This window comes from Caulobacter sp. CCG-8, from assembly GCF_037402475.1.
Classification (GTDB): Bacteria; Pseudomonadota; Alphaproteobacteria; order Caulobacterales; family Caulobacteraceae; genus Caulobacter.
On sequence record NZ_JBBEUD010000003.1, the window covers coordinates 1 to 113947 of the forward strand.

Genomic DNA, 113947 nt, shown 5'->3' on the forward strand with positions numbered 1-113947 from the left:
CCGCCGCCGCCCAGGCCGCCGCGCCGGAAGTCGCTTCCGTGACCGCCAAGACGGTGAAGGCCGCCGAGCCGAAGACCGCCTCGACCACGGCGACCGCCGTCGCCGCCGCGGTGGCCGAGGCCGCCGCCGAACCGGCCCACGGCCCGGTCGTCGCCTCGGCCCACGCCGCGACGACGGGCGAGGGTTCGACCCAGGGCGGCGCCCAGGACCAGGCCAACGCCCAGGGCTCGCCCCTGAAGGAGGCCGCGCCGATCGTCGCCCAGGCCGACGCCCCGGCGACCGGCCCGACCTTCGTGGCCCCCGGCACCGCCGCCGCCCCGGCCCCGGTCGTCGCCGCCCAGCTGCCCAAGGCCGGCCCCGAGACGGTCAGCCACCTGACGACCGAGATCGCCAGCAAGGCGGTGGTCGGCAAGACCAGCCGCTTCGACGTGGTGCTGCAGCCGGAAGGCCTGGGCCGCGTCGACGTGCGCATCGAGATCGCCAAGGACGGCAAGCTGACCGCCGCCCTGAACTTCGACAACCCGGCCGCCGCCGCCGACATGCGCGGCAAGTCGGGCGAGCTGCGCCAGGCCCTGGCCGCGGCCGGCTTCAACGTCGCCGACAACGCCTTGAGCTTCGACAGCTCGAGCCAGAACCAGAGCGGTCAGAGCCAGAACGCCTTCTTCAACTTCCAGAACCAGCAGGGCGGCGACGGCCGTCAGGCCTTCCACGGCCGCGCCTTCCAATCGGCCCTGGCTGAAGACATCCCGCTCGCCCCGTCCGCCCTGCTGCCCGGCCTCCGCGTCGCCGAGGCCAGCGGCGTCGACGTCAGAATCTAGGAGAGCCGCCCATGGTCGCCGCCACCAGCAGCACCGGCACTAGCATCACGGACAAGATCAACAACTCGCGGAACTCGCTCGCCAACAACGAGCAGACGTTCCTCAAGCTGCTGACCACCCAGCTGAAGAACCAGGATCCGCTGTCGCCCACCGACACGACCCAGATGACCAGCCAGATCACCCAGATGACGGGGGTCGAGCAGCAGCTGGTGACCAACGACCTGCTGACGGCCCTGGTGGGCATGAACACCAGCGGCGGCATCAGCGACGCCGTGAACCTGATGGGCAAGCAGGTGACCGCCGAGACCGACAAGTCGGTGCTCAAGGACGGCAAGGCGACCTGGAGCTACACCCAGAGCCGCTCGGCCACCGGGGTCAAGATCGAGGTCATCGACAAGTTCGGCAAGACCATCCGCACCCAGCTGCCGGACGACATGTCGGGCGGCGACCACACCTTCGAGTGGGACGGCAAGAGCGACGACGGCACGGTGCAGCCGGCCGGCGGCGCCTACACCATCAAGGTCACGGCGACCGACCCCGAGGGCTCGAACATCACCACGACCTCGAAGGGCCGCATCGACGGCATCGTCACCAAGGTCACCAACGAGAGCGGTCAGAACATGGTCTGGATCGGCGACACCAAGGTGCCGATCGACTCCGTGATCGGCGTCACCGACGCGCCGGCCGCCAGCAGCTAGGCCGACCAACAAGATGATCGGGCGTCAGAATGACGCCTCTGGGACCCCCGCGGGGGTCCGAACGCAAACCGCGCTGAACCCTCAAACCCTTTCCGTTTTGAATTTCATCGCAGGATCACAGTCATGAGCATCAACAGCGCCATGCTCGCCGGGGTTTCCGGCCTGATCTCGAACTCGTCGGCCCTGGCCGCGATCTCGGACAACATCGCCAACGTCAACACCGTCGGCTACAAGCGCAGCTCGGCCAACTTCTCGACGCTGGTCACCTCGCAGAGCAAGAACGCCACCTACAGCGCCGGCGGCGTGAAGGCCCAGACCCACCAGTTCGTCAGCCAGCAGGGCCTGACCCAGGCCACGACCTCGAACCTGGACCTGTCGATCGCGGGCTCGGGCTTCTTCGTCGGCACCGAGAAGCCGGAAGGCCTGACCGCCACCGACACCCGCTCGTTCACCCGCGCCGGCTCGTTCCAGCTGGACAACCTGGGCTACCTGCGCAACGACGCCGGCCTCTACCTGCAGGGCTGGCTGGCCGATCCGGTGACGGGCACGATAACGCCCGACCCCTCGGACCTGACCCAGTTGTCGTCGATCAACGTCGGCACCGTCGGCGGCACCGCCGAGAAGACCACCCGCGTCGGCGTCAACGCCAACCTGCGCTCGGAACAGCCGGTCTCGGCCGCGGCCAACGCCGTGTCGACCAAGACCGCCCTGGTCGACAGCAGCGGCGCGACCAACAACTACTCGATCTACTACAGCCCGACCGGCAACGGTAACGAGTACGCCGTCGAGATCCGCCAGGCCGGCGTCGCCGTCGCCAAGGGCGTCAACACCTACGACCCGATCACCGGCCTGCTGACGGGCACCACCCTGCCGGGCACCGCGCCGAACGTGCAGATCGCCGCCGGCCCGCCCGCGGTGACCCTGACCCAGACCCAACTGGGCCTGAACAACAAGACCGACGCGGTCAACAGCGGCGCCTACGACCCGGCGACCCGCTCGATGTCGGACTACGCCGAAGACCCGACCACGGGCGTCAAGCCGGACTTCGAGATCCAGATCCCGGTCTCGGACTCCAAGGGCGGCCAGCGCACCGTCACCCTGTCGCTGCTGAAGGGCCCCGGCCCCAACGAGTGGTTCGCCGAACTGCGCGCCAAGCCGGGCGACCTGGACAACAACACCAACGGCCTGATCAGCTCGGGCAAGGTCACCTTCACCACCGACGGGAAGCTGGCTTCGGTCGGCAACCTGTTCGGCGGCGTCACCCCGACCGCCATCAACATCGGCGCGTCCGACCCGGCCGTGACCAACCTGGCGCCGCCCGCCGTGACCCCGCCGCGCTGGGCCGACGGCCTGGGCATCGACGCCCAGGACATCCAGATCGACCTGGCCAGCGCCGCCGGCGGCCTGACCCAGTACAACAGCCAGTCGGTGGTCCAGTCGGTGAACACCAACGGCACGGCCTTCGGCAACCTGACCAACATCGAGGTCGACGACCAGGGCTACGTCTCGGCGATCTTCGACAACGGCGTCACGCGCCGGATCGCACAGGTTGCGATCGCCACGTTCTCGAACCCCAACGGATTGAAGGGGGTGAACGGAAATGCATATCGCGTCACCAACGAAAGCGGCACCTATAGCTTGAAGACTCCGGGACAGGGTGGAGCGGGCGTGATTGCTCCGTCCACGCTGGAAGCTTCGACGGTCGACCTGTCGACCGAGTTCACGGGGTTGATCACGACGCAAAGAGCCTATTCGGCTTCGTCGAAGATCATCACCACCGCTGACCAGATGCTAGAAGAGCTTCTGAGCATTAAGCGGTAATTACAGGTCTTAACTGACCTTAATTACCCTGTGTCACATTGATACATCACAGGAGTAGGGAGAAAGCCTCGTGTTTCAGTCTTTCTTTACTATTGGAATTAAGCGCCTGTTATTTCCCGGCGCGTATGTTCCTCTCCAACAGTGATGGTTGTGGGAAAGGCGTAAAGCCATGTTGCAGCAGCAGCGCACGAACAGCCGGGGTGAGAAGTACGTGATCGGTCCGACCGGCGCGCCGCTGACTCTCTCCGACTTGCCGCCTCCGGAAACCCAGCGTTGGGTGATCCGGCGCAAGGCCGAGGTGGTGGCCGCCGTCCGCGGTGGTCTCCTCTCGCTCGACGAGGCGTGCGATCGGTACAAGTTGACCAACGAGGAATTCCTCGCCTGGCAACAATCGATCGACCGTCACGGCCTGGCGGGTCTTCGGACCACGCGGCTTCAGCAGTACCGCTAGTCGGCGGGCGTTGAAGCGTAAGGGAACGCCGGGGTTTCACCCCTCCGGCGAGCCCAGTTGTACAGATCGGCGGCCGCGTTCCCCTGGGACGCGGCCGCGACCTTTTGGCGCCCCCGCCACCCCCTTGGCGCCCCCTTTTGTAAACGACCCGTTTACCTTGCACTGGGTAAATCCTGCCTAGCGACGGCGTGCTCCGGCGCGTGTGGCTAAGCGTCCTCGTCGGGAGGCCGTTCAGGGTTTGGGGCGTAGGTTGGACAAGTTCCTCGGTGCGATTCAACGATTTGGCGTCGGTCGTCTGGCCGCCCTGATTGGCGTCGCCGCGGGCGCGATCGCCGTGATCGCCGCCGTGATGATGATGATGAGCAAGCAGCCCAACGAGCTGCTGCTGTCGAACGTCGACCCCAAGGAATCCGCCGCCGCCACCGCCGCCCTCGACCAGGCGGGCATCAAGTACGAGACCAAGGCCGACGGCGCGACGATCTATGTCGCCCGCGACAAGGTCAATTCCGCCCGCCAGCTGATCTTCACCAAGGGTCTCGTGACCTCGGGCTCGGTCGGCTACGAAATCTTCGACACCTCCAGCGCCCTGGGCCAGACCGACTTCGTCCAGCAGCTGAACCGCCAGCGCGCCCTGCAGGGCGAGCTGGAGCGCACCATCCAGGGCTGGGACGGCGTGCGCGCCGCCCGCGTCCACCTGGTGATCCCCAAGCGTCAGCTGTTCGAGGAAGACGCCGAGAAGCCGACCGCCGCCGTCACCATCAGCATGGGCCGCGAACCGTCGGCCGACATGGTCCGCGCTGTCCAGAACCTGGTGGCCGGTTCGGTCGCCGGCATGAAGCCCGACGCCGTCAACGTCATCGACCAGCACGGCAAGACCCTGTCGGCCGGCAGCGACGAGAGCCTGGCCGGCAAGCTGGCCCAGGACGCCAAGAGCGAGGCCGAGGCCCGCATCGCCAAGACGGTCAAGGACATGATCGACGGCGTGCTGGGCCCGGGCAAGGCGCGCGTCAACGTCACCGCCGACCTCGACCTGAACCGCGTCACCACCCAGGAGCGCAAGTTCGATCCGGACGGCCAGGTCATCCGCTCGGAAAGCACCAACGCCAACGACGCCAGCGAGACCAAGAACGACGACACCGGCGGCGTCACCTCGACCCAGAACATCCCGGGCCAGACCCCGAACGGCTTCCAGCCGCTGGGCTCCAAGTCCAACAGCAACGAGAGCGTCACCAACTACGAGATCTCGGAAAGCACCACGACCACCGTCCAGGAGCCGGGCAAGGTCCGCAAGGTCGCCGTGGCCGTGGCCGTCGACGGGATCGTCGCCCCTCCGGGCAAGGACGGCAAGCCGGGCGCCTACACCCCGCGCACCGCCGCCGAGATGGCCCAGCTGGAGCAGCTGGTGAAGACCGCGGTCGGCTTCGACGCCTCGCGCGGCGACCAGGTCTCGGTGGTCAACGTCCGCTTCCCGCAGCCCGAGGACCAGGGCCTGGGCAAGGCCGGCCTGCTGGACGGCATGGACAAGAACGACCTGATGCGCATCGCCGAGCTGGGCGTGCTGGCGGTCGTCGCCCTGCTGATCCTGCTGTTCGCGGTCCGCCCGTTCCTGAAGAGCCTGATGAGCCCGCCGCCGACCCCGCTGGGCATGGCCCTGGCCACGCCGCAGGTGACCCGCATGGTCACCCTGTCGGACGGCACCACGCAGGAAGTCGTCATCGACCAGTCGGGCGAGGCCATCGCCATCGCCGGCCCGGTCAGCGACATGGACCAGCGCATCGACATCGCCAAGATCGAGGGCCAGGTGAAGGCCTCGTCGATCAAGCGGGTCTCCGAGTTCGTCGAAAAGCACCCCGAGGAATCCGTCGCGATCCTCCGCTCCTGGCTGCACGAGTCGGAGTAAGCGATGAAGACCTCCGTCAACGACGTGAAGAAACTCGCCGGGCCGGAAAAGGCCGCGATCGTGCTGCTCGCCCTGGGCGAAGAGCACACCGCGATCTGGGAAGCCCTGGACGACGAAGAGATCAAGGAAGTCTCCCAGGCCATGGCCGGCCTGGGCACGGTCTCGGCCTCGGTCGTGGAAGAGCTGCTGGTCGAGTTCGTCTCGGGCATGAGCTCGACCGGCGCGATCATGGGCTCCTACGAGCAGACCCAGCGCCTGCTGGCGTCGTTCATGCCGCAGGAGAAGGTCGACCAGCTCATGGAAGAGATCCGCGGTCCCGCGGGTCGGACCATGTGGGACAAGCTGGGCAACGTGAACGAGGCGGTGCTCGCCAACTACCTGAAGAACGAATACCCGCAGACCGTCGCGGTGGTGCTGTCGAAGGTGAAGAGCGACCACGCCGCGCGCGTGCTGGCCTCGCTGCCGGAGGACTTCGCCCTGGAATGCGTCACCCGCATGCTGCGGATGGAGCCGGTCCAGCGCGAGATCCTCGACAAGATCGAGCAGACCCTGCGCACCGAATTCATGTCGAACCTGGCGCGCACGTCCAAGCGCGACAGCCACGAGATGATGGCCGAGATCTTCAACAACTTCGACCGCCAGACCGAGGCCCGCTTCATCGCCGCCCTGGAAGAGCGCAACCGCGAGGCGGCCGAGCGCATCCGCGCCCTGATGTTCGTGTTCGAGGACCTGTCGAAGCTGGATCCGGGCGGCGTCCAGACCCTGCTGCGCGCCACCGGCAAGGAGCAGCTGGCCCTGGCCCTGAAGGGCGCCTCGGACAAGCTGCGCGAGATGTTCTTCTCGAACATGTCGGAACGCGCTTCGAAGATCATGCGCGAGGACATGGAAAGCATGGGCCCGGTCCGCCTGAAGGACGTCGACCAGGCCCAGGTCGCCATGGTGCAGGTCGCCAAGGACCTGGCCGCCAAGGGCGAGATCATGCTGGCCGGCGCCGGCGCCGAAGACGAACTGATCTACTAGGGGGATGGCTGAATGACCGACATGACCCCCCGCCGCTTCACCTTCGACACCGTGTTCGACGACCACGGCGGCATGACCGCGCCGGCGCGGGTGAAGAAGAACTTCACGCTGGAGGAGCTGGAGGCCGCCAAGGCCGAGGCCTACGCCGCCGGCGAGCAGTCGGCCGTCGCCCAGTCCGAGCGCGAGGCCGCCATGGCCCTGAACGCGATCGGCCAGGCGATCCACGGCGCCTTCTCGACCCTGACGGCCGTGGCCCACGAGCACCGCGAGGGCTCGGCGATGCTGGCCCTGGCCTGCGGCCGGGCCATCGCCGACGCGGCGCTGGACCAGTTCCCGGCCCAACCCGCCCAGGCGGCCCTGACGGCCCTGGCCCGCGAGGTCGAGGCCAGCCCGAAGCTGACCGTGCGGGTCGCCCCGCACCTGGTCGAGCGCACCCAGGCCGCCCTGGAGCAGACCGCCAACGCCATCGGCTTCCCCGGCCAGATCCTGGCCCGCGCCGACGCCCACCTGCCGGCCGCCGCCTTCGTCCTCGACTGGGGCGACGGCCGCGCGGCCTTCGACCCGACCGACGCGGCCGCCCGCGTCACCCAGGCCCTGGAAGCCGCGATCGCGGCCGAAGGGCTCCACGCCGAACCCCTTCTGCCTAGCGAAAGCTGACCGCCATGTCCGAAGACAACCTCACCCTCGACGAATTCGGCGGCACGATGCTGGCCTCCGAGATGCCGGTCGAACTCAGCGACAAGATCGCGTCCGACCTGGCGCCGGTCTTCGACGTGCCGGTCAACATCTCGGCCGTGCTGGGCCGGGCCCACATGTCGGTGGCCCAGCTGCTGCAGCTGTCGGCCGGCTCGATCCTCGAGCTGGACCGCAAGGTCGGCGAGGCGATCGACATCTATGTGAACAACCGCCTGGTGGCGCGCGGCGAGGTCGTCGTCGTCGACGAACGGCTGGGCGTGACCATGACGGAAATCATCAAGGACGGCGACGCCGCCGGCTGACCGTCGGCGACGTCGAGTACCGCTTAACCAGTTGAACTGCCGGGGCGGCATAGCCCCAACGGAGATAGAACGATGCGCCTCCTGGTCGTCGGAAAACTGAACGGACAGCTCTCGGTCGCCGTGAAGATGGCGATGAACACCGGGGCCAAGGTCTCGCACGTCGAGACCACGGAAGCGGCGACCCACGCGCTGCGGGCCGGGCAGGGCGCGGACCTGATGATGGTCGAGTACACGCTCGACATCGCGGGCCTGATCGCCACCAACGAGTCCGAGCGGATCCGGGTGCCGGTGGTGGCCTGCGGCGTCGACGCCGACCCGATGCGGGCCGCCGCGGCGATCAAGGCCGGGGCCAAGGAGTTCATCCCGCTGCCGCCGGACGCCGAGCTGATCGCCGCCGTCCTGGCCGCCGTCACCGACGACAACCGCCCGATGATCGTCCGCGATCCGGCGATGGAGAACGTCATCCGCCTGGCCGACCAGGTGGCCCCGTCGGAAGCCTCGATCCTGATCACCGGCGAAAGCGGTTCGGGTAAGGAAGTGATGGCCCGCTACGTCCACGCCAAGTCGCGTCGGTCGAAGGCCCCCTTCATTTCGGTCAACTGCGCCGCCATCCCCGAGAACCTGCTGGAAAGCGAGCTGTTCGGCCACGAGAAGGGCGCCTTCACCGGCGCCGTGGCCCGCCGGGTCGGCAAGTTCGAGGAAGCCAACGGCGGCACCCTGCTGCTGGACGAAATCAGCGAGATGGACGCCCGCCTGCAGGCCAAGCTGCTGCGCGCCATCCAGGAGCGCGAGATCGACCGCGTCGGCGGCCAGAAGCCGGTCAAGGTCGACATCCGCATCCTGGCCACCTCCAACCGCGACCTGGCCCAGGCCGTGAAGGACGGCACGTTCCGCGAGGACCTGCTCTACCGCCTGAACGTCGTGAACCTGCGTCTGCCGCCGCTGCGCGAGCGCCCGGGCGACGTCATCACCCTGTGCGAGCACTTCGTGAAGAAGTACTCGGCCGCCAACGGCATGCCGGAAAAGCCGATCTCGGCCGAGGCCAAGCGCCGGCTGATCGCCCACCGCTGGCCGGGCAACGTCCGCGAGCTGGAAAACGCCATGCACCGCGCGGTGCTGCTGTCGCCGGGCGCCGAGATCGAGGAATTCGCCATCCGCCTGCCCGACGGCCAGCCCCTGGCCCCGGCGCCGGACGTGGCGGTGGCCCGCGGCGCCCAGATGGCCGCCGACGCCGTGTCGCGCACCTTCGTCGGCTCGACCGTCGCCGAGGTCGAGCAGCAGCTGATCATCGACACCCTGGAGCACTGCCTGGGCAACCGCACCCACGCGGCCAACATCCTGGGCATCTCGATCCGCACCCTGCGCAACAAGCTGAAGGAATATTCCGACGCCGGCGTCCCGGTGCCGCCGCCGCAAGGCGGCGTCGCCGCCGCCTAATGGAAAGTCTTGGGCGGGGTGGCCGCGGCCTGATCTGGATGAACTCCGTTCGGGGGCCGCGACCATCGGTCCGGCGCCCGACATGGCTAATTTCGATTAAGACCCTGGCGGGTTCGCGCAAATCGCTTCATCGCGGATTCAAGCTCCACTACGGGATCTAGGATTTGAATGGCTGACGCCGCCGTCCCCAAGGCCGCAACCTCCATCCCCAGCCCCAAGGCGCTGTGGGAAGGGATCCTGCGCGGCGAAATGGGACTGGCCCTGGGCGTCGTGGGCATCATCGTCCTGCTGATCATCCCGGTCCCGCCGATGCTGCTGGACCTGCTGCTGGCCATTTCGGTGACGGGCTCGGTCCTGATCCTGATGACGGCGGTGCTGATCAAGAAGCCGCTGGAATTCACCTCGTTCCCGACCGTCCTGCTGGTCGCGACCCTCTATCGCCTGGGCCTGAACGTGGCCTCCACGCGCCTGATCCTCGGCCATGGCCAGGAAGGCTCGCACGGGGCCGGCGCGGTCATCGCCGCCTTCGGCAACCTGATGATGCAGGGCAACTTCGTCATCGGGGTGATCGTCTTCATCATCCTGGTGGTGGTGAACTTCATGGTCGTCACCAAGGGTTCGGGCCGGATCGCGGAAGTCGCGGCCCGCTTCACCCTGGACGCCATGCCCGGCAAGCAGATGGCCATCGACGCCGACCTGTCGACCGGCCTGATCGACCAGGACACCGCCAAACAGCGCCGCAAGGACCTGGAGGCGGAATCGACCTTCTTCGGGGCCATGGACGGCGCCAGCAAGTTCGTGAAGGGCGACGCGGTCGCCGGCCTGATCATCACCGGCATCAACATCGTCGGCGGCATCCTGATCGGCGTCGTCCAGCACAAGATGCCGATCGGCGAGGCCTCGGCCTCCTACACCATCATGACCATCGGCGACGGCCTGGTCAGCCAGATCCCGGCCCTGATCATCTCGATCGCCGCCGGCATGGTCGTGTCCAAGGCCGGCGTCGAGGGCAGCGCCAACAAGGCCCTGACCACCCAGCTGGCCATGAACCCGGTCGCCCTGGGCATGGTCTCGGCCTCGGCCGGGGTGATCGCGCTGATCCCGGGCATGCCGATCATCCCGTTCGCGGCCCTGGCCGCCGGGGCCGGCTTCCTGGCCTATCGCCGCGCGACCAAGGCCAAGGAGCCCGAGCCCCTGAGCCCGGCCGAGCTGGAAGCCGCCGCCGCGGCGGCCGAGCCCGAGGAGGAGCCGATCAGCGCCTCCCTGGCCATCGACGACGTCAAGATCGAGCTGGGCTACGGCCTGCTGACCCTGATCAACGACCTGGACGGCCGCAAGCTGACCGACCAGATCCGCGCCCTGCGCAAGACCCTGGCCACCGAGTTCGGCTTCGTCATGCCGCCGGTCCGCATCCTGGACAACATGCGCCTGGCCAACCAGGGCTACGCCATCCGGATCAAGGAGATGGAGGCCGGGACCGGCGAGGTGCGCCTGGGCTGCCTGATGGCCATGGACCCGCGCGGCGGCCAGGTGGAGCTGCCCGGCGAGCACGTGCGCGAGCCGGCCTTCGGCCTGCCCGCCACCTGGGTCGAGGAGGCCATGCGCGAGGAGGCCACCTTCCGCGGCTACACCATCGTCGATCCGGCCACCGTGCTGACCACGCACCTGACCGAGATCCTCAAGGAGAACATGGCCGACCTGCTCTCCTACGCCGAGGTGCAGAAGCTGCTGAAGGAGCTGCCCGAGGGGCAGAAGAAGCTGGTCGACGACCTGATCCCCTCGGTGGTCAGCGCCACGACCATCCAGCGCGTCCTGCAGGCCCTGCTGAAGGAGCGCGTGTCGATCCGCGACCTGCCGCAGATCCTGGAGGGCATCGGCGAGGCCGCGCCGCACACCGGCTCGGTGGTGCAGCTGACCGAGCAGGTCCGCGCCCGCATCGGCCGTCAGCTGTGCTGGGCCAACCGCGGCGAGGACGGCGCCCTGCCGATCATCACCCTGTCGGCCGAATGGGAGCAGGCTTTCGCCGAGGCCCTGGTCGGTCCGGGCGAGGACAAGCAACTGGCCCTGGCCCCCTCGCGCCTGCAGGACTTCATCCGCGGCGTGCGCGACGCCTTCGACCGCGCCGCCATGGCCGGCGACAGCGCGGTGCTGCTGACCAGCCCCGGCGTGCGGCCCTATGTCCGCTCGATCATCGAGCGCTTCCGCGGCCAGACCGTGGTGATGAGCCAGAACGAGATCCACCCCCGCGCCCGCCTGCGCACCGTGGGGATGGTCTAGGCAAGGCCGGGGACATGCGCTTGCGCGTGTCCCCAACAGGAAGCGCTGCGCCAGACTTGGGGGCACGCACAAGTGCATGTCACCGGCCGCCCGTGTCGCGAGCCGCCCTCAGGCCTTTCGCCCAGAAATCGCCTGGAAACGCCCAGAAATGGTCACGGGTTGTTACTGACTATTTCGGAACCGTTGCCGATAGGTCGCGTTCGTTTTGCCAAGGCGGGGGCCTTCACGACGGAGCGCTACTGATGAAAACCAAGATCGCCATGTTCGCCGCCGCCGCGACTGTTTCGCTGGCCGGCGCCGCTTTCGCCCAATCGACGGCCCCGGCTCAGACGCCGCCCGCCGCGACCACCTCGACCACCACCACGACCACGGCTCCGGCCCAGTCGACCGCGCCGGCCGCCCCCGCGGCGACCACGGCTCCGGCCGGTCAGGCCGCGCCCGCCGCGGCCCTGCCGGGCGCGCCGACCCAATCGACCACCAGCAGCACGACCAGCACCACCAGCACCGCCGCCGACGCCGACGCGGCGGGCACGCCGTCCTCGGCCAACGTAGCCCTGGACCTGAAGGTCGGCTCCGAGGTCAAGGACCCCTCGGGCGCCGTCGTCGGCACGATCGCTGGCACCACCACGGGCGCGGACGGCGCCACCAACGTGGTCGTGACCAGCGGTGAGAAGAAGTTCGCCCTGCCCAAGGCCAGCTTCAGCGCGGCCGCCACCGGCGGCCTGCAGACCACGGCCACCAAGGCGCAGATCGACGCCACCCTGGCCGGCGCCAAGCCTCAATAGGCTAGCGTCGTCCCCAACGATCGTCGGCTGACGATCAGCGAGCCCGCTCGGCATTGCCGAGCGGGCTTCGCGCTGCTAGCGATGGGGTCAGTACCCGGCGGAGCTCCCGCTGACATGAGGGGTGTCGGATGGCTCCGGCCAGAAATTCCAGGACGAGTGGTTCGAGCGGTCTGTTCTGGGACCTGCTGACCTTCGACCGTCTCGTCACCGGGCCGGTGATCCACCTGATCTACTGGGCCGGCCTCGGGGTCGTGGCCCTGTTCGCGTTCTCGGTGGTGGGCGCGGCCGTCGGCCTGGCCCTGAAGGAGCCCGGCCTGCAATCGCTGCTGCTGGCCTTCCCCGTGCTGGTCGCGGGCCTGCTGGTGGCCGCCGCCATGGTGCTGCTGTGGCGCGCGTTCTGCGAGTTCTACGTCGCCATCTTCCGCATCAGCGAGGACCTGCGCGCCCTGCGCCAGGCCAGTGACGCCGACCACGCCGTGGCCTCCGTCACCCGCCCCCCGAGCTCGGCGCCGGCTCCCAAGCCTGCGACCGAATAACGCGGTATACGAAAATTCACCCTCAAGCTTGAGGGCAGGGGTCTTCCCCGGCGTCTAAGCGTCGAGGAGGCGTATTTCGTCTCCTGCTGGAGACGCATGTTGGCCGCTGATCAAGAACCCCACCTCGTCGACGTCCACGTGGGCGGCCGCATCCGCATGCGCCGCAAGGCCCTGGGCCTGAGCCAGACCCAGCTGGCCGACAGCGTGGGCATCACCTTCCAGCAGCTGCAGAAGTACGAGCGCGGGACCAACCGCGTCAGCGCCTCCAAGCTCTACGGCATGGCCGTGACCCTGCAGACCTCGGTCGCCTGGTTCTTCGAAGGCATGCCGCCGCTGGAGACCGATGACGGCGACCGCCGCGCCATGGCGGTGCGCCGCTTCATGGCCACCGAGGAGGGCGTGGAGCTGGCCTCGCTGGTGCCGCAGCTGCCGATGGCCCAGCGCCTGCAGATCCTGGCCCTGGCCAAGACCCTGAGCGTCGACAACGACGACGACCGCGCCGCGGGTTAGGCGCGGAACGCCGCGACCAGCGCCGCCGCGCCCGCCTTCGGCCGCCCGGCGTTGTCGAACACGGCCGGCGCGTCGCCGGCGTTCTCGGCCGTCAGCCACGAGTCGCGGTCGCGCAGGCCCCACAGGGTGAAGGCGAAGCGCTGGCGCTGCGGCAGGGCCATGAAGGCCTCGGCGGTCTCGGCGTAGACGGCGGTCTGGCGCCGCAGCAGCTCGCCGCGCGACAGCAGCTTATTCTCCGACCGGGTCAGCGAGACGTCCAGTTCCGACACGTGGATCGGTAGGCCTAGGCTCGCCAGCTCGCGGATCATGCGGGTGATCTTGCCGGGCGCGATGTCGGCCGCCACGTGCATCTGGGTCCCCAGGCCCGTCAGCGGCGCTCCCGAGGCCAGCAGCCGCTCGGCCAGCTTCAGGAAGGTGGCGCGCTTGGTGTCGTTGTATTCCAGATTGTAGTCGTTCAGCAGCAGGGTCGCCTGGGGATCGGCCTCCCGCGCGGTGCGATAGGCCAGGGCGATGTGCTCGAAGTCGCCCAGGCGCTCAGACCACAGGCTGCCCCGCCAGCCGTTCCCGTCCTCGGCCACCGCCTCGTTGACCACGTCCCAGCCGACCGCCAGGCCGCGATAGCGCTCGACCACGGCCAGGATGTAGTTGCGATAGGCGTCGGCGAAGCCGATGCGGTTCTCGTCCAGCCGCTGGAAGGCCTCGGGCGCCTGGGCGTACCAGATCAGGGTGTGGCCCAGCAGGCCCATGCCGTGGGCGCGGGCGAAGGCGGCGATGCGGTCGGGGGCGTCGAAGCGGAAGGAGCCGTCCGGCTGGACGATGTACTCCATCTTCATCTGCCACTCGGCGGTCAGCTGGCTGGCCTGGCGGGCGATCAGGGCCGCCAGGGCCGGGTCGTCCAGGTGCAGGGCCTGGACGCAGGTTCCGATCCGGAACGGGGCGACGGTCTTCAGCGGCGGCAGGTCGGCGGGGACGGACTGGCCCCCAGGGGACTGACCTTGCGCGTCCTTGGCGCCGCAGGCGGACAGGGCCAGGGCCGAGCCGACGACGGCGCGGCGGGAGTAGAGCCCGCTAGCGGCCACCGACCGCCGCCCGGCGCAGGCCCAGCTCGTCCAGGGCCGCGGTCTCCAGCTTGCCGACCAGCTTGGCTTTGGCGACTTTGGCGGCCTCGGCGACGTGCTCGTACTTCTTGAGGTTCTCGAAGGCGTGGGCCAGGGCGTCGCGGGCGCCGGCCTCCTCGATCAGGATCTGGTCGATTTCGAGCAGGGTCTGGTCGCGGCGGATCTTGGAGCCCTGGCGGAAGCCGATCATGTACCAGCCGGCCTCGACGTCGCCCTGGGCCTGCATGGCCTCCAGCTCGGACTCCGCGTCGATGGTGGCCACCTTCATCTCGGCCGCCTGGCGGCGCTCGACGATGTCGGCCAGCCGCTTCTGCAGGGTCTCGACCTCGTGGTTCGAGATGCGGATCAGGGAGTCGGCCCACTTGGTCATTACGCGGCTTCACTCTGCAGGATGTGGGCGAGGTGGCCGAAGCTGTCGTCGAGGCTGGTGGCCTCGTCGGGGCTCTGGCTGAGGAAGGCCTCGACGGCGGGGTTCAGGCGGATGGCGCGGTCGATGATCGGATCGGCCCCGGCGCGGTAGGCGCCGATGCGGATCAGTTCTTCCATGTTCGAATAGGCCGCCAGGCTCTGGCGGGCCATTTTGACCACCTCGCGCTCCTCCAGCGTCTGGCAGCCCGGCATGGTCCGCGAGATCGACTTCAGCACGTTGATGGCCGGGAATCGGCCGCGCTCGGCGATCGATCGCTCCATGACGATGTGGCCGTCCAGGATGCCTCGGGCGGCGTCGGCGATCGGCTCGTTGTGGTCGTCGCCGTCGACCAGCACCGTGAACAGGGCGGTGATCGGGGCGGCCGTGGTGCCGTCGGCGCGGATCGGACCGGGACCGGCCCGCTCCAGCAGCTTGGGCAGCTCGGTGAAGACGGTGGGGGTGTAGCCCTTGGTGGTCGGCGGTTCGCCGGCGGCCAGGCCGATCTCGCGCTGGGCCATGGCGAAGCGGGTGACCGAGTCCATCAGGCAGAGCACTTCCTGGTCCTGGTCGCGCAGGAACTCGGCGATGGCCAGGGTCATGTAGGCGGCCTGACGGCGGGTCAGGGCCGGTTCGTCCGAGGTGGCGACCACGACGATGGCGCGCTTGAGGCCTTCCTCGCCCAGGGTCTCCTCGATGAACTCGCGGACCTCGCGGCCCCGCTCGCCGATCAGGCCCACCACGACGGCGTCGCAGGTGGCTTCTTTGGCCAGCATCGACAGCAGCACCGACTTGCCCACGCCCGAGCCGGCGAAGATGCCCAGGCGCTGGCCGCGGCAGGTGGTGGTGAAGACGTTCATCGACCGCACGCCCAGGTCCAGGCGCTCGCCGACGCGGCCGCGGGCGTGGGCCGGCGGCGGCGGGGTCTTCAAGGGGTAGGGGACGTCGCCCTGGGGCAGCGGCCCCAGGCCGTCGATCGGCTCGCCGAAGGCGTTGATGATGCGGCCCAGCCAGGCCTTGGTCGGACGGACCACGGCGCCCTCGGGCATGATCTTGATCACCGCGCCGGGGGCCACGCCCTCGACGGGGCCGAACGGCATCAGCAGGGCGCGGGTTTCGCGGAAGCCGACGACCTCGGCCGGCAGGGTCGGCAGGTTCAGGCGCTCGATCTCGACCCGCGCGCCGACGGCGAGACGGGTCAGCCCGCCGCGCGCCTCGATCAGGAGGCCGTTCACGGCGGCGACGCGACCGAAGACGGTCAGCGGATCGATACGTTCGACGGCGGCGATCAGGCTACGCAAGCACAACTCCCGACGGCTCGAAGCCAAGCTTTGGGCCTCTCGCGTTAATGGGGAGTGAAGTAGAGGCTTATGGTTAATCGGCTCTTGAGGATTGTGGTTAGGCTGGGGCCTGCGTCGTTATGACCGACCCATATTCTGACCCGCTCATCCCGGCGAACGCCGGGACCCGGATCCCATGGCGGTGTGGCGGATTGGAAGAGCGCTGAGTTCATGGCGTCAGCCTCCAAGCCATTCCATCTGGGTCCCGGCATGCGCCGGGATGAGCGGGTTGTGAGGGTTAGGGCTTGGTCCCCAGCTCGGCCTTGAAGAACCCCACCACCTTGGCGTCGAAATCCCTGTGGAAGGCCGTGCGGTCGAAGTCCGGGGCGCTGTTGCAGATGGCCGGGACGTTCTTGCGGGTCCAGGCGTCGCAGGGCGCCAGGAAGTCGAAGTGCCGGGCCCCGGGCACGAGGTGGAACTCGGTCGAGGCGGCGGGCAGGGCCTTCAGCACGGCCGTGGCGTGGAACGGGTCGGGCAGGATCTCGTCGTCGGACGCGCGCCACAGCTGGACCGGGGCCTTGAGGCCCGCCAGGGTCTGCTCCCGGAAGGCGTAGCCCAGGGCCGGGGCGGCCGAGACCACGGCGCGGATGCGGCTGTCGTGCACCCAGGGCGCGGCGGCCTGGGCGGTGTTCATCGGGACCTTGGCCAGCAGCTGGCAGTCATAGTGCGTGGGATGGTCCCGGCAGTGGCTCGGGATGCGGCCGAAGTCCAGTTCGCCGCCGGCCGCCGCCAGCACCGTGAAGCCGCCCGACGAGAAGCCGAAGGCGCCGACCCGGTCCGGGTCCAGCCGGGCGTGGTCGCTCCAGTCGGCCAGCATGTAGTCGATCAGCACGTGCAACTGGCGCGGGCGGTCGACCAGGTCGGTGGCGTGGCTCTGGTCCTTGTAGTTGTCGCCGGTGTGGGTCAGGGCGGCGACGACGAAGCCGGCCTTGGCCAGGGCGACGGCGGTGTCCCAGTGGCCGCCGAACCAGCCGCCGTTGCCGTGCGACATGACGACCAGCGGCAGGTGGTCGCCGGCCAGCGGCGCGCCGAGCGCCAGGGGCTGGTCGCCGAGATTGGGCGGCGGGGCCTTGGCCGGGGTGTCGGTGGGGTACCAGACCCCGACTTCGATGGGCGCTCCCTTGGAGTCGGGCACGGAGACCGTCTTGAAACCGACGTCCGCGGCGGCGACGGCGGGCGAGGCCAGGCAGGCGAGGGCGAGGAACAGGACGGTGAGGCGTGGAAGCAGGCGGGGCATCGGGAGCTCCGAAGTGGAAGGAAGACCCCTCGGATGCGGCGGCCCGCGAACCTTCGCCATGCCCGATGCGTGAACGGGCGAATGGGTTCGCGAACCGGCGATCGGTCGGTATAGAAGCGGCATGACCTCCAAGGCCGCGCTCTTCGGCGCTCCCCGAGACTGGGCTGTCGACATCGCCGTGGCGACGGCGGTGGGCGCCTTCCTGGGCGTGGTCGGGCCCTACGGCAGCTTCTTCAACGGGCCGCTGATCGTGCGGCTGGCCTATTGGATCACCGCCATGTGGATCGGGGTGGCGGTGTTCGGGGTGGGCGTGCGGCTGGCCCTGGCGATCGGCTGGCGCTTCGGCCTGCCCGCCTGGTTCATGGCGGCCGTGGCCGCCCTCGTCGGGGCGGCGGTCCAGACCCTGATCGTCTCGCGCATCGCGGTGTGGCTGTGGCCCCAGCTGTCCGACTTCACCCCGATGGTCTGGTTCGGCCAGTGCCTGGCGATCTCGATCCCGCTGGTGGGCGGCTACATCTTGCTGCGCCCGCGCCTGCTGGGCTCAGAGGTCGGGCCCGCGCCGGGGCCGGTCGCCGTCGAGGAGGCCCCCGCGCCCGTCGTCGGCCCGGTGCTGTGCCTGCGCATGGAGGACCATTATGTGCGGATCTGCACGCCCGGCGGCTCGCGTCTGGTGACCGGCCCGTTCGAGCGCGTGATCGCTGGCATGGCCGAGGAGGGGATGCGGGTTCACCGCTCGTGGTGGGTGGCCCGGGCGGCCGTCACCGGGGTGGTCGCGGACGGCCGCAATCTGCGCCTGACCCTGAAAGGCGGCCTCACGGCGCCGGTCTCTCGCGCCTCGGTGGCCAGGCTCCGGGAGGCCGGTTGGCTGGCCCCGGAACCCGTCGGCGAAAAATAGGGTGAAACCCGCCGCGACCGGACGTCGCGGACCGCCGATGGCCAGCTCGCGGCGACGCTCCGAAGCCTCCTGTGAAGCCTGTAAATTTCTCGCGACAGAACGCCGCAATCTCGCCTCATAGGTGAACGGCGAAGCCATCCTGGAGGGGTGAAAGCGGAGCAATCTGGCCCTTTACAAGTCCGGGAAATCAAGCAGTTCTGGCCAAAAGGAATCGTCTTGACGGACTGTCCACAGGCCCCTGCGACCAATGTGCCAACCGAGTCGTTGACCGCTTGCGCCCGATTCGCAAATCAGATTAACCATTTCTCCAACGAGATCGTTCACCAATTAACCTGTCTTAAATTAACTGTCCGGCAGAGTGCAGGACGGGTTTCACCGGCGGATTCCGCCTAGCTGTCGAATATTGCCGCCGAAGGGCGGGGAGGGCTGCATGCGCGTACTGTTGATCGAGGATGACAGCGCCACCGCGCAGACCATCGAGCTGATGCTGAAGTCTGAAGGCTTCAACGTCTACACGACGGATCTTGGCGAAGAGGGCGTGGATCTGGGCAAGATCTATGACTACGACCTCATCCTGCTGGACCTGAATCTGCCCGACATGAGCGGCCTGGATGTTCTGCGCACCCTGCGGGTGGCGAAGGTGAACACGCCGATCATGATCCTGTCGGGCAGCGCCGAGATCGACACGAAGGTGAAGACCTTCTCGGGCGGCGCCGACGACTACATGACCAAGCCCTTCCACAAGGACGAGATGATCGCCCGCATCCACGCGGTGGTCCGTCGTTCGAAGGGTCACGCCCAGTCGGTCATCAAGACGGGCGACATCATCGTCAACCTGGACGCCAAGACGGTGGAAGTGAACGGCAACCGCGTTCACCTGACCGGCAAGGAATACCAGATGCTGGAGCTGCTCTCCCTGCGCAAGGGCACGACCCTGACCAAGGAGATGTTCCTCAACCACCTGTACGGCGGCATGGACGAGCCTGAGCTGAAGATCATCGACGTCTTCATCTGCAAGCTGCGCAAGAAGCTGGCGGCCTCGGCCCAGGGCAAGCACCACATCGAGACGGTCTGGGGCCGCGGCTATGTGCTGCGTGACCCGAACGAGCAGGTCAACGCGGCGTAATCGCCAGCGGAAGAAACCCGAAAAGTTGAGCGCCCGCCTCTCCGGAGGCGGGCGTTTTCCTTTGTGAAGACAGGGCTTTAACCCTGTCCGTGACAAATCGCCCGAAGCACCGAATAGTCCTTGCCCGAACCTGGCGTCATCCGCCATTTTCCGGCGCGAGGTTTGCTGGGGGGCATCCCGGCCGTGTCATTTTGAACGTGCGCGGCATCAGTACCAGTCGGGGCTTACCAGTCGGGGGCTTGATGCAAGAATTCGATCCGAGGCGGCCGACCCTGCGTCTGGCCCCGAAAGTCTTCACCGCGATCGCCGGTCTGGCCGCCCTGGGCCTGGGCTGGAAGCTGACCGCGACCGACGCGCCGGTCCAGGTGGTCCAGGCGCCGCTCGACGCCAACGCCCTGGCCGCCCTGCAGCACGCCGCCTTCGCCAGCGCCGAGGCCCAGCCGGGCTTCGAGCGTCCGGAATCGATCCCGGTCAAGGTGCGTCCCGGCGAGACCCTGGAAGGCGCGGTCCTGCGCACCGGCATCGCCCCCAACGACGCCCACCAGGTGGTCACCGCCCTGCAGGGCGCGATCGACACCGTCAACATCAAGGCCGGCATGGCCTTCGAGGCCGCCGTGGCCGAGCGCCGCAACGGCCGCGCCGGCTCGGCCCGCCTGATCGGCCTGAGCATGCGCACCGGCCCGTCCTCGACCCTGACCGTCTCGCGCACCTTCGACGGCGCCATGAAGCTGCGCGAGCTGGAGGAGAAGGTCACCGACGAGACCAAGGTCGCCTGCGGCAAGATGGAGGGCTCGTTCTACGAGAGCGTCTCCGACGTCGGCGGCACGCCGGCCATCGTCAGCCAGGCCGCCCAGCTGTTCTCGCACAAGATCGACTTCTCGCGCGACATCCACGAGGGCGACCAGTTCTGCCTGGTGTTCGGCCGCAAGGTCACCGAGAGCGGCCGCACGGTCGAGGCCGGCGACCTGGAATACGCCGAGGTGAAGGGCCAGAAGTTCTACGCCTTCGACCGCGACGGTCCCGACGGCAAGCCGCAGTTCTTCGACGAGCTGGGCAAGAACATCAAAGGCTTCCTGCTGCGCACGCCGGTCGACGGCGCCCGCATCACCTCCACCTTCGGCCAGCGCAAGCACCCGGTGCTGGGCTACACCCGCGCCCACCAGGGCGTGGACTTCGGGGCCGGCACCGGCACCCCGATCCTGGCGGCCGGCGACGGCGTGGTGCTGGAGGCCCGCCGCTGGAGCGGCTACGGCAACTGGCTGCGCATCCGGCATTCGGGCCAGTGGGACACCGGCTACGGCCACATCTCGCGCTACGCCCCCGGCATCCGCCCCGGCGTGCATGTGCGCCAGGGCCAGGTGGTGGCCTATGTCGGCGCCACGGGCCTGGCGACCGGCCCGCACCTGCACTACGAGGTCTGGCTGAACGGCAAGCGCGTCAATCCGATCGGCGCCAAGGTGCCCCAGGGCACGATCCTGGCCGGCGGCGAGCTGACCCGCTTCAAGGCCCAGCGCGCCCGCATCGACCACCTGCTGGCCGCCGGCGGCGACGCCGTCGAGGACAAGGCCGCCCCGAAGCTGGCCATGGCCAGCCTGGACAAGGGCAAGGGCCCGGCGCTGCGCTAGGGCTTACTGGAGGACGGGCATCCAGACGCCGTCCAGGCGCTGTTTCAGTTCCATATTGCCAAGCCCGTCGCGCCGATCGGCGGTTACGGTATGGGCGTATCGGGAACCGTCGGAGTCCAGGACGCAAACGCGATAAGGCCGCCCCGCCTCCCTGGGCAGGCCTTCTCGCATGCGCCAGGGACCGAACCATAGCTTCCTGACCTCAACGAGACGCTGATCCCGGTTCGCCGCGAACCGGTTGATGGCCGCCAGATCGTCGGACGGCGCAGGTCTGGACATCCGCCAGATCGTCGGGCCGACAAGCAGCGCGACAAAGGCGATGCAACCGCCTGGAAAGACCAGCCAGGAAAGGATGTCGGCGAGGAGGGCGTCCATTCGCCCAATGGTGACGGTTCGCGGGACCTCTGCCAACCCCGACGGCCAGAGCTTGACCATCGCCGCCGCCCGCCGCATCCCTGGACGATGAAGTCACTGCCCGCCCTCAAGCCCGACTCCGAGGACATGCTGCACCTCGACGCCCTGCGGATCGTCGGGGCGCTGATGATCGTGGTGTTCCACTTCAACCGCTACATCAACCTGGATGGGCGCTGGCAGGTGGCCGACGACATGATCAAGGGCTTTTCCCTGATCGTGGACCTGTTCTTCCTGATCTCCGGCTATGTCATGGCGGCGATCTATACCGGCCGGCTGACCAGCTGGAGCAAGTACGGGACCTTCCTGAAGAAGCGGGTGGCGCGGCTGGGGCCGCTGCATTGGGCCACGATGCTGGTGTTCATCGGCGTCTGGGCGGCCGGCGCGATGCACTGGGGCGGCGACGTCGATCCCAAGCGCTACGACCTCGCCTGCGTCGTCCCCAACGTGCTGTTCGTCCACGCCTGGCATACCTGCCATAGCCAGACCTGGAACTTCGTCAGCTGGGCGATCAGCGCCGAGATGGGTCTCTACCTGGCCCTGCCGCTGCTGTTCTGGATCACCGGGCGCGGGCGGATCGTGACGGCCGCCGTGGCCGTCGCCAGCTTCGTGGTCCTGCTGCTCAATCCCGACGGCGAGATGCCCTTCCACCAGTGGACCTGGAACTTCGGCGTGCTGCGCGCCGTGCCGGGCTTCCTGCTGGGCATGCTGGCCTTCCAGCTGCGCGAGCCGCTGGGCAAGCTGCCCTTCGCGCGTTTCTGGATGTGGGGCCTGCTGGCGGTGTTCCTCGTGGCCTCGACCTTCCGGATCGAGCGCACCCTGCTGCTGCTGATCGTCTACGCCCTGGGCCTGGCCGGCGTGGCGGCCGACGCGGCCGGGACGCAGGGCGGGATCAGCCGCCGGCTGGCCCCCTGGGCCCAGCTGAGCTTCAGCCTCTACCTGCTGCACCCGATCGCCCTGAAGATGGGGATCAACTGGGTGGGCGTGGCGGCCTGGGGCCTGACCGGCGACGCCCTGCGGCTGTGGGTGCTGTTCTGGGTGCTGGCGCTCATCCCGGCGGCCTATCTGTCGCTGGTGCTGTTCGAGCGGCCGGCCCGGGACTGGATTTCCAACCTGCCCCTCTCCCGGAGGGAGAGGGAGGGGCCCGCCGCGTAGCGGTGGGAGGGTGAGGGTTAGGAACGGTTGACGGCGTGCCGGCACGCCGGTCGAGGGTGTAACCCCTCATCCTCCCACGACTTCGTCGCGGGCCCCTCCTTCTCCCTCTGGGAGAAGGTTACTTCAGCCCGTCCACCCAGCCCGGCAGCTCTGAAATCGACCCCAGCTCGACATACCGCTGATGCTCCTTAGGCGCCGTCGCCGCCTCGTGGGCCCAGACCAGCGGATACGGGATCAGGGCCGCCCAGGCGCCGGCGTCCAGGGCCGGGATGATGTCGGACTTCACCGAATTGCCGGCCATCACCGCCTGCTCCGGCCCCGAGCCGTGGCGGGCGAAGACCCGGCGGTAGGTGTCGGCGTCCTTCTCCGAGACGATCTCGACCGCGGCGAACAGGTCGCCCAGGCCCGAGGCGGCCAGCTTCTGCTCCTGGTGCAGCAGGTCGCCCTTGGTGATCAGCACCAGGCGGTAGCGCTCGGACAGCGTCGCCAGGGCCTTCTCGACGCCGGGCAGGGGCTCGACCGGCTCGGTCAGCATCTCGCGGCCGGCGGCCAGGATCTGGCGGATCACGCCGATGCTGACCTGGCTGTCGGTCAGGTCCATCGCCGTCTCGATCATCGACAGGGTGAAGCCCTTCGCCCCGTAGCCGTAGAGCCGCAGGTTGCGCTTCTCGGTCTCGGCCAGCTTGGCGTCGATCTGGGTCTCGTCGCCGTAGGGGGCCAGCAGTTCGACGAACCGCTTGTGGGTCAGGCGGAAGATCGTCTCGTTGTGCCAAAGGGTGTCGTCGGCGTCGACGCCGACGGTGGTGACGGGCATTGGGGCTCTCCGGGTCGAAGCCGGGTGATACGCCGCATCGGGCGTCCAGGCCAAGACGTCGCGTGCGGCCGTCGCGGCGCGCGCGTCAGCCTTCCTCGCCTTCGCCCTCGCCGTCCTGGGCCAACTCGCCGTCGCCGCGGAACGTGCGCTCTTCCAGCTTGAGGCGTTCTTGCTCGAACCGGTTGGTCAGGTGGAGCATCTGCTCCGTCAGGTTCGCCGACACGGCCGAGGCCGGTTCTTGGGCGGGATCGTCATAGGAATCCGACATGCAGGCTTACAGACACAGTTAGGGCGCCCCCGCCCATGCATCAGCAAACGATGTCGGCTGCCCGACGTTCCTAGGGTCAAGCTAGGTTTTTCGGCCTAGAACCACTGCGCCACGAAGATCGCCGCGCTGACCGGCACGGCCGCCACGAGCATCACGCGCAGGCCCGTCTCGACCAGGCCGAACCAGCCGGCGGCGGGAACTGGGGCGATGCGGGCGACGAGGGTGCTCATGGGTCTGCTCCTTGGAGCTTGACTGTAAGCTCCAAGAGATTAACGCGCCGCCGTCGCCGACGGATGCGTTCCTGCGACAAGTTGTTCCAGCTGTGGCGCCGAAGCGACGGCCAGGGCTTAGGCGAAGGTCTCAAAGCGTTGTCATCCCGGAAAGCGCGCAGCGCTTGTCCGGGACCCAGGGGCGGCTGCACGGCTATTGCCCAGTCCCCTGGGTCCCGGACAGCCTCTGCGAGGCTTCCGGGATGACAAGCTTTTTGGAAACGCACCCCTCCCGAAAGGGCGAAGCGACGGCTAGACCCAGGACGGCGGCGACTGCCGGGTGTCCGGCGCCGCCGGGCGGGCGGCGTAGACCCGGTGGCCCTTGTAGACGCGGCGCAGCGAGGCGGGGAACCGGTGCAGGGCCCCGGCGGGACGGATGGGCCGGGCCGAGAAGTCGCCGCCGCAGTCGGGGCAGACGCCCGAGAATCGCGTTTCCACGCACGCGATGCAGAAGGTGCTCTCGAAGGTGCAGATCCGCGCGTCCGGGCTGTCGGGCGGCAGGTCGCGATCGCAGCACTCGCAATTGGGACGCAACTCGAGCATGGGCCGTCCTCCCGTGTTCTTGTGCTTATTGTGGCGCTTAGCCCTTCCAGCATAAGGGCTCGGGGCGCTCCCGCGCGAGGGGACTCTTTCACCGATCACGGGAATGTGGGGCCAAGCTCCGACTCCCGTGATCCAGGGGGTTGACCCCCCCGTCATACCCCCCTAGACACGCCGCCGTTTGCGCGGCGGGTTGGGGTTACTCCCGGCCCGCCTTTTTGCGAGAATGACCGGCCATTCTGGCCCCGCGTTTAGGAGGCGCTTTCCGAGATGTCCCAAGACCTTCTCCCCCCTCCTGTTTTGCTTAAGGGCGTCACCGGTATCCTGGCCCTGGCCGACGGCACCATCCTGCAAGGCGTGGGCTGCGGCGCGACCGGCGATGCGGTCGGCGAGGTGTGCTTCAACACCGCCATGACCGGCTACCAGGAGATCCTGACCGACCCCTCCTACATGGCCCAGATCGTCGCCTTCACCTTCCCGCACGTGGGCAATGTCGGCACGAACGTCGAGGACATCGAGCAGATGGCCGGCGGGGCCGAGACGGCCGCCCGCGGCGCGATCTTCCGCGACGCCCCGACCGACCAGGCCAACTGGCGCGCCGACAGCGACTTCGACGGCTGGATGAAGCGCCGCAACATGATCGGCCTGGCCGGCGTCGACACCCGCGCCCTGACCCGCAAGATCCGCGAGACCGGCATGCCGCACGGCGTGATCGCCCACTCGCCCGAGGGCCAGTTCGACATCCCCGCCCTGGTCGCCAAGGCCAAGGCGTGGGCCGGCCTGGAAGGCCTGGACCTGGCCAAGGACGCCTCGACCACCCAGACCTTCACCTGGGACGAGGGCCTGTGGTCGTGGCCGGAAGGCTACGCCAAGCTGGACAAGCCCAAGTACGAGGTCGTGGTCCTGGACTACGGCGTCAAGCGCAACATCCTGCGCGCCCTGGCCCATGTGGGCGCCCGCGCCACGGTGGTGCCGGCCAACACCTCGGCCGAGGACATCCTGGCCCGCAATCCCGACGGCGTGCTGCTGTCCAACGGCCCGGGCGACCCGGCCGCGACCGGGCAATACGCCGTGCCCGAGATCAAGAAGCTGGTGGAGAGCGGCAAGCCGGTGTTCGGCATCTGCCTGGGCCACCAGATGCTGGCCCTGGCGGTGGGCGCCAAGACCGTGAAGATGGAGCAGGGGCACCATGGGGCCAACCACCCGGTGAAGGACCTCACGACCGGCAAGGTCGAGATCGTCTCGATGAACCACGGCTTCACCGTCGACAGCGCGTCGCTGCCCAAGGCCGTCACCGAGACCCACGTCTCGCTGTTCGACGGCACCAACGCCGGCATCGCCCTGACCGACAAGCCGGTGTTCAGCGTCCAGCACCACCCCGAAGCCTCGCCCGGCCCGACCGACAGCCTCTATCTGTTCGAGCGCTTCGCCGGCCTGATGGACGCGGCGAAGTAGGCTCGGCCCCTAAGGCTCAGCTTACACAAAACGACTTCCAGACTGTCATGCCCGCATCACGCTCCCCGCCGGGGAGCGTGATAGCGTCTTCGCGTTCCGGTTCACCTGCGACCCTTCCGCGAGGATCCCATGACCTATGAACGCATCGGCGGCGAGGCGATCGCCAACGCCGCCCTCGACGACTTCTTCCAGCGCGCCCAGGAAGACGACCTGCTGGCCCATCTGGTCGGCCCGGTGATCTCGCCCGGCGTGCGGGCCTTCATGGCCGCGGCCCTGGACCTCGACAACAACGACGAGGCCCGCCTGACGCCGGCCCTGGCCTGGCTGTCGGAAGAAGGGCTGGAGGACGACGACCTCGACCACATGGTCGGCCATCTGGTGCTGGCGCTCGAGGCGCGCGGCCTCGACGACGACCTGACCGCCGAGATCGCCGACCGCGCCGAAGCCCTCCGCGACGCCGCCCTGGGCGTCTGGCCCGAGGACGACGACGAGGATGAGGACGAAGAGGACGAGGTGGCGGCCTGATCCTCCCCCTGTGGGGGAGGTGTCGGCGCAGCCGACGGAGGGGGGAGTGGTCGGCAAGCGACCACAACCCGGACCTTCGATCCTAGTACTCCCCCCACCGATCGCTGCGCGATCGCCTCCCCCACAGGGGGAGGGACCTAAGTCCCGAACTGCGTGAACGGGACCTTGTTGAACAGCTCGCGCTCGGCCCCGCGCGGGTCGTCCTCCAGGCGCGAGACGGTGTCGAACACCATCGTCTGGCGGCGCGGCAGCTCGTAGGGCTGCCAGTTGGGCAGGGACGAGGTGTTGGGGTTGCCCGTGCGGGCGAAGGCGATGAAGGCGTCGGCCAGGGTTTCGTGCATGGCCACCGCGTCGGGGCCCGAGCCGGTGATCACGCCGGGGGCGTCGAAATTGCCGAACACCAGCTGCATGTCCAGCGTGTGGGGCGCGCCCCAGAAGCCGCCGTCCTTGGGCGCGCGCCAGTTCAGCTGGTAGGCCCAGGCGGGGGCGCCGGCCTTGGCCCGTTCCTCGTCCTGGATGATCGCCGCCTTCCAGGAGCGGCCGGCGGTGGCCGCCGCGAAGTAAACGTCCGAGGGCGTGTAGTCCGGATAGATCTTGCGGTAGGCCGCCACCACCGTGGCCGGGTCGATGTCGACGCGGGCGTTGAACTGGTTGGGCAGCTTCTGGATCACCTGCTCCCAGGTCAGGTTCATCAGGCTCTTGTCGTAGCCGACGAAGCCGCGGACCTCGTCATGGGTGTTGCCGCACATCATCGGCACCGACAGGCCCTCGGGGGCGGCGTCGGGGAAGAACGGGTGGCGGGTCAGGGTCCGCTCGTCCAGCACCGGACCCATATAGACCCCGCCGCTGCCGGCGATCGGGTCGACGGCCTTCAGGCCGTTCAGGAAGGTCTCGGCGGGCAGGGCGCGCAGGGCGGCCAGGTCCTTGATCCCCAGCTTGTCGATGAAGCCCTTGGCGCGCTTGGTGGCGTTGAACGGGCCGGCGGCGGTGACCTGCTGGCCGCTCATGGTGGCGGCGCGGTGGAACAGGCCCTTGGCCGTCGGCATGGCCATCAGGGTGGCGATCTTGGCGCCGCCGCCCGACTGGCCGAACAGCATGACATTGCCCGGGTCCCCGCCGAACGCGGCGATGTTGTCGCGCACCCACTGCAGGGCCAGGACCAGGTCCATCTGGCCGACATTGCCGCTGTCGGCCACCGACGGATCGTCGAACAGGCGGGCCAGGTACAGGTAGCCGAAGGCGTTGAGCCGGTGGTTGACCGTCACCACCACCACGTCGCCGCGCTTGGCCAGCTTGGTCCCGTCGTACCAGGGGCTGGCGCCCGAGCCGGTGTTGTAGGCGCCGCCGTGGATGTAGAACATCACCGGCCGCTTCACACCGTCGGCCAGCCCGCCCTTCTTGCCGGCTTTGGCGGGGGTCCAGACATTGAGGAACAGGCAGTCCTCGCTCTGGCTCTCGCCGTCCTCGCCCTTGCCCTGAGGGCAGGCCGCGCCATAGGCCAGGGCGTCGGCGACGCCGGTCCAGGGCTTGGGCGGCTGGGGCGGCATGAAGCGTCCCGCGCCGCCGGTGTCGGCCCCGTAGCGCAGGCCCTTGAACACCTGGACGCCTTCACCCGTCGCGCCGCGCACCTTGCCGTAGGTGGTGGTCACCACCGGACCCGGCTTGGCGCTCGCGGCCTGGCCCAGGCTGGGCGCGAGGCTCGCGGCGGCCGCCGCGCCTCCGGCGATCAGCAGCTGGCGACGGTCGAGGTCGTTTGGGGCGTCCATGGGCTTCCTCCGGCGTCTTGGCGGCGCACTAGCGGGATAGAAAATGACACCGGTGACAAGGTGCGAAAACCCATTTTCCGCATACCCCGTGACGAGCGGATTTGAGATAGGTCAGCCCTTCGCGTGGGTCGCCACCCAGTCGACGATCACCGCCAGGGCCGCCGACGCCATGGTCTCCTCGATCGCGCCATAGCCGGGAGCCTGGCCGGGCGGCACGGTCTGCAGCAGGTGGTTCAGGCCCGGCAGCTCCTGGATCGTGGCGTCGGGATTCTGGGCCAGGGCGGCGCGCATCGGCGGCAGGTTGATGGCTGGAATGACGTTCAGGTCCTGGCCGCCGTTGACGTCCAGCACCGGGCATTTCAGCGCCTTCAGGTTCGGGACCGGATCCGCCGCCAGGAAGTAGCGCATCCAGGGCAGGGACAGGAAGGCGGCCTTGCGCTCGGCGGCCGGTTCCGGCGTCCCGCCAGCCACGAACAGCGCCTTCAGCTTGGCGGCCGCGGCGGCCTGGTCGGGCTCGGCCTTGACGATCTCGTAGGCGGCGCGGTTCTCGGTCGAGGCGGCGTCGACCTTGGCCAGCGGCGCGCCGTGGGCCAGCATCAGGGCGCGGGTCTGGCTCAGCAGCACCCGCTCGCCGTTCACGCCCGGCCCGCCGATCATCGCCACGAAGGCGATGCGCGGATCCTTGGCCGCCACCATCGGGGCGATCAGCCCGCCCTCGCTGTGGCCGATCAGGCCGACGCGGCCGGGATCGATGTCCTTGCGGGTCCGCAGGAAGGCCACGCCGGCCTCCACGTCGGTGGCGAAGTCGGCGCTGGTGGCGGCCATCAGCGTCTTGCCGGCTTCCGAGCCGCCCACGCCGCGGTCGTCGACCCGCAGCACGGCCACGCCCCGACGGGTCAGGGCGTCGGCGATCAGCAGGAACGGCTTGTGGCCCTCGATGGTCTCGTCGCGGTCCTGGCTGCCCGAGCCGGTGATCATCAGGGCCACGGGGAAGGGGCCGGCGCCCTGCGGCAGGGTCAGGGTCCCGGCCAGCTTCAGGCCCGAGGCCGGATTGACGTAGGCGACCTCTTCGGCGCGATAGGGGAAGGGCGGCTTGGGCGTCTGCGGACGCGCGGCGGCCGCCGGCGCGGTGCGGGTGAAGGTCAGGGGCGCGGAGCCGCCGCCTTGACGCCAGGCGCCCGCCAGGCTGGCGCCGTCGGCCGCGACGGTCCCTTCGAAGCGGGCGGCGGGGCTGGTCAGCACCACCGTCAGGGACGAGCCGCTGAGGCTGACGGTGGCCGGCAGGCCCGACGCCCCCTGGGAAGGGCTGTCGATGCTGCCCGTCCCGTCGGCCTGGACGTGCAGCACCAGCGGCAGCTTCACCCCGACGTTCAGCGTCCCGTACCAGTCGCCGAGGATCGGCGTCAGGTCTTGGGCCTGGGCGGTCGCGGGAGCCGCGAGGGGGGCGATCATGGGGATCGCGGCGAACAGGGCGACCAGCGCCGGACGAACAAGCTGAGCCATGATCCCCGAACCGTGTTTCGACGGCGGCAGCATAAGCATGGCCAAGCCTGGCTGGGGAAGGGCCTGATGCTAGAGCGCCGCCACCGCCCTGGCGTGGTCGCGGATGACGGCCAGGGTCGAGGCGTCGGCGTCGAACACCCCGAACAGGCCCTGCTCCTCCTGCGGGGGATCGCCGACATAGGACCGGTCGCCCATCTTGAACCAGGCGTCGGCGTGCTGGGCGCGGCCCTCGCCGTTCCAGGCCCAGAAGTTGGTCCCCGCCAGCGGCCCGTCGGCCTTCATGTCGGCTTCGACCAGGCCGAACATCATCCGGTAGAAGCGGTCGCGATGGGTGGTCGGGCCGCCCGGGGTGAAGGCGCGATCCTCGCGGATCAGGCCGAACTCCTCGATCACCAGCGGCTTGTTCATCTGCTTGGCGATGGCGATGTGCCTGGCGACGTAGTCGCGGCACTTGGCCTCGCCGGCCTCATAGGTGGCCGGCTGGTTCTTGAAGTCGATCCAGCCCCAGTTGTTGGGCCAGACGTGCAGGGTCAGGTAGTCGATGCTGGCCGGCCTGTGGGCCTCGACCACGCAGGCCTCGCGCTGCAGGCAGCCCATGGCGCCCTCGCTGCCCGTCGTGACCAGGTGGTTGGGATCCAGCGTCTTGATCAGGGCCGAGGTCTGCGCGATCCAGCGGTAGTAGGTGGGCAGGTTGGGGACGCCGAAGGCGTCGCTGCCGCCCGGGCGCGGCTCGTTGGCCAGCTGCCAGGCCATGATCGTCGGATCGTCGCGATAGGGCTTGCCGGTCACGTTGCTGACCCGGCCGACCAGGGCGCGCAGATAGTGGCGGAACAGGTCCTGGGCCTTGGCGTCGCCGTAGAAGCGGGCGGAGTAGTCGGCGAATTCGGGCCAGGGGTGGGCGGGATCGCCCTGCTGGAACCACTGGCCGTTGCCGGTCCAGCGCAGATAGGCCGGCATGCCGCCCGACCAGTCCCAGAAGTTGTTGACGTAGATCACCGCCTTCATGCCGCGCCGGGCCATTTCGGCCAGCAGCACGTCCAGGCCCTTCAGCAGGTCCTGGTCGTAATCCTCGCCCGGGCCGCGGAAGGTGGGGTCGATGGCCACCTTGGCCGGCGAGCGCTCGCCGGCGCCCAGGACGCGCAGGTTGGTCACGCCCAGGGCCTTCAGCCGGTCCAGCTCGCGGCCCAGCCGCGCGCGGTCGCCGGACACGCCCGGCGAGCCCAGCCAGGCCCCGTACCACAGGTTCGCGCCGATGAAGCGGTAGGGCTTGCCGCCCAGGCTGAGGCGGCCGTCCTTGACGGTGACGAAGGTGGAGGGCGGCGCGGCGCTCCAGGCGGCCCCGGCCGAGCCGGCGGCCACGGCGGCGGTCCCCGCGACCAGCAGACGGCGTCTCGACAGCATGCTTGCCTCCCCTTGTTTTGTCCCAGCCTAGCGGACGGCGGCGGGGCGAGGAAAGGGATTAAATAAATTTGTTTTCTGAATACCCGCGACCGTCCCGCATCGCCGGGCGCGGAAAAATGCTGTCCTGTGTCGGGGCGCGGGTTCGCCGCGCGTCCTCGGGACAACGAAGGCGATGCGGGAGATCATCGCCGTGAGCCACCGGAGAACGCCATGACCTCGCCCCGCCCCACGATCACCGCCTTCAAGGCCTCGCCCGACCGGGGCCAGGGCCTGGCCCGCGACATGCGCGTGCGCTGGGCGCTGGAGGAGGTGGGCCAGCCCTACGACGTCCGACTGGTCACCTTCCCCGAGATGAAGGCGCCGGCCCATCGGGCCCTGCATCCGTTCGGCCAGATCCCGACCTACGAGGAGGGCGACCTGGTGCTGTTCGAGTCCGGCGGCATCGTCTTCCACATCGCCGACACCCATGCCGGCCTGCTGCCCGACGAGCCCAAGGCCCGGGCGCGGGCGATCACCTGGATGTTCTCCGCCCTCAGCACGGTGGAGCAGTCGATCGTCGAGCTGCAGTTCGTGATGTTCGCCGAGCGCGACAAGAGCTGGCACGGCGAGCGGCAGGCCATGGTCCACGACCGCATCCGCGCGCGGCTGGGCGAGCTGTCCGACCGCCTGGGCGACGCAGACTGGCTGGACGGCGACTTCAGCGCCGCCGACCTGATGATGGCCTCGGTGCTGCTGCGGGTGCGCGGCGTGGGCCTGCTGGGCGAGTATCCCAACCTCGCCGCCTACGTGGCCCGGGCCGAAGCCCGGCCCGCCTACAAGCGCGCTTTCGCCGCCCAGCTCGAGGTCTTCCATGCGTCGCAGGCGCAGGGCGCCTAGACCCCTGTTGCATAACGCCGATGTCTGGGCTACATACTGAACCAAATGGTTCAATATTCATCAGATCGCCTCGACGCCTCCTTCGCCGCGCTGTCGGACGCCACCCGCCGTGGGGTCCTGGAGCAGCTGGGACAGGGGGATGCGTCGATCACCGAGCTCGCCGACCGGTTCCACATGACCCTCACGGGCATGAAGAAGCACGTCGGCGTCCTGGAGCAGGCGGGGCTGGTGACCACCGAGAAGGTCGGGCGCGTGCGGACCTGCAGGCTGGGTCTGGCCGGGCTCGAGGAGGAGGCGGCCTGGATCGAGAGCCGCCGCCGCATCTGGAAGACCCGCTTCGACATGCTGGACCATGTCGTCGAGGCCTTGAAACGGAAGGAAGAGAACGATGGGCGAAAGAATGGGTGACGGCCGCACGGCGGTCGAACGGACGTCCGGGCGCGAGCTGGTCGTGACGCGGGTCTTCGACGGCCCGGTCCGTTTGGTCTACGACGCGTGGACCAAGCCCGAGCTGTTCCAGCTGTGGTGGGCCCCGAAGTCGAGCGGGGTGCCGATGCTGTCCTGCGAGATGGATGTCCGCACCGGCGGCGGCTATCGCGTGGTGTTCGGCAAGGACGCCGCCAACTCCATGGCCTTCTTCGGCAAGTACATCGAGGTCGTGCCGCTGGCGCGCCTGGTCTGGACCAACGACGAAGGCGACGGCGGGGCCGTCACCACGGTGACCTTCGAGGACAAGGGCGGCAAGACGCTGCTGGTCCTGCAGGAGCTGTATCCCACGCAGGAAGCGCTCGACGAGTCCTTCATCGGGATGGAGGACACCACGCCCGAGCAGTTCAGGCAGCTGGACGACCTTCTGGCCAGCCTCGGCGCCAAGGTCTGACGGTCGGGTCGGCCCCCTCCCGCCGGGAGAGGGCCGAGCGGCCTTACAGGTTCAGCAGCGACGGGTCGCCGCCCTGGGCCGTGATGTTGATGCTGAGCGCGCGCTCGACGGCGTAGCGCATCAGGGCGTGGGGGCCGCCGGCCTTGGGACCGGTGCCCGACAGGCCCTCGCCGCCGAACGGCTGGACGCCGACCACGGCGCCGGTCATCGAGCGGTTGACGTAGCAGTTGCCGGCCGGGACCAGGCGCTGGACGTCGGCCGCGAAGCTCTCGATCCGCGAATGGACGCCCAGGGTCAGGCCGTAGCGGCGGGCCGCCAGGGCGCCGGCCACCTGTTCCAGGTCCTCGGGCTTGTAGCGGACCACGTGCAGGATCGGGCCGAACACCTCGCGCTCCAGGAAGTCGGCGGCGGGGATCTCGGCCAGGACCGGGGCGAAGAAGGTGCCGGTCTGCGGCGCGCCGATCGTGTGCAGAACCTTGGCTTCGTGCTGCAGACGGTCCAGGTGCTTGACCAGCGCGGTCTTGGCCTCGGGATCGATCACCGGGCCGACGTCGGTGACGGCCAGGGCCGGGTCGCCGATCACCAGGGCGTCCATCGCGCCTTTCAGGCCGTCGATGATGTGGTCGGCGGTGTCTTCCGGCAGGAACAGCAGCCGCAGGGCCGAGCAGCGCTGGCCGGCCGAACCGAAGGCCGACAGGATTACGTCGTCGATCACCTGCTCGCGCTGGGCGGTGGTGTCGACGAACATGCCGTTCAGGCCGCCGGTCTCGGCGATGAACGGCACGATCGGGCCCTGGCGCTGGGCGAGCGTCTGGTTGATCCGCCAGGCGGTGTCGGTGCCGCCGGTGAAGGCCACGCCGTCCAGGCCCTCGTGGGCGGTCAGGGCCGCGCCGACGGTCTCGCCGCGACCGGGCAGCAGAGCCAGCAGACGGTGGTCCAGGCCCGCGGCGTGGTACAGCTTCACGGCTTCGTAGGCGATCAGCGGGGTCTGCTCGGCCGGCTTGGCCAGCACGGCGTTGCCGGCCGCCAGGGCGGCGGCGATCTGGCCGGTGAAGATGGCCAGCGGGAAGTTCCACGGGCTGATGCAGACGAAGACGCCGCGCCCGGCCAGGCGCAGGGTGTTGGTCTCGCCGACCGGGCCGGTCAGCACCTCGCCGGCTAGGCCGAACTGCTCTTCCGCCAGCTTGGCGTAGTAGCGGCAGAAGTCGACGGCCTCGCGCACCTCGGCGATGGCGTCGGGGCCGGTCTTGCCGGCTTCGCGCGAGAGGATGGCGCACAGGCGCTCGATATTGGCCTCCAGGGCGTCGCCCATGGCGCGGAGGACCTCGGCGCGGGCGGGGCCGCCGGCCTGGTCCCAAGCGGGCTGGGCGGCGCGGGCCAGGCGGAAGGCCTGGTCGATCTGCGGCAGCTGGGCTTCCGACGCCACGCCCACCACGCGGTCGTGGTCGGCGGGGCTCTGCACCGGCATCGGCGGGGCGCCGGCCGTCAGCTTGCCGCCGATCAGCGGACCGGCCTGCAGGGTCAGGCCGTCCAGCTCGGCCACGTGGGCGGAGAGGCGGTCGCGGTCGGCCTTGGTCGACAGGTCCAGGCCGGCGCTGTTCCTACGGCGCGGACCGTAGACGTCGATCGGCGTCGGAATCTTGGCGTGGCGGTCGGGGTGGGCTTCCACCGCGGTGATCGGGTCGACCACCACCTTTTCCACCGGCACCCGCTCGTCCAGCAGGGCGTGCACGAAGCTGGTGTTGGCGCCGTTCTCCAGCAGGCGGCGGACCAGGTAGGGCAGCAGGTCCTCGTGGCCGCCCACTGGGGCGTAGGCCCGCAGAGTGACGCCGTCATAGAGGTCGTCGGCGGCCTTGTAGAGCGCCTCGCCCATGCCGTGCAGGCGCTGGTGCTCGATCTTGACGCCGGCGTTCTTGGACATCCGCACCACGGCCGCCAGGGTGTGGGCATTGTGGGTGGCGAACTGGGCGTAGAGGTGCGGGGCGGCCTCGATCAGGGCCTTGGCGCAGACCAGGTACGACAGGTCGGTGGCGGGCTTGGTGGTGTAGACCGGATAGTCCGGACGGCCGGCCACCTGGGCGCGCTTGATCTCGCTGTCCCAGTAGGCGCCCTTCACGAGGCGCACCATCAGGCGGCGGCCGGTTTCCTGGGACAGGGCCGTCAGGCGCTTGATCACCTCGGGGCAGCGCTTCTGGTAGGCCTGGACGGCCAGGCCCAGGCCCGTCCACTGGCCCAGCTCGGGCTCGCGGCACAGGCGATCCAGCAGCTTCAGCGACAGGGCCAGGCGATCGGCCTCTTCGGCGTCGATGGTGAAGTTCAGGTCGTGCTTGGCGGCGATCTTGGCCAGGCGCAGGACGCGCGGATAGAGCTCGTCCCAGACGCGGGCTTCCTGCGTGGCCTCATAGCGCGGGGTCAGGGCCGACAGCTTGACCGACACGCCGTGGCCGGCCTCCGGCCCCGCCCAGGCGCCGTTGGCCCGCGACAGCTTGCCGACCGTCTCGATGGCGTCGGCGTAGGACTTTTCATAGCGGGCGGCGTCGGCGGCGGTGCGGGCGCCTTCGCCCAGCATGTCGAAGCTGCAGATGTCGCCGTCGTTGGCGGCGCGCTTGATGGCCGCCTCGATGGTGCGGCCCAGCACGAACTGCTCGCCCATGATGCGGATGGCCTGGCCGACGGCGGCGCGGATCACCGGCTCGCCCAGGCGGCCGGCGATCTTCTTGATGAAGCCGGGCAGGTCGCGCTTGGCGTCCTCGTCGGGCTCGACGATCTTGCCGGTCAGCATCAGGCCCCAGGTCGAGGCGTTGACGAACAGGCTGTCGCTGCCGCCCAGGTGGCTGGCCCAGTCGGCCGAACCGATCTTCTCGGCGATCAGCTTGTCGCGGGTGTCGTCGTCGGGGGTGCGCAGCAGGGCCTCGGCCAGGCACATCAGGGCCAGGCCTTCGCGGGTGCCCAGGCTGAACTCCTGCAGGAAGCTCTCGACCACGCCCTGCTTGCGGACGCTGCGGCGGGCGCCGCGCACCAGGGCCTCGGCCTCGGCGCGGACCGCGGCGCGGTCCTCGCTGCTCAGGGGCTGGGCGGCCAGCAGGTCGGCGATCACCGCCGCCTCGTCGCGATACTTGCCGTCGTCCAGGGAGTCCCAATCGGTCATGGTCGCCTCGTTATAGGATATCGTCGCTATATCGCCGGCTTGTTCGAAGGTGCTTCGTTTGTTGGGCGTGGAAGGTGTATGATCTTCGGTAGAAACGCCGATTTTCGTCGTCGGCTCCAGCTGTTCGCGGACATGCGGCAGGCCGCCGCGCGCGCGGACGGGCGGAGCATGATCGTGCTGGACGGGATGGGGAAGGGGAGAGGTGGGAAGGGACGCGATACGGGGGGAGGTCGCGCGTCCCTTCCGCTCTCACACGGCGCCTACGGGGGAGAGGGCGCCGCGTCTGCGCTCCGCCGGGGGGAGTGGCGGAGGCTGGTCCTGCCCGACCGGGCGCCGAGGGGGGAGTGGCGTGGCCGGTTGGCTAGGACGATCGAGGGTATAGTTCGAGTTGCGTCGAAGGTGCTTTGTTTGTTGATGTCAATTTCCGAACGATCTTCGGCAAAAATGGAGAATGGCCATGTCTGCTCTGGATGATACCGATCGCAGGCTTCTGAAGGTTCTGCAGGCCGACGGCCGCATCACCAACGCCGAGCTGGCCAAGCGCTGCAACCTGTCGCCGGCCGCCACCTTCGACCGCGTGCGGCGGCTGCGCGAGCGCGGCTTCATCACCGGCTACGCGGCCTTGCTGGACCCGGCCAAGGTGGATCGCGCCCTGCTGATCTTCGTCGAGGTGGTGCTGGACCGCACGACGGGCGACGTGTTCGAGGAGTTCGGCGCGGCCGTGCGCCGCGCGCCCGAGATCCTGGAATGCCACATGGTGGCCGGCGGCTTCGACTACCTGATCAAGGCCCGCGTGCGCGACATGGAGGCCTATCGCGGCTTCCTGGGCGACATCCTGGTCAAGATGCCCGGCGTGCGCGAGACGCGGACCTATGCGGTGCTGGAAGAGGTGAAGAGCACGGTGCAGCTGCCGCTGTAACTTCCAAAAACCCGCTCATCCCGGCGAATGCTGGGACCCAGATGGAATGGCGGTGGGGCTGACGCCAAGAACTCAGAGCCCTTCCAATCGGCCTCCCCGCTTTGGGATCTGGGTCCCGGCATTCGCCGGGATGAGCGGAACTAGGCGGATCGCTCCCGCGCCCTGAACCCCGCCGCCTTGGCCTTGTTCCCGCAGGCGCTCATCGAGCACCAGCGGCGCTCGCCCTTGCGCGAGGTGTCGACGAACAGCACCGCGCAGGGCGGGCCCTCGCACTGGCGGATGCGGTGCGAGAAGTCGCCGCCCAGCAGCGACACGCCCTCGCGCGCCAGTTCGGCCAGCAGGCCCCGGACGTCGCCGGACAGGTGGGCGCGGCCGTCGGCGCCCAGCTGCAGCGGCGCGGCGGGCAGGGCGGCGAAGCCGTTCAGCAGGTCGCGGTCGGCCTCGGGCAGGGCGGTCCCCTCGGCGCGCGACAGGGCCAGGCGGTAGAGCGCCTCGCGCAGCGACCGGGCCTGGACCAGGTTGCCCTCGGTGGCGCCGGGCGCGGCCGGGGCCAGCTCGGCCGCGACCAGCCAGCGGTCCAGGTCGGCGGGCGCGGCCAGCAGGTCGCGCGGCGCCGCGCCCAGCCGGCCGGTCACCGTGGCCGCCAGGTCCAGCGACGGGCTGCCGCCCCGGAACTTGAAGCCGTCGCGGATCTCCGCCTTCGTCATGTCGCGCTCCAAACCTGATTGACAGGTTATTCTGCTTCGGGGAAGTTCGGCAAGCTAACCTGTCAAATAGGTTATTGAGCGGAGCGTGACATGACATCGATCCCTGGACGCCGCCTCGGCGCGGGCCTGGCCCTGGCCGTCGCCTTGACGGGGACGGCCGCGACGGCGGCCGAGCCCGCCCTGACGGGAACCTGGACCCTGGCGGCGGCCGACCGCCTCAAGCCCGACGGCACCCGCGCGCGGGACTACGGCCAGCACCCGAAAGGGCGGCTGATCATCGACGCCCAGGGGCGCTACAGCCTGCAGATCTTCGACGGCGACCGCCCGCGCATCGCCTCGGGCGACAAGGCCACGGCCACGCCCGCCGAACTGACCGGCGCCGTGATGGGTTCGTCCACCCACTACGGGACCGTGGCCGTCGACAAGGCCGCGAACGTGCTGGTGTTCAGGATCGAAGGCGCGTCGTTCGCCAACTGGGAGGGGACCGAGCAGCGGCGCAAGTACGTGCTGACGACGGACACCCTGAGCTACCAGGTGCCGACGCCGCGCCCCGACGGCTCGATCCCGATCTCGGAGTGGAGAAGGGAGAAATGAGGTTTCCCTCCCCCTTGTGGGAAGGGTGGCCCGCGTAGCGGGTCGGGTGGGGGATCGGTGCAGGGTGTCGGACGGGAGATGACTTGCGGGGTCAGCAGGCCCCACCCGACCCTGGCTCCGCCAGGGCCACCCTCCCCACAAGGGGGAGGGAAGGTCGAGCTACGGCTTCACCGCCGCGATCCACGCCCGCTCGTTGGCCAGGTCCAGGGTCACCACCCACTGCTGGAGGGCCGGCACGCCGATGTTGCCGTCCAGGATCATGTCCTCGACCAGGACCTTGCCGCTGATCTTCGGGCCGCCGACCAGGGTCATGTCCACGGACTGACCCTTCTGGATCGCCGGGTCCAGGCCCACCAAGTCGGCGACGTGCTTGCCAATCACCAGGGCGCCGGTGCTGCCGCAGTCCAGCTCCAGCCAGATCCGGCCCTTGGGCGTCGGGGCGGCGACGAACGGCGTCAGGGCCAGGCCGGTGGCCTCGCGGCTGAAGCGGACCGGCACCTCGACGCCCTGGGCGGCGCGGACCTTCAGGCTGGCGGGCGTCTCGACGATCAGCCGGCGGCCGGCCAGGTCCAGGGTGACGGCGCGGCCGGCGAAGGCGTCCAGGGCCACCGAGCCGTCCAGCGGCGGGGCGTCCTTGGGCAGCAGGGTGGCGAAGTCGATGACCCCGGCGGTCGGCGCCGTCAGCGGCAGGCCCGCCGCCTTCAGGCCGACGTCGTCGCAGCGCGGGACGTCCACGCGGTCGCCGCGCATCCGGAAGCCCGTGACCCGGCCCCAGGGCTTGCAGCCGATGGCGTCGGCGAAGGGCTGGGCGATCACGGTGATGCCGCCGGCGGTGTCCAGCAGGAAGCGGCGGGGCTTGCCGTCGACCTCGCCCTGGAACGACCAGAGCACGCCCAGATAGGGCTCCAGCGGAATGACGACGGGCTTGGCCGGCGGTGCGGGGCGGACGGGTTCGGCGAGCGCGGAGCCCGAGACGAGGGCCAGGCCGATCGCGGCCAGACCACCTAAGGAACGCAAGACCGCGCGCATGTTCCGAACACCCCCTGATGCGGACGCCGTGACGCGCGTCCCTGCGCCTTTGGTCGCCGTTCCCGGCCGGGCGGTAAAGTGAACTCGCGGTCATTCGCGGCGAACCGCGCGGGGTGCGCGACGAGCGGTCATCCCCCCTCCCCAAGAAAGGGTTGGAAGGGGCGCGCGGGATTTGGGGGGAGCGCGCCCCTTCCGGCTGGAGGCGTCGGGGGGCGACGCCGCCAGCGCTCCCCCGCTGGGGACGGGGGATGGATGCCTCAGCGCGCCGCGGGAGCGCCGCCGCCGAGGGCCTTGTACAGCGTCGCCAGATTGGTCTCCCGCGCCAGGCGGGCGACGATCAGGGTCTTCTGCGAGGTGTAGAGCGTGCGCTGGGCGTCCAGCACCGACAGCGAGCTGTCGATCCCGGCGCCGTAGCGGGCCTGCGAGAGGCGCACGGTGTCGTTGGCGGCGGCCACGAGGCGCTCCTGCGAGCCCACCCGTTCCGTGATCGTCGACTGCACGGCCAGGCCGTCGGAGACCTCGCGGAACGCGGTCTGCACCGACTTCTCGTAGTTGGCCACGGCGATGTCGCGACCGGCCTTGGCGCTGTCCAGGTTGGCCACGTTGGCCCCGCCGGCGAAGATCGGCAGGTTGATGCGCGGCGCGAAGGTCCAGGCGCCGTTGCCGCTGTCGAACAGGCTGTCGAGACTGTTGCTGGCCACCCCGGCCGAGCCCGTCAGGCTGATGCTGGGGAAGAAGGCCGCGCGGGCCGCGCCGATATTGGCGTTGGCCGCGGCCAGCTGGTGCTCGGCGGCCAGGACGTCGGGACGACGGGTCAGCACGTCGGACGGCACGCCGGCCGGCAGGTCGCGCAGGATCTGGGCCGTGACCAGGCCGCCGGCCGGCAGCAGGTCGTTGGGCACGTCGGCCCCGACCACCAGGCGCAGGGCGTTCTTGTCCTGCTCGACCAGGGCGATGGCCGTGGCGACGTCGCTGCGGGCGGCCTCGATCAGGGTCTGGGCCTGGCTGACCTCGAGCTGCGAGATCGCCCCGGCCTCGAACCGGCGCTGGATCAGGCCCATGGTCTCCTGGCGGGTGCGCAGGGTTTCCTGCGACAGGGCCAGCAGGTCCTCGTCGGCGGCCAGGTTCAGCCAGGCGCTGGCCGTCTGGGCGATCAGGCTGACCTGCACCGAGCGGCTGGTCTCCTGGACGGCCAGGTAGTTCTGCAGGGCCGCGTTGCTGAGGCTGCGGACGCGGCCGAACAGGTCGATCTCCCAGGACGAGACGCCCAGATTGGCCGTGTAGACCTCGACCGAGCGGTCGCCGCCGGCGATCACCTGGGCGGAAGAGCTCTGGCCCTTCGTGGCGGTGCCGGTGGCGTCGACGGCCGGCACGAGGGCCGCCCGCTGGATGCGGTACTGGGCGCGGGACTGCTCGATGTTCAGCACCGCCACGCGCAGGTCGCGGTTGTTGGTCAGGGCCAGGTCGATCACGCCCTGCAGGCGCGGGTCGATGAACACGTCGCGCCAGGCCAGGTCGGCGGCCGAGGTCGTCGAGCCGGTGTTGGCGGCCGCGATCGGCCAGGCGTTGTCCACGGCCAGGGCCGGCCGCACGGTCTTGGGCGCCAGGGTGCAGGCGCTCAGGGCCGAGGCGGCCAGCAGGGTGAGGGTCAGGTTACGCAAAAGCATCTCTAGTGGCCCTCGGCCGGAGTCGTGACGGCGCCGTCGTGAGGACGCCGCGGCTTGGGTTTGAAGACCCGCTCGACGATCACGAAGAACAGCGGGACGAAGAAGATCGCCAGCAGGGTGGCCGACAGCATGCCGCCGATCACGCCGGTGCCGATGGCGTGCTGGCTGCCCGAGCCGGCCCCGTTGGAGATCGCCAAGGGCAGCACGCCGAAGACGAAGGCCAGCGAGGTCATGATGATCGGGCGCAGACGGATGCGGACCGCCTCCACCGTCGCCTCGACCAGCTCCATGCCCTGCTCGTGCAGGTCCTTGGCGAACTCGACGATCAGGATGGCGTTCTTGGACGCCAGGCCCATGGTCGTCAGCAGGCCCACCTGGAAGTAGATGTCGTTGGAAAGGCCGCGCAGGCTGGTGGCCAGCAGGGCGCCGACGATGCCCAGCGGGATGACCATGATCACCGACAGCGGGATCGACCAGCTCTCGTAGAGGGCCGCCAACAGCAGGAACACCACCAGGATCGAGATGGCGTACAGGGCGGGCGCCTGGTTGCCGGACTCGCGTTCCTGGGCCGACAGGCCGGTCCATTCGAAGCCGATGCCCGGCGGCAGCTGGGCGGCGATCTTCTCCATGGCGGCCATGGCCTGGCCCGAGCTCTTGCCCGGGGCGGGCGAGCCCTGGATGTTCAGCGACGACAGGCCGTTGTAGCGCTCAAGACGCGGCGAGCCGTAGATCCAGCGCGTGGTGGCGAAGGACGAGAACGGCGCCATCGTGCCGCTGCTGGTGCGGACGTACCAGCTGTTCAGGTCCTCGGGCCGCATGCGGAAGGGCGCGTCGGCCTGGACGTAGACCTTCTTCACCCGGCCGCGATCGATGAAGTCGTTGACGTACGAGCCGCCCCACGCGGCGCTGAGCGCGGCGTTGATGTCGGCCGTGGTCAGGCCCATCGCCCCGGCCTTGGCCTGGTCGATGTCGATCTTCAGCTGCGGGGTGTCGTCCTGGCCGTTGGGACGCACGCCGGCCAGGGTGGGATCCTGGGCGGCCATGCCCAGCACCTGGTTGCGCGCGGCGACCAGGGCGTCGTGGCCGACGCCGCCGATGTCCTGCAGCTGGAAGTCGAAGCCCGACGAGGTGCCCAGTTCCGGCACGGCCGGCGGCACGATGGCGAAGACCATGGCGTCGCGGATCTGCATGAACTTGCCCATGGCCCGGCCGGCGACGGCTTGGGCCTTGCGCTCGGGCGCCTTGCGCTCGTCGAAGTCCTTGAGGCGGATGAAGGCCAGGCCGGCGTTCTGGCCGGCGCCGGCGAAGCTGAAGCCGGCGACGGTGAAGACCGCCTGCACGGAGTCCTTCTCGTCGTTCAGGAAGTGGTTTCGCACCTGGGTCAGCACCGCCTGGGTGCGTTCCTCCGGCGCGCCCGGGGGCAGCTGGACGATGGTGAACATCGTGCCCTGGTCCTCTTCCGGCAGGAAGGCGCTGGGCAGGCGGACGAACAGGAAGGCCATGACCAGAATGATCACGCCATAGGCCACCATCCACCGGCCGCTCTTGCCCAGCAGGCCGCGGACGGTCCCCTGGTAGCGTCGGCTGGTGTCGTTGAAGTTGCGGTTGAACCAGTTGAAGAAGCGGTTGAACAGGTTGGTCACCGCGCCCAGCGCGCCCGGATGGTCGGTCCTCAGGGCCTCGCCGTGGCCTTGGGTCGCCGGCCGCAGCAGAGTGGCGCAGAGGGCCGGGGTCAGGATCAGGGCCACCAGCACCGACAGGCCCATGGCCGAGACGATGGTGATCGAGAACTGGCGGTAGATCACGCCCTGCGAGCCGCCGAAGAAGGCCATGGGCACGAACACCGCGGCCAGGACCAGCGCGATGCCGATCAGGGCGCCGGTGATCTCGCTCATCGACTTGCGCGTGGCCTCGACGGGACTGAGCCCCTCCTCGGACATCACCCGCTCGACGTTCTCGACCACGACGATGGCGTCGTCGACCAGCAGGCCGATGGCCAGCACCAGGCCGAACATGGTCAGGGTGTTGATCGAGTAGCCGAAGGCCGCCAGCACGCCGAAGGTGCCCAGCAGGACGACCGGCACGGCGATGGTCGGGATCAGGGTCGCGCGCCAGTTCTGCAGGAACAGGAACATGACGATGAACACCAGGACGATGGCCTCGACCAGGGTCTTGATGACTTCCTCGATCGACAGCTTCACGAACGGCGTGGAGTCGTAGGGGATCACGTAGCGGTAGCTGGACGGGAAGGTCTTCGCCAGCTGTTCGACCCGCGACTTGACGGCGTCGGCGGTGTTCAGGGCGTTGGCGCCGGGGGCCAGGCGGATGGCCAGGCCGGCGGCGGGCTTGCCGTTGTACTTGGCGCCGAAGCCGTAGCTTTCCGCGCCCAGCTCCACGCGGGCGACGTCGCGCAGGTGCACGATCGCGCCGCCGGGGCTGTTCTTGACGATGATCTCCTGGAACTCGGCCGGGGTGGAGAGGCGCGACTGGGCCGTGATCGTGGCGTTCAGGCCGATGCCCGGGATGTTGGGCACGCCGCCCAGCTGGCCGGCCGAGACCTGGGCGTTCTGGGCCTTGATCGCGGCGATGACGTCGGCCGGGGTCAGGCTGTAGCTGGCCAGCTTGGTCGGATCCAGCCAGATGCGCATGGCGTACTGTGCGCCGAACAACTGCACTTCGCCCACGCCGTCGACGCGGCTGAGGGGGTCCTGCAGGTTGCTGGCGATGTAGTCGGCCAGGTCAGTGTTGGTGGTCTTGGGATCCTCGGAATACATGCCGACGATCAGCAGGAAGTTGCGGGCCGACTTGGCGACCGTCAGGCCTTGCTGCTGCACTTCCTGCGGCAGCAGGGCGGTGGCCGTCTGCAGCTTGTTCTGGACCTGCACCTGGGCGATGTCGATGTTGGTGCCGGCCTTGAAGGTCAGGGTCGTGGTGGCCGAGCCCGAGCTGTCGCTGGTCGACGACATGTAGTCCAGGCCGTCCAGGCCCTTCATCTTCTGCTCGATGACCTGGGTGACGCTGTCCTCGACGGTCTTGGCCGAGGCGCCGGGATAGACGGCGTTGATCGACACCTGGGGCAGGGCGATGTCGGGATACTGGGCGATCGGCAGCGTGCGGATGGCCAGGGCCCCCGCCAGCATGATCACGATGGCGACGACCCACGCGAAGATCGGTCTGTCGATGAAGAAACGGGAAAGCATGACAGTCCGGCCTTACTGAGCAGCAGCGGGAGCGGCGGTGATGACGGCCGGCTTCACCGGGGCGCCGGGGCGGACCTTCTGCAGGCCCTCGACGATGACCTGGTCGCCGGGGTTCAGGCCCGAGCTGACCAGCCATTTGTCGCCCACCGTCTGGGTGGTGACGATCTGGCGGGGCTCGGCCGCGCCCTTGGCGCCGACCACCATGACGGTGGCGTTGCCCTTGGGGTCGCGGCTGACGGCCGCCTGCGGGATCAGCATGCCGCTGTTGGCCACGCCCTTGCCGAGCACGGCGCGGACGTACATGCCCGGCAGCAGGACGCCGTTGGGGTTGTCGAAGGTGGCGCGCAGGCCGACCGAGCCGGTGGTCGGGTCGACCGTGACGTCCGAGAACTCCAGGCGGCCCTGGATCGGATAGGTCGAGCCGTCTTCCAGCTTCAGGGTCACCTGGGCCGAGCCGCTGCGGCCCAGCTGGCCGCTGTTCAGCGCCGACTGCAGCTTCAGCATGTCGGCCGACGACTGGGTCAGGTCGACATAGATCTTGGACAGGTCCTGGACCGTGGACAGGGCGGTGGCCTGGCTGGCGGTGACCAGGGCGCCCGGGGTGACCGAGCTCTTGCCGATGCGGCCCGAGATCGGCGAGACCACCTTGGTCCAGCCCAGATTGATGCGGGCGTTGTCGAGGGCGGCCTTCTGGGCGGCGACGTTGGCGGCGGCCTGCAGGGCGGCGGCCTGGGCGTCGTCGTTGTCCTGCTTGGACACCGCGTTGATCTCGACCAGACCCTTGTAGCGGTCGGCCTTCAGCTTGGCGGCCGTGGCGGTGGCCTGGGCCTGGGCGAGGCCCGCGGCGGCGCTGTTGTAGGCCGCCTGATAGGTGGCCGGGTCGATCTGGTACAGCGGCTGGCCGGCGCGGACGTAACCGCCTTCCTGGAACAGCCGGGCCTTGATGATGCCGCCGACCTGCGGGCGGACTTCGGAGACCAGATAGGCCGAGGTGCGGCCGGTCAGCTCGGAGGTCAGGGTGACCGGCTCGGTCTTGGCGATAACGACGCCGACCGGAGTCGGGCCGCCGGCTCCCATGCCGCCGGCCCCGCCCTTGCCTTGGCCGCAGGCCGCCAGGGTTAGAGCGATGGCCGCCAGGGAGGCCGCCGAGAGGACGGCGCGAGAACGGTCGAGAGACATGCAGAAACCCCAGGAGCGACAGGGCGTCGCAGGCCTTCAGCCTTGACGACGCCCTGATGGTAACCAACATGAGAATGAACGTTCATTCTCAACGGGGCTGGACATAGGCACGGGGTTGTCGCAAGTCAACCGCCGGGGGTTCCGTCCAGCTTGACGTGACGGAAATTTAATTGGGAAGCGAAGCTTTCGATGATCGACGACGCCAACACGCCGCTTCGGCCGACACCTGAGGCGCGGCGGCAGCAGATCCTGGACGCGGCGTGCGACTGCGTGCGGCAGGCCGGGTTCCACGGCGCCAGCATGGCCGAGATCGCCAAGGCCGCGGGCCTGAGCGTGGGCCAGATCTACCGCTATTTCGAGAACAAGGAGGCGATCATCGCCGCCATCGTCGCCCAGGACCTGGCCGAGATGCGCGAGAAGTTCGCCGAGATGGAAAGCCGGCCGGGCAATCTGGTCGACGCCCTGTCCGAACACCTGCCCGAAGCCGTCGACAAGTGCTTCGACCTGGGCCGCGCGGCCCTGACGCTGGAAGTCCTGGCCGAGGCCAGCCGCAATCCCAAGGTCGCCGCCATCCTGCGCGCCGCCGACGCCCAGGAGCGCGTCTACGCCCAGGCCATGCTGGACCGCAGCCGCAAGCCCGAATGGACCGACGCCGAGTTCCAGGCCCGCTGCGAGGCCGTGGGCCTGCTGTTCGACGGCATGATCATCCGGGCGGTCAACCACCCCGACACCGATCGCGGCCCCTTGACCGAGGTCCTGCGCCGGACGCTCCGTCAACTGCTCAGCTAGGGTCGCGGGACGGCTCAAGGGCGTCTCCAAGGGGCGTGGTCGGGGCGACGTCGCGGTGGACAGCATCGCCGCGCCTTCCGTAACGTCAAGTCATGACGAAAAAACGCGCCGCCCCGATGTCGGAACCGCACGCCGTCCCACGTCCTTCGTGAGATCGCGCGCCTCGGATCGGGGACGGCGCACAGCAGGGAAGACGCCATGACCTATCCGACCGTTCGCCTGTCCTCCGTCCGGACCTACGCCGCCCTCCTGGCCGGCGCCGCCGCCCTGGCCCTGGCGGCCTGCTCGCCGCCGACCGCCAAGAAGGTCGAGGCCCCCGCCGCCGCGCCTGCCGCCCCGGCCGCCTCGGCCGACAAGTTCGTGATGCCCGACGTCCCGGCCGGCGACTACACGCTGGACAAGGCCCATGCGAGCCTGGAGTTCAAGGTCAGCCACATGGGCTTCTCGCGCTACACCGCGCGGTTCGCCGACTTCGACGCCAAGCTGAAGCTCGACCCGGCCAACCCGTCGGCCTCCAGCATCGAGGCGACCATCGATCCCAAGTCGCTGGCGCTGAACGCCCCACCGGCCGGCTTCAAGGAAGAGCTGACCGGCAAGGCCTGGCTGGACTCGGCCCTGTATCCGGCCATCACCTTCCGCTCGACCAAGATCGAGGTCACCGGCGCCAACACCGCCAAGGTCACCGGCGACTTCAGCCTGCACGGCGTGACCAAGCCGGTGGTTCTGGACGTCACCTTCAATGGCGGCTACGCGGGCCATCCGATGGACCCGCACGCCCGCGTCGGCTTCTCGGCCAAGGGCGTGTTCAACCGCTCGGAGTTCGGCATGGGCTTCGGCGTGCCCGCGCCCGGCTCGACCATGGGCGTCGGCGACGCGGTGGACGTGACCATCGAGGCCGAGTTCAGCGGCCCGGCCCTGGCCAAGGCCCCGGCGGCGGCTCCGGCTCAGTAGTATGGATCGGGGACATGCGCTTGCGCGTGTCCCCACGCCCAAACCCCGCTCATCCCGGCGAATGCCGGGACCCAGATCCCAGAACGGTGTGGATGACTGGATGAGCTCTGAGTTCTTGGCGTCAGCCTCAAAGCCCTTCCATCTGGGTCCCGGCGTTCGCCGGGATGAGCGGAACTTTTGTGTCTACGGAACCAGGTTCCGCGCCAGCGCGGGAACCGCCTTCACCAGCTCCCGCGCGATGATCTCCGAGCACGCCGCCGCGCCGACCGGCCCCAGGTGGGTGTAGTCGAACAAGGGCTCGAACCGGCCGGTGGCCGGCGGCGCGGCCGGGGGCGGCGCGGGCGGGTCCATGGGCACGGGGGCGGCGCCGGGGATCGGCGGCTCGTAGAACTTGACCCCCACCGTCGTGCCGCCGGCGATCGCCTTGGCCACGGCGGGCGAGGGCGGGGCCTCGGCCCAGTCGCCGGCCTTCAGCGCGCCCAGGGCCTGGGCGGCCGCGGCGCTGCGGGCGTTCAGGTCGACCAGCGGCGTGCCGGTCTCGGCGGCCACGGCGCGGACGGCGTCGGCCCACGGGACCAGGTCGTCGACCAGCCTGCCGTCCTTGAACTGCCGGCGCGACAGCGGCGTGACCAGCACAGGCCGGGCGCCGGCCGCGCGGGCCTCCTCGACATAGCGCTTCAGGTTGGCCGGGAACTCGGTCTTCAGGTCGGTCAGGCGCTCGGCCCGGCCGTAGGCGTCGTTGTGGCCGAACTGGATCAGCACATAGGTATCGACGAACGGCCCGCCCTTCATCTCGCCCAGGGCCAGGGTCCACGACCCCTCGGAGCGGTAGGTCTTGGTGCTGCGCCCGCCGCGTCCCAGGTTCACGCAGGCGACGTTCGAGGTCACCCGCGTGGCGCAGAACGCCCCGCCCCAGCCGCTGTTCACCGCCGTGGTCGAGTCGCCGACCAGCACGACCTTGGTCGCCTTGAACGGCGGCGGATCGGTCTGGGCGAGCGCGGGCGTCGCGACGAGGGCGGCGGCGAGGAGGAGGAGGGCGAGCATTTTCATGTCCTGGTCTTCCCAACCCATTTCGTTGTCATCCCGGAAAGCGCGCAGCGCTTGTCCGGGACCCAGGTGAACCGCACCGCCTTCGCCCAGTCCCCCGGGTCCCGGACAGCCTCTACGAGGCTTCCGGGATGACAACCCGTCGGTGCGTTTTGAAGGCGTCCTAGGCCAGCGCCCGGTACTTGAAGTTCCGGAACCGCGCCGAGCCCTTGCCCGCCGCGTAGAGGCCCGGCTTCAGCATCAGGAAGCCGCCGCGGACGTTGTGGTGGTAGCCCGAGACCTCCATGCCCCGGTCGAACCGCTTCCAGGTCTTCCCGCCGTCACCGCTGGTGTGGAAGGCCACGATGTGGCGGTCGTTGCGCAGCCGCATCAGCATCTTCGACCCGTACGGGTTCGAGGGGCGTCCGCGCTCAATGCCGTACTGGTGGGTGACGAAGTTCTTCGCGTCGAAGCCCAGGCCGCAATAGAGCTGGCGGTCGTAGAACAGGATCAGGCCGGCGCGGGTGTCGGGATCGATCTCGATCTCGCACTCGATCTCATAGGCCTGGTCGCCGTTGACGAAGATCAGCGGCGCGCCGGTGGACGGGGCCTCGCCCGAGCCCTTCAGGGTCAGGACGCCGCCCTCGCGCTTGATGCGGTCGCGCTCGCCGGGCTTGGGGTCGAAGAAGCTCCACTGCACGCCGTACTTGTCGGTCGAGAAGTCGTCCGACAGGGCCATGCCGTGCGGGCCCGGCTTGCCGCCCTTGGGCTTGGCCAAGGGTTTCGACAGATCGCCGCCGCCCACCTCGAACCAGCCGTCCTTCGTCCAGGTCACCGGGGCCAGCAGGGTCTGGCGGCCCAGGGTGTAGAAGCCGTTTTCGTAGCCGTGATAGACGGTCCACCAGTCGCCGCCGGGGCCCTCGACCAGGGTGGCGTGACCGCGCGACCACCACTTCTCGGAATTGTTCGTGGTGCGCACGACCGGGTTCTTCGGATCGTCCTCCCACGGGCCGGCCAGCGACTTGGCGCGGGCGACGATGACCATGTGGCCGGTCGGCGGGCCGGCCGTGCCGCCCACGGCGGTGACCAGGTAGTAGTAGTCGCCCTTCTTCATCACCTTGGGCCCCTCGGGCGAGAAGCCCTCGACGTCCCAGTCGTCCGGATAGCGCCATGGATTATAGACGTGCTGGGGCTCCCCCACCGTCGACAGGCCGTCGGGCGCCAGCTGGATGCGGTCGCCGCCCGACAGGAACAGCCAGCGCACGCCCTTCTCGTCGACCACGTGGCCGGGGTCGATGTAGCGCGGCAGCTTCAGGTCGACCGGCTCGCTCCACGGGCCCTCGATCCTGTCGGCCCAGATCACGTAGCTGGTGTTGTTGTCGGGGAACTTGGCCGGCAGGTAGATGTAGTAGCGGCCCTTGTGCTTGCAGAGCTCGGGGGCCCAGATCGAGCCGACATTGGTCTTCAGGGACGGGCCGACCGGCGACCAGTTCACCAGGTCCTTCGAACGCCAGATCAGCAGGCCCGGATAGGCGTCGAACGACGAGTGGGTCATGTAGTAGTCGTCGCCGTCCTTCAGGATCGACGGGTCGGGATGGTCGCCGGCCAGGATCGGGTTCAGGAAGGTCCCGTTCCCCAGGTCGGCGTTGCGCTGGCCCTCGATCCCCTTGACCCAGGTCGGCCCTTCGCCGGCGGCCGGGGCGGCGGGCAGGGTCCCCATCTGGGCGGCCCCAGCGACTTGGGGGGACGCGGCGGGAACGGCGGCGACGGCCGCGCCGGTCAGCAGCGAACCCAGCGCGCCGCGACGGTTGATATCGACCATGGGGTACTCCTCCCGAACTTCCGCGTTCTTGCCGTCACTTAGCGACAAGCCTGGCGCGATGTCCACCGGTGTCATATGCGGCAAAGCCCCATTTTTCCGGGGTTTTCCAGCGCAGGAACCTGGACCTTGAAACAACGCCGCCGGCCGCGGAAACCGCACAAAAAAACGCCCGGGAGGCAGTCCTCCCGGGCGTCTTCGTCTTCGGTGAGGGAAGGCCTTTAGCCTTCCATCGCCTCCAGTTCCTTGCCGCGCGTCTCCTGGATCAGCTTCTGGACCAGGAAGTACGAGACCAGGGCGCACAGGGCGTAGAAGCCGTAGGTGGCCGGCAGGCTGATCTTCTTCATGATCGGGAAGCTGAACGAGATCGCGAAGTTGGCGATCCACTGGGCGAAGCCGGCGACGGCCAGGGCCGAACCGCGCATCTGGTTGGGGAACATCTCGCCCAGCATGACCCACATCACCGGGCCCCAGCTGAGGTTGAAGAACACCACATAGGCGTTGGCCGCGATCAGGGCGGTCAGGCCCACATTGTCAGCCATGTGCAGCGAGCCGTTCACCGTGGTGGCGGTCGAGAAGCACCAGGTCAGCACGCCCAGGGTCACGGCCATGCCGGCCGAGCCGATCAGCAGCAGCGGCTTGCGACCGATCTTGTCGATCAGGCCGATGGCCAACAGGCAGGCCAGGATCGAGAGCGAGCCCGACAGGATGTTGATCTTCAGGCTGTCGTTCTCGGTGAAGCCCACCGACTGCCACAGCACCGAGCCGTAGTAGAAGACGATGTTGATGCCGACCAGCTGCTGGAAGACGGCCAGGACCAGGCCGGCCCACAGGATCGGGCGCAGCTTCTTGGTCACCGGGTCCAGCAGGTCGGACAGCTTGGGCTGGTGGTCGGCGGCCAGCGAGGCGCGGATCTCGGCGACCTTGGCGGCGCCCTGGCCCGCGCCGAACAGGCGCGACAGGATCTTCTCGGCCTCGACGTCCTTGCCCTTGGTCACCAGGTAGCGCGGGCTTTCCGGGATGCTCAGCAGGCACAGGAAGAAGATGCCGGCCGGGATGGTCTGCATCCAGAACATCCAGCGCCAGGCGGGCAGGCCCAGCCAGAACGGGGCGGTCGAGCTGCCGGCGGTGTGGGCCAGGAAGTAGTTGGCCAGGAACGCGCCGGTCAGGCCGGTGATGATCATGATCTGCTGCACGGACGACATGCGGCCGCGGATGTTCGCGGGCGTGACTTCCGAGATGTAGACCGGGCACAGCACCGAGGCCGCGCCGACGCCCAGGCCGCCGATCAGGCGGAACACGACGAAGACCAGCGAGGTATGGGCGGCGCCGGTGCCCAGGGCGCTGACGAGGAACAGCAGGGCCGAGATGATCATCACGGTGCGGCGGCCCCACACGTCGGCCAGGCGGCCGGCGGCGAAAGCGCCGAAGGCGCAGCCCAGCAGGATGGCGGCCACGTTCAGGCCTTCGCCCGCTTCGGTCAGGCCGAAGGCGGCCTTCAGGCCGTTCTGCGTGCCGTTGATGACCCCGCTGTCATAGCCGAACATGAAGCCGCCGATGGTCGCGACGGCGACGATGGCGGCGACGAAGGCCATGTTGACCTTCGCGCCGTCCGCGCTCATGCCGGCGCTCGGTCCGGCGTTCGATACAGATGCCACTTTGTTTTCCCCGATAGGCCCGAAGGCCGCGTTTGATCCCTAACGAGCCCTGGACTGGGGCCTTTGATTGGCTCGAACCTTAATGTTAGCGGTATCAGGTCGCAAGCGCCCTTAGATGTCCAGGCTTAAGGCGCCATGGCAACGTTGTCATCCGCCGAAGCGGCGATCTGGCGCACGAACATTGCCGAAAAGATATTTGCTTCGCGGCGCGAGTTGGCCTCTTTCGCGCTTCCAAGTCGTGGGCGAGCTTCGCCCTGTCGCACAAGTGTCCATCGGGGGATGTCCTTGCGTCTGAAAGTCCTGCTGCTCGCCGCCACGGCGATCCTGTCGCCCGGCCTGGCCCTGGCCCAGACGGCGCCAGCCCCGGCGCAGGCGCCGGCGAAGCCGGCCAAGCCGGCGGACGCCCCGACCGCGGTCGAGGGCGTGACGGTGACCAGCGACTCCACCGCCATGCGCACCTCGATCGACCGCCGCAGCTACAGCGTCGCCAACGACCTGTCGGCCAAGACCGGCTCGATCGCCGACGCCCTGCGCAACATCCCCTCGGTCGAGGTCGACGTGCAGGGCAATGTCAGCCTGCGCGGCGATCCGAACGTCACGATCATGATCGACGGCAAGCCGTCCAGCATGTTCAACGGCGACGGCAAGGCCGACGCCCTGCAGCAGTTGCCGGCCGACCAGATCGACCGCGTCGAGGTGATGACCAACCCCTCGGCCGCCTATCGTCCCGACGGCACGGCCGGCATCATCAACCTGATCACCAAGCAGACCCGCAAGCCCGGCGCGACCGGCTCGGTGAAGCTGAACATCGGTCCCAACGGCCGCTACAGCACCGGCGTCAGCGGCAATCGGGTCAAGGGCAAGCTGACCCTGTCGGGCGACGCCAGCTATCGCTACGACCGCCAGGAATCCTGGTTGGAGGACTCGCGGCAGAACCCGGTCACGGACGGCTCGACCCAGCAGGCCGGCGCCTACATGAACGCCGGCGGCGCGCTGAGCCTGCGCGGCGCCGCCGACTACGCCCTCACGCCCAAGGACCGGCTGAGCGGCGAGATCCGCTATCGCGACATGGACTATTTCACCGGCGGGCAGGAGACCTTCACCACCCTGGTCCCCGCCGCCGGCGCGGCCTATTTCCGCGACAGCGGCGCGAACCTTGACCGCCAGAACGGCGCGATCAGCGGCGACTGGCGCCACCAGTTCAAGGGCGCCGAGCACGAGCTGGACGCCCACCTGGAATACGAGGTCACCGACTTCAAGCGCAACGGCACGGCCTTCACCGACAACAACCTGAGCCCCGACTTCTACGAGGCCTTCGGTTTCGGCAACACGCAGGACCGCGCCAACTTCAAGCTGGACTACACGCGCCCGCTGCCCGGCGAGGCCAAGCTGAAGACCGGGCTGGACCTGGAGACCACCAGCAACGACTACGACAACCACGGCGCCCGGGGCCCGTCGACCGACAGCCTGGCCGTCGTGCCGGCCCTGACCAACCGCTTCCTGTACGACCAGGACGTCTATGCCGGCTACGTCACCTACGAGCGGCCGTTCGGCGACGACTTCACGGCCCTGGCCGGCCTGCGGGCCGAGCAGGTCGATATCCACACCAACCAGGTGACCTCGGTCCAGAAGGACGCGAACAGCTACTTCCGCCTCTATCCGTCGCTGCACCTGGGCTACACGCTCAGCCAGACCCAGACCCTCACGGCCAACTACAGCCGGCGGGTCCAGCGTCCGCAGCCGCAGGACCTGAACCCCTATCCGGTCTATATCGACCCCAAGAACTTCGCGGCCGGCAATCCCGACCTGAAGCCGCAGGTCACGGACAGCTACGAGCTGGGCTGGCAGTACCGCAAGGGGCCGAACTCGTACCTGGCCACGGCCTATTACCGCGAGAGCCGCGACGGCGTGACCAACGTGACGCGCGACCTGGGCGACGGCACGTTCCTGAACACCCGCGAGAACCTGGCCAAGAGCCGCAACGGCGGGCTGGAGCTGGTGGCCAACGGCAAGCTGACGCCCAAGCTCAGCTACAACATCAGCGGCAACGCCTATTGGAACGAGATCCAGTCGACCACGCCGGGGCTGGCGGGCACGCGCGAGATGACCACCCTGTCGGGCCGCGCCAGCCTCAGCTGGCAGGCCACGCCCAAGGACTTCTTCCAGCTGAACGGCTTCACCTCGGGCAAGCGCTTGACACCCCAGGGCTACAACGAGCCGATCTCGCTGCTGAACCTGGGCTATCGCCGCAAGGTCACCGACAAGCTGAATTTCGTGGTCACGGCCAACGACGTGCTGGACTCGTTCAAGAACGTGGGCGTGATCGACACCCCGACCCTGAAGCAACGGGTCGAGCGGACCGGCAATGTGCGGGCGGTGTTCTTCGGCTTCACCTACAGCTTCGGCGGCGGCAAACAGCGGCCCGAGCAGTTCGATTTCGGCACCGGCGCGGCCGGAGGGTAGGGGCTCGCGCCGCAGCCTCGGAACGCTCACCAAACAGTTGTCATCCCGGAAAGCGCGCAGCGCTTGTCCGGGACCCAGGTGAACCGCAAAGCCTCAGCCCAGTCCCCTGGGTCCCGGACAGCCCCTGCGGGGCTTCCGGGATGACAACGGATTTTACGTCCTGGACTTTGGGGCGTTTCGAGCGTCCCGGGCTTCGCGGCTACCTCAGCGTATAGCCGCGACCCGTCAGGCAGGCGGCGCGGGCCTGGTCGAAGGCGGCCTGCGTGCCGGCGACCGCCGCGGCGTTGGCCTCGTTCTGGGCCCGGGCCGCGCGCCGGTTCTTGCCGCGCCGGATGACGCCGCCGGCGACGGCCCCGGCCAGGGCCGCGTCGCCCGCGTCGCCGCCGGAGACCGCGCCGATGCCCGCCCCCACCAGCGCGCCCTTGGCCCGGGCGCCGCTGCCGGTGACCGGCGCGGCCTGGGCCTGGGCGGGCACGGGCGGATTGCGGGGATCGAAGCCGCTCTGCTGGGTGGCCCAGTCGGTGCAGGACGCCTCGTCCTTCTGCTGCTGGGCCTGGCTCTGGCCCTTGGCGGGATAGGCGTACTGGGCGAAGGCCGTCCCGGCCGTCGCCAGTTCGCCGACCAGCAGCGCGATCGCCAGGGTCGCTCGAAGTCCGGCAGCCATGGAACCTCTCCTCAGGAGGGGCCCGGTCCGCCGCCGCGGCGGGCAGGCCCCATCGACGACCTTCGCCCCGCCGTCGCCCCGTCGCCATCGGGCCATGGCCGCAGGCGCGACCGGGCAAAACCCCTAGGCCGACGGGCGGAGGAAGGTCGCGCCTAGGCCTGTCGAAAAATGAGAACAAAATAGGAACAAATGGCGTCCGAGTCTGACGTAGCGGCTGGCTATTCTCCGGACTGTCCAAGGCGTTCCTCCCGACCGGGAGGCAAGGCGGCGGACCTGCAATTTTGGCAGATATTTTTGAATTATTTGGAGAATTTAGAGATGACCAACTACGTTTTCGTCGATGACTACAGCCCCGCGCCCAACGGGGACTACGCGCCGGCCTTCGCGGCCGCGTTCGCCGCCTCGAACGAGGTGCGGATGCTGGCCAAGACCTATCTGGTCAAGACCCCCATCGTCCTTCCCGCGCGCAACAACATCGCGCTCCGGGGCGGCGGCATCGGGGTGACCAAGATCCAGTCCGACGCCTCGAACCAACCGGTGATCGTCATCAAGGCGGCCACCGATTTCGTCACCATGGCGGACTTCACCGTCGAGCACATCGTCACGCCCGTGCTCGGCGGCGACGGGATCAAGCTGGAGGTCGCGGCCAACTACAGCTGGGACAACGGCGTGATCACCAACGTTCGCGCCAACGCCAACTATATCGGCTGGAACCTGGGCATGACGGCCTACACGATCCTGGAGAACTGCGGCGCGTTGAACAACGTCTCGCACGGCTTCAGCTTCACCTCGAACGGCGCGTACGCCCAGAACCCGCTGCAATACTACCTGCACAAGTGCACGGCCTCGCTGAACGGCGGCGACGGCTACCACTACGCCAGCCAGGGCACGGCTCCGGCCACGTCGGTCGGCGCCCTGGAAGCCTGTGTCACCTACAAGAACACCGGCAACGGCGTGGCGGCCCTCGGCCTGTCGACCAACCCCATCGCCAGCATCCGCATCGACGGCGGGTTCTACGGCGAGGACGGCGGGCACGGGATCTACCTGGACACCTGGGGCTCCCAGCACCTGATCCGGCCGGGCTTCATCGAGCTGGAGGGCGACTGCGGCATCTACCTGTCCGACCACAACAAGCAGGTTCAGGTGGGGCCGACGATCGTCACCAACAACGGCAATGACGGCATCCTGGTCAACTGCCCGGACGTGACGATCACCGGCGGCCAGTTCATCGCCAACGGCCGTCTGCACAACGGCGGCCGCTCGAACGGCATCTACTTCTACACGGGCGGTTCGGGCGTCGTCAGCGGCGTGCGGTCGCGGTCGTGGGGCGGTCAGCAGGACTGGGGCGTGGTGACGAACGCCGACGTGCTGCTGGTCGGCAACGACCTGAGGAACAACAACCTCGGGGCCCAGACGGGCGTGACCAACCCGAACTCGATCGGCAACCGCGTCTAGCGCGCGGGCGTCGGAAGACAGGGAAGGGGGCATGCGGACGCGCATGTCCCCTTTTCGCGGCCCTAGGGGTCATGCCGTGGCGGCTTCGCCGCAAGGCGCTTCTCGTAGCGCCAGACCTCCAGCGGGAAGAGGCCCTCGGAGGTTTCGGTAGGCACGTTTTCGATCCGCGCCATCGTCCAGCCGGCCTTCTCGTAGAACCGCGCCGCCCGGGCGTTGCCGATCGCGCAGGCCAGCCAGGCGGTCTCGACGCCGGCCCGGGCCAGCCGCGCCTCGGCGTCGGCCATCAGCACCGCCGCCGCCCCGGTCCCGCGCGCTTCGGCGGCCAGGTAGAACTGATAGAGCTCGTCGTCCTTCATTAGGTGGAAGCCCAGCGGCGCCCCGACCGGGCCCAGGGTGCGCACCTTGGGCAGGGCGGCGGCCATACGCGCCTCGAAGCTTTCCAGCGTGCGCAGGCGCTTCAGGGCCTCGGGCAGCAGGCCCTCGTGCCCGTCGCGCCAGCCGGACCACCAGAGGTGGGCGAGGGGCTTCAGGTCGGCCGGCTGGGCGTCTCTCACCTCGGTCATCGTTTGGCTCCGTGGGATCACACTGACTTGCCCCACCTGACCGCTTCGCGGTCTGTCCGCCCCCGTAGGGGGCGGAGCCTCGCGCTCTTCCCCCTCCGGGGGAAGACGATCGCGAAGCGATCCGTAGGGGACAAGTGCTAGCCGCCGATCCCTTGAATCAAAAGGCCCCCGGATCACGCCGAGGGCCTTCCAGATCAGTGGTTGTGCCGAGGCAGCTTCGACGCCAGGTCCTGGTACTTCACGGCGAACTCCAGCACCCCGCCGGTCTCCAGCTGGCCCGTGTGGGCGCGGTAGATTTCCTGCCAGGGGGTCATGGTCGCCGGGACGGCCGGGATGCCTTCCTTCCTGCGCTCGGCGATCGTCGCCTCGTCCACCAGGGCGTCGCAGCGGCCGGTGTTCAGGTCGATGCGGATGGTGTCGCCGGTGCGCAGCCACGACAGGCCGCCGCCGATGGCGCTCTCGGGCGAGGCGTTCAGGATCGAGGGGCTGTCGGCGGTGCCCGACTGGCGGCCGTCGCCCAGGGTGGGCAGGCTCATGATGCCCTTCTTCAGCAGGTGGTCCGGCGGCTGCATGTTGACCACCTCGGCCGAGCCGGGCCAGCCGATCGGGCCCGCGCCGCGGATCACCAGGATGCAGTGCTCGTCGATGTTCAGCGCCGGGTCGTTGATCCGGGCGTGGTAGTCGTCCGAACCGTCGAACACGATGGCCCGGGCCTCGAAGATGTCCTCCTGGCCGGGCTTGCTGAGATAGCGGGCCCGGAAGTCGGCGCCGATGACGCTGGACTTCATGATCGCGAAGTCGAAAAGGTTGCCCTTCAGCACCAGGAAGCCGGCCTTCTCGGCCAGCGGCTCGGCGTAGGGGAAGATCACCTCGCGGTCCTTGGTCTCGCGACCTTCCAGGTTCTCGGCCATGGTCCTGCCGGTGACGGTCAGGACGTCGCCGTGCAGGCGGCCCTGCTGCAGCAGCTCCCAAAGCACGGCCGGCGCGCCGCCGGCCCGGTGGAAGCGCTCGCCCAGATACTTGCCGGCCGGCTGCATGTTGACGATCAGCGGGATGTCGTAGGCCGCGCGCCAGTCGTCGGCGGTGATCTCCAGGCCCGCGTGGCGGGCCATGGCGGCGATGTGCGGCTGGGCGTTGGTCGAGCCGCCGGCCGCCGCGACCAGGGCGATGGCGTTCTCGAACGCCTTCTTGGTCAGGATGTCCTTGGGCTTGATGTCCTCATAGGCCAGGTCGACGATCCGCTGGCCGGTCTTGTAGGCCATCTGGCCGCGCTCGCGGTACGGGGCGGGGATGGCCGCGCAGCCGGTCAGCGACAGGCCCAGGGCCTCGGCGACGGCGTTCATGGTCGAGGCCGTGCCCATGGTGTTGCAGTGGCCGGCCGAGGGGGCGCTGTCCGAGGCGCGCTGGATGAACTCCTCCTCGTTGATCTCGCCGGCCGCCAGCTTGCGCCGCGAGCGCCAGATCACGGTGCCGGAGCCGACCAGCTCGCCCTCGTGCCAGCCGTCCAGCATCGGACCGCCCGACAGGACGATGGCCGGGATGTTGACCGTGGTGGCGGCCATGATGCCGGCCGGGGTGGTCTTGTCGCAGCCGGTGGTCAGGACCACGGCGTCGATCGGATAGCCGTGCAGGGTCTCGACCAGGCCCAGATAGGACAGGTTCCGATCCAGCGCCGCCGTCGGGCGACGGCAGTTCTCGAAGATCGGGTGGACCGGGAACTCCATCGGGATGCCGCCGGCGTCGCGGATGCCGTCGCGGATCCGGGTCACCAGGTCCAGATGGATGCGGTTGCACGGCGAGATGTCGCTGCCGGTCTGGGCGATGCCGATGATCGGCTTGCCGCTGCGCAGTTCCTCGGGCGTGATCCCGTAGTTCATGAACCGCTCCAGATAGAGGGCGGTCATGTCGATGTGGTCCGGATTGTCGAACCAGTCGCGCGAGCGGAAGCGGCGGGGTTGGCGGTTAGGGGAGGTCAAGACGCACCTCGTATTGGGGCTGGCCCGCGACGGCGACAGGCAGGGCGAACAGGCCGCCGCAAAGCGGATAGGCGGCCAGCTGCTCGTCGCTGAGTCCCTTGCGGGCGGTGGTGAAATACAGGGTCTTCAGGTCGGGCCCGCCGAAGCAGGGCTTGGTGACGTTGATGGCGTCCAGGGTGACGCGGTCGACGATCTCGCCCTCGGGCGACAGGCGCAGGGCGCCGTGGCCGCCCCACAGGGCCGTCCAGACATAGCCCTCGGCGTCGACCACCGAGCCGTCGGGCCAGGCGTTCTCGATGTCCAGGCGGAAGAATTCGCGCTTGTTCGACAGCGCGCCGTCGGCGTCCAGGTCATAGGCCCAGATCACCTTCTCCAGGGTGTCGGTGTGGTAGAAGGTCTTGCCGTCGGGCGAGGCGCAGGGGCCGTTGGTGATGCAGACGCCGTCGTCGACCTTGATCGGCCGGCCGGCCTCGTCCAGGCGGTAGAGCGCGCCCGTCGGGGTCTCCTCGCCGTCGTGCATGGTGCCGAACCACAGTCGGCCCGCGCCGTCGACGGTGGCGTCGTTGGGACGGTTGTTGAGGGCCGCGTCCTCGATCTCGCCCAGGAAGGCGAAGCCGCTGTCGGGGTGGAAGTGGTGCAGGCCGCTCTTGAGGCCCGCCACGAAGCCGCCGCCCGCGCGGGGCGCCAGGAAGGTCACCTGGTCGGGCGCATCGAAGCTCTTGGTCTCGCCGCTGGCCGGATGGAAGCGGTGGACCTTGTGGCCCTTGATGTCCACGAACCACACGGTCTGCTCCTCGGCGGACCAGATCGGCCCCTCGCCGAGGGTGGCCTTCAGGTCCCAGACGCAGGTGGGGGTGGGCATGCGCGACGTCCTCTCGAGTTCCTAGCGCGGTATACCCTCTCGGCCGCCTCGCGACAGCACCTCCAAAGGTCGGAGATCGGCGCGGCGCCTTTCGAGCGCGCGCCGGGCGGGCAGGGGGCTACGCGCCGATCAACGCCAGCCGGCGTCGATCCAGTATTCGTGGCCGGTGCACAGGGCCGCGTCGTCCGAGGCCAGGAACAGCACCAGCGAAGCGACGTTGTCGGGCACCAGGCGGCCTTTCAGGGCCTGGGCCTTGACGATCTCGGCCTCGCCTTCCGGCGTGTACCACTTCTCCTGGCGCTTGGTCTTGATGTTGCCCGGCACCACGCAGGTCACGCGGATGTCGTCGGGGCCCAGCTCGCGGGCCAGGGCCCGGGTCATGCCCTCGATGCCGGCCTTGGCGGTTTCGTAGAGGACCAGGTCCTCCAAGCCCAGGTGCCAGCTGATCGAACCGAAGTTGATCACCGCGCCGCCGCCGCGCGCCTTCATGCCGGGGGCCACGGCCTGGGTGCAGAACAGCATGTGGCGCAGGTTCACGTTCATGCGCTCGTCCCAGTAGGCGGGCGTCACCTCGGCCAGCTTGTGGCGGTCGTCGTTGCCGGCGTTGTTGACCAGCACGTCGATGGCACCGATCTGGGCGAAGGTCTTGGCCACCGCGTCCAGGTCCATCAGGTCGCAGCGGATGTAGACCGGCGCGATGTCCGAGCCCGACAGCTGCTGGGCCAGGACCTTGGAGTCCTCGTCGGCGACGTCGAGGAAGATCACCTCGGCGCCCTGGCGCGCGAAGCCGGCCACGATGCCGGCCCCAATGCCCGAGCCGCCGCCGGTGACGACGACGCGCTTGCCCCGAAGGCTGGGATAGATGGCGGAGGAGGTGCTCACTTGCGGACGCTTCACTTCGATGTTCACAGCAGGCCTCGGCCGGCCAGGTTGCGGATCAGGGCGGAGACGCCGAACGTCCAGGGGGCGGCGAGATCGCAGGTGGTCACCTCGTTCTCCAGCACGCCCAGCTTGGGGGTGGCGACGCGGACGCGGTCGCCGACCTTGTGGGTGAAGCCTTGGCCGGCGGCGTCGCGGTCCTGGATCGGGGCGAACATGGTGCCCAGGAACAGGGCGAAGCCGTCGGGATACTGATGCTGCTTGCCGTAGGCCTGACCGGCCAGGACGGCGGGGTCGCGGCTGATCAGGCTCATGTTGCTGTGGCCGTCCAGCACGAAGTTGTCGCGGCCGGTGATCTTCAGCGTGACCTCGGCGTTGCGGACGTCGTCCAGGCCGAAGCCGTCGTCGAACAGGCGGAAGAACGGGCCGATCGAGCAGCTGGCGTTGTTGTCCTTGGCCTTGCTGAGCAGCAGGGCCGAGCGGCCTTCGAAGTCGCGCAGGTTGACGTCGTTGCCCAGCGAGGCGCCGCGGATGCGGCCCTGGCCGTCGCACAGCAGCACGACTTCCGGCTCGGGGTTGTTCCAGTGGCTGTCGCTGCGGACGCCCACGTGGTCGCCCCAGCCCATCGACGACAGGGTCGGGCCCTTGGTGAAGATCTCGGCGTCGGGGCCGATGGCCACTTCCAGGTACTGCGACCACAGGCCGTCGGCGATCAGGGTGGCCTTCAGGCGCGCGGCGCCTTCGGAACCCGGATTCACGCTGCGCAGGTCGCCGCCCATGCTGGCCGACAGCTGCTCGCGGATCTTCAGGGCGGCGGCGGCGTCGCCGCGGGCGCGCTCCTCGATCACCCGCTCCAGGGTCGAGACGGCGAAGGTGACGCCGGCGGCCTTCAGCACCTGCAGGTCGACCGGGGCCAGCAGCTTGGCGGCCGCGCCTTCCGGGTTCGCCCAGACCGGACGCACGTCCAGCGCTTCCAGCGGGCCCAGGTCCTCGCCGCGCGGGATCGCAGCGCCGGGCTCGAAGGCGTTCATCAGGTCGGAGGTGGTCGGGGCGATCTTGCTGACGTCCTCGATCCGCCCGCCGCGGATCAGGACGGGGGTCGGACCCTGGCCGAAGTCGATACGGCCCAGCAGGGTCGCGTCGCGCCAATCCTCGGGAAGGAACTCCACAATGCCCACCACGTCTTCTCCCTTGCCGAGCTGTGCGACCGGACCATGGTCACGCTCGTTCACGTCGGTTCATCTGTTAGCGCTAACATGCATGGTCGCGCAAGTCGGTGATTTGATATTACAATTGATGGACTTGGCGAGCGTAATCGGCGCGCCCAGGCGGGATCAGCCTTCGCTGGGAGCCGGGCCGGTCGAGTCGCGGACGATGACCGTGTGCGGGTGCATCAGCTGGCGGGGCTCGCCGGCCTTGCCGCGCTTGCGGCGAATCTCTTCCAGCACCAGGTCGACGGCGGCGCGGGCCATGTCGGCGATCGGCTGGCGCACGGTGGTCAGGGGCGGCCAGATGTTGGCGGCGATCGAGGTGTCGTCGAAGCCGACGATCGACAGGTCTTCCGGCACGTCCAGGCCCATGCGGTGGGCGACGCCCGCCGTGGCCGCGGCCATGTCGTCGTTGCCGGCGAAGATAGCGGTGGGGCGGTCGTCCTCGCCCAGCAGCCGCTCGGCGGCCTCCAGGCCCGAGCGGTAGGTGAAGTAGCCCTGCTCGACGCTGACGTTCGTGTCCGGCACGCCGCCCGCCTTCAGGGCCGCCAGGAAGCCGTCCAGGCGCTGCTGGCTGACCGTCTGGTTGGGGTGGCCCTTGATGACGCCGAAGCGCTTGTGGCCCAGGGCCAGCAGGTGCTCGGCCAGCTCGTAGGCGGCCGCCTCGTTGTCGATGCGGATGGTGGCCATGTCGGCGCTGGGCATGCCCGGGGCCACGGCGACGGCGGCGGCGCCGGCCTTCCTGACCTCGGCCAGGACCGTGGCGCTCTCGCAGAGGGGGGCGGGCAGGATCAGGCCGTCGACGCCGGTCTTCAGCAGGCGGGTCAGGGTGGCGCCGGCCAGCTCGGGCTCGGCGCACTTCTCGATGACCACCTGGGCGCCGGTGCGGCTGCTCTCGTCCAGGGCCCCGACCAGGAACTCCGACAGGTAGCCGGTCGAGGGGTTGTCGTAGAGCAGGCCGATGCGGAACGGGGCCGAGCCGGCCAGGCTGCGGGCGGCGGGGTTGGGCGCGTAGTTCAGGTCGCGGATCGCCGCGTCCACCAGGGCCTTGGTCTCGGACTTGACCGTCGTCTCGCGGTTGATGACCCGCGACACCGTCATGGGCGAGACCCCGGCCAGGGCCGCCACGTCGCGGATGGTCGCGCTCTGGGTCGTGCGGCGGCGTTGACGCTCGTTGCGGTCGTTCATCGATGGTCCGTCCCTTGATCGCGGCGGACACTAGACCGTTTTGGCCGTGTCTTGGAAGACGAGGCGCAAGTCTTTGATGGAGCACAGGGTCTGACAGCGCGATCAGGGCGGCGTCGTTTCCTGCTTTCGTCCGGACTCGTCGCGAGAAACAGGGATGCAGACGAGGAACTTTGTCTGACCTAGATTGACGCCATGACCCCCAGCACGACCCCATCCTCGATCCTATTTGGGGCGATCATCCTGACCGGCGGGGCCTCGCGCCGCATGGGCGCCGACAAGGCGGCCCTGGACTGGGACGGCCGCCGGGCGGTCGACCGCGTGGCGGCGCTGGCCCGCGCGGCCGGCGCGGTCCGGGTGCTGACGGCGGGACGCGACCACGGCCTCGAGCACGTCGACGACCCGGCCCCCGGGGCGGGACCGGTCGGCGGGGTGCTGGCCGGGGCCCGGGCCCTGGCGGCCCACGGCCTGGCGCGGGCCCTGGTCCTGGCGGTGGACGCCCCGACCGCAACGGCGGACGACCTGGCGCCGCTGCTGGCGGCGGGGGCGCCGGGGGCGGTCTATGAGGGTTTGCCGGTGCCGATGGTGGTGACCTTGGCGGCCCTGCCGGCCGACGCCGAGCCCGGCTGGCCGTTGCGGCGGCTGGTCGAGCGGGCGGGGCTGGCGACGCTGGCTTGCGACGAGACGGTGAAGCTGCGGCTGCGCGGCGCGAACACGCCGGAGGAGCGGGCGGCGCTTAGAGGCTAGCGCGGCCGGGGACATGCCCTCGCGGCGTGTCCCCATCAGCATCCACGGCGCCAAGACTTGGGGACACGCCGCGAGGGCATGTCCCCGGCTTCAGTACACGTCCCGCCGATACAGCCCTTCGTCCGTCAGGCGCTCCACCGTGTCCGCGCCGAGCACGGCCACGAGCACGGCGTGCACATCCCCCGACATGCCTTCCAGCGAGCCGCAGACATAGATCGCCGCGCCGTCGGCGACCCAGGCGCGCAGGGTGTCGGCGGCCTCCATCAGGCGGTGCTGGACATAGACCTTGCGGTCCTGGTCGCGGGAGAAGGCCAGGTCCAGGCGCGCCAGCACGCCGCCGGCCTGCCAGGCCTCGATCTCGCCGCGATGGAAGAAGTCGTGGGCCGAGGTGCGCTCGCCGAACACCAGCCAGTTGCGGTGACGCCCCGCGGCCGCCCGGGCCTTGAGGTGGGCGCGCAGGCCCGCCAGGCCCGTGCCGTTGCCGATCAGGATCAGCGGCCGGTCGTCCCGCGGGCCGTGGAACGACCGGTTGGTCCGCACCCGGGCGGCGATCTCGGCGCCCTGGGCGGCGAAGGCGGTCAGCCAGCCCGAGCCCAGGCCCGGCTTGCCGTCGGCCCGTTTCATGGCCCGGACCAGCAGCTCGACCCCGCCGTCGGCCGGCAGCGAGGCGATCGAATATTCGCGGTGGGGCAGGGGGGGCAGGGCGTCGACCAGGCCCTGGGCCGTCGTGGCCGGCGCGCTGTCGTGCGGCAGGCGGCGCCAGGACAGGACGTCGCCCAGGCGCGTCGCCTCGTCGGCGGTCACCGGCGCGGCGGGGTCCAGCCCCAGCCGGGCCAGCAGGGCGGCGACCTCGGCCGGATCGTTGCGCGGCCCGACCTCCAGGATGTCGCCGGCCTCCCAGGTGACGGCGTCCAGCGGCTCCAGGCGCAGGTGGAAGGCCGCGTCGGCGGGGCTGCCCGGGTTGAGGCGCCGGCGCTCGGCCAGCCGCCAGCGGCCGTAGCGGGGACGGGTCCAGTCGGGGGCGTCGGTGACCCCGGCCAGCAGGCCGACATGCGATTGCCAGTGGCGCAGGGCGGCCGGGTCGCCGTCGTCGACCTCGACCCGGTCGAACAGCGGCGCGGCGCCGTGGCGGGCCAGCCAGGCGTCCAGGGTCCGGCCGAAGGCGCAGAAGTGGGCGTAGCTGCTGTCGCCCAGGGCCAGGACGCCGTAGCTCAGGCCGTGAAGGGCGGGCTGATCGCGCATGACGTCGCGGATGAAGCGGCGGGCGGTGTCGGGGGCGTCGCCTTCGCCGGTGGTGCTGACCACGAACAGGGCGCGGCCCGCGCTGGACAGATCGGCGGTGGTGACCTCGGCCAGGCTCTTCAGCGTCACCCGCGCCCCGGCGTCGCCCAGCAGCTTGGCGGTGGCCATGGCCAGCTCCTCGGCGAAGCCGGTCTGACTGGCGTGGACGACCAGGACCGGCGCGCCGCTCCCCGCCGACAGGGCCTGGGCCGCGCGGCGGGCGGCGCGCTGGCGCAGGGCCTCGCGCACGGCGATGGCCAGGCAGAACAGCATGTAGGCGCACAGCACCAGGCCGGCGGTGGTCAGGCGGTCGGACGAGAGGGCTTCGAACGCGCTCATGCGTCGAGCATCGCCGACAGGGCGGGCGACAGGCGCTCCTCCAGGCCCGCCGGTCCGTTCGCCAGGATCATGGCGGCCAGGCCGTGCGCCGTCGCGAAGGCCAGGGCGGCGTCGGGCCGCATCACGGTCAGGGCCGTGGCCCAGGCGTCGGCCCGCATGCAGGTCTTGTCCAGCACCGTGACGCTGACCGTCGCGTGGTCCACCGGCGCGGCGGTGGCCGGGTCCAGGGTGTGGGCGTAGCGGCGGCCGTCGTGCTCGAAGAACCGCCGGTAGTCGCCCGAGGTCGCCGCCGACAGGCCGTGCAGGGCGACCAGGGTGCGCAGGCCGTCATTCGCGGTGGGCGGGCGCTCCAGCTCGACCCACCAGGGCTGGCCGTCGGGCTTGGCGCCGGTCCCGCGCAGTTCGCCCCCGACCTCGACCAGGTACGAGCGCGCGCCGGCGCGGTCGAGGGCGGCGGCCACCCGGTCGACCGCGAAGCCCTTGGCGATCCCGTTGAGGTCCAGCCGCAGGCCGCCGGGCTGGAACAGGCTGTCGCCGTCCAGCGTCACGCGACGCCAGCCGGCGGGCGCGCGGGCCTTGGCGATGTCCTGGGCTTCCGGCGGAGCGCCGGAGAAGGGGCGGGGGCCGAAGCCCCACAGGTCGACCAGAGCGCCCAGGGTCGGGTCGAAGGCGCCGTCGGTCCGCTCGGCGATCTCGAGGGCGCAGCGCAGCACCTCGGCGAAGGCCGGGGGCAGGGCGGCCCAGGTCCCGGCGGCGGCGCGGTTGTAGCGCGACAGGTCCGACAGGGGCTCCCACGGGCTCATCTCCGCGACGACGCCGTCCAGTTCGCGCCGGGCCATGGCGGTCAGGGCGTCGGCGTTCGCCGTGGGCGGTGCGACCAGCTTGACCGACCAGGTCGTGCCCATCGTCTCGCCGCCGAGCGCCAGCACCGCGCCGCCGATCGGGCGGGCGGGCGGCTCGGTCAGCTGGGGGACGAGGACGCGGGTCATTCTATGGATCGCAATCAGAGGAGGTTGTCATCCCGGAAGCGCGGAGCGCTGTCCGGGACCCAGGTGAACCGCACCGCCTTGGCCCAGTCCCCTGGGTCCCGGACAGCCTCTGCGAGGCTTCCGGGATGACGACGGATCTTACCTACGGCCGCTGGGCTTCGAGCGTGGCGGTGTAGCTGGCGCTCATGCCGTTGCCGGCCAGGGGCGTGGCGGGACCTTGCTGGCCGCCGCCGGGGCCGCCCATGCCGGGCATGCCGCCCATGCCGCCGCCCGGACCGCCCGGACCGCCCGGAGGGCCGCCCTCGGGACGTCGGCCGGTCTCGCCCGTGCGCACCACCGCGTTCATCCAGTACATGCCCGCTTCCGGGAAGGTGACCTTGAACGACCCGTCGGCGCCGGTCTTGACCTTGAAGTCGCCGGGCGTGGCGCGGTAGCGCGAATTGCCGGGGGCGAAGGTCACTTCCAGGTCGGCGGCCGGCTTGCCGTCCAGCAGGAACTTGAAGGTCGCCGCCTCGCCGGACACCACGTCGTTGGGGTGGGTCACCGGGACCAGTTCCAGTCCCTTGCCGGTCGGCGCGAACACCGTGGTGGTCGGCGCGTCGCGGGTGACGAAGGTCTCGTTGCGGTTCGAGCTCTTGATGGTCTTCAGGTCGGCGGCGCCGGCCGGGACCTGCTTGGCGAAGTCCTCGGGCGAGCCGCGGAAGCGCTTGACCTCGCCGTTCTCGGTCCAGCTGGCCATGACCGTGTTGGAGAACGAGCCGATCTTGTAGGTGCCCGGCTTGGACAGCGGCACGTCGAAGACCGAGCGGTACTTGCCGGTGAACGGGTTCTGGACCTTCTCGACCGAACCGTCGGGCGTGGTGACCGTGATGGCGTCCAGCCGCATGGCGTTGTGGTCGGCGTAGAACAGCTCGTTGGAGACGGCCGCGTCGACGCCCACCCAGGCGCTTTCGCCCGACAGCACGGTGGCCGAGGGCAGGATCCATCCGCGGTGGGCGTTGGCGGCGAGCGGCAGGGCCAGCAGGGCGACCCCGGCGGCGACGGCGAGAAGGCGCTTCTTGAAGGTCATGGCGTTTCTCTCTGTTGGCTTATTTGACGGCGACGGTGACGGCGCCGAGCTCGGTCGCGCCCTTGGCGGTGGCCGGCGCGCCCGGCTTGCCCCAGGTGAACGGGACGCGGACGGCTTCCTGGCCGCCCACCTCGCGGGCGGCCTCGACCACCAGGTTGTACTGGCCGGGCTTGAGGTCCTTCAGCGGACCCTTGGCGCCGCTGAACACCAGCTTCTGCGGGCCGGGCGCGCGGGTGGCGCCGCTGATCCCGTCGGCGGGGAAGCTCATGGTGCGGCCGGCCTTGCGCCACCACTGGCGCATGTCCTTCAGCCACTTGACGCCTTTGTCCTCCTTGGAGTCGGCGTCGTACCAGACGGCCAGGGTGCCGGCGGCGGTGGCGTCGGCCGGGTTCTCGATCCAGATCGAGACATAGGGCTTGTGGTACTCGGCCACCGTCAGGCGCGGCACCTCGACGGTGACGTTGAGGTCGGCGGCCAGGGCCGGCGTCGCGACGCCGGCGGCGCCGAGGGCCGAGAAGGTCAGCAGGGACAGGGATCGCTTCATGGCGGGACGCCTCACAGGTGGACGAAAAGGATGACGAGCAGCAGCGGGATCACCAGCCCGCCGGCCACCAGGGGCCAGGTCAGGGGGCGGGCCCGGGCGTGGAACTGCAGGAGGATCAGGCCGGTGACCGCGAACACCACGCAGGCCCCGGCGAAGACGTCGATGAACCAGCCCCAGGCCTTGCCGGCGTTGCGGCCCTTGTGCAGGTCGTTGAGCAGGCTGATCGCGCCGCGCGTGGTCTTCTCGTGCTCGACGGCGCCCGTGGCGCGGTCGATGCTGATCCAGGCGTCGCCGCCGGGACGGGCCAGGGCGACATAGACCTCTTCATCCGACCACTCGCCCTCGCGGCGGGCGATGTCGGCCTCGACGGCCTTGTCCAGCCAGGTCTCGACCCGGATCGGCAGCGGGCGCTTGCCCTCGGCTGGGCCCTTGGCGATCTCGGCCAGCAGGTCGGCGGGCAGGGTCGCCTTGCGGTCGACAACCTTGGGCTTGGCCTCGATCTGGCCGGCGTGGTTCAGGGTGAAGCCGGTGACCGCGAACAGCAGCATGCCGATCAGGCTGATCGCGGCGCTGATCCAGTGCCACTGGTGCAGCTGCTTGAGCCAGAACGAGCGGCTTTGCTGGGCGGGTGCGGTCTTCACGAAATCCAGGGGCGGGAGGCGGCGCGGGGCCTTGGTTGAGCTTCATGCCCATACTTGAGAACGACTTGCAAAAGCAAGCCTTCACGCGCAACCGCGATCACCCGGGGCGGCTTTCCGATCGGGTTAAGGATTCCGCGAGGCGCCGCATGCGACGATAGCGCGCGGAGACGGGCGCCGTGGGGGCGGCTAAATCTTCTTAATCAGTTGTTAAGCACGTCGGGGGCGAGCGGTGCGCAAGATCCTAGTGGCCGAGGACGACATCCTCCTGGCCACCATCCACGAGATCACGCTCAGCGAGGCGGGTTTCGACGTGCTGGTCTGCCGCGACGGCGAGCAGGCCCTGGAGGCGATGGACGCCTTCGATCCCGACCTGTTGATCACCGACTTCTCGATGCCCCGCATGAACGGCGGCGAGCTGATCAGGGCCACCCGCCGCCGCCGGGGCGCCCGCACGGCCGTCCTCCTGGCCTCGGCCCGCGACGAGCACCTGCTGAAGGACGACGAACGCGGCGACGCGCGGCTGGAAAAGCCGATCTCGCCGGCGCGCCTGCTGGGGGCGGTGCGGGACCTGGAAGCGCGCTGGGACCGCGCGGCCTAGGGGGCCGCGAAACCGTCACCGATCCGTAGCGGACGTCCGCCCTGGTGACTATCGTGCGGACACGACACTCCCGCCCATGGAGACCGCGTGCGAAATCGCAGATTCCCGCCCCTGCCGACGGCTCTGGCCAAGCAGCTTTCAACGATCAAGGCGACCGACGGCGGCCTCTATCGGCCCTGCGTGGCGACCTTGCGCGACGGGACCGTCCTGGACTGCGTGTACTTCGCCGAAGCCCAGCGCTGGTTCCGGTATTGGGGTGTTTGGCCGGACGAGGATCGGGGCAAGACGGCCCTGGATATCGAAACCGTGGCGAGCGTCGCGGACAGCCCGTCGCGGCTCCCCGCGCCCTTCGCCGACGCCCTGTACGAGGCCGGGGAAAGCGGCATGGGCTACACCGTCTTCACGGTGCAGTTCGAAGACGGGACCAGCGTCGCGGTGGGGACCGGCAACGCGGTCGACTTCATCGTCTATCCGCCGGGGCAATCCAGGGACACCGTGGTCAAGGTGCTTCCGCACGTGGGGCGTGGCGATCCGAAGATCACCGCCGCGCCGCCCTACTCCTGGTGCCTCTACGACGCCGGCTAGGCAGGCCGGCCAGGCTCGGCTCCCGTCTCGCCAAGGGGCGAGCGCCTGCCCGCCGTCTTGGGGTAACGCGGATCATCCAAGGACACCGCCTGCCCATCCGGCAAGCTCACCCCAAAAACTCGACCAACCGCCGCATCTCCGCGACACATGACCTCGACAAGCACGGCTTTAGAGGAGAAGTATGCCGCCTTTCGTCGCGGGAGCATGCCTGCGCGTCGCATTGGGGTCGTTTCTTGAAAACGCTGTTCTTTACCGCCTCCGCCCTCGCCCTTTCGCTGACCTTCGGCGCCGCCTCGGCCCAGGAGCGCGTGCCGGTCCAGGGGCCGCCGACCCCGCCGATCGCCGCGGCCCAGGACGTGGCCTATCCGGGCGTGCTGAAGCTGACCGTCGACGCCACCGACCTGGACCGCCGGATCTTCCAGGTCCGCGAAACGATCCCCGTCGCCAAGGCCGGCCCGATGACCATCCTGTACCCGCAGTGGGTGCCGGGCGGCCACTCGCCCCGCAACGACCTGGACAAGATGGCCGGCCTGGTGATCACCGCGAACGGCAAGACCCTGCCGTGGACCCGCGACCCGGTCGCCGTCCACGCCTTCCACTTCGACGTGCCGGACGGCGCGACCGAGATCCAGGTCAGCTTCCAGTTCCTCACCCCGGTGAAGTCGGACGTGGGCCGCATCCTGGTGACCGACGACATGCTGAACGTGCAGTGGCTGCAGCTGGGCTTCTACCCGGCCGGCTACTACACCCGCCGCATCCAGATCGAGCCGACCGTGAAGCTGCCGGAAGGCTGGGGCTTCGGCACGGCGCTGGAGAAGGCCTCGTCCAACGGCCAGTCGACCACCTTCAAGACCACCACCTTCGAGACCCTGGTCGACTCGCCGATGTTCGCCGGCCGCTACTACAAGCAGGTCGACCTGGACCCCGGCGCGGCCGTGCCGGTGCGCCTGAACATCGTGGCCGACAAGCCCGAGCTGCTGGAGATCAAGCCGGAAGCCCTGCAGATCCACCGCAACCTGGTGCAGCAGGCCTACAAGCTGTACGGCTCGCACCACTACGACCACTACGACTTCCTGCTGGCCCTGACCGACAAGATGGGCGGCATCGGCCTGGAGCATCACCGCTCCAGCGAGAACGGCGTGGTGCCCAAGTACTTCACCGACTGGGACAAGACCTTCGTCGGCCGCGACCTGCTGGCCCACGAATACACCCACTCGTGGAACGGCAAGTTCCGCCGCGGCGCCGACCTCTACACCCCGACGCTGAACGAGCCGATGCGCGACAGCCTGATGTGGGTCTACGAGGGCCAGACCCAGTACTGGGGCAACGTCCTGGCCGCCCGCTCGGGCCTGCAGACCAAGCAGCAGGGCCTGGAGTCGCTGGCCATGACCGCCGCGCTCTACGACACCCGCGCCGGCCGCAACTGGCGCAACGTGCTGGACACCACCAACGACCCGATCATCGCCAACCGCAAGCCGGCCTCGTGGACCAGCTGGCAGCGCAGCGAGGACTACTATTCGGAAGGCCAGCTGGTCTGGCTCGACGCCGACACCCTGATCCGCGAGAAGACCGGCGGCAAGAAGTCGCTGGACGACTTCGCCAAGGCCTTCTTCGGCGTCGAGAACGGCTCGTACGTGGTGCTGACCTACGACTTCGACACCGTGGTCCAGACCCTGAACGGCGTCGTGCCGTACGACTGGGCGACCTTCCTGAAGACCCGCATCGAGGGCCTGTCCGAGCACGCCCCGCTGGATGGCCTGACCCGCGGCGGCTACAAGCTGGTCTATACCGACACCCCGACCGAGTTCTTCAAGGCGGCCGAGACCAAGGGCAAGATCGTCAACCTCAGCTACTCGCTGGGGATCACGGTCGGGGCCGGCGGCGTGCTGTCGGCGGTCAACTGGGACACCCCGGCCTTCAAGGCGGGCCTGACGGCCGGCGAGACCATCGTGGCGGTCAACGGCACGGCCTACAGCGACGACCTGATCAAGGACGCGGTCAAGGCCACGGCCAAGACCGACGCCCCGCTGGTCGAGCTGCTGATCAAGGACGGCGAGCGCTACCGGACGGTCAAGGTCGACTACCACGGCGGCTTGAAGTACCCGCGCCTGGAACGCATCGAAGGCACGCCGCCGCGCCTGGACGACATCTACGCGCCGAAGAAGTAGGGTTTCGGTTCGTCACGACGATGAGGCCGCCGGCGGAAACGCCGGCGGCCTTTTTCTTGAAACACCCTCTCTCTTTGAGAGAGGGAGGGGCCCATGGCGAAGCCATGGGAGGGTGAGTGGTTACACTCTCTCCGGATGAAACACGGTCGTTCGATGGGTTTTCGGGGCGATGTCCTGTCCGCGTCGGCGGCCTTCGTGCACTCACCTGGCGTCAAAGGACACGGCTGCACGGCTCTGGGTTTGCCGGTTGGCGGCGAAACCACTCACCCTCCCACCGCTTCGCGGCGGGCCCCTCCCTCTCTCAAAGAGAGAGGGGGTTAGAGGGCGCGCCCCATCTCAGTCGATGCACAACGCGTCCATTGCGGCGTCGAGCGGCCTTGATGCCGCCACGGGTTCCGTGAAAGAGAGCCCAAGCTTCCGCTTCAGATGGACTGTCCTAGATGAACCGCACCGCCGCCCTGGTCCTGGGCCTTTGCCTGCTGTCGAGCCCCGCCCTGGCGCAGGAGGCTTCGGCCCCGCCGCAGCTGTCGGCCGCCGTCGACACCACCAAGGCCCTGGCCGAGGGCCAGGCCTTCCTGGCCCAGAACGCCAAGGCGCCGGGCGTGGTCACCACGGCCTCGGGCCTGCAGTACAAGGTCACGACCTCGGGCCCCAAGACCGGCAAGTCCCCGAAGCCGGGCGACATCGTCAAGGTGCACTACGAGGGCAAGCTGCTGGACGGCACGGTGTTCGACAGCTCGTTCCAGCGCGGCCAGGCGGCGATCATGCCGGCCGAGGGCCTGATCCCGGGCTGGCTGGAGGCCCTGCCGCTGATGCATGTCGGCGACGAATGGACCCTGTGGATCCCCGCCGACCTGGCCTATGGCGACCGCGCCACGGGCCCGATCCCGGCCAACAGCGTGCTGGTGTTCCGCCTGAAGCTGATCGACATGCTGGCGGTGGACTAGATTGAAGGCGCGGAGGCGGCGAACACTTGCCCCCTCCGCGCCTTCGGCGCTCCTCCCCCGTAGGGGGAAGATCCGCCCCCTATGGGGGCGGACAGGCGGCGAAGCCGCCAGGTGGGGGCAAGTGGGTGCCGGCGAAGCCGCCAGGTGGGGGCAAGTGGGTGCGCCTCAGACTCCCTTCCGCGACGTCATCAGCGGCTGGATCTTCGTCCCGAAGTTCTCCACCCCGGCCACGAAGTCGTCGAACACCAGCAGCACCCCGGCCGTGCCCTCGACGGCCGCGACCTCGTCCAGCATCCGCGCCACGCTCTCATAGCTGCCCACCAGCGTGCCCATGTTCAGGTTCACCGCCGACTCCGGCGCGGCCAACTGGGCGGTGTTGGTGGTCGCGCCCGCCGCGGCGTTCGGGGCGGCCTGGTTGGTCAGCCAGGCCAGGGCCTCCTGGTCGGCGCCGGCGCGGTAGGCCTGCCACTTGGCCATGGCCGCCTCGTCGGTCTCGTCGGTGATGATCATGAACAGGATGTACGAGGCCACGTCGCGGCCGGTCTTGTCGGCGGCGGCCTTGAGGCGATCGTTGACCCCGCCGAAGGCGGTAGGGGTGTTGGTGCCCTTGCCCAGGGCGAAGCTGTAGTCGGCGTACTGGGCCGTGAAGGCCAGGCCCTCGTTGGACGAGCCGGCGCAGATCAGCTTGGTGTCCTCGGGATGAGGGCTGACCCGGCAGTCGGTCATCTCGAAATACTTGCCCTTGAAGTTGCTGACGCCGGTGTCCAGCAGCTCGCGCAGCACGGTCGCGTATTCGGCCAGGTAGTTGTAGCGGTCGGTGTAGTGCTGCTCGCCCGGCCACAGGCCCATCTGGTCGTATTCGGCCTTCTGCCAGCCGGTGACCAGGTTGATGCCGAAGCGCCCCGGGGCGATCGAGTCGATGGTCGAGGCCATGCGCGCCACGATGGCCGGCGGGATGGTCAGGGTGGCGGCGGTGGCGAAGATCTTGATCTTCTCGGTCACGGCCGCCAGGCCCGCCATCAGGGTGAAGCTCTCGAGGTTGTGCTCCCAGAACTGGGTCTTGCCGCCGAAGCCGCGCAGCTTGATCATCGAGAGCGCGAAGTCGAAGCCGTACTTCTCGGCCTTCTGCACGATCTCCTTGTTCAGCGCGAACGACGGCATGTACTGCGGGGCCGCCTCGGAGATCAGCCAGCCGTTGTTGCCGATCGGAATGAAGACGCCGATTTCCATGGGTTTATCCCCCCTCTTGAAGGTCGCCGCCGAGGAAGCTCAGCAGGCGTGAATTGAAGGCCTCGGGCGCGGTGACCGTGAAGCCGTGGCCGCCCCAGGGCGCGATGTCGAGCACGGCGGCCGGCAGCCGCTCGGCCAGGCGGCGCGAGCAGGCCAGCGGCACCAGCATGTCGTCGGCGCTGGCGCTGACCAGCACGGGGCACGTGATGCGTTCCAGGTCCGCGTCGATGTCGAAGTCCAGCAGGGCCTGGATGCGGGCGCGCATGACGTCCGGGTCCGGGAAGCCGTGGATGTGGTGCACCTCCTCGGCCTCGAGGCGGGCGTTGTTGGCGCTGAGCCAGTCGGCCGGATAGAGGAACAGCGGCTGGGCGTGGACATAGGCGGCGATGCCGGTGTTGTTCAGCAGGGCCAGGCGGGTGTCGAAGCAGCGCTTGATGTGCGGGTCGGGCCGCGACCAGCCGTTGATCACCACCAGGCGATCGATGCGGCCCGGATGGTCCAGCGCCAGGGCCAGGCCGGCGTTGCCGCCCGCCGCGTGGCCCACCACGTGGGCGCGCTCCAGCCCCAGGGCGTCCATCACCTTGACGATGTCGTCGCCCATGGCGCTGACGCTGTAAGGACCGGCGGGCAGCTCGCGCACGCTGCGGCCCGTGCCGCGGTGGTCGTACAGCACCACCGGCCAGCGCGCGGTCAGGGCTTGCATCTGCGGCGCCCAGAACGCGCCCGAACCGCCGAGGCCCGACGACAGGAGCACGACGTCCCGGCCGGCTATCGGACCGCCATGCAGTTCGTAGTGGAGGCCGTCGACGATGCCCGAGGTCATGCAAAAACTCCGCGGGGAGGAGGCGTCATCACTTCTTGCCGATGTGGGCGACCGAGGCGATCTCGACCACGAAGCCGGGCTTCACCAGGCCGCACTGGATGCAGTAGCGGGCCGGCTTGTCGCCGGGGAAGTACTCGGCATAGACCTTGTTGATGGTCTGGTAGTTGGACCAGTCGGTCAGGAAGATGTGGTTCATGGTCACGTCGTCCATGGTTCCGCCGGCGGTCTCGATGACCGACTTGATGGTCTCCAGCACCTGGCGGGTCTGGGCCTCGGCGTCGTCGGGATTGGCGACGTTGTTGTCCTTGTCGAACGCCAGGGTGCCCGAGACGTAGACCACGCCGTCGGCCAGGGTCCCGGGCGAGAACGGGGCGATGGGCGTGCCCGTGCCGGGCGGGATGATGACGGTCTTGGGCATTTTATCTTCCCTTCCAATTTCAGTTGTCATCCCGGAAAGCGCGCAGCGCTTGTCCGGGACCCAGGTGAACCGCACCGCATCAGCCCAGTCCCCTGGGTCCCGGACAGCCCCTGCGGGGCTTCCGGGATGACAACGGTTTTGCGTTGCGTTCCTAAGCCTCCCGCTGCCCCACCGCGCCCTTGAAGTCAGCCGTGGTCGAGACCCAGCCGAAGAACTTCTCGATGTTGTAGAGGGCGGCCTGCTGCACGAATTCGGGTCCCGCCTGGTGGGTGGCGTCCTCGAGCACGGTGCCGAAATATTCCAGGAAGAAGCCGTCGCGCAGGGTCGACTCCACGCAGACGTTGGTGGCGATGCCCACGAACACCAGGTGGCGCACGCCGCGCGAGCGCAGCACGCTGTCCAGCTGGCTGTTGAAGAAGCCGCTGTAGCGGGTCTTGTGCAGCACGATGTCGCCGGGGACGGGCTTGAGGTCGTCGACCAGCTCGTAGTCCCAGCCGCCCTTGGCCAGCAGCTTGCCCTGCAGCTCGGGCCGGGCGCGCATAGTCTTCAGGGCGTTGGACTTGTGCCAGTTGGGCGAGCCGGGGCCGCCGGCCTCGACATAGTCGCTGTCCCAGCCGTTCTGGAAATAGATCACCGGCATGCCCGCGCCCCGGGCCACGTCCAGCACGCCCTTGATCTTGTCGATCACCGCCGCCGCGCCGCTGATGTCGAAGCCGGCCAGGTCCAGATAGCCGCCGGGCGAGGCGTAGGCGTTCTGCATGTCGATGACGATCACCGCGGTCTTGTCGACCGGCAGGGCGATCGGCTCGGGCCGGGCCGGCAGCATCAGGGTGTCGGGTGTGGTCATGCGCTCTATTCCACGAGGGTGAGCGACGCAGGTAAGACCATCGCGGAGCGGCGCGCAATCGACCAATGATCGCCGAACGGCGCCCGGGCGCGTTTTGCCCGGATCCTGTGCTAATTCAGAAACGACTTACTAATTTGGGAGCTGAACCCGCATCCGGCTCGTAAGGCGCAAAGCCCCAATCGTTGTCATCCCGGAAGCCTCGTAGAGGCTGTCCGGGACCCAGGGGACTGGGCGAAGGCGGTGCGGTTCACCTGGGTCCCGGGTCTACGGCCCGCTAGGCGGTCCTCCGCCCGGGATGACAACTAAGGTGGCCGTCCTAGTTCCCGACCGCCGGAGCGCCCGCCGGGAGGTCGGCCTCTTCCTTGCCGGTGCTGGGCAGGGACAGGGTCAGGACGCAGACCAGGCCGCTGGGGCGGTAGTCGAGGCGGGCCTCGCCGGCCAGGTCGGACTTCAGGCTGGCGGCGATCAGGCGCGAGCCGAAGCCCTGGCGGGCGGGCGGCGACACGCGCGGGCCGCCGCGCTCCTCCCAGTGCAGGGTCAGGCGGTGCAGGGCGCCGGGATCGACGTGCCAGACCACCGTCACCGAGCCCTCGGGAACCGACAGGGCGCCGTACTTGACCGCGTTGGTGCCCAGCTCGTGGAACACCATCGACAGGGCCAGGGCCGCGTTGGGCGTCAGGGCCACCGCCGGGCCGGCCAGGACGGTGCGGTCCAGATACGGCTCGAGGGTCTCCTCCAGGATCTCCTTGAGGTCGGCGCCCTCCCAGACGCTCTGGGTCAGCAGGTCGTGGGCCCGGGCCAGGGCCATGATGCGCTCGTTGAAGGCGTGCAGGCCGGGCGTGTCGGCGGGCCGGCCCAGGCTCTGGCGGGCCAGGGACTGCACGGTGAACAGGGTGTTCTTCACCCGGTGGTTCAGCTCGTTGATCATCAGCTGCTGGCGCTGGTGGGCGCGCTGTTCCTCGTCCTCGCGGGCCCGCAGCTGGTCGGCGGCGTCGTGCAGGGCCGCGCGCACCTCGGCGATCTCGCGATAGCGGTCCGGGACCACGGGGATCGGCTCGCCCGCCGCCATGGCCTTGGCGTCGGCGCCCAGGCCGCGCACGGCGGCGGCGATGTCGCGCGCCACCACCACGGCCACGGCCACGCCGATGACCAGCAGCAGCACGCTGGCGGCGGTCAGCCAGCCCACCGACGACCAGTTGGCCCGGCTCAGCTCGCGGCGCGGCACGCCGACGATGAACGACCAGCCGCTGGTCGACGACCGGCTGAAGGCCGACAGGGTGGCGGTGCCGTCCAGGGTGTGGCTCAGCGTCACCCCCTCGGGGCCCCGCGCCATCGCCTTGCGCATGTCCTCGCTGGCCGTGCGGCCCAGGAAGCGGTCGGCGTCCCGCGAGCGCGACACCAGCATGGCGTTGCCGTCGACGATGCTGGCCGTCCAGCTGGGCGGGATGTTCTGGCTCGCGAAGATCGACGAGAACGCCGCGGGCCGCTGCTGGTAGGCCAGGTCGTAGAGCCGGCCGTTCACGATCACCGGCATGTCGATCGACACGAAGGGCTGGAACTGTCCGGGCTTGGCGGGCCGCACCAGGTTCGACACCGTCGTGCGGCCGGCGCGGATGGTCTGCCAGCGGTAGTCGGGCAGGGCGTACGGCGGCGGAGCCTGCCCGGGCGGCAGGCGGGTGTTGACCAGCTGGCGCTGATTGTCCAGCAGCACGACCCAGCCCTCGCCGCCCTGCACGGCGGCCCGGGCCTGGCGCTCGAAGGCGGGGATGTCGCCGGCGATCAGGTCGGGCGAGACCGCCAGGGTCTGCAGGATGCTCTGGCCCTGGCCGATCTGGCGGTCGGTGGCCAGCACCAGGGCGCGGGTGGTGGCGATCAGCTGCCGCTCGTAGCGCGCCCGGCTCTCGCCGAACTCGGCCCGGGCCAGCAGGGCCATGAACAGGGTGGCGGGCACGACCAGGCTGAGGGCCATCAGCAGCAGGCGCCGGCGCACGGTGCCGGCGGCGGGCGGAGGCGGGGTCGTTGCGGGGTCGGGGGCGACCGGGTCTTGCAAGGGCGGGGGCTCATCCTTGGGGGACGCGCTCAAGTGAAGGCGACCGCCGCGTCGGGTCAAGCGGTTAAGGCGAACCCGGCGGCCGTCGTCGCCATGGGCAACCTTCGGTCGGGCTTGGGGTTCTTTTCTCCGCCCACGGCAAAGATGTCGGGGTTCATGGGAGACTTCACAGCATGCGTATCGTGACCATCGCGGCCGTCGCCGCCCTCGCCCTCGGCGCCGCCGCCTGCCAGCCCAAGGCTGAAAAGGCCGCCGACGCCGCCGCCGACGCCAACGCCGCCGCGGCCTCCAGCCAGCAGGCCGCCGACGCCGCCGCCCAGGCCGCCAACGCCAGCACCACCGCCGCCCAGACCGGCGACACGGCCACCGCCAAGGCCGCCGGCGACACCGCCGCCGCCGCGGGCGACCAGGCCGAAAAGGCCGGCGACCAGGCCAAGGACGCCGGCCACGACGCCAAGGACGCGGCGCACTAGTCGGCGCTCGAAAGCGCCTTCTAAACCGCTCGTCATCCCGGGCCTTGTGCCCGGGGCCCCTCTATCCGCCGCAAGTGCGGGAGGGGCGGTTCGCTGGCGAACCGCTTGCTCTTCACGTGCGAGCTGAACCAGGGGTCCCGGGCACGAGGCCCGGGATGACGGATGTTTGGAGGACGGTGGAGCGATAGGTGAGGGCGGCGCGTTCCCCCTCCATGCCCAGAACCCGAAAACCCCGCCGCAAGGCCGCCCCCGCCGACGCCTTCGCCCTGGCCACGGCCGGCGCCGAGCTGGCCCTGGCCTCGCTGCGGGTGGTCAACGCCCGCACGCCGATGATCGTCCAGGCGGTCAACGACCCGGCGCGCGGGAACTACGCCGAGTTGACCCGCATGGTCTCGGAAAAGCCCCTGGCCTTCGCGCGCGGCGCCCACGCCGCCGGACCGGCCTGGCTGGCCATGGCGGCGGAGTCCAATCGCTACCTCACCCAGGCCTGGAGGGCCCCGACCTGGGGCTTGGCGCCCGCCCTCAACAGCTCGTTGGACGCCTTGGCCTTCTGGGGGCAGATGATGTCGCTGGGCATGGCCTGGCAGTCGGCGATGCTGACCCCCGTGCACGCCGCCGCCACCGCCAACGCGCGCCGCCTGGGCGCCAAGGCTTGAGGCCAGCCTGCACGTCCGACGCTAGGGAAGGCGCGTTTTTTCCTAGCCGAGCGCCGGAAATGTCCGCCATCCTGGCGATCCTGGAACCCGAAGGCGGCGTCAGACCGCCTCGGACCGCGCGAGGAGACCTGTCGACCATGCCCGGATCCGCCGCCGTCGATTTCGACCGCATGACGACCCTGGGCGACGTCGCCCGCTATCACCGCGAGGTGCGCCCCGAGGCGACCGCCCTGCAGTTCGAGGGGCGCTCGACCACCTTCGCCGACTTCGACCGCCACACCGACCGCGTGGCCGCCGCCCTGCTGGCCGAGGGGCTGAACAAGGGCGACCGCATCGCCTATGTCGGCAAGAACAGCGACCACTATTTCGAGCTCTTGTTCGGGGCGGCCAAGGCCGGGGTGGTGCTGGCCCCGATCGGCTGGCGCCTGGCCCCGCGCGAGATCGCCTACATCCTGGGCGACGCCGAGGCGCGCATGGTGTTCGTCGGCCCCGAGCTCCTGGCCCACGTCCGCGACGTGGCCGTGCTGATGCTGGACCAGCCGGTGGTCGTCGCCATGGAAGCCAACGAGTACGGCCATCCCACCTTCGAAGCCTGGCGTGACGCCTGCCCGGCGGCCTCCGTTCCCGCGCCGGTGACCCCGGCCGACGTCGCCGTCCAGCTCTACACCTCGGGCACCACCGGCCGGCCCAAGGGCGCGATGCTGACCCATTCCAACATCCTGGCCACCCGCCGGCTGGCCGCCGAGGCCGACATGGACTGGAACCGCTGGGGTCCCGAGGACGTCAGCCTGGTGGCCATGCCCGTGGCCCACATCGGCGGCACCGGCTGGGGCGTGGTGGGGCTGGTCAACGGCGCCAAGGGCGTGGTCGCCCGCGAGTTCGACCCGACCAAGGTGCTGGACTTCATCGAGAAGGACCGGGTCTCCAAGATGTTCATGGTGCCGGCCGCCCTGCAGATCGTGGTGCGCCTGCCGCGCGCCCGCCAGGTCGACTACAGCCGCCTGACCCACATCCTGTACGGCGCCGCCCCCATCCCGCTGGACCTGCTGCGCGAGTGCCTCGAGGTGTTCGGCTGCGGCTTCGTCCAGCAGTACGGCATGACCGAGACGACCGGCACGATCGTCTATCTGCCGCCGCAGGACCACGACCCGGCCGGCAACGCCCGCATGCGCTCGGCCGGCCTGCCCATGCCCGGCGCCGAGCTGAAGATCATCGGCGACGACGGCCGCACCCTGGGGCCGAACGAGGTGGGCGAGGTGGCGGTGCGCTCGCCCGCCAACATGGCCGGCTACTGGAAGATGCCCGAGGCCACGGCCGACACTATCGATTCCGATAGCTGGTTGCGCACCGGCGACGCGGGCTACATCGACGAGGACGGCTACCTGTTCATCCACGACCGCGTGAAGGACATGATCATCTCCGGCGGCGAGAACATCTATCCGGCCGAGGTCGAGAGCGCGGTCTACGGCCATCCGCACGTGGCCGAGGTGGCGGTGATCGGCGTGCCCGACGACACCTGGGGCGAGGCGGTCAAGGCGGTGGTCGCCCTCAAGCCCGGCGCGCCGGAAGACCCGGCCGACATCATCGCCTTCGCCAAGACCCGCATCGCCGGCTTCAAGGCGCCCAAGACCATCGACTTCATCGACGCCCTGCCGCGCAACGCCTCGGGCAAGATCCTGCGGCGCGAGCTGCGCGACCCGTACTGGGCGGGCAAGACACGACAGGTGAACTGAATGGCCGGAAACCCGTCCGCCACCCCAACGGTTGTCATCCCGGAAAGCGCGCAGCGCTTGTCCGGGACCCAGGGGCGGCCGCACCGCGCTGGCCCGGTCACCTGGGTCCCGGACAGCCCCTACGGGGCTTCCGGGATGACAACGGTATTTGGTTTTCATCCCTAAGGAGGCGAGCAGGTGGCGGATGGCGGAAGTCGCACGGCGGGGCTGGTCCAGGGGCTGTATCAGCCCGAAGGCGCGCCGCGCGTCGATTTCCGCAGCCCTGCCGGCGAGCCCGCCCTGGCCCCGCCGGACTCGGTGTCGTGGCGGGTGTTCAAGAACCCGGTCTCGCTGTTCGTCGGCGGGGTGACGGCGGTGATCCTGGAGCTGGCCGAGCCGCGGGTGCGCACCGGGGTGTGGGAGCATTCCAGCTTCCGCCGCGATCCGCTGCCGCGCCTCAAGCGCACCGGCCTGGCGGCGATGGTCACGGTCTACGGCGCGCGCTCGACGGCCGAGAAGATGATCGCCGGCGTGCGGCGCATGCACGACAGGGTGACGGGCGACACCCCGGCCGGGGCGGCCTACCGCGCCAACGACGTCGAGTTGCTGGATTGGGTGCAGGCCACGGCCAGCTTCGGCTTCATGGAGGCCTATCACGCCTATGCCCGCCCGCTGAGCGCGGCCGACCGCGACCGCTTCTACGCCGAGGCCGCCCCGGCGGCGGCCCTCTACGGCGCGGTCGGGGCGCCGGCCTCGGTGGCGGAATGGGAGGCCCAGCTGGCGGCGATGCTGCCCAAGCTGGAGCGGCACGAGATCGTCTTCGAGTTCCTGGACCTGATGCGCAAGACGGCGATCCTGCCGGGACCGCTGGGCGGCCTGCAGGGGGCGCTGATCCGGGCGGCCGTGGCGATCACGCCGGCGGAGGTGCGGGCGGTGGTCGGGCTGGGGCCCGAGTGGGACCTGGGGCCGGTCGAGGGCCGGCTGGTGCGGTTGGCCGGCGCCGCGGCGGATCGGATACCCGTGAAGGGCACGCCGGCGGTGGAGGCTTGCCAGCGGATGGGGCTGCGGAGCGACTATCTGTATCGGCGGTGAGGCGAACACCTGCCCCCTACGGACCGCTTCGCGGTCGTCTTCCCCCGTAGGGGGAAGAGCCTAGGGCGCGAGGCTCCGCCCCCTACGGGGGCGGACAGACGGCGTAGCCGTCAGGTGGGGGCAAGTGGGTGTGATCCCACGCTAACCTCAATCCGTATTCCCCTGATGCTCCACATGCCCCTCGCGCACCTCGGTCCGCGAGAACACCTCCTCCTGCCCGTCCTGCAGCAGTTCCTCGGCGTCGGCCTTGTCCTGCTCGGCCTGGGCCAGGACGATGCGCAGGGCCTCGACCTCGGTCGGGGCCTCGACCACGACGCTGCGCAGAGGGGCTTCCGGCGGAGCGTCGCCGAGACGGACATCGATGCGCCAGCGGGTGGTCATGCAGCTTCTCCGAGGTTGAAGGCGTTGGTTCGCTCCTCAGGTAACGCACCATTGCACCGTGCGGCGTTTCTGGCGAGTTTGCGGATAGTTCAGTTGGGGAGTCTTCATGGCGATGGGCGGCGGGCGAGTGGGTCCTGGGCGGCAGGGCGTGGATCGGAGAGCGGTCCTGGCCGGCGCGACGGGACTGGCGGGATTCGCCCTGGCCGGGGCGGGCGCGGCCCGCGCCGCCTCGCCCCGGGTCGAGGCCCTGATCGCCCAGATGACCCTGGAGGAGAAGGCCGGCCAGCTGTCGTGCTATTCCGACATGATCCGGCCGCCCGTCGGCGACATCAATCCGCTGGTCAACCAGCGCAACACCCAGCAGATCCTGGCCGACCTGCGCGCCGGGCGGATCGGGACGCTGATGAACGGCGTCGGGGTCGAGGGGGCGCTGCTGGCCCAGACGGCGGCCGTCGAGCATTCGCGCCTGCGCATCCCGGTGCTGTTCGCCGCCGACGTGATCCATGGCTTCAAGACCGTCTATCCGATCCCCCTGGGCGAGTCGGCCAGCTTCGACCCCGGCCTGGCCGAGCGCACGGCGCGGGCGGCGGCGATCGAGGCCTCGTCCTACGCCAACCACTGGACCTTCGCCCCCATGGTCGACGTGGCCCGCGACCAGCGCTGGGGCCGGGGCGCGGAAGGCTCGGGCGAGGACGTGTTCCTGGGCGAGGTGATGGCCCAGGCCCGGGTGCGCGGCTTCCAGGGCCGTGACCTGACAGCGCCCGACAGCCTGCTCTCGACCGCCAAGCACTTCGCCGCCTACGGCGCGGTGGCCGCGGGGCTGGACTACAACACCGTCGATCTTTCCGAGGAGACCCTGCGCGAGGTGCACCTGCCGCCGTTCAAGGCCGCCTTCGACGCCGGCTGCCTGGCGGTGATGTCGGCCTTCAACGACATCAACGGCGTGCCCTCGACGGCCAACAAGCATCTGCTGACCGACATCCTGCGCGGCGAGTGGAACTTCAAGGGCGTGGTCATCTCCGACTACACCGCCGACCAGGAACTGGTGGCCCACGGCTACGCCGCCGACGACAAGGACGCCGCGCGGCTGGCCATCCTGGCGGGCGTCGACATCAGCATGCAGAGCGGGCTCTACAGCCGCTACCTGCCCGAGCTGGTCGCCCAGGGCCGGGTGCCGATGGCCACGGTCGACAACGCCGTGCGCCGGGTGCTGAACCTGAAGGAGACGCTGGGCCTGTTCGACCGGCCGTTCCGCTCGATCGACGCCAAGGCCCAGGCCGAGAACACCGCCACCCCGGCCATGCGGGCGCTGTCGCGCGAAGCCGGCGCGCGGTCGATCGTGCTGCTGCGGAACGACAACGCCCTGCTGCCCCTGCCGGCCAAGGGCAAGAAGCTGGCCCTGATCGGCCCGTTCGCCGAGGACCGCGCCAATATCCTGGGGCCCTGGGCCTTCTTCGGCGATCCCAACCTGGGCGTCGACCTGGCCACCGGGATCCGCGAGGCGATGGCCGACCCGTCGCAGCTGATCGTCGCCCAGGGCTGCGACGTCGAGAACACCATCCCCGGCGGCTTCGACAAGGCCGTCGCCGCCGCCAAGGCCGCCGACGTGGTGCTGCTGGCGGTGGGCGAGAGCCAGAACATGTCGGGCGAGGCCCAGTCGCGCACCGAGATCGGCCTGCCGCGCGTGCAGCAGCAGCTGGCCGAGCTGGTCGGGGCGGTGGGCAAGCCGACGGTGGTGCTGCTGCGCCACGGCCGGGCCCTGGTGCTGGAGGGGGCGGTCAAGGCCGCGCCGGCCGCGCTGGCCACCTGGTTCCTGGGCACCGAGACCGGCCACGCCGTGGCCGACGTGCTGTTCGGCAGGGTCAATCCGTCGGCCCGCCTGCCGGTCAGCTTCCCGCACGAGAGCGGCCAGGAGCCGTTCGCCTACAACCACCGCACCACCGGCCGCCCCGCGCCCCAGGCCGACGACAGCCAGGAATACAAGGCCCGCTGGCGCACGACGCGCAACGAGGCGCTGTACCCGTTCGGCCACGGGCTGTCGTACACCAGCTTCGCGCTCAGCGACGTCAAGCTGTCGACCACCCGTCTGGCCTGGAACGACAAGCTGTTCGTCACGGCCACGGTGACCAACACCGGCAAAGTCGCCGGCGAGCACGTGGTCCAGCTCTATGTCCGCGACCGCGTGGCCAGCCGCACCCGGCCCATCCGCGAGCTCAAGCGCTTCCTGCGGGTGGCCCTCAAGCCCGGCGAGAAGCGCGAGGTGCGCTTCAGCCTGGAGCGCGGCTCGCTGATGTTCGTCGGCGACAACGACCGCTGGATCGCCGAGCCGGGGATGTTCGACCTGTGGGTGGCCAACAGCGCGGTGGACGGGCTGGCGGCGAGCTTCGAGCTGCTGGGGGCGTGAGGCCGGGGACATGCCCTCGCGGCGTGTCCCCAGGACCTGGCTCGGTGGATGCTGGTGGGGACACGCCGCAAGGGCATGTCCCCGGTCGTTGACATCCCAAGCTCGACCGATCATTTATCCTACAAATAAAACTGCCAGAGTCGGAAACGCTTGCCCATGCCCACCGCCACCCCCATCCGCGTGGCCCTGATCGGCCTGGGCAAGATCGCCCGCGACCAGCATCTGCCGGCCATGGCCGGGAACCCGGATTTCGAGCTGGTCGCCATCGTCAGCCGCCACGCCGAGCAGCCGGGCCTGCCCAGCTTCCATACGTTCGACGAGCTCCAAGCCAGCGGCGTCGCCTTCGACGCGGTCGCCCTGTGCACCCCGCCCCAGGTGCGCCACGGCCTCGCCCGCCAGGCGCTGGAGGCCGGCAAGCACGTGATGCTGGAGAAGCCGCCCGGCGCGACGCTGAGCGAGGTCGAGGACCTGCGCCAGGTGGCCGAGGCCCACGGCGTCACCCTGCAGGCCACCTGGCATTCGCGCTACGCCCCGGCCGTGCAGCCCGCCCGCGACTGGCTGGCCGGCAAGACGATCACCGCCGCCCGCATCAACTGGCGCGAGGACGTCCGCGTCTGGCATCCGGGCCAGGACTGGATCTGGGAGCCGGGCGGCCTGGGCGTGTTCGACCCCGGGATCAACGCCCTGTCGATCGCCACCGCCGTCCTGCCGCGCCCGTTCTTCCTGACCGCCGCCGTCCTGCACGTGCCCGAGAACCGCCAGTCGCCGATCCAGGCCGAGCTGGACTTCGTCGACACCGTCGGCACGCCCGTCCGCGCCGAGTTCGACTTCCTGCAGACCGGTCCGCAGAGCTGGGACATCGAGATCGACACCGACGCCGGGCTCTTACGCCTGTCGCACGGCGGGGCCAGGTTGTGGATCGACGGCGCCCTGGTCCACGAGGCGCCCGAGGCCGAGTATCCGGGCCTGTACGCCCGGTTCGCCGAACTGATCGCGGCCGGCGCGTCCGACGTCGATGTCACGCCGCTGCGCCATGTGGCCGACGCCTTCCTGCTGGGCCGGCGGGTCGCCGCGCCCGCCTTCGTGGAGTAGCGGGCCGAGGAGCTCCACAGTTTCGCGTCACGACGTTCTTGCATAAAGGCGAGCCGCGACGTTAGGTACCACCCAGGGGCGTGAGACCTGCGTACGGCGACTGTGGCTGACGGGGAGGGGACGCGTCCGGGGAGAGACGCGTGAAGGTCCTGGACGCACCGCTGCCGCCGCCGCTCGTCGCCGCGCTCCGGGCCTGCCGCCCGCATCTCGTGGCCGCCGCCGTCTTCAGCGCGCTCATCAACATCCTGTTGCTGGCGCCGACCATCTACATGATGCAGGTCTACGACCGGGTCGTGCCCACCGAGGGCCGGCTGACCCTGCTGTACCTGACCCTGGTGGTGGCCTTCGCCCTGGCCACCCAGACGGCTCTGGAGTCGGTGCGCGCGCGCCTGCTGACCCTGGCCGGCCTGCGGCTGGACCGGCTGCTGGCCGGGGGCATCCTGCAGAAGCTGATGAGCGCCATGGCGCCCGGCTCGTCGGCCCAGGGCATGCGCGAGTTCGACCTAGTGCGCCAGGCCATGTCCGGTCCGGTGGCCACCGCGATCATGGATATCCCGTGGACGCCGATCTACGTGCTGGTCGCCTTCATGATCCACCCGGCGCTGGGCGCCATGACCGTGGCCGGCGGCGCCCTGCTGGTGGTGCTGGCGGTGCTGAACGAGCGGGCCACCCGCACCCGGGCGCGCGAGGCCTTCATGGCCCAGGCCCAGGCCTACGCCTCGCAGGAGGCCGCCGCCGCCAACGGCGAGGTGGTGCGCGCCCTGGGCATGCGCGGCGCCCTGCGCGAGCGCCAGCTGGCCGACCGCCGCACCGGCCTGGACCTGTCGGCCAAGGCCCAGTTCACCGGCGGCGGCTATTCGGCGGCCACCAAGTTCACCCGCATGTTCCTGCAGTCGGCCGCCCTGGGCCTGGGGGCCTGGCTGGCGGTGGACAAGCAGATCTCGGCCGGCGCGATCATCGCCGCCTCGGTGCTGATGAGCCGCGCCCTGCAGCCGATCGAGCAGCTGGTCGGGTCGTGGGGCCTGGTCGGCCAGGCGCGCGGCGCGCTGAACAACCTGATCAAGCTGTTCCCGCCCACCCAGGGGCTGGAGGTGTCGGGCACCCAGCTGCCGGCCCCGACCGGGGCGCTGTCGCTGGAGCAGGTGGCCGTGCGCGCGCCCGGCGAGGGCCCGGTGCTGCTGCGCGGCGTCGCCCTGAAGCTGACGCCCGGCGAGATCCTGGGCGTGATCGGTCCCAGCGGCGCGGGCAAGACGACCCTGGCGCGGGTGGCCGCCGGCGCGATCACCCCCGACGCCGGCACGGTGCGCCTGGACGGCGCCAACCTGGCCGACTGGGACGGCGACAAGCTGGGCCGCTATATCGGCTACGTGCCGCAGGACTCGGCCCTGCTCGCCGGCTCGATCAAGGACAACATCTCGCGCTTCGCCATCTGGGCCGCCCAAGGAAAAGGGGAGGGTGACCCCGCCATCGTCGACGCCAACGTGGTGGCCGCGGCCCAGGCGGCCGGGGTGCATGAGCTGATCCTGCGCCTGCCCAAGGGCTACGACACCCACCTGGGGGCGGGCGGCCGCGGGCTGTCGGCCGGCCAGGCCCAGCGCGTGGCCCTGGCTCGGGCCCTGTACGGCGACCCGCCCCTGCTGATCCTGGACGAGCCCAACTCGGCCCTCGACGCCGACGGCGAGCTGGCGCTGAACAACGCCATCCTGGCCGCCAAGGCGCGGGGCGCGACGATCCTGATCGTCGCCCACCGCACGGGCATCCTCAACATCGCCGACCGCCTGCTGGTGCTGCGCGACGGCCAGATGGAGCTGCTGGGCCCGCGCGCCGACGTCGTCGCCAAGATGGCCGAGGCCGCCAAGGCCGGCGCCGCCAAATCCGCTTCCACCGCCCTGCAGGCCGCCAAGCCATGATCGCCCTCAATCTCGACGGCCCCGAACAGACCCCGGAACCGGCCGCGGAGGAGACCCCCGCCAAGGTGCCGCCGCGCCTGTCGGACGATCCCACCCGGATGATCCGCATCGGCGCGGGGGTGGCGGGCCTGTTCTTCGTCGGCTTCCTGGGCTGGGCGGCCTTGGCCCCGCTGGACGCCGGCGCCTATGCGCACGGCGTGATCGCCGTGGCCGGCAACCGCCAGTCGGTCCAGAACCGCGAGGGCGGGGTGGTCACCGGTATCCGGGTCGTCGAGGGCCAGAGCGTGGTCAAGGGCCAGATCCTGGTCGAGCTGTCGGCGTCCGAGCTGCGGGCCAGCGAGCGCGGCATGACCGGCGAGGTCCTGACCCTGCTGGCCCAGCGCGCCCGCCTGATCGCCGAGCGCGACCGCCAGGCCGGCTTCGCCGCGCCGCCGGAGTTCGCCAAGCTGACACCCGAGGACCAGCCGCTGGCCGACGAGGCCCTGCGCCTGCAGCGCCAGCAGTTCCAGGCCCGCCGCAGCTCGCTGCAGACCCAGCGCGGCGTGCTGAACCAGCGCATCCTGCAGCTGAGCCAGCAGTCCAGCGGGGCCGAGCGCCAGCTGGACGCCAACCGCGAGCAGCAGAAGCTGATCGAGGAGGAGCTGGACGGGGTCCAGGAACTGGCCGCCAAGGGCTATGCGCCCAAGACCCGGGTCCTGGCCCTGCAGCGCAGCGCCGCCTCCCTGACCGGCGAGGACGGCGCCTACCGCGCCCAGATCGCCCGCTCGGCCGAGCAGATCGGCGAGACCCGCCTGCAGACCCTGTCGCTGGAGCGCCAGATGATGGAGGAGGTCTCGGGCCAGCTGCGCGACGTACAGGTGCGCCTGGACGACCTGCAGCCCAAGCTGCTGGCCGCGCGCGAGCAGCTGTCGCGGGCCACGGTCCGCGCGCCGTCGGGCGGCAAGGTGGTGGGGCTGAACGTCTTCACCGTCGGCGGGGTGGTGGCGCCCGGCCAGACCCTGATGGAGATCGTGCCCCAGGACCGCCGCCTGGTGATCCAGGCCAAGGTCTCGCCCAACGACGCCGACGACCTCAAGCCGGGCCAGAAGACCCAGATTCGCTTCACCTCGCTGCACGAGCGCGACCTGCCGCTGCTGAACGGCACCCTGACCGAGCTGTCGGCCGACAGCTTCACCGACGAGAAGACCGGGGTGCAGTACTTCCGCGCCGAGGTCGCCGCCCCGCCCGAAGAGCTGGAGAAGATCCGCAAGATCCGCGGCGCCCAGTCGGGCCTGCAGGCCGGCCTGCCGGTCGAGGTGCTGATCCCGCTGCGCAAGCGCTCGGCCCTGGCCTATCTGGTCGAGCCGATGTTCCAGACCTTCTGGCGGATGGGCCGGGAGCACTAGAAGGGAACCCCTCTCTCTTTGAGAGAGGGAGGGGCCCGCCGCGAAGCGGTGGGAGGGTGAGTGGTTTCACCGTGGCCGAAGAGTCTCGAGCCGTTCGGCTGCGTGGCTTGCGGCGTTCCGGGACGCTGGAGCCGTTCGACTATCCCGCTTTGAGTATTGCCGAAACAAGGCGGGGACGAGATCTCGTCCGTGTTCCCATCGGGAAGGCCGTACCCACTCACCCTCCCACCGCCTGCGGCGGCGGGCCCCTCCCTCTCTCCATGAGAGAGGGCGGTCGAACCGCCAGCGCTGTCATCGGGAAAATAAAAGGCGGGCCTCCCCCAAGGCCCGCCTTCAGTTTGTGGGTCCCCCTCGGGACGTGGGCGGCGCTGGTCGCGAGGGCCCCCCCAGGCCTGGCGGTACGCCGTTCTCCGAGCCGATGACGTCGCGTCAAAGCATCGGTGAATATGGTCCGGGACGATACTGATCACCGAGCAGTGTTCGTCCCGCGGGACCGACACCAGTAAGGCTTTGCGCGGCGTAACCATTACATGCCGGTCCCATTTTCTTGATCCTTTGTCTCAAAGGAAAAGGCCGCCCTCGCGTGGTGCGACGAACTCCCGCATTGGGCGAACAGAGTAAACGCGTAAATGTGCCTTGGGGGAGGCCTTATGAGTGAACCTTTCAACCCGCCCGGCGAGACCGTTTTCGAGCTCGGGCGGACGAACTTCAGCACCCGGAGCGTTCCGCCCGAGGAGCGACACGATTATTACCGACGTGAGGTGCTGGTCGCGCTGGACGCGCGCGATCCCGAACCGGGGTTCACGGCCAACATCACCTCGCTGCGTCTTGGGCCCCACGCCTTCTACGTGACCGAGACCGGCGGACAGACCATGTTCCGCACGCCGGAGATGGTCGCCGCCGACGGGTTGGACCACTACATCGTCCAGTTCAACATCGCCGGGTCGCACACCGGCGACTTCGACGGCGTGCCGTTCTCGTTCGGTCCGGGCGAGGTGGGGATCTGCGACCTGTCGCGGCCGATGCTGATGCATTCGACGGCGGTCAAGGTGCTGACCACCTTCCTGCCGCGCGAAGCCGTCGACGCGGTGGCGCCCGGCGTGGCGCTGCACGGCATGGTGCTGGACGGCAATCGCGCCGGCCTGCTGATCGAGCACCTGACGGCCGTGACCCGCTGGTTCCCCCAGCTGGTGCCCGAGACCCTGCCCGGGATCACCCGCGCCACCACCGAACTCCTGGGCGCCTGCCTGGCGATGGAGGCCCGGCGGGCCGACTTCGGCGTGCGCGAGTCGCCGGTGCTGATGCGGGCCCGCGCCTATGTCGAGCACAACCTGCTGGAGCCCGGCCTGAACCCGGCCAAGATCAGTGAGGCCCTGGGCGTGTCGCGCTCCACCCTCTATCGCCTGTTCGAGCCCCTGGGCGGGGTGACGGCCTATATCTGGGACCGCCGCCTGCACCTGGCCCGCGCCGCCCTGCTGGACCCCAAGCGGGCCCGGCGGATCAGCGAGATCGCCTTCCAGTGCGGGTTCTCCAGCGAGGCGCACTTCAGCCGCAGCTTCCGCAAGGCGTTCAACATCCGCCCCAGCGACCTGCGCTCGCTGCAGCCGGCCCTGGGGGACGAGCCGGACACGCCGTTCTCCAAGTGGACCGACACGGCGCGGGGGACTTAAGCGCTAGGGCGGCGGCTGCACGGAAACTGCACGCGAAACGCGTCGCGCCGCCGGTTGGCTCTCCACCTGACCCGGGCACTCAGCGGGCTCCCGAAGCCGGAGCCCCCCATGCCGCTTTCCCGTCCGCCCCGCGACCTGTCCTTCGCGTCCAAGGCCGGCGCCGCCCTGGCCCTGGTCGCGGTCGCCGACCTGCTGTTCTGGGGCCATGCGTTCGGCGCGACCCTTGGGGCCTTCGCCCTGCTGCTGGTGCTGGCCGCCGTCGCCCTGAAGCCGGCCGCCCGCCATGACGCCAAGGCCGTCTGGGCCCTGGCCGCCGCGGTCGTCCTGGCCCTGGTGCTGGGCTGGGCGCCCGGCCCCCTGGCCTGGCTGCTGTTCTGGGCGGCGCTGGGCCTGGCGGTGCTGCTGCCCCGCGCCCACCGCTTCGACGACGCCTGGCGCTGGAGCCAGCGCCTCGCCGCCCAAGCCGCCGTCGGCCTCTTGGGCCCCTGGCTGGACCTGGCCCGGACACGGCGCCTCCGACGGACGGCGCCGCGCTGGACGTTGCGCGGCCTGGCGCCGCTGCTGGCCCTGCCGGTGATCGGCGGCGCGGTCTTCCTGACCCTGTTCGCCCTGGCCAATCCGGTGATCGCCGACGCCCTGTCGGGCCTGAGGTTCCCGACCGTCAGCGGCGACCTGTTCTGGCGGGGGGTCTTCTGGCTGATGGTCCTGACCCTGGCCTGGAGCGTGCTGCGGCCGCGCCGCCGCCGCGTCCTGCCGACGGGGAAGGCCCGGCCGGTCGCCGCCATCGCCGGCGTCTCGGTCGCCTCGGTCACCCTGTCGCTGATCGTCTTCAACGCCCTGTTCGCCCTGCAGAACGGCCTGGACGCCGTGATCCTGTGGGGCGGGGCCGGACCGCCGGCCGGCCTGACCCTGGCGGAGTACGCCCATCGCGGCGCCTATCCGCTGATCGCCACGGCCCTGCTGGCGGGGCTGTTCGTGCTGGTGGCCCTGGACCCCCGCATGCCGACCGCCAAGGTCCCGACGATCCGCGGGCTGGTGGTGGCCTGGGTGGCCCAGAACCTGTTCCTGGTCGCCTCCAGCATCCTGCGGACGGTGGACTATGTGCAGGCCTATTCCCTGACCCGCCTGCGGATCGCCGCCCTGGTCTGGATGGGCCTGGTCGGGCTGGGCCTGGTGCTGATCTGCTGGCGGATGCTGCGCGGCAAGAGCGGGGCCTGGCTGATCAACGCCAACGCGGCCGCGGCCCTGGTGGTGCTGACCGCCGGCTGCGTGGTCGACCTGGGCGCCGTGGCCGCCGCCTGGAACGTCCGCCACGCCCGCGAGGTCGGCGGGGCGGGGCCGCGCCTGGACCTCTGCTATCTCGACGCCCTGGACGGCTCGGCGGCCGTGTCGCTGGTCCGGCTGGAGCAGGCCGCTGCGCCGGACCTGCCGGCCGACTATGTCGCGGCGTTGCGCGAGGAGGCGGTCGACCACCTGTGGGCCCAGCAAGGGGACTGGCGCAGCTGGAGTCCGCGCGCTGCGCTCCGCCTGGCTGCGATCAAGGCGCTGCAGGCCGGCCGTCCCGTGGCGCGCAGCGCGCCGGCTCCGGACGGCCGGGACTGCGGCGGCCGACCCCTGGGGATGTCCGCCGTCGATCCCGGACCGCCGCCGGTCGCCTATGACCCGCCCCCGGTTTGGCCGCCGGTCGTCTCGCCCCCGTTGACCCCAAGCCCGGAGCACTGAACATGAGGGCCATGCAGCAGCGCACGATCCTGGTCGTCGACGACGACCCCCACATCCGCCAGCTCCTGGTGTTCGCCCTGGCCAAGGTCGGGCTGGAGACCCGCGAGGCGGCCGACGGCGAGGCGGCCCTGGCGGCCGTGGCCGAGAAGGCGCCCGACCTGGTGGTGCTGGACATCAACATGCCGCGCCTGGACGGGCTGGAGGTCTGCCGCCGCCTGCGGGCCCAGGGCGACCTGCCGATCCTGTTCCTCAGCTCGCGCGACGACGAGATCGACCGGGTGCTGGGCATCGAGCTGGGCGCCGACGACTACGTGGTCAAGCCGTTCAGCCCGCGCGAGGTGACGGCCCGGGTCCAGGCGATCCTGCGCCGCACCGGCGGCAAGGGGACGGAGGCCGCGCGCGCCGACGGCCTGATCGTCCGGGGCAAGCTGACCCTGGACCCCGAGGCCTGGAGCGCCCAGTGGACGGGCGAGGAGGTGTCGCTGACGGTCACCGAGTTCACGATCCTCAAGACCCTGGCCGGCGCCCCGACCAAGGTGTTCAGCCGCGACGCCATCATCGACCGCCTGCGCGGCCCGGGCTTCGCGGTCACCGACCGCACCATCGACAGCCACGTGCGCAACCTGCGGGCCAAGTTCGCCGCCGTGGGCGGGCACGACGTGATCGAGACGCGGGCCGGGATCGGCTACCGCCTCGGGGCTTGTCAGGGCGCGACCGCCTGATGGACGCTTGGCTGCGGCGCTGGTGGCCGGCCCTGCGGCTGCGCGCCATCCTGCTGACCGTGCTGCTGTTCGCCGCCGCCATGCCAGCCATCGGGGCGGTGTTCCTGCGCACCTACGAGAACACCCTGGTGCGCCAGACCGAGGCCGAGCTGACCTCGCAGGGGGCGGCCCTGGCCTCGGCCGCCGCCAATCTGTGGCCCGGCGCCGTGCGCGACCTGACCCCGGCCGACCCCGACGCCCGCGACGACCCCGGCTACTACCGGCCGGAGTCCACCAGCGTCGACCTGCGCAGCTCGCCGCTTTTGCCCGAGCGCCCGGCCGCGACGCCCGGCCCCAAGGCTGATCCCCAGGCCGAGGCGGCCGCCGAGGTGCTGGAGCCGATCTTCGACCAGACCAGCCGCAGCACCCTGGCCTCGATCCTGATCGTCGACCGCCACGGGGTGGTGGTGCGGGGCCTGGGCCAAGGCGGCAGCCTGGCGGCCCTGCCCGAGATCAAGGCGGCGCTGCAGGGCCATTCGCGCACCGTCCTGCGCCGCAACGGGGCCTATCACCCGCGCTATTCGTTCGAGTGGCTCAGCCGCGCCTCGGCCGTGCGCCTGCACCATGCGCGTCCGGTGGTGGTCAACGGCAAGGTGGTGGGGGCGCTCTTGCTGTCGCGCTCGCCCCGGGCGCTGTTCCGGGGCGTCTACCAGGACCGTGGCAAGCTGCTGGTCGGGGCGGGGGCGACGATCGTGCTGCTGATCCTGCTGTCGGGCCTGGTGTCGCGCGGGGTGACCCGGCCGATCGAGGCGCTGAGCGCGGCCACCCGCAGCGTGGCGACCGGGCAGGGGGCCGTGCCCGAGACCCCGGCCACCGCCGCCGTCGAGATCCGCGACCTCTACCAGGACTTCCGGGTGATGGCCGACGCCATCGCCGTGCGCTCGCGCTACCTGCGCGACTTCGCCGCCGCCGTCAGCCACGAGTTCAAGACCCCGCTGGCCGGGATCACCGGGGCGGTCGAGCTGCTGGACGACCACTTCGACACCATGACCCCGGACGAGCGCCGCCGGTTCCTCTCCAACATCTCGGCCGACAGCGCCCGGCTCTCGCAGCTGGTCGGGCGGCTGATGGACCTGGCCCGGGCCGACATGGCCATGCCCCAGGCGGGCGTGGCGTCCGAGCTGGCGGCCGCCGCGCGGCGGGTGACCGACGCCCAGGGCCGCGACATCGCCGTGATCCTGGACCTGCCCGACGACCTGCCGCTGGTCGCCGCGCCCGAGGCCACGGTCGAGACCGTGCTGACCACCCTGGTCGAGAACAGCCGCCAGGCGGGCGCGCGGGCGGTGACGATCCGCGCGGAAGCCGTCGGCGAGGAGTTGGTGCTGCGCGTCAGCGACGACGGCCCCGGCGTGCCGGCCGCCGACCGCGACCGCCTGTTCGAACCGTTCTTCACCAGCCGCCGCGAGGCGGGCGGGACGGGCCTGGGCCTGTCGATCGCCCGCTCGCTGCTGGCGGCCAGCCAGGGGCGGATCGGGCTGGTCGAGGCCGAGACCGGGGCGGCGTTCGAGGTGGGGCTGCCGAGGGGGTAGGGAGGCGGAGCGCCAAGATCCTCCCCCTGTGGGGGAGGGTCCGGGAAGGCGCGACCCTTGTAGGATCGCTTCCGCCCGCCGTTACAGCGGCGCTTCCTTGACGAACAGCAGGGCGATCATGCGCCATCCCGACGCGGTCTTCAGCAGGAGGGCGCGGTCGGTCCATTCGCCGCTCGCGGATCGGAACGACCAGCGGGCCATGCCGATGTCGCCCCGGGCCTCGACGACCTGGCTGGTGAGCGCGAAGGTCGCGCCCGCCGAGGTCGCGCGCCGGTCCCGGTAGCGCGCCTGCCACTCGGCGACGGACGCGGCGACGAACTCGCCGTCCTCGACGCTGGTGACGAGGGCGCGGGGATCGAGGGTTTCGCCCAGCCGGGCCGCGTCCCAGGCGCGGTCGGCCGCGAGCTTGGCGTCGACGACCGCGGCGACGCCCGCGGCCGAGGCGGGGCTTTCGGCCGCGTCCGGCTGGCCCAGGGTCGCCAGGATGCGCCACCCGCCGGACAGTCGGGCCAGCAGCACATATTCGGCGATGGGCTTGCCGTCGCGGATCCAGCGGACCGTGGCCAGGGCCGTGGTCCGGCCCTCATCCATCCGCTCGATCGTCAAGGTCGACGCCGAGGGCTCGGACGCCCCCAGCCGGCCCTTCCATTGCGCCTGGTAGGTGGCCGTGACCGTCCCGCCCTCGAGGCGGTAGGCGATCGCGCTGGGCTGGAAGGCGCGCGCCAGCTTGGCGGGGTCCCGTTCGGCGACCGCCTCGCCGTAGCCGCGCACCGCGTCGGCGGGGGTGGCGTGCGTCGTTGCCGACCTGTCATCGGCCCGCGCCGCGACGGGCGACAGGGCCGCGGCCATCAGCACGCCCAGGATCAGTCTCATCGTCGCCTCCCTGCGAGGGGATCGATTTGCCGCCGGGCGCGACGCTTTGACTATTCGAAACGTGGGCAGCCGTCGTTCGAAGAGGTGGAAGGGTTGGGCGTGGGATCGCACCCCCTTGCCCCCACCTGACCGGTTCGCGGTCTGTCCGCCCCGTAGGGGGCGGAGGCTTCGATCGTCAGCGCGCCTGGTAGACGACGCGGCACTCGCCGTCGATCGTCGTGTAGCGGCCGGTCGCCGCGTCCACGAACGACAGGCGCCCGTCGTCGTACTCGACCTTGCCGGTCGACCGGCCGGAATAGGTCTGGGTCCCGTAGCTCCAGCAGGTGACGTCGGCCGGACGGTCGGTCCAGGTGGCGTCGTTGCGGGCGCGCTTGCTGTCGGTGCAGGCGGACGAGGCCAGGGCGGCGGCCAAGGCGAAGAGGGTCAGGGCGGTTTTCATGCCGCCAGCCTCACACGGCGAGGCTTGGACCGGAAGCCCCTTCGCGTGTGGCGGCCTTCCTCACAACCGTCCGCGTCGCCCGCCCTTCAGCTTCTCCAGCGCGCGGCGGGCGTGCTCGGCTTGGGCGGCCACGGGCGCGGGCGGCGCGGGCGTCTCCGCCATCAAGGCGCTCAGGTCGGCCATGCCGTGGGCGGCGTGCAGGCCGGCGGCGACCGTTTCGGCCAGCCGCGGCTTGCCGCGCGGGGTGGGAACGGCCAGGGCCACCTTGCGGGCCTGGGCGGCGAGGTCGCCGATGGCCTTGGCCGTGTCGCGGGCCTGGCGGATGACGGCGGGATCGGTGGCGCCTTCCAGCATCGCCCAGGTCGCCTCGAGGGCGTCCATCAGCTTGAGCTGGAAAGTCAGGCACCGGGTGGGGATGTCGTGAGCTTGGGTCATGCCGCTATTGTGCGGCCGTCCCGGAGGGTGAGGATCGGAAACGTGCGTTTTCGTGCAGCGCGTTGATTTCGTTGGGGTCGGGTTTGTGAGGCGCGGGGATGGAGGTCGATCCGAGGCCGGGAACATGCCCTTGCGGCGTGTCCCCAAATCCTGGCTCCGTGGATGCTGATGGGGACACGCCCAAGGGCATGTCCCCGGCCGGTGCGTCCTGTGGATAACTTTTCAGGACGAAGGAGGGGACACACACTCACCCCACGGCCGTTGCCGGACCCGCTGGGCCTTGCCGTGAGTGTGTGTCCCCTGTTCCGGGCGCTGCCTTACGACGTCCACCCGCCGCCCAGCGCCTTGTAGATCGCCACGACGTTGGTGTTCACGCCGGTCTCGGCGACCGTCAGCGAGTCCTCGGCGGCCAGCAGGGTGCGTTCCGCGTCGAGCAGCACCAGGAAGTCGATGCCGCCTTCCTTGTACTGGATGCGGGCCAGTTCGGCGGCGCGGCGGGACGCGGCGGCCTGGTTGGTCAGGCTGACCAGCTGGGCCTGCTGCTGGCGGTAGGCGACCAGGGCGGTCTCCAGGTCCTCCAGGGCCCGCAGCACGGTCTGGTCGTAGACGGCCAGGCTGGCGTCGTTGCGGGCCTCGGCGGCCTTCAGGCGCTGGTGGGCGCCGCCCAGGTCCAGGGCCGGCCAGGTGACCACGGGGGCCACCGACCAGGCCTGGCTGGCCGAGTTGCCGAAGCCGCTCGACGTGCCCGACAGGAAGCCGACGAAGCCGGTCACCCGGACGCGCGGGAAGAGGTCGGCGGTGGCCACCCCCACCTTGGCGGTCTGGGCGGCCAGGCGACGCTCGGCGGCCTGGACGTCGGGCCGTCGGCGCAGCAGGTCGGCGGCGTCGCCGATCGGCAGGGCGGCGATCAGCGGCGTGACCTCGGCGTCCTTGGCCACCAGCACGGCGTCCAGCGCGCCCGGCCGTTGGCCCAGCAGCACGCAGAGCCGGTAGTTGGCCCGCTTCTCGGCGGTGACCAGGGCCGGGATCGCCGCCTCGGTGGCGTTGAGGCGGGCCTGGGCCGACGCCACGTCGATCGGGCTGCCGCTGCCGGCGTTGTAGCGCACCTGGGTCAGCCGCAGGGTCTCGCGCTGGGTGTCGAGGTTGCGGTTGGCGACGGCCAGGCGGGCCTGGTAGCCGCGCAGCTCCAGATAGTTCCGGGCCACCTCGGCGGCGACGGTCACCTGGGCGTCGCGCAGGTCGGCCTGGGCCGCCCCCGCCTCGGCCCGGGCCGACTCCACGCCCCGGCGGACGCGGCCGAACAAGTCGATCTCCCAGCCGGCGTCGAAGCCGGCCTGGTAGGTCTCGCTCTCGACGCGCTGGCCGTTCGAGCCCGGCTGCTGCTGGTCGCTCTTCTGGTAGGCGCCGCTGGCGGTGACCCGCGGGATCTGGTCCAGGCGCGCGTCCTTGAACAGGGCGCGGGCCTCGTCCACCCGGGCGACCGCGACCTTGAGGTCGAGGTTGCCCGACAGGGCCTGGGCGATCAGGCCGTCCAGCACCGGGTCGTTGAACGCCTTCCACCACTGGGCCTCGGGATTGGCGGTGGAGAAGGCGCCGGCCGGGGCGTTCTGCAGCACGACCGGGGCCTGGACCGGGGTCTTGTAGTCCGGTCCCACGGCGCAGGCCGACAGCAGGACCATGCTGGCGAACAGGCCGAGCTGGACCTTCAGGCTCTTCCAGGAAGGATTGGGCCAGCCGGGCTGGCGGGGTTGGGAAGAAGCAAACATCAGTGCGCCTCCACGGGCGTGGTCTGTTTGGCCGCCTTCAGCGCCGCCCGGCGGGCGGTGTTGCGGCGGATCACGAAGTAGAAGATCGGGGTCAGGATCAGGCCGAAGACCGTCACGCCCAGCATGCCCGAGAACACCGCCACGCCCATGGCGCGGCGCATCTCGGCGCCGGCCCCGTGGCTGACCACCAGGGGCGCCACGCCCATGATGAAGGCGATCGAGGTCATCAGGATCGGCCGCAGGCGCAGGCGGCAGGCTTCCAGCACCGCCTGCAGCGGCGTGTCGCCATGCTCCTCGCGTTCCTTGGCGAACTCGACGATCAGGATGGCGTTCTTACACGCCAGCCCCACCAGCACGATCAGCCCGATCTGGGTGAAGATGTTGTTGTCGCCATGGGTCAGCAGCACGCCGGCCAGGGCCGACAGCAGGGTCATCGGCACGATCAGGATGACCACCAGCGGCAGGCTCCAGCTCTCGTACTGGGCGACCAGCACCAGGAAGGCCAGCAGCACGCAGAGCGGGAAGATGTAGACCGCGGTGTTGCCCGCCAGGATCTGCTGGTAGGTCAGTTCGGTCCACTCGTAGCCCATGCCGTTGGGCAGCTCCTTCTTGGCCAGGTCCTCCAGGGCCTTCTGGGCCTGGCCCGAGCTGTAGCCCGGGGCCGGGCCGCCGTTGATCTCGGCCGTGAGCACGCCGTTGTAGTGGCTCTCGCGGTCGGGGCCGGTGGCCTCCTTGAAGCTGACGAAGGCGCCCAGCGGGATCATCTGGCCGTCGGCGTTCCGCGTCTGCAGGCGCAGCATCTGCTCGGGCTGCATGCGGAATTTCTGGTCGGCCTGGACGTTGACCTCGTAGGTGCGGCCGAAGCGGTTGAAGTCGTTGACGTACAGCGAGCCCAGATAGACCTGCATGGTCTCGAAGAGGTCGGTCAGGGAAACGCCCGAGGCCCGCGCCTTCTCGCGATCGATGTTGGCCTCGATCTTCGGCACGCTGACCTGGTAGGTCGAGAACACGCCGGCCAGGGCGGGGTCCTTGCGGGCCTTGTCGATCAGGTTCTGGGTCTGCTTGTTCAGCTCGTCCGGGCCCAGGCCCGCGCGGTCGACGATCTGCATGCGGAAGCCGCCGATCGTGCCCAGCCCCTGCACCGAAGGCGGCGGGAAGACCGCGATCTGGGCGTCGGGGATGGCGCCGAACTTGGCGTTCAGCTGGCCGACGATGGCGTTGGCCGACAGGTCGTGGCCGGTGCGGTTCTTGAAGTCGTCCAGCGGGAAGAACACCGCGCCGGAGTTGGGGCTGTTGATGAAGCCGTTGGCCGACAGGCCGGGGAAGGCGACCGAGTGCTTGATGCCCGGCACCTTCATGGCGATGTCGCCCATCTGGCGGATGACGGCCTCGGTGCGGTCCAGCGAGGCGGCGTCGGGCAGCTGCACGACGGCGACGACGTAGGCCTTGTCCTGCTGCGGCACGAAGCCGCCCGGGGTCTTGCTGAAGGCGAAGACCGTCAGGGCCAGCAGGATGCCGTAGATCACCAGGCCCGCCGTCGACTTGCCCAGGGTGCGGCCGACATTGCGGACGTAGCCGTTGGACGCCTTGGCGAACATGCGGTTGAACGGGTTGAACAGCCAGCCCAGGGCCGCGTCGATGATCTTCTGGAAGCGGTCCTTGGGCGCGTCGTGGCTCTTGAGGAGCACGGCGGCCAGGGCCGGCGACAGGGTCAGGGAGTTGAAGGCCGAGATCACCGTCGAGATGGCGATGGTCAGGGCGAATTGGCGGTAGAACTGGCCGGACAGACCGCTGATGAAGGCGGTCGGGATGAACACCGCGCACAGCACCAGGGCCGTGGAGATGATCGGTCCGGTGACCTCGCTCATGGCCTTGCGGGTGGCGGCCGGTGGCTCGAGTCCGTTGGTGATGTTGCGCTCGACGTTCTCGACCACGACGATGGCGTCGTCGACCACGATGCCGATGGCCAAGACGAGGCCGAACAGGGTCAGGGCGTTGAGGCCGAAGCCCAGCATCAGGAGGACGGCGAAGGTGCCGATCAGCGAGACGGGCACGGCGATCAGCGGGATGATCGAGGCGCGCCAGCCCTGCAGGAAGATCACCACCACGATGACCACCAGGATGATGGCTTCGATCAGGGTGTGGATCACCGAATTGATCGATTCCTGCACGAAGGCGGTGGTGTCGTAGATGATCTCGTAGTCGACGCCCTCGGGGAATTCCTTCTTCAGCTCCTTCATCGTCTTCTTGATGTCGGCGGCCATCTGCAGGGCGTTGGAGCCGGGGCGCTGGAAGATCGGCATGGCCACGGCCGACTTGTTGTCGAGCAGCGAGCGCAGGGCGTAGTTGTTGGCGCCCATCTCCACGCGGGCCACGTCGCCCAGGTGGGTCAGCTCGCCGTTGGCGCCGGAGCGGATGATGACGTTCCGGAACTGCTCCTCGTCGGTCAGGCGGCCGGGGGCGTTGATCGACAGCTGGAAGTCGGCGGCGCCGGGGGCGGGCGGGGCGCCCAGCTGGCCGGCGGCGACCTGGACGTTCTGCTCGCGCAGGGCCTTCACGACGTCGCCGGCGGTCATGTTCAGCGAGGCCAGCTTTTCAGGGTCCAGCCACACGCGCATCGAGTAGGCGCCGGCCCCGAAGATCTGGACGTCGCCCACGCCGTCGACCCGCTTCAGCCGGTCGCGGACGTTCAGCTGGGCGTAGTTGCTGAGGTACAGCATGTCGTAGCGGTTGTTGGGCGAGATCATGTGCACGACCAGGGTCAGGTCGGGCGAGGCCTTGTCGGTGGTCACGCCGATCCGCTGCACCTCCTGGGGCAGCTTGGGCAGGGCCTGGGCGACGCGGTTCTGCACCTGCACCTGGGCCTTATCGAGATCGGTCCCGAGGGCGAAGGTGACGGTCAGGATCATCGCCCCGTCGGAGGCCGACTGCGACGACTGGTAGATCATGCCCTCGACGCCGTTGATCGCCTGCTCCAGCGGAGCGGCGACGGTCTGGCCGATGACGGCGGGGTTGGCGCCCGGATAGGCGGCGCGCACGACGACCGTCGGCGGCACCACCTCGGGATATTCCGAGATCGGCAGGCGCGGCAGAGCCACCAACCCGGCGATGAAGATGACGATCGAGAGCACGGCGGCGAAGCGCGGCCGGTTCACGAAGAACTTTGAGAAATTCATGGGAGGCGTCCGGGGAGGAGGCAAGGAGGGGGCGTGGGCCGGTTCAAACCCGGCCTGAAAGCGAATTCCTGATCCGCTCATCCCGGCATTCGCCGGGATGAGCGGTCCAAAGAGCGCTCTAGTTCTGGGAAACCGAGTTGATCATCGCGACCCGCTGGGGACCGGTCTCGAACTGCGACAGGTCGCTGGACAGGTCGGTCTTGATCACCACCGGGCTGACGGTGTCGCCCGGCTTGACCTTCTGCAGGCCGCCGACGATCACCCGGTCGCCGGGCTTCAGCCCCGTGCGGATGATGCGCAGGTTGCCGGCCAGCGGACCCACCTCGACCGGGCGGTACTCGGCCTTGTTGTTGGCGCCCACCACCACGACGTAGCGCTTGCCCAGGTCGGTGGCCACCGCGCGATCGGGGGCCAGGGCCACCGTCTGCGAGGTGTCGCTGACCATGCGGATGCGGGCGAACAGGCCGGGGGTGAACCGGCCGTCGGCGTTGGCGAAGATCGCCCGGCCGTTGATCGTGCCGCTCTTGGCGTCCAGGGCGTTGTCGATGAACTTCAGCTGGCCCTGGTGCGGATAACCGTCCTCGGTCATCAGGCCCATATAGACCGGGCTGGCCTTGCCGCGTTCGGCCGAGGCGTACTTCAGGAAGGTCTGCTCGTCGGCGTTGAAGGTGGCGTAGATCGGGGTGTCCGACACCACGGTGGTCAGCAGGTCGGACGGGGTGACCAGGTTGCCGCGGGTGATCACGGCCTTGGAGACCCGGCCGTCGATCGGTGAGACCACGCGGGTCCATTCCAGGTTCAGGCGGGCGGTCTGGTAGGCGGCGTTGGCCGCGCCGAGATTGGCCTGGGCGGCCTTCTCTTCAGCCGACAGGCGGTCGAACTCGCTCTGGGCCAGGGCGTTCTGCTCGATCAGCCGGCGGCCGCGCTCGCGGTTGACGACGGCCAGGTCCAGCTGGGCCTTGGCGCGGGCCACCTCGGCCTCGGCGCGGTTGGCCTCGGCCTGGTAGGGGCGCGGGTCGATCTGGAACAGCACCTGGCCCTTGTGGACGCGGGCGCCTTCCTCGAACCGGGCGCCGTCGACATAGCCGCTGACGCGCGGACGGATGTCGACCGTGTCGATGGCTTCCAGGCGACCGGTGAAGTCGTCCCACTGGCGCAGTTCCTTGAAGGCCACGGCGGTGATGGTGACCTGGGCGGGCGGCGGGGCGGCTTCCTGCTTGGCCTGGGCGCTGCAGGCGGCCAGCACGGCCATGGCGGCCAGACCGGCGAAGGAGGTGAAGACGGGGCGGAGGGACATCGGAGAACCTGTCGGCTTTAAGCGGCTTGGCGGGGGAAGCGGGGGGAGGAGACGCGGTGTTTTTCTATTCCCAGACGGGGCGCCGGGATTTCTGACGGCTCTTGGACGAAGAGGCCCAATCCGAACCGGACGGGCCTTCGGCGCCATGGCCGATGAACTTGCGAAGGGAGCGGGCGGGCCGGGTCGCAAGGGCGATCCAGCGCGAGGCGCCGGCGGGCGGGGCTATGTCTTGGCTTGCGCTCGGGGGCATGGCTCGCGCTCCGTTCTGGGTTAAAGATCAAATGTCGCAGTTGCTGTTGCTTGACGTGGCGTCCATCTGTGACGATGTAGGCGTACGTGACGATACCGTTCGGTATCATCCACGCGGTGAGAGATACTGACCGGTAACTCTCACGTCAAGGTGAGGTGCTGTGAAAATGGCTGAGAGAAATTCTGGCGGGGGCAAGGTGGACGAGTTGGAGGCGCCCGCGTGCGCTCCGTTGTCCAAACGACCGGCCCGCGACCGGATCTTCGAAACGGCCCGCGAGCTGTTCTATCAGCACGGCATCCGCGCGGTGGGCGTCGAGGCGATCGCCGCCGAGGCCGAAGCCACCAAGATGACGCTCTATCGCAACTTCCCGTCCAAGGACGAGCTGGTCGCCGAGGTGCTGCGCGAGCAGGAACGCGACTACTGGGTCTGGTGGGACGAGGTGGTCGGCTGCACCTGCGGCGATCCCCGAGCCCAGCTGGAGGCGATCTTCGACGCCTTCGAGACCAAGGCCTGCAACGCCGACGTCCACGGCTGCCCGCTGTCCAACGCCGCCATCGAGCTGCACGAGGCCGACCACCCGGCCCAGAAGGTGTCGGTGGCCTACAAGCAGCAGCTCCACGCCCGCCTGGTCGACCTGTGCCGGCGGGCCGGGGCGTCGGACGACGACCTGGCCGACGGCCTGATGCTGCTGATGGAAGGCTCCTACACCGCCCGGGTGACCCTGGGCCCCAGTGGTCCGGTGAAGGTCGTGGCGCGCGCGGGCCGGGCGCTGATCAAGGCGCATCTGGACAAGCCGGACTGCTGAAGTCCTCCAATCCGCTCATCCCGGCGAATGCCGGGACCCGGATCCTAAAGCCGGGTGGCGGATTGGAAAAACTCAGCGTTCGTGGCGTCAGCCACACCGCCATTCCATCTGGGTCCCGGCGTTCGCCGGGATGAGCGGATTTATTGAAGGCTTAGACGCGCCGCGCGGACACCCATCCCCCGATAGGTCCGCGCGGCGCGCGCCGGCGCCGCCCAAAGGGGAGGAAAGGGACGTCGCCGCCAAAAATCTATCAAATCGGTAGGAATTGAGTCTCGGCAGATTTTCTGGCCCTGCCGACAGATCATCGAACGATCCGAGAAACTAAAAACGGGGTCAGGAGTTCTGGCTCGCGTCAGTTGCGTTCGGGTCATACCCATGTCGTCAAGTTGTGAAATTGCGAGCCTATAAGATGTGTCGATGTCATCCCCTCGTAGGGCGAATGCCGATCTGACCTCGATGTTTCGGGGGCGGATCGCCAGCCCGAACAAGCCGCTCGTTCGCGCCCCCTAGGCCCCTGGCCGGCGCACCCAAAAGTCTGATTTGCGTAAGGAGCTCATCATGGCTCTGCTGATTTCCGTCGCCCCGGCCGAGCAAGGCTGGTCCGTGCGCTCCGAGGCCCTGGAGGCCGAACTCACCTTCGAACGCGGCGGTCGCGCCGAAGCCGCCGCCCGCGACCTGGCCAACCGCCTGGCCGCCTCGGGCCACGCCGCCGAGGTGCGGGTGTTCCTGCGCGACGGCGCCGAGGCCGGGCGCTTCCTGCATCCGGCGCGCGCCTGGGCCAGCTAGGGCTCGCCTTCCGCTCACTCAAAAAGTTGTCATCCCGGAAAGCGCGCGGCGCCTGTCCGGGACCCAGGTGAACCGCACCGCCTCAGCCCAGTCCCCTGGGTCCCGGACAGCCTCTGCGAGGCTTCCGGGATGACAGCGGTTGGGGGCTACAGCCACTGGTTCTTCTTGAACCGCCAGAACAGGTAGCCCACCACCCCGGCGACGCCGGCCATCACCGCCGGATAGCCGAAGGTCCATTTGAGCTCCGGCATGTGCTCGAAGTTCATGCCGTAGATCCCGGCCACCGCCGTGGGCACGGCCAGGATGGCGGCCCAGGCGGCCAGCTTGCGGGTGATCTCGCTCTGCCGCTGCTGTTCCAGCAGCGAGGCGGCTTCGAACACCGAGGTGATCACCTCGCGCAGGGCGTCGACCATGCCTTCGACCTTCTGCGTGTGGTCCAGCACGTCGCGGAAATAGGGGCGCACGTCGTTGTCCAGGCAGGGCGTCTCCAGGTGCTCCAGCCGGCCGGCGACCTCGGCCATGGGGCTGAGCACGCGCTTGAAGCGGATCAGGTCGCGGCGGACGTGGAACAGGCGCTTGACCTCGGCGTGGCTGAGGAAGGTCTCGAGCGTGCGGCGCTCGATGTCCAGCACCTCGTCCTCCAGCGCCTGGATGATCGGCAGGTAGCCGTCGACCACGAAGTCGAGCACCGCGTGCAGCACGTAGTCCGAGCCCTTGGCCAACAGGGCGGGCGAGGCCTCCAGCTGGGCGCGCAGCTCGGTGTGGGCGCGGGCCGAGCCATGGCGGACGGTGATCAGGTGGCCCTGGCCGACGAAGATCGCCGTCTCGCCGTAGGCGATCTGGGCGTCGACCAGCTGGGCGGTGCGGGCCACCACGAACAGTTCGCGGCCATAGACCTCGACCTTGGGGCGCTGGTGGGCGTTGAGCGCGTCCTCGATCGCCAGGGGGTGCAGCTTGAAGCGTTTGCCCAGCCGGTCCATCTCGGCCTGGCTGGGCTCGTACAGGCCGATCCAGACGAACTCGCCGGGCTTGGTCTCCAGGGCGCCGTCCTTGTCGAGGCTGACCTCCCGGGTCCGCACGCCGTCCTTGTAGATGTAGGCCGCGACGACGCTCATTCCGGTGACCAATCCCTTGTCTGGTCCCGGAAAATGGGACCACGAAGATTTCTTTGAGCCAACGCTTCGGCTTTCGCCAGGTTCATGTTTAGCCTCTCGCCAACATCGCGAACGCCGTTCATTGTGACGGGCCGTGGTTGCGGTAACATGGTCGGATCGCCCGAAGCGGCGACGCCAAGGGGGAGATGCGAATGGGAAGCGACGCCGCGAAAACGGTGAAGGGCGCCAAGGGTGGTCGCACCGTGGGGCGCAAGGATGGCCTGGTGATCGGAGCCGCCTCGGTCGGCACCGTGTTCGAGTGGTACGACTTCTACCTCTACGGGTCGCTGGCCACCTACATCACCAAGCACTTCTTCTCGGGCGTCAACGAGACGACCGGCTACATCTTCGCCCTGCTGGCCTTCGCCGCCGGCTTCGCGGTGCGCCCGTTCGGGGCCCTGGTGTTCGGACGCCTGGGCGACCTGTGGGGCCGCAAGAACACCTTCCTGGTCACCATGCTGCTGATGGGCCTGTCGACCTTCACGGTCGGCCTGCTGCCCAGCTACGCGACCATCGGCATCGCCGCGCCCATCGCCCTGGTGGTGATGCGCCTGGTCCAGGGCCTGGCCCTGGGCGGCGAATACGGCGGGGCCGCCACCTACGTGGCCGAGCACGCCCCGCCCGGGAAGCGCGGCTTCTACACCAGCTTCATCCAGGTGACGGCCACCTTCGGCCTGTTCCTCAGCCTGGTGGTGATCCTGCTGACCCGCAACGCCACCGGCGAGGACGCCTTCCAGGCCTTCGGCTGGCGCATCCCGTTCCTGATCTCGGTGCTGCTGCTGGGCGTGTCGCTGTGGATCCGCCTGCAGCTGGCCGAGAGCCCGTCGTTCCAGCGCATGGTCGACGAGGGCAAGGGCAGCAAGCGGCCGCTGTTCGACTCGTTCGCCAAGTGGGGCAACCTGAAGATCGTGCTTCTTGCCCTGGTCGGTCTGACCGCCGGCCAGGCGGTGGTCTGGTACACCGGCCAGTTCTACGCCCTGTTCTTCCTGGAGAAGATGCTCAAGGTCGACGGCGGGACCACCAACCTGCTGGTGGCCGTCGCCCTGCTGATCGGCACCCCGTTCTTCGTGTTCTTCGGCTGGCTGTCGGACAAGATCGGCCGCAAGCCGATCATCATGCTGGGCTGCATCCTGGCGGCCCTGACCTATTTCCCGCTGTTCAAGACCCTGACGACGGCGGCCAATCCGCAGCTGGCCGCGGCCGTGGCCAGCGCGCCGGTGACCGTGGTGGCCGACCCGGCCGATTGCTCGTTCCAGTTCGATCCGGTCGGCAAGACGGTGTTCAACCGCTCGTGCGACCTGGCCAAGTCGTACCTGGCCAAGGCCGGCGTCACCTATTCCAACCAGGCCGCGCCGGCCGGCTCCGTGGCCCAGATCAGGATCGGCGGCACGACCGTCGACTCGTTCCCCGGCCAGACCCTGGACAAGGCCGCCTTCAAGGACCGCAAGACGGCCTGGGAGAAGCAACTGGGCGCGGCCCTGAAGGCCGCCGGCTATCCGGCCAAGGCCGACCCGGCCCTGATCGACAAGCCGCTGGTGGTCGGGGTCCTGGCGATCCTGGTGATCTACGTGACCATGGTCTACGGCCCGATCGCCGCCATGCTGGTCGAGCTGTTCCCGACCAACATCCGCTACACCTCGATGAGCCTGCCCTACCACATCGGCAACGGCTGGTTCGGGGGCTTCCTGCCGACCACGGCCTTCGCCATGGTCGCGGCCACGGGCGACATCTATTACGGCCTCTGGTACCCGATCGTGGTGGCCGCGGTGACGGCCGTGGTCGGCGTCCTGTTCCTGAAGGAAACCAAGAACGTCGACATCGAGGCGTAACCGGGAGCTCTCATCCTGTTGTCATCCCGGAAGCGCGCAGCGCTGTCCGGGACCCAGGTGAACCGCACCGCATCGGCCCATTCCCCTGGGTCCCGGACAGCCTCTGCGAGGCTTCCGGGATGACTAGCTCAGCTGTCTGGTCAGCAACTCGTCGATGCGGGCCCCCTGGGCGGTTTCGCGCCGGGCGTCGAGATAGGCGGTCACCCGCTCCAGCATCTGTTCGGCCTGGTTCAGCCCGCCCAGGGCCCAGTCGATCTCGCAGACCGTCCGGTGATCGCCGTGCAACCGCTCGCGGGACGCGGTCAGGGCCTTCATGGCCACCGCGTGCAGGGCGGTCATGTCCCGGCAGGCCTCGGCGGCCATCCAGCCCACCGCGGCCATCCGCCGGGCCCGCGACAGGGCCGCTTCGGCGTCGCGCTGCCGGGTTTCGGCCTCGCGCAGCACGGCCTGGGCCCGAATCAGCTGGCGGGCGCCGCTTTCGGCGATCTGACGTCTCTGGCGGCGCTCGCCGTCGCAGGCGGCCTTCAAGTCGCGCACAGCTTGAGCCCAGTCTTCCTGCTCTCGCGGGTTGCTCGGAGTCTCCGCGAGATTCCGTTTCCCGAAGATCGCCATTTCCTTCCAATTTTGACGAGCCATAGAGTCCTCCGCGACCCTGTTTCGCCATCATGTTTCTTCCGAATCTCTCAGTCTGCTATGCGGCAAGTGCCAATCTTGCACCTGTTCCTTCTGATTTTATGTATTAATGAATAATGTTAAATTAACTATACACTAAACTTGGTTATCAAGCTGCGCCATACGAAAATTTGTAATTTTGTCTGTTGTTTCGATGCTTTCTAGTGGTTTCACCTTACTTACAACACAGATGGGCCGTGCCATCGTTGCAGGGTGAATCGGGCGCGACGACAGGTGCGATCGCTTTAAGGTCATGACTCAGGCGTCATTGATCGCACGGTCCCCGCCAGGAGAGGTCCGATGGACAATGAAGGCTGGAGGGAAAGTGGTTCCCGATCTTGGCCGGACGCCGATTGGCGGTCGGCCAGGGAGACTTCGTCGAGCGCCGATCTGGCCGACGAAGGGCTGATCACCGGCGCGTTCGACGAGGAGCGCTCGTTCGGCGGGCGGGCGGCGCCGGTGTCCCTGGGACATGTGGAGCTGCGCGACACCCGCGGTCCGCACGAGGTCTGGGCCCACGCCGCCGGCCGCGACCTGTCGATCACCCAGCTGACGCCGGAGCCCTGCCGGGGCCATCTGCTGCGGGCCAGCCTGGGCGACATGGGCTTCGACTCCGGGGCCTTCGACGGCGACCTGCGCGTGCGCGGGGTGATGTCGCGCAAGGCGTTCAGCCTGGTCTCGGTGATGGAGCAGGAGGGCGTGCTGAACCAATGGGGCCACCGGGTGGAGGAGGGCGACATCGTCGCCATCCCGCCGGGCGGCGAGTTGGACGGGCGCTTCCAGGGCCACGTCGCCTACGCCGTCGTCACCGCGCCGTGGGGCCTGGTGATGCAGAGGGCCGAGGCGTTCGAGTGGCTGGCCGATCCGTGCTTCTGGACTGAGCCCGCCGTCTATTCGCCCCCGCCCGAGGCCCGGGCCGCCTGCAAGCGCGTGCTGCAGGGCTGCGCCGGCATGCTGCGGGCCATGAGCGGCGGCGTGCCCAGCGGGGCCGTCGCCTTCCTGCGCAACGAGCTGCTGGACGGCCTGCTGACCGCCCTGGCCGAGGTCAAGGTCGAGGGCGCGCGGCGGCAGGGCGCGCTGAACGCCGCCCGCATCGTGCGCGGCGCGGAGGATTTCCTGGAAAGCGGCGGGGCCCGGCAGGCGGTGCAGATCGAGGACATCTGCGTGGCCCTGAACATCTCGCGCCGCACCCTGTACCGCGCCTTCCACGACCTGCTCGACATCAGCCCCAAGGCCTATCTGCGGCTGAAGAACATGTCGGCGGCCCGGGCCCGGCTGCTCGACGCCGGCCGCCACCCGACCACGGTCACCCAGGTGGCGCTGGACCAGGGCTTCTGGGAGCTCGGCCGCTTTTCCGGCGCCTATCGGGCGATGTTCGGCGAGTCCCCGTCCGAGACCCTGCGCGGGGCGCAAGGCGCGGCCCACGGGCGATAGCCTTAGGCGTTGACAGGGACCGTCGCCGCCGACGACGTTTGACGCGAGCGCGTCGGGCGCTTCCACGTAAGGCGGCGTACATGGTTTCGCGTCCCATCCGGGCTCAGTTCGCCGGACATGCGTAACAGGCCGACCGCCCTGGTCGTGTACAACTGGCGCGGCCAGTGGCCGATGCGCCGCTGGGAGCATCAGCGGATCTTCGCCTGGAAGACCTATTTCCCCGGGCGCGTGGTGTTCCTGAACATCGGCTTTCCCTTCAACCCGGCCTGGATCACCCAGTTGGACCCCGAGCTGGTGCTGGTCGACGCCACGGCCCTGACCGCGCGCTACACCCGCGTCGGCCTGGGCGGCCTGCGGCGGGCGATGGAGGCCGCGCCGGCCCGGGCGCGCCGCGTCGCCGCGCCGCTGGACGAGTTCCTGGGCCTGCAGAGCCTGCGCGACGTGCTGGTCGAGACGCGGATCGACCTGCTGCTCACCGCCCTGGAGCCGGCCCTGTGGGACAGCGTCTATCCGACGGCCCAGAGGCCGTTCGCCCTGCGGCGCTTCCTGACCAGCTATATCGACGACCGGCTGATGCGGCGGGCCTCCAGCGACCTGGACCGTCGGTCGATCGCCGTCAGCTACCGCGCCTGGGAGGCGCCGGCCTGGCTGGGCGAGATGGGCGCGCTGAAGCGCGAGGTCGGGCTGCGCGCGGCCGACTGGGCCCGGGCGCGCGGCCATCGCGCCGATGTGGCGGTGGACGGCGAGCGCAGGCTGGCCGGCGAGGCCTGGATCCGGCTGCTGGCCGCCAGCCGGGCGGTGGTCGGGGTCGAGGGCGGCTCGTCCCTGGTCGATCCGACGGGCGTGCTGCCGACCGGCGCGCCGCCGCCGCCGGGCGGCGAAGGGTGGACGCCGCCCGACTCCGTGATCGCCCTGGAACCGGAGGCCGAGATCCGCGCGATGTCGCCGCGCCACCTGGAGGCGGCGGCCACCCGGACGTTCCAGGTGCTGGTCGAGGGCGACTATAGCGGCGTCCTCGAGGCCGGGGTCCACTACCAGCCGGTCCGCCGCGACCTGTCGGATATCGAGGCGGCCCTCGATCTCAGCCGCGATCCGCGGCGCGCCCAGGCGATGGTCGATCGCGCGCACGCCGAGATCGTGGCCTCGGGCCGCTACAGCTGGCGCACGGTGGTGCGCGAGATCGCCGACCAGGTGTTGGCGTGAGGCGGGGCCTGGCTCTGTTCCTGCGGCTGCGCGACTGGGGCGCGTGGGCGGTGATCATCGTGGAGTCGCGCCTGCTCAAGGCGCCGATGCTGCGTCGCCGCCTGGGCGCGATCGCGCGGCTGCCGATCCTGCGGCGCTGGATCGGTGTGGACTAGGCGGCCTAGCGCCGGCGCAGCACGCGGCGCGCCAGGCCTTCCAGGCCCAGGCGGCGGACGGCCGCCCGAGCCGCGCGCCAGACCAAGCCGGGCGGGCGCATCTCGTGCGGATTGTCGATCTGCACGAACGGGAAGGTCTTGCGGAACTTGGCGTCGGCGCGCTCGTTGACGATCGCGCGCGGCCGCCCCGCCGCGGTCTCGTCCATCCGCCGGTCGAACACCTCGATCATCGCCCCGTAGCCGTAGGCCGGGTTGAGGGCGATCTCGGCATAGGCGTTGGTGATGATCTCGGCGACGCGCTCGGGGTCGCGCAGCACGGCCGCCACCTCCGCCATGTTGCCGTGGTCCTTGTCGAGCGGGACATAGTGCCGCCAGGGCTCCAGCACCCCCGAATAACGTCCCGGATAGGCGATGATCAGGGTGCGCAAGGCGATCGCCTCGAACACCCGGGGCGAAATCTGGGCGATGTCGATCTGGTCCTCGCGCCCGGCGAAGAACTTGTCGCGCAACATCTCGTAGGAGGGCTTCTTGCCCAGGCCCGGGATCGGGTGGGGGCGCTCGATCAGGGCGGCGAAGCTCTCGGTCCGCGCGGCCACCGCGCCGTCGAAGTCGAAGACGCTGGCCCCGCTCTCGACGGCCAGCACGGCCTGGCAGTTGCGCAGGAACTTCAGCCAGTCGCGGCCGTAGAGCCGGCTGCGCTCGGACCAGGCGATGTCGGTCGAGATGCCGAACCTGCGGGCGTCGCGCTTGAACAGCTTGCCGATGCGGACCTTCTCGCGCCCCTGCTCGCCGTGCCAGGCCGGATAGGTCCGGCCGCGATAGCCGACCATGGTCCTGCGGGCCGCCAGCGGTACGGGCGGATAGTGCGTCAGCCAGTGGGGCACGTAGCCGGTCAGCACCTGCTGGGTGCGAAGGCCGCTCACCCGGCCATAGACCTGCTCGGCCTCGGCTGCGCCCAGGCAGGTGAAGACCAGGTCGACGCCGCAGGCCTCCAGGGCCTCGAGCGTGGCGTTCACGAAGCGGTACTCGTCCTGGATGAAAACCGCCTTGGCTCCCTGGAAGGCGGCCAGGGCGCGGCGCGAACGCGGGCCGACGAAGCCCTCGATCGCCAGGAACAGCGAATAGTGGATCACGACCGCGTCGAACTGGTCCAGCTTCACGTCGTCGAAGATCTCGCCCACGCGCGACAGCACCCGGACCTCGTGGCGGGAGTAGCGGGCGAAGGCGTTGATGTGGTCGCAGACCGTGGCCGCGTTGCGGGGGTCGTAGTTGCAGGCCAGCAGGATGCGCAGCGGGCGCGCCTTCCCGTCGCGGGCGTCGCCGACCGACTGGTCGCAGGCCACGTCGTGCGCCGGCAGGGGCGGGCGGGGGCCGTCGTGGGTGTCCTTCATGGGCGGGCTCCCGTCATGGCGCGCGGAACCGCCGGGGCTTCGTCGAGGAACCGCGCGATCGTCGCGACGATCCGCTCGGCCGCGTCGCCCGCGCCGTAGTCGTCGATCTCGCGCCGGGGCCGGTAGTCGTCCACGGTCCACAGCCGGTTCCAGCCCGCCTCCACCGTCTCGCTCCATTCGGTGTCGTCGCGCAGCGTGACACAGGGCTTGCGATGAAAATAGGCCTCCTTCTGCAGGCCGCCGGAATCGGTGAGCACCAGGGCGCAGTCGGCCAGCAGCCGCTGCATGTCGATCGGGCCGAGCGGCTCGACCACCGTCAGGCCCGACAGGTCGACCCCGAACCGGGCCGCCGCCTCGCGGGTGCGCGGATGCAGGGGCAGGATCACCGGCATGCGGTGCAAGTACCGGCGCAGGTAGCCCACGGCGGCGGCCAGGCTGGCGGCGCTCTGCGTCGTGGCCGCGCGGTGCAGGGTGGCGACGGCGTAGGCGCCGGGCGGCAGGGACAGGCGATGCAAGGCGCTGTCGCCGCTCCTGGCGGGCAGGGCGGCCATGGCCAGGACCGCGTCCTGCATCACGTCGCCCACATGGTGCACGCCCTCGACGATCCCCTCGCGCGCCAGGTGGCCGACGGCCGCGCGGGTCGGGGCGAACAGCAGGCGGCTCAGGTGGTCGACGACCACGCGATTGGTTTCCTCCGGCATGGTGCGGTCGAAGACCCGCAGCCCCGCCTCGACATGGGCCACCGGCACGCCGGCCTTGGCCGCCGCCAGGGCCCCGGCGAGGGTCGAGTTGGTGTCGCCGTAGACGATCACCAGGTCGGGCGCGTGGCGGGCGATGACCCCGTCCAGGGCCGCCAGCATCCGTCCGGTCATCTCGCCGTGCGAGCCGCCGTGGATCCCCAGGTTCTCGGCCGGTTCGGGCAGGGCCAGGTCGCGGAAGAAGCTGTCGGACAGCGCCGCGTCGTGATGCTGGCCGGTATGGATCAGGACCTCGGTCAGGTCCGGGGCGCGGGCGATGGCGCGGCTGACCGGCATGGCCTTGACGAACTGGGGCCGGGCGCCGACCACGGTCAGCAGGCGTGTCACGCCGGCTGCCCGCTCTGGGCGTGAGCCAGGCGGGCCCGCACCCGCGCCACCACGCGGTCCAGGCCCTCGTCCAGCGACACCTTGGGCGTCACGCCCAGTAGGTCGCGCATGCGGGCCAGGCTGGGCTGCTTGGCGGCGGTCATCCGGGCCGGCAGGTCGTGCAGGGTGATCAGCGACGGCGCGGCGTTCAGCCGGGCGCGCAGCCCCTCGGCCAGGTCCTCGATCGGCGCCACGTCCGGGTGGCCGATATTGATGACCGCGTGCTCCTCGACCCCCGCCGCCGCCTCGATGGCGCGCACGGCGTCGGAGATGTGCAGCCAGCCGCGGGCGCT

Annotated in this window: 100 protein-coding genes and 1 pseudogene (1 of these 101 cut by a window edge); 51 read left to right on the plus strand and 50 right to left on the minus strand. The window is 69.8% G+C overall.

Going from position 1 to position 113947, the window contains the following annotated elements; all coding sequences use genetic code 11:
• The 13 genes from WAE60_RS03005 to WAE60_RS03065 all read left to right on the plus strand — a co-directional run.
• A partial coding sequence (locus WAE60_RS03005) for a flagellar hook-length control protein FliK (protein ID WP_337684904.1) occupies positions 1-818 on the plus strand: 818 nt, incomplete at its 5' end.
• 11 nt (positions 819-829) lie between these two features.
• Complete coding sequence (locus WAE60_RS03010; RefSeq protein ID WP_029914101.1) at positions 830-1516, plus strand: flagellar hook assembly protein FlgD; 687 nt, start codon at positions 830-832, stop codon at positions 1514-1516.
• A gap of 123 nt (positions 1517-1639) precedes the next feature.
• Complete coding sequence (flgE, locus tag WAE60_RS03015; protein ID WP_029914099.1) at positions 1640-3337, plus strand: flagellar hook protein FlgE; 1698 nt, start codon at positions 1640-1642, stop codon at positions 3335-3337.
• 169 nt (positions 3338-3506) lie between these two features.
• Positions 3507-3788, plus strand: coding sequence for a CtrA inhibitor SciP (sciP, locus tag WAE60_RS03020; protein WP_007675208.1), 282 nt, complete (start codon positions 3507-3509; stop codon positions 3786-3788).
• A gap of 250 nt (positions 3789-4038) precedes the next feature.
• Positions 4039-5688 (plus strand): flagellar basal-body MS-ring/collar protein FliF, encoded by a 1650-nt coding sequence (gene fliF / locus WAE60_RS03025; protein ID WP_337684922.1) that lies wholly within the window; start codon positions 4039-4041, stop codon positions 5686-5688.
• A 3-nt stretch (positions 5689-5691) separates the two neighbouring features.
• Positions 5692-6708: a flagellar motor switch protein FliG gene (gene fliG, locus WAE60_RS03030; protein WP_029914092.1), complete on the plus strand. Its 1017-nt coding sequence runs from the start codon at positions 5692-5694 to the stop codon at positions 6706-6708.
• A gap of 12 nt (positions 6709-6720) precedes the next feature.
• Positions 6721-7365: a flagellar assembly protein FliH gene (locus tag WAE60_RS03035; RefSeq protein WP_029914091.1), complete on the plus strand. Its 645-nt coding sequence runs from the start codon at positions 6721-6723 to the stop codon at positions 7363-7365.
• Between the two features lie 5 nt (positions 7366-7370).
• The gene (gene fliN / locus WAE60_RS03040) at positions 7371-7706 is read left to right on the plus strand and encodes a flagellar motor switch protein FliN (RefSeq protein ID WP_029914089.1); all 336 of its coding nucleotides are present in this window, start codon (positions 7371-7373) and stop codon (positions 7704-7706) included.
• A 72-nt stretch (positions 7707-7778) separates the two neighbouring features.
• On the plus strand, positions 7779-9143 hold the full coding sequence (locus WAE60_RS03045) for a sigma-54 dependent transcriptional regulator (protein WP_029914088.1): 1365 nt from the start codon (positions 7779-7781) through the stop codon (positions 9141-9143).
• Between the two features lie 168 nt (positions 9144-9311).
• Positions 9312-11420: a flagellar biosynthesis protein FlhA gene (flhA, locus tag WAE60_RS03050; protein ID WP_029914086.1), complete on the plus strand. Its 2109-nt coding sequence runs from the start codon at positions 9312-9314 to the stop codon at positions 11418-11420.
• A gap of 242 nt (positions 11421-11662) precedes the next feature.
• Positions 11663-12205, plus strand: a complete 543-nt coding sequence (locus tag WAE60_RS03055; RefSeq protein WP_337684925.1) for a hypothetical protein — start codon at positions 11663-11665, stop codon at positions 12203-12205.
• Positions 12206-12333: 128 nt separating this feature from the next.
• On the plus strand, positions 12334-12741 hold the full coding sequence (locus tag WAE60_RS03060) for a DUF4282 domain-containing protein (protein ID WP_029914083.1): 408 nt from the start codon (positions 12334-12336) through the stop codon (positions 12739-12741).
• 96 nt (positions 12742-12837) lie between these two features.
• The gene (locus WAE60_RS03065) at positions 12838-13251 is read left to right on the plus strand and encodes a helix-turn-helix domain-containing protein (protein ID WP_035018555.1); all 414 of its coding nucleotides are present in this window, start codon (positions 12838-12840) and stop codon (positions 13249-13251) included.
• Here WAE60_RS03065 and WAE60_RS03070 read toward each other — a convergent pair.
• The 4 genes from WAE60_RS03070 to WAE60_RS03085 all read right to left on the minus strand — a co-directional run bounded on the left by WAE60_RS03070 (position 13248) and on the right by WAE60_RS03085 (position 17352).
• The gene (locus WAE60_RS03070; RefSeq protein ID WP_337684927.1) at positions 13248-14330 is read right to left on the minus strand and encodes an endo-1,4-beta-xylanase; all 1083 of its coding nucleotides are present in this window, start codon (positions 14328-14330) and stop codon (positions 13248-13250) included. The genes WAE60_RS03065 and WAE60_RS03070 overlap by 4 nt on opposite strands.
• Positions 14320-14739, minus strand: coding sequence for a hypothetical protein (locus WAE60_RS03075; protein WP_029914077.1), 420 nt, complete (start codon positions 14737-14739; stop codon positions 14320-14322). Before WAE60_RS03075 ends, WAE60_RS03070 begins: the two co-directional genes overlap by 11 nt.
• Entirely contained in the window at positions 14739-16076 is a 1338-nt protein-coding gene (gene fliI, locus WAE60_RS03080) for a flagellar protein export ATPase FliI (RefSeq protein ID WP_029914075.1), read from the minus strand. Before fliI ends, WAE60_RS03075 begins: the two co-directional genes overlap by 1 nt.
• A gap of 277 nt (positions 16077-16353) precedes the next feature.
• The gene (locus WAE60_RS03085) at positions 16354-17352 is read right to left on the minus strand and encodes a dienelactone hydrolase (RefSeq protein WP_337684930.1); all 999 of its coding nucleotides are present in this window, start codon (positions 17350-17352) and stop codon (positions 16354-16356) included.
• Positions 17353-17473: 121 nt separating this feature from the next.
• On the opposite strand from WAE60_RS03085, the gene WAE60_RS03090 reads away from it, so the two are divergent.
• The 3 genes from WAE60_RS03090 to WAE60_RS03100 all read left to right on the plus strand — a co-directional run bounded on the left by WAE60_RS03090 (position 17474) and on the right by WAE60_RS03100 (position 20998).
• Positions 17474-18247, plus strand: coding sequence for a LytTR family transcriptional regulator DNA-binding domain-containing protein (locus WAE60_RS03090; protein ID WP_337684931.1), 774 nt, complete (start codon positions 17474-17476; stop codon positions 18245-18247).
• 430 nt (positions 18248-18677) lie between these two features.
• Positions 18678-19373, plus strand: a complete 696-nt coding sequence (ctrA, locus tag WAE60_RS03095) for a cell cycle two-component system response regulator CtrA (RefSeq protein WP_029914069.1) — start codon at positions 18678-18680, stop codon at positions 19371-19373.
• 242 nt (positions 19374-19615) lie between these two features.
• Complete coding sequence (locus tag WAE60_RS03100) at positions 19616-20998, plus strand: peptidoglycan DD-metalloendopeptidase family protein (RefSeq protein WP_029914068.1); 1383 nt, start codon at positions 19616-19618, stop codon at positions 20996-20998.
• A gap of 3 nt (positions 20999-21001) precedes the next feature.
• On the opposite strand, the gene WAE60_RS03105 is transcribed toward WAE60_RS03100, so the two are convergent.
• A complete protein-coding gene (locus WAE60_RS03105; protein WP_337684932.1) occupies positions 21002-21433 on the minus strand; it encodes a hypothetical protein in 432 nt (143 codons plus the stop codon).
• 27 nt (positions 21434-21460) lie between these two features.
• On the opposite strand from WAE60_RS03105, the gene WAE60_RS03110 reads away from it, so the two are divergent.
• On the plus strand, positions 21461-22564 hold the full coding sequence (locus WAE60_RS03110) for an acyltransferase (RefSeq protein WP_337684933.1): 1104 nt from the start codon (positions 21461-21463) through the stop codon (positions 22562-22564).
• Between the two features lie 118 nt (positions 22565-22682).
• Here WAE60_RS03110 and WAE60_RS03115 read toward each other — a convergent pair whose 3' ends face one another.
• The 4 genes from WAE60_RS03115 to WAE60_RS03130 form a co-directional block, all read right to left on the minus strand.
• On the minus strand, positions 22683-23378 hold the full coding sequence (locus WAE60_RS03115) for an HAD family hydrolase (protein WP_337684934.1): 696 nt from the start codon (positions 23376-23378) through the stop codon (positions 22683-22685).
• A gap of 85 nt (positions 23379-23463) precedes the next feature.
• The gene (locus WAE60_RS03120) at positions 23464-23646 is read right to left on the minus strand and encodes a hypothetical protein (RefSeq protein WP_029914059.1); all 183 of its coding nucleotides are present in this window, start codon (positions 23644-23646) and stop codon (positions 23464-23466) included.
• A gap of 95 nt (positions 23647-23741) precedes the next feature.
• Positions 23742-23876: a hypothetical protein gene (locus tag WAE60_RS03125; protein ID WP_337684935.1), complete on the minus strand. Its 135-nt coding sequence runs from the start codon at positions 23874-23876 to the stop codon at positions 23742-23744.
• A gap of 291 nt (positions 23877-24167) precedes the next feature.
• Positions 24168-24458, minus strand: a complete 291-nt coding sequence (locus WAE60_RS03130; RefSeq protein ID WP_029914057.1) for a DUF1272 domain-containing protein — start codon at positions 24456-24458, stop codon at positions 24168-24170.
• Positions 24459-24725: 267 nt separating this feature from the next.
• Here WAE60_RS03130 and carA point away from each other — a divergent pair, with 267 nt between their 5' ends.
• Together carA and WAE60_RS03140 are read left to right on the plus strand one after the other, a co-directional pair.
• Complete coding sequence (carA, locus tag WAE60_RS03135) at positions 24726-25910, plus strand: glutamine-hydrolyzing carbamoyl-phosphate synthase small subunit (RefSeq protein ID WP_337684936.1); 1185 nt, start codon at positions 24726-24728, stop codon at positions 25908-25910.
• A gap of 129 nt (positions 25911-26039) precedes the next feature.
• The gene (locus WAE60_RS03140; protein ID WP_337684937.1) at positions 26040-26435 is read left to right on the plus strand and encodes a hypothetical protein; all 396 of its coding nucleotides are present in this window, start codon (positions 26040-26042) and stop codon (positions 26433-26435) included.
• Positions 26436-26572: 137 nt separating this feature from the next.
• Here WAE60_RS03140 and WAE60_RS03145 read toward each other — a convergent pair whose 3' ends face one another.
• The 3 genes from WAE60_RS03145 to WAE60_RS03155 all read right to left on the minus strand — a co-directional run bounded on the left by WAE60_RS03145 (position 26573) and on the right by WAE60_RS03155 (position 31105).
• On the minus strand, positions 26573-28201 hold the full coding sequence (locus WAE60_RS03145) for a carboxylesterase/lipase family protein (RefSeq protein WP_337684938.1): 1629 nt from the start codon (positions 28199-28201) through the stop codon (positions 26573-26575).
• 111 nt (positions 28202-28312) lie between these two features.
• Positions 28313-29704 (minus strand): alpha/beta fold hydrolase, encoded by a 1392-nt coding sequence (locus WAE60_RS03150; RefSeq protein WP_337684939.1) that lies wholly within the window; start codon positions 29702-29704, stop codon positions 28313-28315.
• Positions 29705-29773: 69 nt separating this feature from the next.
• Positions 29774-31105 (minus strand): mannanase, encoded by a 1332-nt coding sequence (locus tag WAE60_RS03155; protein ID WP_337684940.1) that lies wholly within the window; start codon positions 31103-31105, stop codon positions 29774-29776.
• A gap of 210 nt (positions 31106-31315) precedes the next feature.
• Here WAE60_RS03155 and WAE60_RS03160 point away from each other — a divergent pair, with 210 nt between their 5' ends.
• The 3 genes from WAE60_RS03160 to WAE60_RS03170 are packed head-to-tail and all read left to right on the plus strand — an operon-like array spanning position 31316 to position 32861.
• Positions 31316-31981: a glutathione S-transferase family protein gene (locus WAE60_RS03160; RefSeq protein WP_337684941.1), complete on the plus strand. Its 666-nt coding sequence runs from the start codon at positions 31316-31318 to the stop codon at positions 31979-31981.
• A gap of 45 nt (positions 31982-32026) precedes the next feature.
• A complete protein-coding gene (locus WAE60_RS03165) occupies positions 32027-32389 on the plus strand; it encodes a metalloregulator ArsR/SmtB family transcription factor (RefSeq protein WP_337684942.1) in 363 nt (120 codons plus the stop codon).
• On the plus strand, positions 32370-32861 hold the full coding sequence (locus tag WAE60_RS03170; protein WP_337684943.1) for an SRPBCC family protein: 492 nt from the start codon (positions 32370-32372) through the stop codon (positions 32859-32861). The genes WAE60_RS03165 and WAE60_RS03170 overlap by 20 nt, the downstream gene beginning before the upstream one ends.
• Positions 32862-32904: 43 nt before the next feature.
• Here the strand turns inward: WAE60_RS03170 and putA are convergent, their stop codons facing one another.
• The gene (putA, locus tag WAE60_RS03175) at positions 32905-36009 is read right to left on the minus strand and encodes a bifunctional proline dehydrogenase/L-glutamate gamma-semialdehyde dehydrogenase PutA (protein WP_029914039.1); all 3105 of its coding nucleotides are present in this window, start codon (positions 36007-36009) and stop codon (positions 32905-32907) included.
• A 451-nt stretch (positions 36010-36460) separates the two neighbouring features.
• On the opposite strand from putA, the gene WAE60_RS03180 reads away from it, so the two are divergent.
• On the plus strand, positions 36461-36928 hold the full coding sequence (locus tag WAE60_RS03180) for an Lrp/AsnC ligand binding domain-containing protein (RefSeq protein WP_029914036.1): 468 nt from the start codon (positions 36461-36463) through the stop codon (positions 36926-36928).
• A 140-nt stretch (positions 36929-37068) separates the two neighbouring features.
• Here the strand turns inward: WAE60_RS03180 and WAE60_RS03185 are convergent, their stop codons facing one another.
• Complete coding sequence (locus tag WAE60_RS03185; protein ID WP_337684944.1) at positions 37069-37635, minus strand: ABATE domain-containing protein; 567 nt, start codon at positions 37633-37635, stop codon at positions 37069-37071.
• Positions 37636-37725: 90 nt separating this feature from the next.
• Here WAE60_RS03185 and WAE60_RS03190 point away from each other — a divergent pair, with 90 nt between their 5' ends.
• Entirely contained in the window at positions 37726-38229 is a 504-nt protein-coding gene (locus WAE60_RS03190) for a lipocalin-like domain-containing protein (RefSeq protein WP_337684945.1), read from the plus strand.
• A gap of 159 nt (positions 38230-38388) precedes the next feature.
• Here WAE60_RS03190 and WAE60_RS03195 read toward each other — a convergent pair whose 3' ends face one another.
• From WAE60_RS03195 to WAE60_RS03210, 4 genes are all read right to left on the minus strand, one after another.
• A complete protein-coding gene (locus WAE60_RS03195; protein ID WP_337684946.1) occupies positions 38389-39258 on the minus strand; it encodes a hypothetical protein in 870 nt (289 codons plus the stop codon).
• A gap of 257 nt (positions 39259-39515) precedes the next feature.
• Positions 39516-40925, minus strand: a complete 1410-nt coding sequence (locus WAE60_RS03200; protein WP_337684947.1) for an efflux transporter outer membrane subunit — start codon at positions 40923-40925, stop codon at positions 39516-39518.
• 2 nt (positions 40926-40927) lie between these two features.
• Positions 40928-44125, minus strand: coding sequence for an efflux RND transporter permease subunit (locus tag WAE60_RS03205; RefSeq protein WP_029914026.1), 3198 nt, complete (start codon positions 44123-44125; stop codon positions 40928-40930).
• Positions 44126-44137: 12 nt separating this feature from the next.
• Entirely contained in the window at positions 44138-45304 is a 1167-nt protein-coding gene (locus tag WAE60_RS03210) for an efflux RND transporter periplasmic adaptor subunit (protein WP_029914024.1), read from the minus strand.
• Between the two features lie 189 nt (positions 45305-45493).
• Here WAE60_RS03210 and WAE60_RS03215 point away from each other — a divergent pair, with 189 nt between their 5' ends.
• Together WAE60_RS03215 and WAE60_RS03220 are read left to right on the plus strand one after the other, a co-directional pair.
• The gene (locus WAE60_RS03215; protein WP_029914022.1) at positions 45494-46093 is read left to right on the plus strand and encodes a TetR/AcrR family transcriptional regulator; all 600 of its coding nucleotides are present in this window, start codon (positions 45494-45496) and stop codon (positions 46091-46093) included.
• Positions 46094-46291: 198 nt separating this feature from the next.
• On the plus strand, positions 46292-47044 hold the full coding sequence (locus WAE60_RS03220; RefSeq protein ID WP_337684948.1) for a YceI family protein: 753 nt from the start codon (positions 46292-46294) through the stop codon (positions 47042-47044).
• A 183-nt stretch (positions 47045-47227) separates the two neighbouring features.
• Here WAE60_RS03220 and WAE60_RS03225 read toward each other — a convergent pair whose 3' ends face one another.
• The 3 genes from WAE60_RS03225 to WAE60_RS03235 all read right to left on the minus strand — a co-directional run bounded on the left by WAE60_RS03225 (position 47228) and on the right by WAE60_RS03235 (position 51547).
• Positions 47228-48088: a rhamnogalacturonan acetylesterase gene (locus WAE60_RS03225; RefSeq protein ID WP_337684949.1), complete on the minus strand. Its 861-nt coding sequence runs from the start codon at positions 48086-48088 to the stop codon at positions 47228-47230.
• Positions 48089-48254: 166 nt separating this feature from the next.
• Positions 48255-49892: a family 43 glycosylhydrolase gene (locus WAE60_RS03230; protein ID WP_337684950.1), complete on the minus strand. Its 1638-nt coding sequence runs from the start codon at positions 49890-49892 to the stop codon at positions 48255-48257.
• 218 nt (positions 49893-50110) lie between these two features.
• Complete coding sequence (locus WAE60_RS03235; RefSeq protein ID WP_337684951.1) at positions 50111-51547, minus strand: sugar porter family MFS transporter; 1437 nt, start codon at positions 51545-51547, stop codon at positions 50111-50113.
• Positions 51548-51826: 279 nt separating this feature from the next.
• Here WAE60_RS03235 and WAE60_RS03240 point away from each other — a divergent pair, with 279 nt between their 5' ends.
• Positions 51827-54010 (plus strand): outer membrane beta-barrel family protein, encoded by a 2184-nt coding sequence (locus tag WAE60_RS03240; protein WP_337684952.1) that lies wholly within the window; start codon positions 51827-51829, stop codon positions 54008-54010.
• Positions 54011-54209: 199 nt separating this feature from the next.
• On the opposite strand, the gene WAE60_RS03245 is transcribed toward WAE60_RS03240, so the two are convergent.
• The gene (locus tag WAE60_RS03245; RefSeq protein WP_029914010.1) at positions 54210-54674 is read right to left on the minus strand and encodes a hypothetical protein; all 465 of its coding nucleotides are present in this window, start codon (positions 54672-54674) and stop codon (positions 54210-54212) included.
• A gap of 318 nt (positions 54675-54992) precedes the next feature.
• Here WAE60_RS03245 and WAE60_RS03250 point away from each other — a divergent pair, with 318 nt between their 5' ends.
• Positions 54993-56129, plus strand: coding sequence for a hypothetical protein (locus tag WAE60_RS03250; protein WP_337684953.1), 1137 nt, complete (start codon positions 54993-54995; stop codon positions 56127-56129).
• Positions 56130-56191: 62 nt separating this feature from the next.
• On the opposite strand, the pseudogene WAE60_RS03255 reads toward WAE60_RS03250, so the two are convergent.
• The 6 genes and pseudogenes from WAE60_RS03255 to WAE60_RS03280 form a co-directional block, all read right to left on the minus strand.
• A pseudogene (locus WAE60_RS03255) lies at positions 56192-56683 on the minus strand (GNAT family N-acetyltransferase); the annotation flags it as partial.
• A 203-nt stretch (positions 56684-56886) separates the two neighbouring features.
• On the minus strand, positions 56887-58668 hold the full coding sequence (xylD, locus tag WAE60_RS03260) for a xylonate dehydratase XylD (RefSeq protein ID WP_337684954.1): 1782 nt from the start codon (positions 58666-58668) through the stop codon (positions 56887-56889).
• Positions 58655-59530 (minus strand): SMP-30/gluconolactonase/LRE family protein, encoded by an 876-nt coding sequence (locus WAE60_RS03265; protein WP_337684955.1) that lies wholly within the window; start codon positions 59528-59530, stop codon positions 58655-58657. Before WAE60_RS03265 ends, xylD begins: the two co-directional genes overlap by 14 nt.
• 129 nt (positions 59531-59659) lie before the next feature.
• Complete coding sequence (gene xylB, locus WAE60_RS03270; protein ID WP_337684956.1) at positions 59660-60412, minus strand: D-xylose 1-dehydrogenase; 753 nt, start codon at positions 60410-60412, stop codon at positions 59660-59662.
• A 23-nt stretch (positions 60413-60435) separates the two neighbouring features.
• Positions 60436-61587 carry a fumarylacetoacetate hydrolase family protein gene (locus tag WAE60_RS03275; RefSeq protein ID WP_029914000.1) on the minus strand — a complete coding sequence of 384 codons (1152 nt, stop codon included), beginning with the start codon at positions 61585-61587 and terminating at the stop codon, positions 60436-60438.
• A 156-nt stretch (positions 61588-61743) separates the two neighbouring features.
• Positions 61744-62805, minus strand: a complete 1062-nt coding sequence (locus WAE60_RS03280; RefSeq protein ID WP_029913998.1) for a LacI family DNA-binding transcriptional regulator — start codon at positions 62803-62805, stop codon at positions 61744-61746.
• A 192-nt stretch (positions 62806-62997) separates the two neighbouring features.
• Here WAE60_RS03280 and WAE60_RS03285 point away from each other — a divergent pair, with 192 nt between their 5' ends.
• On the plus strand, positions 62998-63549 hold the full coding sequence (locus tag WAE60_RS03285) for an NTP transferase domain-containing protein (protein WP_337684957.1): 552 nt from the start codon (positions 62998-63000) through the stop codon (positions 63547-63549).
• 90 nt (positions 63550-63639) lie between these two features.
• Here WAE60_RS03285 and WAE60_RS03290 read toward each other — a convergent pair whose 3' ends face one another.
• The 5 genes from WAE60_RS03290 to WAE60_RS03310 form a co-directional block, all read right to left on the minus strand.
• On the minus strand, positions 63640-65169 hold the full coding sequence (locus WAE60_RS03290) for a sulfite reductase flavoprotein subunit alpha (protein WP_337684958.1): 1530 nt from the start codon (positions 65167-65169) through the stop codon (positions 63640-63642).
• Positions 65166-66158 (minus strand): FAD:protein FMN transferase, encoded by a 993-nt coding sequence (locus WAE60_RS03295; protein WP_337684959.1) that lies wholly within the window; start codon positions 66156-66158, stop codon positions 65166-65168. Before WAE60_RS03295 ends, WAE60_RS03290 begins: the two co-directional genes overlap by 4 nt.
• A gap of 142 nt (positions 66159-66300) precedes the next feature.
• Positions 66301-67227 (minus strand): DUF4198 domain-containing protein, encoded by a 927-nt coding sequence (locus WAE60_RS03300; protein ID WP_029913990.1) that lies wholly within the window; start codon positions 67225-67227, stop codon positions 66301-66303.
• A gap of 19 nt (positions 67228-67246) precedes the next feature.
• On the minus strand, positions 67247-67771 hold the full coding sequence (locus WAE60_RS03305) for a DUF2271 domain-containing protein (protein ID WP_029913988.1): 525 nt from the start codon (positions 67769-67771) through the stop codon (positions 67247-67249).
• 11 nt (positions 67772-67782) lie between these two features.
• On the minus strand, positions 67783-68412 hold the full coding sequence (locus tag WAE60_RS03310) for a PepSY-associated TM helix domain-containing protein (RefSeq protein ID WP_337684961.1): 630 nt from the start codon (positions 68410-68412) through the stop codon (positions 67783-67785).
• A gap of 229 nt (positions 68413-68641) precedes the next feature.
• Here WAE60_RS03310 and WAE60_RS03315 point away from each other — a divergent pair, with 229 nt between their 5' ends.
• The 4 genes from WAE60_RS03315 to WAE60_RS03330 all read left to right on the plus strand — a co-directional run bounded on the left by WAE60_RS03315 (position 68642) and on the right by WAE60_RS03330 (position 72710).
• Complete coding sequence (locus tag WAE60_RS03315; RefSeq protein WP_337684962.1) at positions 68642-69010, plus strand: response regulator; 369 nt, start codon at positions 68642-68644, stop codon at positions 69008-69010.
• An 87-nt stretch (positions 69011-69097) separates the two neighbouring features.
• Positions 69098-69595 carry a hypothetical protein gene (locus WAE60_RS03320; RefSeq protein ID WP_337684963.1) on the plus strand — a complete coding sequence of 166 codons (498 nt, stop codon included), beginning with the start codon at positions 69098-69100 and terminating at the stop codon, positions 69593-69595.
• A 233-nt stretch (positions 69596-69828) separates the two neighbouring features.
• Entirely contained in the window at positions 69829-71763 is a 1935-nt protein-coding gene (locus tag WAE60_RS03325) for a M61 family metallopeptidase (RefSeq protein ID WP_029913981.1), read from the plus strand.
• Positions 71764-72203: 440 nt separating this feature from the next.
• Positions 72204-72710 carry an FKBP-type peptidyl-prolyl cis-trans isomerase gene (locus WAE60_RS03330; protein WP_029913979.1) on the plus strand — a complete coding sequence of 169 codons (507 nt, stop codon included), beginning with the start codon at positions 72204-72206 and terminating at the stop codon, positions 72708-72710.
• A gap of 165 nt (positions 72711-72875) precedes the next feature.
• On the opposite strand, the gene rutA is transcribed toward WAE60_RS03330, so the two are convergent.
• From rutA to WAE60_RS03355, 5 genes are all read right to left on the minus strand, one after another.
• Positions 72876-73940 (minus strand): pyrimidine utilization protein A, encoded by a 1065-nt coding sequence (gene rutA, locus WAE60_RS03335; protein ID WP_337684964.1) that lies wholly within the window; start codon positions 73938-73940, stop codon positions 72876-72878.
• Positions 73941-73944: 4 nt separating this feature from the next.
• A complete protein-coding gene (gene rutD, locus WAE60_RS03340; protein WP_337684965.1) occupies positions 73945-74763 on the minus strand; it encodes a pyrimidine utilization protein D in 819 nt (272 codons plus the stop codon).
• 28 nt (positions 74764-74791) lie between these two features.
• Positions 74792-75181, minus strand: a complete 390-nt coding sequence (gene rutC / locus WAE60_RS03345; RefSeq protein WP_029913974.1) for a pyrimidine utilization protein C — start codon at positions 75179-75181, stop codon at positions 74792-74794.
• 151 nt (positions 75182-75332) lie between these two features.
• Positions 75333-76028 carry a pyrimidine utilization protein B gene (rutB, locus tag WAE60_RS03350; RefSeq protein ID WP_029913972.1) on the minus strand — a complete coding sequence of 232 codons (696 nt, stop codon included), beginning with the start codon at positions 76026-76028 and terminating at the stop codon, positions 75333-75335.
• Positions 76029-76344: 316 nt separating this feature from the next.
• A complete protein-coding gene (locus WAE60_RS03355) occupies positions 76345-77997 on the minus strand; it encodes an HWE histidine kinase domain-containing protein (protein WP_081916866.1) in 1653 nt (550 codons plus the stop codon).
• A gap of 254 nt (positions 77998-78251) precedes the next feature.
• Here WAE60_RS03355 and WAE60_RS03360 point away from each other — a divergent pair, with 254 nt between their 5' ends.
• From WAE60_RS03360 to WAE60_RS03375, 4 genes are all read left to right on the plus strand, one after another.
• Positions 78252-78551 carry a hypothetical protein gene (locus WAE60_RS03360; protein WP_029913968.1) on the plus strand — a complete coding sequence of 100 codons (300 nt, stop codon included), beginning with the start codon at positions 78252-78254 and terminating at the stop codon, positions 78549-78551.
• 212 nt (positions 78552-78763) lie between these two features.
• A complete protein-coding gene (locus WAE60_RS03365) occupies positions 78764-79207 on the plus strand; it encodes a hypothetical protein (protein WP_337684967.1) in 444 nt (147 codons plus the stop codon).
• Between the two features lie 137 nt (positions 79208-79344).
• On the plus strand, positions 79345-80940 hold the full coding sequence (locus WAE60_RS03370; RefSeq protein ID WP_029913964.1) for a fatty acid--CoA ligase: 1596 nt from the start codon (positions 79345-79347) through the stop codon (positions 80938-80940).
• A gap of 177 nt (positions 80941-81117) precedes the next feature.
• Positions 81118-82011: an oxygenase MpaB family protein gene (locus WAE60_RS03375; RefSeq protein WP_337684968.1), complete on the plus strand. Its 894-nt coding sequence runs from the start codon at positions 81118-81120 to the stop codon at positions 82009-82011.
• Positions 82012-82158: 147 nt separating this feature from the next.
• Here WAE60_RS03375 and WAE60_RS03380 read toward each other — a convergent pair whose 3' ends face one another.
• Entirely contained in the window at positions 82159-82392 is a 234-nt protein-coding gene (locus WAE60_RS03380; RefSeq protein ID WP_029913960.1) for a hypothetical protein, read from the minus strand.
• A gap of 106 nt (positions 82393-82498) precedes the next feature.
• Here WAE60_RS03380 and WAE60_RS03385 point away from each other — a divergent pair, with 106 nt between their 5' ends.
• From WAE60_RS03385 to WAE60_RS03420, 8 genes are all read left to right on the plus strand, one after another.
• Positions 82499-84796: a glycoside hydrolase family 3 N-terminal domain-containing protein gene (locus WAE60_RS03385; RefSeq protein WP_337684970.1), complete on the plus strand. Its 2298-nt coding sequence runs from the start codon at positions 82499-82501 to the stop codon at positions 84794-84796.
• A 156-nt stretch (positions 84797-84952) separates the two neighbouring features.
• On the plus strand, positions 84953-85888 hold the full coding sequence (locus WAE60_RS03390) for a Gfo/Idh/MocA family oxidoreductase (protein ID WP_337684971.1): 936 nt from the start codon (positions 84953-84955) through the stop codon (positions 85886-85888).
• 140 nt (positions 85889-86028) lie between these two features.
• Positions 86029-87798, plus strand: coding sequence for a type I secretion system permease/ATPase (locus WAE60_RS03395; protein ID WP_337684972.1), 1770 nt, complete (start codon positions 86029-86031; stop codon positions 87796-87798).
• On the plus strand, positions 87795-89183 hold the full coding sequence (locus WAE60_RS03400) for an HlyD family type I secretion periplasmic adaptor subunit (RefSeq protein ID WP_051695780.1): 1389 nt from the start codon (positions 87795-87797) through the stop codon (positions 89181-89183). Before WAE60_RS03395 ends, WAE60_RS03400 begins: the two co-directional genes overlap by 4 nt.
• Before the next feature lie 650 nt (positions 89184-89833).
• Positions 89834-90853 (plus strand): helix-turn-helix domain-containing protein, encoded by a 1020-nt coding sequence (locus WAE60_RS03405; RefSeq protein WP_029913949.1) that lies wholly within the window; start codon positions 89834-89836, stop codon positions 90851-90853.
• 108 nt (positions 90854-90961) lie between these two features.
• Positions 90962-92575 (plus strand): DUF4173 domain-containing protein, encoded by a 1614-nt coding sequence (locus WAE60_RS03410; RefSeq protein WP_337684973.1) that lies wholly within the window; start codon positions 90962-90964, stop codon positions 92573-92575.
• A 2-nt stretch (positions 92576-92577) separates the two neighbouring features.
• Positions 92578-93297, plus strand: coding sequence for a response regulator transcription factor (locus WAE60_RS03415; protein WP_337684974.1), 720 nt, complete (start codon positions 92578-92580; stop codon positions 93295-93297).
• A complete protein-coding gene (locus WAE60_RS03420; protein WP_337684975.1) occupies positions 93297-94865 on the plus strand; it encodes a HAMP domain-containing sensor histidine kinase in 1569 nt (522 codons plus the stop codon). Before WAE60_RS03415 ends, WAE60_RS03420 begins: the two co-directional genes overlap by 1 nt.
• An 81-nt stretch (positions 94866-94946) precedes the next feature.
• On the opposite strand, the gene WAE60_RS03425 is transcribed toward WAE60_RS03420, so the two are convergent.
• From WAE60_RS03425 to WAE60_RS03450, 6 genes are all read right to left on the minus strand, one after another.
• A complete protein-coding gene (locus tag WAE60_RS03425; protein ID WP_337684976.1) occupies positions 94947-95738 on the minus strand; it encodes a nuclear transport factor 2 family protein in 792 nt (263 codons plus the stop codon).
• A 175-nt stretch (positions 95739-95913) separates the two neighbouring features.
• Positions 95914-96177 (minus strand): hypothetical protein, encoded by a 264-nt coding sequence (locus tag WAE60_RS03430; RefSeq protein WP_337684977.1) that lies wholly within the window; start codon positions 96175-96177, stop codon positions 95914-95916.
• Between the two features lie 60 nt (positions 96178-96237).
• Positions 96238-96612, minus strand: a complete 375-nt coding sequence (locus WAE60_RS03435) for a hypothetical protein (RefSeq protein WP_337684979.1) — start codon at positions 96610-96612, stop codon at positions 96238-96240.
• 317 nt (positions 96613-96929) lie between these two features.
• Entirely contained in the window at positions 96930-98378 is a 1449-nt protein-coding gene (locus WAE60_RS03440) for an efflux transporter outer membrane subunit (protein WP_231499486.1), read from the minus strand.
• The gene (locus WAE60_RS03445; RefSeq protein WP_029913934.1) at positions 98378-101554 is read right to left on the minus strand and encodes an efflux RND transporter permease subunit; all 3177 of its coding nucleotides are present in this window, start codon (positions 101552-101554) and stop codon (positions 98378-98380) included. Before WAE60_RS03445 ends, WAE60_RS03440 begins: the two co-directional genes overlap by 1 nt.
• A 118-nt stretch (positions 101555-101672) precedes the next feature.
• On the minus strand, positions 101673-102851 hold the full coding sequence (locus WAE60_RS03450) for an efflux RND transporter periplasmic adaptor subunit (protein ID WP_029913931.1): 1179 nt from the start codon (positions 102849-102851) through the stop codon (positions 101673-101675).
• Positions 102852-103267: 416 nt separating this feature from the next.
• Between WAE60_RS03450 and WAE60_RS03455 the strand changes: the two genes are divergently transcribed.
• The gene (locus WAE60_RS03455; protein ID WP_337684981.1) at positions 103268-103906 is read left to right on the plus strand and encodes a TetR/AcrR family transcriptional regulator; all 639 of its coding nucleotides are present in this window, start codon (positions 103268-103270) and stop codon (positions 103904-103906) included.
• A 558-nt stretch (positions 103907-104464) separates the two neighbouring features.
• On the plus strand, positions 104465-104692 hold the full coding sequence (locus tag WAE60_RS03460) for a hypothetical protein (RefSeq protein ID WP_029913927.1): 228 nt from the start codon (positions 104465-104467) through the stop codon (positions 104690-104692).
• A gap of 146 nt (positions 104693-104838) precedes the next feature.
• Here the strand turns inward: WAE60_RS03460 and corA are convergent, their stop codons facing one another.
• Positions 104839-105807 (minus strand): magnesium/cobalt transporter CorA, encoded by a 969-nt coding sequence (gene corA / locus WAE60_RS03465; protein ID WP_337684982.1) that lies wholly within the window; start codon positions 105805-105807, stop codon positions 104839-104841.
• Between the two features lie 191 nt (positions 105808-105998).
• Between corA and WAE60_RS03470 the strand changes: the two genes are divergently transcribed.
• The gene (locus WAE60_RS03470) at positions 105999-107675 is read left to right on the plus strand and encodes an MFS transporter (protein ID WP_337684983.1); all 1677 of its coding nucleotides are present in this window, start codon (positions 105999-106001) and stop codon (positions 107673-107675) included.
• Between the two features lie 123 nt (positions 107676-107798).
• Here the strand turns inward: WAE60_RS03470 and WAE60_RS03475 are convergent, their stop codons facing one another.
• On the minus strand, positions 107799-108212 hold the full coding sequence (locus WAE60_RS03475) for a hypothetical protein (RefSeq protein WP_337684984.1): 414 nt from the start codon (positions 108210-108212) through the stop codon (positions 107799-107801).
• A gap of 435 nt (positions 108213-108647) precedes the next feature.
• Between WAE60_RS03475 and WAE60_RS03480 the strand changes: the two genes are divergently transcribed.
• The 3 genes from WAE60_RS03480 (at position 108648) to WAE60_RS03490 (ending at position 111139) form a co-directional block, all read left to right on the plus strand.
• Positions 108648-109781, plus strand: coding sequence for a helix-turn-helix domain-containing protein (locus WAE60_RS03480; RefSeq protein ID WP_337684985.1), 1134 nt, complete (start codon positions 108648-108650; stop codon positions 109779-109781).
• Between the two features lie 117 nt (positions 109782-109898).
• Positions 109899-110984 (plus strand): hypothetical protein, encoded by a 1086-nt coding sequence (locus tag WAE60_RS03485; RefSeq protein ID WP_337684986.1) that lies wholly within the window; start codon positions 109899-109901, stop codon positions 110982-110984.
• Positions 110981-111139, plus strand: a complete 159-nt coding sequence (locus WAE60_RS03490; protein WP_156035797.1) for a hypothetical protein — start codon at positions 110981-110983, stop codon at positions 111137-111139. The genes WAE60_RS03485 and WAE60_RS03490 overlap by 4 nt, the downstream gene beginning before the upstream one ends.
• Positions 111140-111144: 5 nt before the next feature.
• Here WAE60_RS03490 and WAE60_RS03495 read toward each other — a convergent pair whose 3' ends face one another.
• The 3 genes in view from WAE60_RS03495 to WAE60_RS03505 are tightly spaced (each overlapping or abutting the next) and all read right to left on the minus strand, a layout consistent with a single transcriptional unit that may run on beyond the window.
• On the minus strand, positions 111145-112530 hold the full coding sequence (locus WAE60_RS03495; protein ID WP_337684988.1) for a hypothetical protein: 1386 nt from the start codon (positions 112528-112530) through the stop codon (positions 111145-111147).
• Complete coding sequence (gene wecB / locus WAE60_RS03500; RefSeq protein ID WP_337684989.1) at positions 112527-113615, minus strand: UDP-N-acetylglucosamine 2-epimerase (non-hydrolyzing); 1089 nt, start codon at positions 113613-113615, stop codon at positions 112527-112529. The genes WAE60_RS03495 and wecB overlap by 4 nt, the downstream gene beginning before the upstream one ends.
• Positions 113612-113947: the end of an NAD(P)-dependent oxidoreductase gene (locus tag WAE60_RS03505; RefSeq protein ID WP_337684990.1), read on the minus strand. 585 nt of this gene lie beyond the right edge of the window; only the last 336 of its 921 coding nucleotides appear in the window; its start codon lies beyond the right edge, outside the window — the gene reads right to left on this strand; it ends in the stop codon at positions 113612-113614. The genes wecB and WAE60_RS03505 overlap by 4 nt, the downstream gene beginning before the upstream one ends.

Excerpts from the sequence above, each read along its gene's own strand:
- WAE60_RS03010 (WP_029914101.1), top strand. The coding sequence starts at position 830 with ATGGTCGCCGCCACCAGCAGCACCGGCACTAGCATCACGGACAAGATC.
- flgE (WP_029914099.1), top strand. The coding sequence starts at position 1,640 with ATGAGCATCAACAGCGCCATGCTCGCCGGGGTTTCCGGCCTGATCTCG.
- sciP (WP_007675208.1), top strand. The coding sequence starts at position 3,507 with ATGTTGCAGCAGCAGCGCACGAACAGCCGGGGTGAGAAGTACGTGATC.
- fliG (WP_029914092.1), top strand. The coding sequence starts at position 5,692 with ATGAAGACCTCCGTCAACGACGTGAAGAAACTCGCCGGGCCGGAAAAG.
- WAE60_RS03035 (WP_029914091.1), top strand. The coding sequence starts at position 6,721 with ATGACCGACATGACCCCCCGCCGCTTCACCTTCGACACCGTGTTCGAC.
- fliN (WP_029914089.1), top strand. The coding sequence starts at position 7,371 with ATGTCCGAAGACAACCTCACCCTCGACGAATTCGGCGGCACGATGCTG.
- WAE60_RS03045 (WP_029914088.1), top strand. The coding sequence starts at position 7,779 with ATGCGCCTCCTGGTCGTCGGAAAACTGAACGGACAGCTCTCGGTCGCC.
- flhA (WP_029914086.1), top strand. The coding sequence starts at position 9,312 with ATGGCTGACGCCGCCGTCCCCAAGGCCGCAACCTCCATCCCCAGCCCC.
- WAE60_RS03055 (WP_337684925.1), top strand. The coding sequence starts at position 11,663 with ATGAAAACCAAGATCGCCATGTTCGCCGCCGCCGCGACTGTTTCGCTG.
- WAE60_RS03060 (WP_029914083.1), top strand. The coding sequence starts at position 12,334 with ATGGCTCCGGCCAGAAATTCCAGGACGAGTGGTTCGAGCGGTCTGTTC.
- WAE60_RS03065 (WP_035018555.1), top strand. The coding sequence starts at position 12,838 with ATGTTGGCCGCTGATCAAGAACCCCACCTCGTCGACGTCCACGTGGGC.
- WAE60_RS03075 (WP_029914077.1), bottom strand. The coding sequence starts at position 14,739 with ATGACCAAGTGGGCCGACTCCCTGATCCGCATCTCGAACCACGAGGTC.
- WAE60_RS03085 (WP_337684930.1), bottom strand. The coding sequence starts at position 17,352 with ATGCCCCGCCTGCTTCCACGCCTCACCGTCCTGTTCCTCGCCCTCGCC.
- WAE60_RS03090 (WP_337684931.1), top strand. The coding sequence starts at position 17,474 with ATGACCTCCAAGGCCGCGCTCTTCGGCGCTCCCCGAGACTGGGCTGTC.
- ctrA (WP_029914069.1), top strand. The coding sequence starts at position 18,678 with ATGCGCGTACTGTTGATCGAGGATGACAGCGCCACCGCGCAGACCATC.
- WAE60_RS03100 (WP_029914068.1), top strand. The coding sequence starts at position 19,616 with ATGCAAGAATTCGATCCGAGGCGGCCGACCCTGCGTCTGGCCCCGAAA.
- WAE60_RS03105 (WP_337684932.1), bottom strand. The coding sequence starts at position 21,433 with ATGGTCAAGCTCTGGCCGTCGGGGTTGGCAGAGGTCCCGCGAACCGTC.
- WAE60_RS03110 (WP_337684933.1), top strand. The coding sequence starts at position 21,461 with ATGAAGTCACTGCCCGCCCTCAAGCCCGACTCCGAGGACATGCTGCAC.
- WAE60_RS03115 (WP_337684934.1), bottom strand. The coding sequence starts at position 23,378 with ATGCCCGTCACCACCGTCGGCGTCGACGCCGACGACACCCTTTGGCAC.
- WAE60_RS03120 (WP_029914059.1), bottom strand. The coding sequence starts at position 23,646 with ATGTCGGATTCCTATGACGATCCCGCCCAAGAACCGGCCTCGGCCGTG.
- WAE60_RS03125 (WP_337684935.1), bottom strand. The coding sequence starts at position 23,876 with ATGAGCACCCTCGTCGCCCGCATCGCCCCAGTTCCCGCCGCCGGCTGG.
- WAE60_RS03130 (WP_029914057.1), bottom strand. The coding sequence starts at position 24,458 with ATGCTCGAGTTGCGTCCCAATTGCGAGTGCTGCGATCGCGACCTGCCG.
- carA (WP_337684936.1), top strand. The coding sequence starts at position 24,726 with ATGTCCCAAGACCTTCTCCCCCCTCCTGTTTTGCTTAAGGGCGTCACC.
- WAE60_RS03140 (WP_337684937.1), top strand. The coding sequence starts at position 26,040 with ATGACCTATGAACGCATCGGCGGCGAGGCGATCGCCAACGCCGCCCTC.
- WAE60_RS03145 (WP_337684938.1), bottom strand. The coding sequence starts at position 28,201 with ATGGACGCCCCAAACGACCTCGACCGTCGCCAGCTGCTGATCGCCGGA.
- WAE60_RS03150 (WP_337684939.1), bottom strand. The coding sequence starts at position 29,704 with ATGGCTCAGCTTGTTCGTCCGGCGCTGGTCGCCCTGTTCGCCGCGATC.
- WAE60_RS03155 (WP_337684940.1), bottom strand. The coding sequence starts at position 31,105 with ATGCTGTCGAGACGCCGTCTGCTGGTCGCGGGGACCGCCGCCGTGGCC.
- WAE60_RS03160 (WP_337684941.1), top strand. The coding sequence starts at position 31,316 with ATGACCTCGCCCCGCCCCACGATCACCGCCTTCAAGGCCTCGCCCGAC.
- WAE60_RS03165 (WP_337684942.1), top strand. The coding sequence starts at position 32,027 with ATGGTTCAATATTCATCAGATCGCCTCGACGCCTCCTTCGCCGCGCTG.
- WAE60_RS03170 (WP_337684943.1), top strand. The coding sequence starts at position 32,370 with ATGGGCGAAAGAATGGGTGACGGCCGCACGGCGGTCGAACGGACGTCC.
- putA (WP_029914039.1), bottom strand. The coding sequence starts at position 36,009 with ATGACCGATTGGGACTCCCTGGACGACGGCAAGTATCGCGACGAGGCG.
- WAE60_RS03180 (WP_029914036.1), top strand. The coding sequence starts at position 36,461 with ATGGCCATGTCTGCTCTGGATGATACCGATCGCAGGCTTCTGAAGGTT.
- WAE60_RS03185 (WP_337684944.1), bottom strand. The coding sequence starts at position 37,635 with ATGACGAAGGCGGAGATCCGCGACGGCTTCAAGTTCCGGGGCGGCAGC.
- WAE60_RS03190 (WP_337684945.1), top strand. The coding sequence starts at position 37,726 with ATGACATCGATCCCTGGACGCCGCCTCGGCGCGGGCCTGGCCCTGGCC.
- WAE60_RS03195 (WP_337684946.1), bottom strand. The coding sequence starts at position 39,258 with ATGCGCGCGGTCTTGCGTTCCTTAGGTGGTCTGGCCGCGATCGGCCTG.
- WAE60_RS03200 (WP_337684947.1), bottom strand. The coding sequence starts at position 40,925 with ATGCTTTTGCGTAACCTGACCCTCACCCTGCTGGCCGCCTCGGCCCTG.
- WAE60_RS03205 (WP_029914026.1), bottom strand. The coding sequence starts at position 44,125 with ATGCTTTCCCGTTTCTTCATCGACAGACCGATCTTCGCGTGGGTCGTC.
- WAE60_RS03210 (WP_029914024.1), bottom strand. The coding sequence starts at position 45,304 with ATGTCTCTCGACCGTTCTCGCGCCGTCCTCTCGGCGGCCTCCCTGGCG.
- WAE60_RS03215 (WP_029914022.1), top strand. The coding sequence starts at position 45,494 with ATGATCGACGACGCCAACACGCCGCTTCGGCCGACACCTGAGGCGCGG.
- WAE60_RS03220 (WP_337684948.1), top strand. The coding sequence starts at position 46,292 with ATGACCTATCCGACCGTTCGCCTGTCCTCCGTCCGGACCTACGCCGCC.
- WAE60_RS03225 (WP_337684949.1), bottom strand. The coding sequence starts at position 48,088 with ATGCTCGCCCTCCTCCTCCTCGCCGCCGCCCTCGTCGCGACGCCCGCG.
- WAE60_RS03230 (WP_337684950.1), bottom strand. The coding sequence starts at position 49,892 with ATGGTCGATATCAACCGTCGCGGCGCGCTGGGTTCGCTGCTGACCGGC.
- WAE60_RS03240 (WP_337684952.1), top strand. The coding sequence starts at position 51,827 with ATGTCCTTGCGTCTGAAAGTCCTGCTGCTCGCCGCCACGGCGATCCTG.
- WAE60_RS03245 (WP_029914010.1), bottom strand. The coding sequence starts at position 54,674 with ATGGCTGCCGGACTTCGAGCGACCCTGGCGATCGCGCTGCTGGTCGGC.
- WAE60_RS03250 (WP_337684953.1), top strand. The coding sequence starts at position 54,993 with ATGACCAACTACGTTTTCGTCGATGACTACAGCCCCGCGCCCAACGGG.
- WAE60_RS03265 (WP_337684955.1), bottom strand. The coding sequence starts at position 59,530 with ATGCCCACCCCCACCTGCGTCTGGGACCTGAAGGCCACCCTCGGCGAG.
- WAE60_RS03280 (WP_029913998.1), bottom strand. The coding sequence starts at position 62,805 with ATGAACGACCGCAACGAGCGTCAACGCCGCCGCACGACCCAGAGCGCG.
- WAE60_RS03285 (WP_337684957.1), top strand. The coding sequence starts at position 62,998 with ATGACCCCCAGCACGACCCCATCCTCGATCCTATTTGGGGCGATCATC.
- WAE60_RS03290 (WP_337684958.1), bottom strand. The coding sequence starts at position 65,169 with ATGAGCGCGTTCGAAGCCCTCTCGTCCGACCGCCTGACCACCGCCGGC.
- WAE60_RS03295 (WP_337684959.1), bottom strand. The coding sequence starts at position 66,158 with ATGACCCGCGTCCTCGTCCCCCAGCTGACCGAGCCGCCCGCCCGCCCG.
- WAE60_RS03300 (WP_029913990.1), bottom strand. The coding sequence starts at position 67,227 with ATGACCTTCAAGAAGCGCCTTCTCGCCGTCGCCGCCGGGGTCGCCCTG.
- WAE60_RS03305 (WP_029913988.1), bottom strand. The coding sequence starts at position 67,771 with ATGAAGCGATCCCTGTCCCTGCTGACCTTCTCGGCCCTCGGCGCCGCC.
- WAE60_RS03330 (WP_029913979.1), top strand. The coding sequence starts at position 72,204 with ATGAACCGCACCGCCGCCCTGGTCCTGGGCCTTTGCCTGCTGTCGAGC.
- rutA (WP_337684964.1), bottom strand. The coding sequence starts at position 73,940 with ATGGAAATCGGCGTCTTCATTCCGATCGGCAACAACGGCTGGCTGATC.
- rutD (WP_337684965.1), bottom strand. The coding sequence starts at position 74,763 with ATGACCTCGGGCATCGTCGACGGCCTCCACTACGAACTGCATGGCGGT.
- rutC (WP_029913974.1), bottom strand. The coding sequence starts at position 75,181 with ATGCCCAAGACCGTCATCATCCCGCCCGGCACGGGCACGCCCATCGCC.
- rutB (WP_029913972.1), bottom strand. The coding sequence starts at position 76,028 with ATGACCACACCCGACACCCTGATGCTGCCGGCCCGGCCCGAGCCGATC.
- WAE60_RS03355 (WP_081916866.1), bottom strand. The coding sequence starts at position 77,997 with ATGGCCCTCAGCCTGGTCGTGCCCGCCACCCTGTTCATGGCCCTGCTG.
- WAE60_RS03360 (WP_029913968.1), top strand. The coding sequence starts at position 78,252 with ATGCGTATCGTGACCATCGCGGCCGTCGCCGCCCTCGCCCTCGGCGCC.
- WAE60_RS03365 (WP_337684967.1), top strand. The coding sequence starts at position 78,764 with ATGCCCAGAACCCGAAAACCCCGCCGCAAGGCCGCCCCCGCCGACGCC.
- WAE60_RS03370 (WP_029913964.1), top strand. The coding sequence starts at position 79,345 with ATGCCCGGATCCGCCGCCGTCGATTTCGACCGCATGACGACCCTGGGC.
- WAE60_RS03380 (WP_029913960.1), bottom strand. The coding sequence starts at position 82,392 with ATGACCACCCGCTGGCGCATCGATGTCCGTCTCGGCGACGCTCCGCCG.
- WAE60_RS03385 (WP_337684970.1), top strand. The coding sequence starts at position 82,499 with ATGGCGATGGGCGGCGGGCGAGTGGGTCCTGGGCGGCAGGGCGTGGAT.
- WAE60_RS03390 (WP_337684971.1), top strand. The coding sequence starts at position 84,953 with ATGCCCACCGCCACCCCCATCCGCGTGGCCCTGATCGGCCTGGGCAAG.
- WAE60_RS03400 (WP_051695780.1), top strand. The coding sequence starts at position 87,795 with ATGATCGCCCTCAATCTCGACGGCCCCGAACAGACCCCGGAACCGGCC.
- WAE60_RS03405 (WP_029913949.1), top strand. The coding sequence starts at position 89,834 with ATGAGTGAACCTTTCAACCCGCCCGGCGAGACCGTTTTCGAGCTCGGG.
- WAE60_RS03410 (WP_337684973.1), top strand. The coding sequence starts at position 90,962 with ATGCCGCTTTCCCGTCCGCCCCGCGACCTGTCCTTCGCGTCCAAGGCC.
- WAE60_RS03415 (WP_337684974.1), top strand. The coding sequence starts at position 92,578 with ATGAGGGCCATGCAGCAGCGCACGATCCTGGTCGTCGACGACGACCCC.
- WAE60_RS03420 (WP_337684975.1), top strand. The coding sequence starts at position 93,297 with ATGGACGCTTGGCTGCGGCGCTGGTGGCCGGCCCTGCGGCTGCGCGCC.
- WAE60_RS03425 (WP_337684976.1), bottom strand. The coding sequence starts at position 95,738 with ATGAGACTGATCCTGGGCGTGCTGATGGCCGCGGCCCTGTCGCCCGTC.
- WAE60_RS03430 (WP_337684977.1), bottom strand. The coding sequence starts at position 96,177 with ATGAAAACCGCCCTGACCCTCTTCGCCTTGGCCGCCGCCCTGGCCTCG.
- WAE60_RS03435 (WP_337684979.1), bottom strand. The coding sequence starts at position 96,612 with ATGACCCAAGCTCACGACATCCCCACCCGGTGCCTGACTTTCCAGCTC.
- WAE60_RS03440 (WP_231499486.1), bottom strand. The coding sequence starts at position 98,378 with ATGTTTGCTTCTTCCCAACCCCGCCAGCCCGGCTGGCCCAATCCTTCC.
- WAE60_RS03445 (WP_029913934.1), bottom strand. The coding sequence starts at position 101,554 with ATGAATTTCTCAAAGTTCTTCGTGAACCGGCCGCGCTTCGCCGCCGTG.
- WAE60_RS03450 (WP_029913931.1), bottom strand. The coding sequence starts at position 102,851 with ATGTCCCTCCGCCCCGTCTTCACCTCCTTCGCCGGTCTGGCCGCCATG.
- WAE60_RS03455 (WP_337684981.1), top strand. The coding sequence starts at position 103,268 with ATGGCTGAGAGAAATTCTGGCGGGGGCAAGGTGGACGAGTTGGAGGCG.
- WAE60_RS03460 (WP_029913927.1), top strand. The coding sequence starts at position 104,465 with ATGGCTCTGCTGATTTCCGTCGCCCCGGCCGAGCAAGGCTGGTCCGTG.
- corA (WP_337684982.1), bottom strand. The coding sequence starts at position 105,807 with ATGAGCGTCGTCGCGGCCTACATCTACAAGGACGGCGTGCGGACCCGG.
- WAE60_RS03470 (WP_337684983.1), top strand. The coding sequence starts at position 105,999 with ATGGGAAGCGACGCCGCGAAAACGGTGAAGGGCGCCAAGGGTGGTCGC.
- WAE60_RS03480 (WP_337684985.1), top strand. The coding sequence starts at position 108,648 with ATGGACAATGAAGGCTGGAGGGAAAGTGGTTCCCGATCTTGGCCGGAC.
- WAE60_RS03485 (WP_337684986.1), top strand. The coding sequence starts at position 109,899 with ATGCGTAACAGGCCGACCGCCCTGGTCGTGTACAACTGGCGCGGCCAG.
- WAE60_RS03495 (WP_337684988.1), bottom strand. The coding sequence starts at position 112,530 with ATGAAGGACACCCACGACGGCCCCCGCCCGCCCCTGCCGGCGCACGAC.